The organism is Roseiconus lacunae (assembly GCF_008312935.1).
GTDB lineage: Bacteria > Planctomycetota > Planctomycetia > Pirellulales > Pirellulaceae > Stieleria > Stieleria lacunae.
This window is the reverse complement of record NZ_VSZO01000053.1, coordinates 461,371-576,713: the sequence shown is the minus strand read 5'-3', so window position 1 is coordinate 576,713 and position 115,343 is coordinate 461,371. Positions and strand designations below refer to the sequence as shown.

The window sequence follows — 115,343 nt, the reverse complement described above, 5'->3', positions numbered from 1 at the left end:
AACGCTTCGTCGCGAATTCCGGCCGCCATCGCCGGTCGTGCTACAATCGCTTCATAGACGGGAATATATTTTGGATCATCCGTTGACCGCGGTACCATCAGCAAGTGTTCGTCATCAAGACGCCCAAGTTGGTACGCGACAATGCGAGGTGATTTGTCCAGAAAGATCTTTGGGGGTTCAGTGTCTGCAGCCAGTGATGCCCGACCGACAGTCGAACAAAATCCAACGATCAACAGGACACGGGAAAAACAAAGGCGATTTCGCATTTTCGAGAAGATGGTCAAACGATGGTGGTGGGATTCAATTGCCAATGACTGCACTGCAAGAATTAACAGAATGCATTCGTCAAACTTAAAAGCGTGATGGCGGACTTGGCGGAAACCGCCAAGGCGTTCGGCGACACGATAATTGCATCCACCGAACATCTTGGCGAGTTACGCTAAAAAATACGTACCGGTTTACTCGACTTCCGGAAAGGCCGAGCCGAACACTCGGGAAAGTCGTCCCTGACGGGTCTCACACGTTGACGGGGCAAGATGACATCAAATCTGATATCCAGTGTCATCCCGTCCGCGGGCACCAACGCAAATTGTTAGCCTGTGTCCGTCCCGCTTGAAAGCGAGAGTATGAACTAGCCATTCCCAAGTATTGTCTGGTCTGTCAAAGCAACGCGAACATTGCACTGGCGTTTCATCTCGACCAAATCTCTGGGTTGCCTTATCAATCGTCGGGCACTAGCCCGACGTAGGCGCGGTTCAACCGTCGCTAACTCTATTGTGTCAACAAAACTCTGTTTTGAAGCGACATGAGTTCCCCCGACACCAAAGTGCCGGAAGAACTCGTCATTAGCATGGTCAGGCAGAACGCAATTACGTTTCAGTGATAGTTACTCGCCTTCTAATGCTCGCATGGTTTCATCGAGCGTGTATTGCAAGTAGTCATCCATTTCGTGTTCCAAGACGCCGAGAACGATCTCGATCGCCTCTTCGCCTTCGAGAAAACTGGCCGCTCGGACGCCCTCCAATCGCACCGTAGGATGATCGTCATTGACTGCCTTCGCGATCCGTTCGTTAGGGTCGTCGATCGATTCAATCATGTGCGAGACCAGACGCACGCAAGCAGCCCGGGCGCGGTAGTTTTCCGAAGCCGACAATTGATCCAGCAGCGGTTTGTTCACTCGATTATGCGTTTGGTACATCCACAATGCTTCCATCTGATGATGCTCAACTTCTGGATCAGAAGCATCGAGTCCTTTCACCCATGTTTCCAAACCGGCGATGACGTCCTCCGTCTCACGGGCGGCAAGTTCACGGCGAACACGATAGCGGGTGCGATCTTCGGGACTCTTGAGCAATTCGAGCAACGCGTCGATCGGTTGCCCATCAATTTTGGCCGGCTCCAACAACGGGCGACCCTTATAGGTCACTCGCCAGATACGACCGTGTGAATGATCACGGTTGGGCTCACGTAGATTGTGCTGTAAGTGACCGATCAGCGCATTGTGCCAATCGACGATGTAGAGCGATCCGTCAGGCGCAAATTGTAAGTCGACCGGACGGAAGTTCCCGTCGCGGCATGAAAGCAACGCCTCTTGTTCTTTGCCGACAAACCCGCTGCTTCCTTCCGCATCCGAAATCGAATGGTTCAAGATGGCGCGTTCGCCGATCACATTGGTGACCAAGAAATTACCTTGCCAGGACTCGGGAAAGTGACGGCTCGAAACGATCGCACATCCGGCTAGCGGACGAATTCGTTTGGGGTAAAACGTTGGGTGCCGATACTTCGGGTCGCCGCCTCCCAATTCAGCCACGCGTCGATGCTGCGTACCGCCGGGGTGTTTATTGGGATACTCTAGATGTCCGGTAATCGGAGCAGCCCAATATGCGAACCCCGGTGAGGCATCACCGATAAAGTCTTGTCCCCATCGGTCGTAGCAATAACCCCATGGATTCGCGAAAGCAAACGTGCAGTGAACGTCCATCCGCTTGGTGCGATGGTTGTATTTCCAAATCCCGGCTTCGCCGCAGCGGCGTGGTCCGAACGGCGTTTCGACGGCGGAGAACTTGAAGGTGCCTTCTTCGAAATAAAGGTTGCCTCCGGGGCCCCATTCGAAAGCGGCGATTCCGTGGTGTGAATCCGCCGAGTCCATCCCGACGATCTGGCGAACGGTGACGTCCGCTTTGTCATCGCCGTCGGTATCTTTCATGAACCAAATGTCAGGCTGCCGAGACACGTAAGCGCCGCCGTGCCCGAGTTCGAAGCCGGTTGGTTGGTGCAAGTTGTCGGCGAACACTTTGCAGACATCCGCGTCGTGATCACCATCGGTATCTTCGAAAATCAACAACTTGTCATCCATGGGCGACTTCGGCTGCCAATGAGGATAGGACTTCATCGTCGCAACCCAAAGCCGACCTCGACTATCAAAATTCAACGCGACAGGGTTGGAAAGTTCGGGAAACTGTTCTTCACTCGCGATCAATTGGATTTCAAAACCTTCGGCAAGATCGAACAGTTTGAGTTGCTCTTCGGCAGGTAGGTAGTCGAGCGTTCCCAGTTTTCCCGCCTTGGCATTTCGATCGTTCGGGATACCGACGTTCGTTTTTGGGTTGATAAATGGCAGTGTGTTGGAATCATCGATCGTGTCAGAAACAGACTTCCCCGCTGCGACTGCCCAGATCCGAGCGTCGCGGGTCGCGGTCATCTGATCCAAGATCGCCAGTTCGCGATTCATGACCATGCGGTTGTTGTACGTTCCATCACTTCCGGCCAGACCACGATCGCCGTAGATTGAAAAACCATTCACGGCCCGATAGCGATGGAACCAATGAAAATTTTTGTCATCGATTTCAGACTTCAAGTCGGCAGAAACCGGCGTCGTTAATTCACCTCCGAAGAGCGCCTGATCAAGGATCGGCGCCAGCTTCTCGTAGCCTTCGTCGTTGAGGTGAAACTGGTTGATCGTCAGACGCGTATCACTCTTTTCGAACAGATCCTTGGTCGGTTGGTACAAGTCGACAAAAACGACACCTGTGTCGTCGGCGACATCAGACATTGCCTGCGTGTAGAGCCGCAGATTCTTGTTTTGTTCAACGCCATCGGAGAGATTCGGGTCATCCGATCCCTCGAATGCAATCGGCGACACCAACACCACTTGCGGTCGGCCTTTGCCATAGTCGGACGCCAATGTTTCGGCGACCAATTTTTTTAAATCAGTCTTAAACTTGGCAACACCTTTTACCCCCGCGAAGGATTCGTTGTACCCAAGGAAGTACATCACAACCGACGCTTCACTGTGCGTCAGATGCTCGGTGGGGCTTCCGAAGTTTTTAGATCGAATCCGCAGCTTGATTTCGTCTGCGGGAAAACAGAGATTGCGAACGACCAGTTGGTGTTGCGGATATCGCGTGTGGAGTAGGGACTCCCACTCATTTTGCACTTGCATCCGCTCGCCGAGGGCGTTGCCTACCAAACAGATGTGGTCGCCTTTTTGTAGTTTTAGGTCAGCCGCATCTGCCATCGCCGGCACGCAACACGCGGCCAACACGGTGGCTGCGCCGATCAGACGCCGAGAAATCCTTCTGAATGCTTTCATCGAGTTGTGGTGATAAAGGAGGGAGGATGATTGGAGGGCCAATAAACTGCTGCCCATTCTAACCAAAATTGTCGTCTCCGCAGCGATGAACCATCAGAATCCGCTTTCAGGTCGACACCGAAGTCGTCGGTGATAACAGATCCGGCCGACACGCCAATTTTTGGTGAATATCGGACATCCATTCGCGTAACGGCCCGGCCCCTGCACCTGACAAGAGTCGAGTTCCGGGTAGCGGACCTTGCCGAGATTTTCGGTACATCAACAGTTCCCGCCCACGGGACGCCACCATGCATGCGTTCCCCCCGACAGCGAATGTAATCGCTAGCCCATGACCACGTTTGAAAAACAGCACACTTGGGGACAGAGCACACTTGGGGACAGAGCACACTTGGGGACAGAGCACACTTGGGGACAGAGCACACTTGGGGACAGAGCACACTTGGGGACAGAGCACACTTGGGGACAGAGCACATCAACGGAAGGAAACACTGCTGCGGTTCTGTGACGATGGCAAGCTCAAACCGCAAAAGGAACTATCCAGGGACATAGCAGAGGAACTATCCAGGGACATAGCAGAGGAACTATCCAGGGACATAGCAGAGATGATCCGAGTCGCTGCGGTGCACAAACGTTCGTGTTGACGAGGTTTACCGTGAACGCTTCAATCAAACGTAATTGATTTCCATCGGTTGTTATGGAGTGACGGCTGTCTAAATCGCCATCAGAAACGTTGGTGTGTGGTTTCCTTTGATAGGAGGTCCGTTCAGATGGCACGTCTCTCTCGACTAGAGATCATCGACCCTAGCGAACCCACGATCGTCCACGTGATCAATCGCACGGTTCGCCGCTGTTTTTTGATGGGCGATGATCCATTCACTGGTCAGAATTTTGATCATCGAAAGCAATGGATCGAAGTGCTGCTCGAACGATTCGCCGCTCACTTTGGGATCGAGCTACTCTGCTACAGCATTCTTTCCAATCACTATCATTTGATCCTTCGCACGCAGCCAGAACTCGTTGCCGATTGGGGCGATAGCGAAATCGCTCGCCGCTGGTTGATGATTTGCCCAGCACGGATGACCAATGGCGAACCTGCCGAACCAACCGATGCCGAGTTGAATGCGATTCGCAACGATCCCGAAAGGCTTGCCGAAATTCGATGCCGGCTTTCTGACCCGAGTTGGTGGATGCGACTCCTCAATCAACGTATTGCTCAGCGAGCCAACCGCGAAGACGAGGAGTCTGGAAAGTTCTGGCAGGACCGGTTTCGTGCAATCCGAATCGAAGACGAAGAATCGCTACTCGCTTGCGCAGCCTATGTCGATTTGAATCAAGTTCGTGCAGGATTAGCCGAGACGATCGAGGAGAGCGAGTTTTCGTCAATCCACGCTCGTATCGAATCGGAATTCGGATCATCGACGGTCGTATCGCAAGCGATGGACACAAGCAGAGATGAAAATCAAAAACGCGAACGTTCACAACGCCGTGATAAGTTTCTTTCCAAGTTGACAATTGACGAGCGGCAAGATGACCTCGGCATCTGCGAAAGCGATTCTCCACATCGACTCAGCGACAAAGGTTTCTTGCCACTCACACTTTCTCAGTACATCGAGCTTCTAGAGTGGACAGTTGAGCAAACGTCAGCCGATCAGAAAGCAACGACTGTCCGCCCCCCCGTGGCACTGAAACAGACTGGACTGAGCCAGCACGCGTGGAAAACGCTGGTTGACGGTTTTGCCGAGGTATTCACTCATGTGGCGGCGCGGATCGAAACGCTCGAATCTTGCCGCAGCAGGCTTACCGGCCGTCGCTTTCGTATCACCAACGAAGCAAGGCAATTGGTTTCAGCCGCCGCATAGCCGATTCTAATCCAATGCCCAAAGCGTTTGATCTCCAACACATCGATCTGGCGTAGGTCAGAGATTAACGTTGGTGGGCGGATAACGTTTGCCTAAAAGTATCGCGCGCATCGTCTTACACCGGAGGGGCTGCAAAGATCGTACGGTCACGAGACTGCCTCGCCCACCGCGGTTCCGCAGACTACTAGATCGCGGACACGATTGCATGTGTGCGCAAAATGATTGTGAACGCAAACAAGTCGCTGAATGGCATTGCAGGGTAGATTTCTGAAATGTGATCATGCTATGTCCCCGTTTGCAATGCTATGTCCCCGTTCGCATCATCATCGAAAGCGGACCTGATTGCTCTGTCCCCAATGATACCGAAGGGGGCCAGGTGCTCTGTCCCCAGGAACCTCCCCAGGAACCTGAGTGCTCTGTCCCCGAAGAGTGCTCTGTCCCCGAGGGGGTGGGTGCGGTTGATGTGGTTAGGGTACCGATTTCTGCCTGCGTACTCGGTTAACTCACTGACGCTCTTTGACGTCTGGCTTCATAGATCAGCAGTGATGCGGAAACAGATGCATTGAGACTATCGATCGCGCCGTGCATTGGTATTCGTATTCCGTTGACCGGGGAGCGACCACTCGACCGCCATCGCGCGTCTAAGCCCTTTGCTTCGTTGCCGATGATGAAAGCGACGGGGCCTCTGAGGTTTGCACTCCAAAGTTCGCAGGACGATTCCACACGAGCGGCAAACAACTTGAAGTTTTGTCTTTTCAGAAACTCACGTGCTTCGATTTCGGAAACGGTTGCCGAGGGAACTTGAAAGACTGCCCCCAAACTGCTGCGGATCGCGTTCGGATTAAACCGATCGGCCAATGAGTCGCAAAGCAGCACCGCGTCTACGCCGGCGGCGTCGGCGCAGCGAAAGGCGGCGCCGACGTTGCCTGGTTTCTCGAACTGGTCCAACACCAACACGATTCCGTCATCGGGCAACGTGAGTTGTTCGAGTCCCCATTTCGGACTTTCAAATTCAGCCACGACCCCACGAGCCGATTGCCCATACGCGATCTTCTCCATCACGGCATCATTGACCATGATCACTTGCTCGCGACCAAGATTCCGAAAACACTCCGGCAACTGGTTATCGTTGGTGTAGATTCCGTGTAGTTTCAAGCCTGCATCGAATGCTTGGGTTGTCTCACGCCATCCATCGACGATCACACGTTTTGCTTTACGACGGGTACGATTGTCGCGGTATCGAACCAGTCGTTTTACGTTAGGATTGTTCAGACTTGTCAGCACGTATTCGGTCTACTATTCAAGCGATTTTTTATGGACAGTCGCTATCTTTGCGATGGTTTGTCACTGGATCAATGCAGCCCATAACGATTCATTTTGTAGTGTAGCGTTCGCACGCTGACGCCCAACGCCTTTGCCGTCTGCTCACGATGAAAGTCATTGGACAGCAAGGCCTGTTCGATCGCCTCCCGTTCCGCCGATTCGGTGACTTCAGCTAATGTCCGGTTACGCGTCACTGTCGCCTTAGGGACAGTGTTCAGTTCCGGAGGCAATTCCGATTCTGTGATTTCATCGCTAGGAATTGTCACGACCAATCGTTCAATCACGTTGCGAAGTTGGCGTACGTTGCCAGGCCAGCTAGAAATAGTCAACAGTTTCATTGCCGCCGACGTGATCGATTTTGCCGGGCGTCGATGACGATTGCAAAACTGCTGCAGGAAGTGGTCGGCCAGCAAAGGAATGTCTTCTCGTCGCTCACGCAGCGGAGGGACAAAGATTGGAACGATATTCAGCCGATAGAACAAATCCTCGCGAAACGTCCCTTCGTCCACCATCTGGCGAATGTCCCGGTTGGTCGCCGACACAATCCTTGCGTCCGACTGCAGCATCGCCTCCCCCCCAATACGGGCGTACTGCCCCAGTTCCAGTACCCGCAGCAAGTCAACTTGGCTCTTGGCCGGAATCTCGGTAATTTCGTCAAGGAACAATGTCCCACCAGCGGACTGTTCGAAACAGCCTGGTTTCTGTCGCGACGCCCCGGTAAACGCCCCTTTTTCGTGCCCAAAAAGTTCACTCTCGAGTAGCGATTCGGGGAGCGCCCCAAGATTGACTGCTAGGAACGGTCCTTGCGACCGCTGGCTGAGGTCGTGCAGCGCCCGCGCGATCAACTCCTTTCCGCTACCGCTTTCCCCCTGAATCAGAACGGTCGCGTCGGTGTCAGCGACTTGGCGAATCTGGGCAAGTAGCTCTTTAAAGGTTCGACTGTTGCCAATGATCCCCGTCATTTCACCAGCCTCGGCCAATCGCTCTTTAAGCTGATGATTTTCGTCTTGGAGCCTGTGATGCTCGACGGCCCGCGCGACTTGTTGCCGAATTAGATTCAGGTCGACCGGCTTCGTGATGAAGTCAAACGCTCCTCGGCGCAGGGCTTCGACAGCGGTATCAACCGTTCCGTGTGCGGTGATCACGATCGCCGTCGTTGCCGGCTTCCGTTGTTTCACTAGTGAGACCAACTCCAGTCCGTCCCGATCACCGGGAAGGCGTATGTCGGCGATCACCAACTGGTAATTTCCTGCGTCAAAGCAATCCAATGCTTCGTTCACCGTTCCCGCTGTATCCACGCGGTCGGCATAGTTGCGAAGCCCCTTGGCCAATCCGGATCGGATATTGGGTTCGTCGTCGACGATCAAAATTTGGAAAGGTTCGTCCATTAATGGATGACTCTTGGCGGAGCGTCTGAGGAGAGGTCTGCATAGCCTTGCACCGAACCTGCAACATTTTGCACGTATTCGGGCTTCATCACCACGGCACGAAAAACGTTTTCAAAATCTGCTGGCCTCGTCTGGTGGCCTCGAACGGCCGTAATTTGCCGTCGCGTTTTGTCGGGGACCGGTGCCGACATACAAATTCTCCCAGTAGTGGCACACGGCATGCCTATTGGATCGCTCGGCTAACGAAAGGACAGGGATTACGAGACCACCTCCCCACCTGAGGCAATCGATTGCAACCAGCCCCTGTTAATCGAAACGTCGCATTTGACAGGTTTGCTTCTTCTCCCCGGATTGGTCCGACTGCGGGGAAAAGGAAATGTCTGCCCGCCCTACCTAAGCCCAAGCATGTGGTTGACTGACCACGATTTGACCATTCAACGATTGAGTGTTCCAGGAAGATGCCTGCGTTCGTTCCCCCCGAGGATCATGATGACCAAGATGCCAGACAGCCCGCCGCCGGCAAGCGGTCGGTCCGTGCGACGATCCAACGGATGAAGAAAGCTGAGTCGCAAGTGCCAACGTCGCGCGTCGCTCGTCTCGTCTCTCGATCCGATCAGGTGGAACGATTAAAGGCATCAACTGATCGTCAAGTCCAGTTTGATCGTATTGCCCGTTACCTGCCCTCGCAGGGCCCGATCACCGCGTTTGTCCACCACAACACACTACACGCGTTCGAATCAGAGGACTTTAGCGACGCCGTTCTCGATGGAGGCCAGCTTTATGGTTGCGAACCTTTTTGGCGTGAACCGGAATATCGTCAGAAACTGCGCGAAGGTCGCATCCGACTTGAAGATCTCGATGCGGTGTTGCAAGAAGACCTGGGCGAAGAAGCGGACCGCTTGGTGGCGACGTTCGGCACACGATACGCACTCAGGCTTGCGATGCTTCAGCATCCGCTGTACTGCGGAACAACAGAAGAACTTCGTTGGGTGATTGCCGAAACAGAAGCGCTCAGGAAATTTCGTAGTGAAGTTCCGCCACTTGTTCGCCAATCAATCATCGCGACCACACGCGACGCAGTCAATCAATGGGTCGAGGGTCAACGGAGCGAGCGATTCGGCGTGACAAATCCGGCCCCGATCGAATGTTTGGGACCAAGCTTCCAAAAGGTGCTCGATTCGTTCCAACGGTCTGATCCCACCACTTGGACAGATCGTTCGTGGGAACATTTCACACTGAACGTTCTCTGGAACGTTTGTCTTCGTGGGGTTCAATCGATCGCGAGACATGAAAAGACTTTCCAATCGCAATCGCAACCAAGCCTACGTCCTCGGAACGATCTGATCGAACAAGGATTTGACGATCCTGACCAGCGGGTGAATGAAGTACTGATTCCTTTTACAGCTGCGTTTTTGGATCAAGGATTTTCCGATTGGAATCTTCCGCACCGCGAAGCAGGTTTCTTCCAATCCTTCTTGCGTCTGCATACTCAGTCAGTCATTGGAGCGACTTCGCGATTTCGTCGTCTGCGGCGAGCGGTTCGCCGGATAATCAATTATGGGCATACCGCAAACGATGTAATCGAACAGTCGCTGCAATACTTTGGCATCGATAATCCACAAGAAGACACGTTCCTGCTGCAAACACTGTTAGCACTTCGTGGTTGGGCCGGGATGATCTGGCAAATGGAAAGCAATGCGTCATGGACTCCACGTCCGGCGGCACCGGGAAGTCTGTTGGAATTCACCGCGATACGATTGCTGCTCGACCGTCTTGCCTATGAAGAAGTGTTCGCCGAAAAATCGGGAAGGCACGATTCCCCCAGGGACTACTTTCTCCAACGTCGTCCATCCAATCCCGTCGAAATTAGTCGCCAAGAGGACGAGGAACGCCGGGCATTCATGGTGTTTCAACTGGCGCAGGTAAGGGGCTGGACGCCACGTGAATTACAACGACTCACGTTCCAGCAGTGGGCGTTATTGATTGAAGAGATCGAGGCATTCGATTCATACCAACGTCGACGGATTTACCATCAAGCGTACGAACGCAAGTATCGCAACGCGGCCCTTGATGCATTGATCGCACACACACGCAACCTGAACAGCAAGCGTGAATCGTCTTTCGATGAAGACAAGTTGTCAATCAACGACTTTGAAGTTCAGTCTCCCAGCACACCACAATTGCAGGTCGTCTGTTGCATCGACGATCGGGAAGAATCCTTGCGACGTCACTTAGAAGAGGTCGAACCGGACTGCGAGACGTTTGGCATCGCGGGGTTTTATGGGACCGCAATGTACTTTCGCGGGGCAGGCCAGGCCCACTTCAAGCCATTGTGTCCGGTTTCGATTAGACCTGACCATTATGTCATTGAAGAGCCTTCGTATTCGATGTGGGAGGTCGGCCGACGCCGAACGGTTGCCCGTCGTCGGCTTGGTCAGTTGAGTTACCAAACGCACCGAAGCACGCGCTCGATTGTTGGCGGTGTCGCCACGGCAGTCGTAGGTTCTTTCGCCGCGTTTCCTTTGGTCGGCCGCGTCCTATTCCCACGAACGGCGTCAAAACTTCAATCGTTTGTCGGACGAATTGTCGAGCCACCACCGACCAAATTGCGACTTGAGCGTGTTGAACATGGCCCCGACAGCTACGGTTTTACGATCGCTGAGATGACCGAGATTGTTTTCGGTGCGTTAAAGGCATCCGGACTATGTCGACGATTCGCGCCGCTTGTCGTGATCCTGGGACATGGATCGCAAAGTTTGAACAACCCCCATGAATCGGCCTACAACTGCGGAGCGTGTGCCGGCAGTCAAGGCGGTCCCAACGCGCGGGCGTTTGCCGCGATGGCAAATGATTCTAGAGTCCGCCGACGGCTTGCCGAACGTGATCTGGTCATTCCGGAAACCACGTTCTTTATCGGTGGTTATCACGATACGACCAATGACTCGGTCACGTTCGCCGATTTGGACCAGCTGCCAATAACGCATCGTGAACGTTTCGAGGTTGCCGCGGAGCGGATCAACGAAGCACGCCAAAGAAATGCTCACGAGCGTTGTCGGCGATTTCTTTCCGCTCCGACTGAGATGACCTTTGCCGAGGCACTACGCCACGTCGAAAATCGGCCGGAAGATCTCTCTCAAGCTCGCCCCGAATACAACCATGCCACCAATGCGTTGTGCTTTGTCGGGCGTCGAGCTTGGAGCCGTGATTTGTTTCTCGATCGACGAGCGTTTCTCACATCATACGACCCCGCAAACGATGACAACCGCGGCTCGATTCTCGAGGGGCTGTTGCGTGCCGCCATTCCCGTGTGTGCCGGAATCAATTTGGAGTATTACTTCTCGACCGTTGACACCGAAGGTTACGGATGCGGTTCGAAGCTTCCTCATAACATCACCTCGCTGCTAGGCGTGATGGTGGGACCTTCGAGCGACCTGAGGCCAGGACTGTCTGAGCAGATGATTGAAATTCATGAGCCGATGCGGATCCTATTTGTCGTCGAAACCACGCGTGAAGCGATGACACGGATCATTGCCGAAAACGATAGAATCAAACGCCTCGTCGAAGGCCAATGGGTTCAGCTTGCCGTTTTTTGCCCAGAAGAAAGTTTGATTTATCGCTATGTCCGTGGCGATTTTGTACTTTATGCGCCCCATGATCGAAGCATTCCTGCGGCGACTTCTTCCTTGGACTGTTACGTCGGTAAGCGAGGCCCCATTGACTTCATGTCGATCAGGCCGGTCGGCGCAGATCAAAGGGGAGTGAACCGATGCTAGAAACGGCCTTTCATTGGCTTGGTCTCGCCGTAGTGACAAGTCCATTGGTGCTTCTCGTAAGCCTTGGCCTAGCCTCTCTTTTCGGATGTCTGCTGCAAGAAAAGACCATCGCTCGCCTGACTCAATTTTCCATTGTGAGCGGGTTAGCGGCATCGTTGGCGATCCTCGTGTTGATGCTGCAATCAGGCGTCCGCAATGTGCCGATCGAAATTGGAAACTGGGTCAGCTTGCCTGATGAAGGCTTTCATTTCCATCTGAAGTTTGTCTTCGACCGGTTATCAGTTCCGTTCACCATGCTGTCGTTTATCTTGTGTGGTACCGTCGGAGCGTTCACCAACAACTATCTGCACCGCGAGCGTGGCTACAATCGATTCTTTATGTTGTACGCCATCTTTCTTGTCGGGATGGTGGTGTCATCCCTAGCCGGAACGATCGAAACACTTTTTTTTGGCTGGGAACTTGTTGGGCTGTCGTCGGCATTATTGGTGGCGTATTTTCACGACCGAAGAAACCCTGTTCAAAACGGCCAACACGTTTGGGTGGTGTACCGAATCGCGGATGCCGCATTCTTAATCGCCGCGCTTGCATTGCACCATCTCACCGGAGCGGGCGACTTTGACAAATTGGTGGGAACGGGAGCGTGGCCGGAAGGCCATGCCTCCATCGAGGCGTCGCACGCATTGTACGTTGGACTACTGTTGCTTATTGCCGCGGCGGGAAAATCCGCTTTGCTGCCTTTTTCAGGTTGGCTACCACGTGCGATGGAAGGCCCTACCCCTTCAAGCGCGATTTTCTATGGTGCGTTGTCGGTTCATCTAGGAGCCTACCTGTTGCTTCGTGTTAGCGCCTTGCTCGAAGCTTCGATGGTATTAAGCGGGTTGGTGATTGCCGTTGGCTTGGTATCGGCGATCTTTGGGGCGTTAACCGCGCGAGTTCAGACAGACATCAAGTCGGCTTTGGTGTTCGCGTCACTCACACAGGTCGGCATCATCGTGGCTGAGATCGGTTTTGGACTGCGGTACATCGCACTGATTCATATCATCGGCCACGCTTGTTTACGAACACTGCAATTACTTCGCGCGCCGACGCTTTTGCACGATTACAACGGTTTCGAAAATGCGATCGGTAGTCATCTTTCGGTGAGTCCGATCAGGCGATCGCGTTGGACGTCACCACAATTTCAAAATGGAGTCTACGCGATCGCGATTTATCAAGCATTTCTTGATGAAGTATTAAAGACATTTGTCGCACGACCGTTCCTACGAATCTTTCAATGGTGTGACCGAGCCGAAAGACGTTGGACGTCGTTCCTGTCGCGGGACGAACACCCCATCGTAAAAGACGAACCGACGCACCCAGGATCACTGGAGGAGTTCGTCTGATGAATGAACTGCATCTTCCCTGGCTAGAGCTCTCTGTGTTGGTTCCGGTCGTTGGCGCAATCATTGTTGGTCGCGTACGACAGGTGAATGTCGCTCGATTGCTTACCATCGCGATCTGTTTGATCACGCTAATTTCAACGATCGGCGAATGGATCGACTTCGCAAATCTAAATAGTTTTGAAGCTCATGATCACTGGGATTTACTGGAGTGGCTGTTCGATCATGAAGTGTTTGTGATTGACGAACTTAATGCACCTCTGCTGCCGCTTGCCGCGCTGCTTTGCTTGTTGACCGTATTGTCCACGCTACGGACCAAACAAACTCGGTTTGCATTTCATTGGATGTTAGTTTCCGAAGCCATCCTGCTTTCCACTCTGTCGTGCCGCTTTGCTTGGGGAATCGTGCTACTTTCCACTGCTGCGATCTTGCCAATGTGGTTCGAGATCCACGAACGTGGGCGATCGACTCAGGTATTTTCGTTTCACATGGGGTTATTCGTTGCCGCTTTGTTTGTCGGGCAATGCTTGGTTGACCTCGGATGGGTATTCTTCGGCGGGGCACTTCTCACCTTCGCCGGATTATTGCGAACCGGGATTGTCCCGTTGCATTGTTGGATGACGGACCTATTCGAGAAGTGTTCGTTCGGTAACGCATTGCTGTTTGTCGCCCCGATGCCGGGCGCCTACTTGGTCATGCGATTGGTATTGCCGATCGCGCCAGATTGGGCGCTTCGAAGTATCGCGGTCATTTCATTGATAACGGCCGTCTATGCCGGCGGGATGGCTTTGGTGCAAACCGAGGGACGGCGTTTCTTCTGCTATTTATTTCTTAGTCATTCGTCGTTGGTGCTGGTCGGACTAGAGCTGGCGACCCCCATTGGACTGACCGGCGGCTTGTGCGTCTGGCTTTCGGTAGGCTTGGCTTTAAGCGGTTTCGGAATCACGCTTCGCTGCGTTGAAGGGAGAACCGGCCGAGTTGACCTGGGGAAATACCACGGGCTGTACGACAACATGCCGACGCTAGCCGCCTTCTTCCTGTTGACGGGACTCGCATCGATCGGGTTTCCCGGTACGGTCGGGTTCATCGGTACCGAGCTGCTGATCGAAGGTGCCGTGGGCGTCTATCCCTTAGTGGGAATGGCAGTCGTCGTCGCCGCCGCATTAAACGGAATCGCAATCCTGCAGGCCTATTTCAAGATCTTTACCGGCGTGCGGCACGAGGCGACTTTTTGCTTGCGGTCACGCTTGCCCGAAAAAATCGCCGTGCTGCTGCTAACAACACTCATCATCGGCGGAGGATTGTTCCCGGAGTGGGGCATCCTTTCGCGGTACCACGCCGCAAATGAACTACTCCGTCATCGTGGTAGTTCGCTCACCGCTTCACCAACCCATCATACATCCTTTCCCAATCAACCAAAGCATGGCAACTGATCAATCGAAATCGGATTCGACCGAAGCGATCCCACGCGGAAATGCGAGTGGGTTTGTCAAATATTTAAAGCACGATCTTATCTCTGGCTTGCTGGTCTTCCTGATCGCGTTGCCGTTATGCTTGGCGATTTCGGTATCCAGCGGATACCCACCCATCGCTGGGATTTTCACGGCCATCGTTGGGTCGATCGTGACCACGTTTTTGAGCAACAGTGAGCTAACCATCAAGGGGCCGGCGGCGGGTTTGATTGTCATCGCCGTTGGCTGCATCAATGACTTTGGTGGCGCGGGAAGTCATGACGCATATCGTGCGGCGTTAGCGATTGGCGTTGCGGCCGCGGTGCTGCAGATTTGTTTTGGAATCTTTCGTGCTGGAATCTTGGGCGAATTCTTTCCGATCTCGACCGTCCACGGCATGCTAGCCGCAATTGGTGTGATCATCATCATCAAACAGATCCCGTTTGCGCTTGGGGTAATCAACCCCGATACCGGTCGAGCACCGAGTGCTGAACCGCTGGCGATGGTTGGTGAGATCCCCAGTTACATTGCACAGGCAAACCCAGCGATCGCCGTCATTGGGCTTGTCAGTGTGCTGATCATGTTCCTCTGGCCGATTTTGTCGAAACGACTTGGCCCGCTAAAGGTGATCCCATCACCGATGATTGTGTTGCTATTCGCCATCCCAATGGGAATGGCCTTTGATCTCCTTCACAAGCACTCGTACACGCTACAAAACCACGAGTACCAACTGAGTGATCAATATCTTGTAAACATGCCCGATCGCGTTTTTGGGATGTTTGATGAAGTGACCTACCCAGACTTTTCGGCGCTTCAGCAATCGAAAGCGTGGTGGTGGGTGATGATGTTTTTTGTGATCGGCAGTTTGGAATCGTTGCTCAGCGCAAAGGCGGTTGACCTGCTTGATCCGTGGAAGCGAAAAACAAATATGGATCGTGACATCATCGCGGTCGGTGCGGGTAACTTGGCTGCATCGCTGGTGGGGGGATTGCCGATGATTTCCGAAATCGTACGTTCCCGGGCCAACATCGACAACGGTGCCCGAACACGCTTTGCGGACATGTGGCACGGCGTGTTTTTGCTGCTATGCGTCGCGCTGATCCCTACGGTGCTCCACCGGATTCCACTAGCTGCGTTGGCAGCAATGTTGATCTACACGGGGTATCGATTGGCGCATCCGACTGAGTTTGTGCATGTCTACCGTATCGGCAAAGAACAACTCGCCATTTTTGTGACCACTCTTATCGTGGTGCTCGCCACCGATCTGTTGATCGGGGTTGCCGCGGGAATCATCTTAAAAATTGTCATCCACGTTTCCAATGGCGTACCGATCAAGTCTCTCTTCAAACCGTACATCGAAGTCCAAGAAGTCGACACTTCGACCAGCCTGATCCTGGCACGCGAATCAGCCGTATTTAGTAACTGGATCCCATTCCGACGACAGATCGAGCAAATCGGATTGGTCCAACATCGCAACGTAATCGTCGACGTTTCAGAAACGAAACTTGTCGACCATAGCGTGATGGAAAAGCTTGAAGAGATGGAACGCGATTTCGAACAAGAAGGATTAAACTTTGAAGTTCGTGGACTCGATTCACTACAACCGCTTGCCGACAACGCACACGCCGCTCGCAAACGAGGCTTGGCATCGATGCGACGCCTCACCGTCGTCGCAGATGCGGAGATCGAATCCTGGCTTGAAGAACGCTTTGTGCAGTTGGGTGCAACCGGATACACCGTCTTGCAATGCCGCGGTGCCGGACGAACGGAACTACAGCAAGGCGGAACATCAAATCGAGAAAAAGTGCGGATCGAGGTGGTGATGCCACGTAAAACCTGTGATGACATCATCGACTTTTTGCGTTGTGAAGTCTCACCCGAGCATCGAATCACAGCCTGCGTCGAAACCGTCGATGTAGTCCGCCGCCAAGACTTCGAAGCGATCGTCGACTCAACCGAAACCGAGGCCATGATCACGTCATGAAATCACTCGCGTTAGCCGCGCAGGGATGATCAGGCTAAATTGCCACCTCACAAGCGGATTGCATTTCACTAAGCAATCCCCATGTCTCACGGCAGGCCCACCGCGGATGCGAACGCGACGATCGGCAGGGCACCATTCGCTATGGTGGTCAGATCCTGGTACAACCACATCGCAGTGTTGATCGAACCTGCACTGTCATTCTCTCTTTTGCGTTTTTGGCTCCCGAAAAAATAGATGCCCGAATCCAATCTCATTTCGATTGTCCGTCGCGAAGTTTCACGACGGCTTTCCGGCCAAGGCGCCGGGCACGACATGGATCATATCGACCGAGTCGTGTCGACTGCGAAAGTGATCCAATCGCGGGAGGGTGGTGATCCACTGGTGATCGAACTCGCCGCATTACTGCATGATGTGGGTGATGCGAAATTCCACGACGGTGTTGAACGTAGCGGCGAATTCTCTCGCGAAATACTTGAAGAAACGATGGCTAGCAGCGGATCGATGGGTGAACCCATGATTCGCCACATTGTCCAGATTGTTGAAAACATCTCATTTCGTAAACGAGCGGAAGCGTCACCGCTATCGCTGGAAGGACAAGTCGTCCAAGATGCGGATCGCTTGGACGCGCTCGGAGCGATTGGGATCGTTCGGACGATTGAATACGGTGCCGTGAAGGGACAGTGTTTTTTTGATCCTAAGAATCCCCATGCGAAGTCGGGCGTCAGCCATTTCTATGAGAAGCTCTTTCGGCTTCGTTCGCTCATGAACACTGAAACAGGACGTCAAATGGCAGTACGTCGTGAGCAATTCATGCAAAACTTCATACGGCAATTTTATGATGAGTGCGGACTCGAATCGCAGTCAGCGATTTTTGAAGCCGATCCTTTCATGCAATCTTGACTCGAAACTTATTTCTAAACGCGATGCCTGATGTACCGGCGACCATCGAATGGTCTGATTTTGAAAAGGTCGAGCTGCGCGTCGGGACGGTGATCGCGGTCGAAGACTTTCCAGAAGCACGAAAGCCAGCTTATAAAGTGACGGTTGACTTCGGCAACGACATTGGCGTGAAACGCACCAGTGCCCAAATCACCGACCAATACGAAAAGGCCTCGTTGGTCGGACGACAGGTGATCGGGGTGATCAATTTCCCCAAGAAACAGATCGGACCGATCATGTCAGAGTTCTTACTGACCGGTTTTTACCGTGACGACGGAGCCGTCATTCTCGCGGTCCCCGATCATGAGGTTCCCAATGGCGCGAAACTCGGTTAACGCGTGACCGCACGTCATGAACGAGCGAGTAGCACGAGCAAACAACTTCCGTCATCGATGACCGTCAGGCCGGCGTCTCGTGCCAGTTGACTCGCATCGGCATCTTCGGCCCCGGGTTGCATCCACACGTGTTTGACGCCCAACTTGATAGCTTCCGCAATGATCGTTCGAGTCACTTGCGGGGGGGTGACAATCGAGAGTGAAGCGGGGACTTCGGGAAGATCACCAAGAGTCGGGAACGCTCGGTGCCCTTCGACCGACTCCGAGATCGGATTGAGGGGATAGGTGGTCCGTCCAGATTCGACCAGTGCACGAAAGACCTTGTTGCCATATTTGTGTTGCCGAGTTGACGCACCGGCGACCGCATAGGTAGCTTCGGATAAAAAATTCGCTATTTGCTGCTGCATCGATCCTACTCCGGTGCCCTTCGTTGACGTCCGACAATTGTCGTGGGCAGCTAATGTACTCGATTGGGATCACGGTGAGAATTGAGACGTTTCGATCGAGACGCACCACGATCGCTGGGGCTTGTGGGTGTCGTGCGGGCGACCGGCGGCAAGCATCTTGGCCTCCGCTGACACGGTGCCGCCTTGCTCGCTTTGATCGTAGCATCGGGCGCCGACAGATGAACAGGCTAGGTCGACTGACTTGATTCAGAGACTTCGGTCGGCGAGCCAATGACTTCGGTCGGCGAGATTGACTCGATCGGAAAAACGAAACGGAACGTTGTGCCTCGACCTTCAGATGAATCGACTTCGATCTTTCCGTCGAGTGCCAGGCAAGCTTCTTTCGCGGCACTCATTCCCACACCCCGACCAGACGTGTCGCAAACGGTCGCTTTGGTTGAAAGCCCATCGGCAAACAACAAGTCCTGTAGCTGTTCACCCATCGACGTCCGAAGCCCTAACTTCATCGCTTTAGTGGCAACCCGTTTCCAATCGACACCTCCGCCGTCATCGCAGATTTCGATCACTAGGTTCTTGGGATTTTCGAATGCATTGAATTGCAATACCCCAGTTGCATGCTTCCCTGAGTTCAGCCGAACCTCAGCCGGTTCGATTCCATGATCAACGGCGTTGCGTACGACATGCGTCAGTGCATTCCAAAACGAATTCCATTCCGTCGTCGGGGGCGTACGGACACGATCGCAATCGATTAAAACTGTCATGCCAGGTTTTTCGAGTCGCTCACCGAGGGCTTTCGCACGCTCCGCCAACAAGTCAAATCGTTGCCTGACGTCGTCCCACGTCCAACGCTGGATTTCGTCAATCAACGTGGTGATGGATCGTTCTTGCCGGGCGGTCAACAACGTTGATTCGATTCGCGACCGGTCGATGGTGACACGTTCCTTTGATTCTTCCGGGATGATCATCGAGAGTCGCTCCCGCACAGATTCCCACTGCGAAGCAATTGCCTGGCGCTGTGATAGATCACAAACATCGCACTGTTCGTCGAGTTCGTCTTCGAGCTGATGCAACCAACGGGCGAAGCTAGTCAATCCAAAGATTCCAAAGTTGCCTTTCAGAGTGTGGATCCATCGTTTCTGTTCTGCGAAAGTCCCCTTTCCATTGTCAACAAGGCTGACCAATCGCTGCGACTCTTCAAGAAAACCGCGAACACTACGCGGATCTTTTGCGAATCGTGAAAAGATTGCCATCTGTTCTTTCTGAAGATCGTTCGAATGTTCGGCCTCCAGTTCAGCGGTGATATCCGTGCAGATCATCAACAACTGCGAAGGCTCATGACTGGCCTGGACAACGGGTTGATACCTCAGCGAGAACGTCCGCCCCTGATGGTCGAACCGTTTCGGGAGTTGGTCGATTCCCAAGTCCAACGGCATCCAATCGCACAGCAGCTGTTCCCAGTTAAGTTCCAGTAGACCTGCTAGCAGTGGGTTTTGTGGCTCCATGTGCTCCCAGATCGCCTGACCTTTCTGTGGGGTTCCGAACCATTCTTGAAATTGCTTCGATGGGTCTCCCGCGACTTTTCCCTCCAGTGTGATCATAACCAAACCTTCGCTGATATTATTCAGCACCAGGATGGCGTCATTGTGTGTTTGTTCGGCGTCAAGCAATGCGTCTTCGGCGATTCGCCTGGCTTGGTGCAGGGCCTTGAAAGCTGATGTTTGAGCGTTTGAAAATGACCAAGCCGTTGCAAAGATCGTAAGGATCAGCCCACCATGAACGACCGCGACGAACAATTCGCGAACATCACTTGAGACCGTGTGCAAGGGCTCTGATAGACTTGCGCCGACGAAAAAGATCGTTGCGATATAGCACAACACCGTCAACAACCAAAATAGCCCCGCACGGAATCCCAGGGTCGACGCGGCCATCATCGGAGCGGCGAACAACCAACCGAAAGTTGGTGAATGTATCATACCCGTTTCTGGAATAATTCCGGCGACCGCGGCAAAGGCGCATAGCGCAATGATGTGGCCCGCGACGGCCAAACGTTCTCCCCGATAGAGCTGATAGAGTGCAGCCACGCCGCCAACGACCGCGATTGCGATACTCGCAGCAGAGAAGTACAGGGCCAACAGACAATAAACCAAAACGTAAAAGCTACCGACAATCAAGCCGATCACGGCATAAAAGAACAGCAGCTTCGCGACTCTCGCATGCTCGGGATTGTCATCCAAGCAATGACGAGGAAGCCAAGCCTGAAACGGGTTCACTGTTCGAGGATTCAGCGGGTTAGATAACGGTTCCACGATAAATTCCCATCGGAATTGGGGGGTACGCAAACTTACCTGCGCGTTCATCCCGAAGATCGAAGGCATTCCGTCACTTTGAAGGACGTTCCCTCAAGACCGTCTCCCGATAGCCTTCCATCACGGTTCCATACGTCGCTTACCGGACAAAAACGCCAAGCACAATTTCGACTCAGTTGTGAACGTGACTTCCCGGTCGGGTTTGTGTTTCCTGCCGTCCATGTTCGCACGAGCTCTGCTACGCTAAGGTGTCGCTTCCTGTTGAGAGATCAACTTCCCCCCGAAAACCGTCCACGATTGCGGAGTTTGCCATGCGTCTTACTGGATTGCTCGCCCTTGGTATCTGTTTGATAGGTTGCAGTGCTCCAGACGCGGAGACTCCGGAGACCCTGGTGACGTCGGGCTATGATCAAGACGCGATGGAACAAGCGATCGGAAAAGCCCAAAATAGTGTTTCAACGTTTGTCGCAGAGCTCGAAAACCCTACGGGGAGCGACCATGCCGTCAAAGCACCGATCGAAGACGACGGGGAGACCGAACACTTTTGGTTGACAAATCTTGATCTCAAAGACGGCGTGTTCACAGGGATCATCAACAACGAACCGGGGATCGTTTCCAATGTAAAAATTGGCCAGAGCTGGACGATCAAGCAAGAAGAGATTTCTGACTGGATGTTTATGAAAGACGGAATGATGCACGGTAACTACACCCTCCGACCGCTACTCGAAACCATGCCCGCCGAACAAGCCGATCAACTACGGGCGATCCTGGTCGATCCCTAGTTCGTCATCATCCGAAAATTAGCATCAGCCGACTGGAGTTAGCCAAGGTTTCCGGGCAATATCCGGGACTGACGCCCGACGGCTGATGAGTTGAAACCGAACATTTGATCTCGACGGAGCATTAGGCAAATGCTTCAGATCAATCACTCATCCAGTCGATGTCGAAGGGACGTTGGTATTGCTGACTTACCGGTGTCACGTTTTCTCGTCACACACCGGACGGCTATGAACGATACACTCCGTTCGCAAGACTGAACACGGATGCGTCGATGCGCACTGAATCTTGGCATTCGCTTTGTCGAGGACGCTGATTCAGTCCGAACGCTATCGGATCGATGCCCCGTAGACTTGTGTGGCGATACCGGGGAGGTATCGTTAAGGATGCCAACGGATTCCCACCGCCCGCCTATCGCCCCCCGATCCCATTGCTCAAAGGATTCGTCAGCCAAGGATTCGTCAGCCGAAACCGCTGACAGTCGCCATCACGCCGACCGAAGACAGCTTGTTCATCCCCCGAGTGTCCGGTCGTCTGGCACTTGGCCTAGGACGGACCAGCGTCACAGGTTCGCTCGGCAATTGCCTCGCAGCCGCATTCTGGGTTCGTGGCGTGATCATCGGGTGGCGCTAGCTGCGAGGGGATTCAATCGGTCAAATGCCAAGTCGGACCGCTTGGCAGCAATGTATGTTGCATCTCCGCATTTTTCTGTCTTTGCCAATGTCGAAATCCAGCCTTATTCCGATCGCATTTTTGGTTATTGCGGTCATTGCCTTTTCGCCCAGCAAGCTCTTCGGCCAAGGCGGCCCCGCTTTGGTTGAGATCACGCCGATCGTTAGCCGAGAAGTTGCGAGCGGTCAAACATTTGTTGGAACCGTCACGCCTCCTCGACGAGCTCTCGTTGGATCAGCCGTTGACGGGCGTGTGATCGAAGTCTTCTTTGAAGAAGGTGATCGCGTCGAAAAAGACCAGCCTTTGGCTCAGCTTTTAACGGCCACGATCAGCTTGGAGCTTGCAGCCGCGAAAGCCGAATTGGATTATCGCCGTGAGCAGCTTCGGGAAATGGAAAACGGTTCCTTACCAGAGGAAATCAACCAAGCGCGGGCGAGGCTGTCGAGGGCGAAAGTGATGGCCGAGTTCGGTCAACGCGAACTTGAGCGTCTCGCCGTGCTTCGGCAGAAGAACGCGACCTCGCAATCGGAATTCGACTCAGCGCGTTCCATCGCCGAATCGACTCAAGAAGAATTCGACGAGGCCAAAGCAGCACTTCAACTTGCGATCGACGGACCACGTCCGGAAAAAATCGCACAGGCGAAAGCTCAGGTGGCGATGCAAGAGGCAGTGGTCAACAAACTCGAAGATCAGATTAAAAAGTATACGATCTACACGCGTTTCACGGGCTATATCACGGTCAAGCACACCGACATCGGTGCCTGGGCGACTCAAGGTGGCGCGGTTGCCGAGGTCATCGCGCTCGACGAGGTTGATGTGGTCGCAAAAGTCGTCGACAGCCAAGTGGCTTACATTAACGTGGGTGATTCGGTGCGCGTCGAAGTCCCTGCATTGCCAGACCAAGCGTTGACCGGTCGGGTCGAAGCGATCGTCCCTCAAGCGGATGTTCGTTCGCGTACATTCCCTGTCAAAATTCGCGTCAAGAATACCATCAAGAAATCCGGTGACCCGCTTCTCAAAGCAGGGATGCTGACACGGGTGATGCTGGCAACGGGAGGCCGAACGCAGGCAGTCTTGGTTCCCAAAGACGCGTTGGTTCTTGGCGGAGCGCAACCGGTGGTATGGGTCATTGACCCTGCTTCTATTACGCGTGGCGACCAGAGCCAGCAAGCCAAAGCGAGCCCCGTACCGGTACGGCTGGGCGTCGCCGACGGAAGCTTAATCCAAGTTACCGGCGCGATCGATCCCAGCCACCTTGTGGTGGTCAAAGGAAACGAGCGGATCATCCCCAATCGAAACGGCGAGCCCAGTCTGGTGAACCTGGTACCGAATACGGCAACACCGTCGACAAGTGAAGTGAGCCAAAAAGGAGATGGCAATGTCGTTGATTGAGTTCTTCGTCAAAAACCCGGCGAAAGTTTCAGTCGGTGTCTTGCTAGTTGCATTGTTCGGTTGGGTTGCGTTGCTACGCATGCCGATGCAACTGACCCCCGAAGTCCAAACGCCGACGATTACGGTCGAAACCCGCTGGCCTGGGGCGAGCCCAAAAGAAGTCGAGCAGGAGATTGTCATCGAGCAAGAGGAACAGCTCAAAGGCGTCGAAGGCGTCACCAAACTGACATCGGAAAGCTCCGACTCGGCGGGTAAGATTATTATCGAGTTCTTGGTGGGAACCGACATGCAAAAAGCAGTCGTCGATGTCATCGGCAGACTCGAACAAGTGCGTGAATACCCGATCGATGCCGATAAACCGGTGATCTCGACGGCCAACGCAAACGACCGGCCGATCGCTTGGTTTATCCTCAGTGCACGCCAACCCGATAACGCCCGATTCGAACAGTTCGTCAAAGACCATCCGGAACTGGCCGAAGAAATCGCGGCGATCCGTAAGATCGAAAACTCGGGGCTTGCGATGCTCCGGCTTCGAATGATGAGCGATAAAACGCCGGCGGTCAAAGAGCTTCTGCCGGCCGAGGCAATCGATGTCCCCAAACTTCAACGTTTTGCCGAAGACGAAATCGAAGCCAAATTCGAACGTGTTTCGGGAGTTTCGCAAGCGAACGTGCTCGGTGGTCTTGAAGATGAACTGCAAGTGATCATCGATCCCGAAAAACTTGCCGCCCGACAACTCACGATCGCCGAAGTTCGCAATGTACTGCGTGGCCAAAACCAAGACACCTCGGGCGGTGATTATTGGGAAGGCAAACGCCGATGGATCGTACGAACGCTAGGACAATTTCGCTCGCCCGAACAAGTCGAACACCAACTGCTCGCCGTTCGAGATGAAAACCCGGTATACGTTCGTGACGTTGCCGAAGTTCGGCTTGGCCATAAAAAGGCGACTGGACTGGTGCGGCGTTTTGGTGAATCAAGTATCGCCGTTAACGCGCTCCGAGAAACCGGTGCGAACGTACTGGACGTGATGGCCGGGCTTCGCGAAGTCCGAGAGGAGCTGAACGAAGGTTTGCTCAAGGATCGTGGGCTGCAACTCATTCAGGTGTATGACGAAACCGAGTACATTTATTCGGCACTTGATCTCGTTCAGCAAAACATCTTCATCGGCAGTGCACTGACGATGGTCGTCTTGATGCTGTTTTTGCATCTCGGCGTGCGAGTGATCTTCTTGATCCCCGCGATCGCAGCGAGTGCGATTGCATCGCAATTTTCTCCGTGGTTCTTTCTGCTGACACTGGCGTTGATGCTCGGTGCGGGCTTTTGGTTTGCCCGCGGTGCGTTGATCGTCGGTTTGGCGATTCCGATCAGTATCGTCGGGACTTTCTTGACGCTGGGTATCCTGGGACGGTCGCTCAATGTGATCAGTTTGGCCGGACTGGCATTCGCGGTCGGGATGCTGGTCGATAACGCCGTCGTTGTGTTAGAAAACATTTTCCGCAGGTGGGACGAAGGCGAACGCCCACTCGACGCGGCAATCAACGGCACCGTCGAAGTCTGGGGAGCGGTGCTGTCGTCGACTTTGACCACCATCGCCGTCTTCTTACCGATCGTCTTTGTTCAAGAAGAAGCTGGGCAACTGTTTCGGGACATCGCGCTGGCGATCAGCGGTGCGGTCGCATTGTCGCTGGTCGTCTCGATGACGTTCATCCCGATGATGTCGCGCCGATTGCTTCGAGATCGCAGCACCGCACCGAATCAGGAAACGAATAAACCTAAAGAACGAAAGAAAACTCGACTGGTCCGTTGGATCGAATCTCTCGGCGAATTCGTCGTCGGACTAACAGTCAAAATCAACCGTTGGATTCTTGGCGGATTTGTCCGGCGGATCGTGTTTTCATTCGTTCTGATTGGAAGTGCCGTTGGCATCAGCTGGTTGGTATGGCCGAAGGTAGAATACCTACCAACAGGAAATCGCAACCTTGTGTTTGGGATTCTGTTGCCACCACCGGGATACAATCTTCCTCAATTGGTCGAGATGGGCGAGACGGTCGAACGTAACCTCCGCCCGTATTGGGACGTATTGCCGGGTTCTCCTGAAGCGGAAAACCTGGATTTCCCAATCATCGGAGACTTCTTTTTCGTCGCCCGTGGACGCCAGGTGTTCATGGGGATTCGCGCATACGAACCGTCTGAAGTCAGTCGCTTGATTCCGCTGGTTCAAAAGATTGGTTCACAATTACCGGGAACGTTTGCCATCGCGAAACAGTCCAGTTTGTTCGAACAAGGATTGACCGCGGGACGAACGATCGACGTCGAAATCACCGGACCTGAATTGGAAACGCTCGTCGGACTCGGCGGCCAAGTGCTCGGCGCGACCAAAGGTGTTTTCCCTGACGCTCAGGTCCGACCGGTTCCTAGCTTGGATTTGTCCGCACCAGAATTGCACGTCAAACCGCGATTGATGCAAGCAGCGGAAATGGGTGTGAACAGTTCCGATCTCGGCTACACCGTTGACGCCCTCGTCGATGGGGCATACGCGGCAGATTACTTTCTTGACGGTGACAAAATCGACCTGACGATCAAGGGCGAAACCCGGTTGGCCGAACGTTCGCAAGACATCCGAGCGTTGCCGATCGCCACACCTGGCGGCGAATTAATCCCATTGATCGCGCTCAGCGACGTCGAACTTGGAAGTGGTCCCGAACAGATCAATCACCGTGAGAGACTGCGTGCGATCACGATCGAAGTTTCTCCGCCTCCCGAAGTCGCGCTCGAAGATGCGATGGTTCAAATTGAATCCCAAGTCGTCCAACCGATGATCGATAGCGGTCGACTGCCGCCGGGCTACCGCGTTAATTTGGCCGGTACGGCTGACAAACTACGTGATACATGGCAGGCTCTGCGTTTTAACGTTCTGCTGGCTCTTCTGATTACCTACTTATTAATGGTCGCCCTGTTCGAATCTTGGTTGTATCCATTAGTGATTATCTTGGTCGTGCCGCTCGGGGCGGTCGGCGGAGTCCTCGGACTGCGTTTGCTTAATCTGTATTACATGCAGTCACTGGACATCCTGACGATGCTGGGATTCGTGATCCTGATCGGGACGGTGGTGAACAACCCCATTTTGATTGTCCATCAATCACTAAACTTGATGCGAATCGAAAAGATGCCACCGAAGCAGGCAATTCTCGAAAGCGTGCGTTCGCGTATCCGTCCGATTTTTATGACGACGACGACAACGGTTCTCGGCTTATTGCCACTTGTGTTGTTCCCCGGAGCAGGCAGCGAACTTTACCGTGGTCTTGGCAGTGTCGTTCTAGGCGGATTGGTCGTATCGACAGTGTTTACGTTGTTCTTGGTACCAACAATGTTCAGCTTGGCAATGGAGTTTCGCAATGTTTTTGTCCGCTCCGAAAACGCTACCTAGTGCTCCGTCTCGATCGAGTGTTTCAGTTCGATTCATTAGCCGACGAGCATTAGCCCCGGTTGTTGCGCCGAAACCGTGGCTAACGCCATGCGGCTAATCCTAACATCAAAGGCAACCCCGACCGACTGGCTCGTCCCACCGCAAAGCATGCGGCAAGCAGTCTATTGCATTGACGAATCAACGGCCTGCGTTGGTACGGTGTGCCGAGCGTTCAGCCGTGTTCGTTCAAACACTCGTGAATGCGCAATTGAATCGGCCAGGTCACTCGGGGGTTTTTGAGGACCGACCAAATGTGTCGACGAGTATCGTGACTGATAACGCAAACTCAGTATCTGCGTTAATGCTCGATGTGGTAATGATGACACGTCGTACAACGATCGCTTGCGGCATTCTTGCGATGACAGGCCGCACATGTTTGCTGCCCCAAGGGCGCGAAGTCTGGGAACGTTGCTAAACCACCGCCACTTGCCGTGACGCTTGGATCAGTCGGCAATGTCGCGACTTGGTGGCAGTGAGTGCACTGGCCAAGGGCGGAGACATTCAGATGCGGACGATGGGAAAATTTGGTGAAATCTCGTTTTCCACCAACCGTCGGAGTTGCCTCCCAGGAAGCAGGTAAATGTGTCGCTCCAGGGTGGCAGCGAACACAGGCTTCGACCGCAGGTAAAGACAACATACGAGTCTTGACTGGGTCGCTATCGCTCAATCCACTGAATAACTCGACCAGTTCCTTAAGTACCAAATCGGCATGCATTGTCGGTCGGTAACGGATCGACAACGTCAAATCATCACGATACCAGCCACCGTCAGCTGATAGATCATTCGAGTAATTCGATTCGTTCATGTCCGAAATCGACGCTCGATCAAATGCTGAAGCTCCCAGGGGATCGTCGTCGCTCCCCGAAAGAGAGTGATCGAGCAGGGAATCACCGAGCAATGAATCATCGCTCAAAGGGTCGCCGATGATCGGCGAAGTCCCCAAGAGATCATCGCCGTCGGCAGCAACCAAACGGATGCGTTTGCGTCTAAAAACGCTGCTGGCTTGGGGAGACTCAATGGCTTGGACACCGAGTTCCTGCTTTGTATCGAACCATCGCTCCTGTGCCGCTTGCACGAACTGCGCCGGTAATGTCCGTAGGAGGGCATCCATGGGCGCCGAGGTCGTTATCCCGGAGACTGACAAGCGTTTTCGCAATGTACGATGTCCTAGCTTGCTAATGTCGTTGATCAGTCGAGCGGTTGCCTCGGCAATGATCCGTGACAACGATTCTGATTGAAGGGACATCGGATCCAATCTCGCCAAATCACCACCGGGGATTTGGCGAAGCGCATCGGCGACTTTAGGATCACCACGAAGCAACAACTCCATCATGGGTGATATTCGGCCGTCGATAAAACCAGTTGCAGACTGCGGCCAATCACCAATCGCGATGGCGGTTTCCTTTGAAACGGAAGGTACTGCTAGTAATTCAATTCCATCGGCTGACGCGACCTTCATCGATTGCTCATGACAGGTTGCACATCCGGACTCGAAGGAGACCGTCCTGAGCAATTCTCCATGACGATTGGCTCGAAGCCCCGCAACGGCCTCTTGGTCGGGATGGCATCGGTTGCAATCGAACGCCACCGCGCCGCTTTGCCATCCGGGAAAATGCTTGCCTTGATGCGTCGCGTGGTTGAAGGAAATCGAACCGCCTCGACCGTAAGGCCATTGACTCCAGTCGGGATGTGAATCCGCGAACTGACCAAATTGAATCGTATGACAAGCTTGGCACTGCTGGTCCGATACGGCGAGCAAGTCACCTTCGAGTCCATGGTGCTCCTGATGGCAAACACTACACTCCAGATCTTCTTGATCAATTTGTGTTCTCGGCGTGGTGCCCGAGTGATCTCCCATTGCAGTTCGTACGATTTCGCTCAGCTCCGTTCGAACCGAACGAGGCAGGTTATGTGCCGAACGAGCAAGGTTCGCGTCGATCGTGCGGTGGTGACAGGTTAGGCAACGATCGGATTGCTGCACTCCCTGATGTCCCGGAACATCGCGACCAAACCAAGAAGAAAAATCTAGTGACGCTCGGTCATGACATGCCGCACACCGTTCATTACCGACCGAACCTGAGAGTATTTGTGCGTGAGGTCCGGACAACTTTCCAGGTTTGATCAGTGTCGCCGGTGGCACGAAGAAAAACGCGGACAGGCACAACGCGATCGACCCAATACTGCCCCCCCAATACCAACGTCTTCGCTGACCAAACCAAGTCAATGATTGGCTCCCCCCGTCATCGACCAACCATCGATCATTGGGACGATCGTCTGTTGGAGGCGGGGTGACTGGGAGTTCGTTTTCACGCATGAAATTAGAACACTCGGAGCGGTAGACACAAATTCTGCTGCTTCGTCAAACTCAAGCCTTGACGACGCATCATTCGGTTGGAGTTACCAGGCAAAGTGAATCACGATGAACAAATGAATGAATGAGCACAACAACAATAGGAACGATAGAATCGCATGAAAGACAATCCAGACTCGCAATCGAAGCTGTAGTGCGAATTGGTAGTCCAAATCATCGCGCTGCCGAACGAGCGCAGCGAACTTGCCGGCGACGCTTCGTCCTTCCTGTTCTAGGTAGCGATGTAGATTGCCAAGATCGCCAATTAGCTGACGTCGTCGATTTCCCGTCGGCACCAGAACATACGCCAGTGACGGTTTGCCACCGAAAAAGGGAACTAGCGTCGTTCGATAAAACGACTCGATCACCTCTTTCGCCGTCGGTTCCTTGATCTGTTGAAAGGTTTGTTCGGCGATCTTGGCGAGTTCATTTCGAGTCCAAGGCATACGGTCAAAGCGGTGTTCTTTCCCGACATTGGTCAAACGCTTTGGCAGCGTTCGACTGATGTAAAGCCCATAAAATCCACTCGCCGACACCATGCAAAAGATCACCGACAGGAAAGCTTCGAACATTCCCCCGCCAATGAGAGCGGGGACATGCATCAGGTACACGATCGTTGTGAACACTCCGGTGTAGATATGAATCTGGGTCCACATGCTGACACTTCCCAACGGTAAAAACGTCAGCCGTCTTCTGACTCCCAATGACATCAGCGCGGCGATGCCACCGAAAACGGTGAAGCCGGTCACGAAATCGGGTTCACCCAATCGATTTCGCTCATAGTCCGCCGCGAAGTAAACAACCGCGACGGCGGCGATCGTCACCGCGAATGCGATGCTCCGTCGACGACGAAACGAAATCGGTTGAACCGGTGTTTTGATCAACTCCGTTTCTCCAACCATTCGGTAAGTGGGGCAGACTCGCTAAGATCGATCCGTGCAATTGCGTCATGGGCACAGGCCGCAACGCAAGCCGGCCCGGTGGGCAATCCGCTGCACTGATCGCACTTGGTCGCCTTCTTGATCGGGCGGCCCGTTTTCTGATCAACATAGGCTCGCCCTTTCTTATCGTTAACTTCGACCATGGCGATGTTTTCATACGGGCAGGCTGCCGAGCAAACACCGCAACCAACACAAATCGAATCATGAATCGAAACGACACCAGTGTTCATGTCTCTCGCAATTGCGCCGGTCGGGCAACCGATCATGCAAACCGGATCTGTACAGTGCATACAGGCTTGAACGATTTGCAATCGGTCGTGGACAGCACCTTGGCGGACAAATCGCGGATTATTGTCGTGCACGTCAGCACACGCCCGAACACAGTCGTCGCACCGAGTGCAACGGTGTAAGTCGATGACCATCGCGTCACGACCGTTGTTGAATCGATTTTGGACCACAAACTCTAGCAAGCTCGTTGAATCAAACGAAGCGCCGGCGGCGTGTGAGACATCCTGGTGGTTGGTCGCAACTTCGGATTCCGACTGTGTCTCGCGGCGACCACTTCGCCTGCGTTCTTTTGGCGAAGCCGACGAGCTACCGATTAAATGGCGGGCGACTTCGGGAAGCTCGCTCTTACGGACGTGTGGTAAAATCTCGGTCGCAAAGGTTTCGACCGGGATTGCCAACGCATCCAAAAAACCAACCGCATGAAGCGAGTGCTGGTATGGAATCGGCGGCATTGATTCGGGGCGAAAGGCGTTGTAAGTCATTTCTTCGAGCCCGAAAAAATGACCTTTCCCCAGGTAGGCTGTCGTCTGGTGGCCGGCCCCGTGTCGAATGCACATTCGGCCGAAACCGCTTCGTACCACGATTAGCTCAGTCGGGAATTGACCTTGATCGAGAACCAAAGGCTCTTTCGCGATTTGCTCGTTTGCTGGCAGCTTGCGAGTTTTTTTGTAGTCGGCATTCCATTCCAGTCTGCCGTACGAGCGGAGTTGTGTCGCCTCGATTACTTTCGCTAAGTTCTCATCGGGCAGAAAACGCAGCAACGGTATCTCACGTAAGTGCAGTGGCAACCAGTGCTTTCGGTAGTGCGTTTCCAAGGTATCGGCGAATTGTCGATCTCGCCGAAGCACACGTAGGCCTTGCCACCGTATCTCCAAAAGGGCAGCTTCGGTTTCCGCAATCACACTCGCCGAACGTGGAGAGCGGTACATAGCCGCCACTTCGCCAAACAACTCGCCCGCACCGAGAGCCACGTTGTCGTAGCGATCAAAGATTGCATCAGTGTCCTGCAGAAACACCGCCTGTCGATCGTCAATATCGCGAATCAACCTGGACCGATCATCGTTCGCGTTCAAGCTGACTTGCTCTGCCGTGCGACTCTCTCGAAACGGCGAACGCCCCAGATAACGTTTCAGAGCTTCGACCCAGTCGATCATCCGTGTCGCCTCGCGTCCCAATTGTTTCTCGGGCAACGAGTCGATCATCGCACGGACGGTTCCGGTGATCACCAAAAACGCGCTATTTCCATAGTCCCCCTCGCGGACAATGATCTCGCCGGGCTCAACGCGATGGAGACGACAGTCGTACCGGAGGATCCCATCCAGGGGGGTCGCCTTAGGAAACGCCGCACGATCCATTTTGCTAAATGGCGACCGAGTGCGCAGCCATGCCACGTCCGCATCGGACATTGCGGAATCGAGAGGTTCGTCCCAGCGATTGGGGCGTTGCACGGCAATGGTTTGGCTCTGGTCCATCGATCGTTCGATAGCGAGTTTGCTGGCGCGGCGTCAAGACGGACCGCCAACGGCTCGTTTTTGCGTTGAAGCTGGCGCAGTCTCCCGCCAATCGTTCGGATATAGTCATGCAGAGTTTCCGTCCCGTCGTCCCCACACCTTTCGATCGAGTGGTATTGGCATGTCTGGCCATTTCCAACCCGCAGGTTTTTCAGCGATCTTCTTTGTCACCATGCTCTGCTTGGGGTGCTCACAGCCCAACGAAGAGTCAATTTCGGAACCTGAAACCAATACCGGTGATGTAGGTGGCGTCACGAACGCACAAGACCTTGCGACAAAGCCCAGCTTGCTCGATGCCGTCGCCAATAAGCGTCCTTCCGCACCGTCCGACCCCGGCGCCGAAGAATTGCCGCCGGCGCCAGGTGAAGCGGAAGAAATGACTAGCCAAAAACCTGCACCGGGATTGAACTTCCATCTTGCCGACGATGTTCCCAATGCCCCTACCGATGACCAGAACGACGATTTGGCGGGAGACCTGAATCGCCGTCAATTGCGTCAAGACTTTACGCCCCAAGAGTTGATTGATTGGCTGCAGTACTGCGATTTGGATATGGAAGCTGTCGGTCGGGGCAAAACGCAACTGAAAGATCCTGTTGAAATCAGTCGCATGCTTGAAGCGATTGCACGAAAAAAACTGGAAGGGTCTCTACAACTGAAGAACCATGCAGATGCGACGGAGACGCAAAAGATCGCCGGATTGCGCGGGCAATTGCAATCGTTGTCACATCTTGCGTCGATGGGTGACTTACCGAGTGCCAAGGCCTTGAAGACACTCGCCGAATCCAATCTCGATTCGGAGATCCCGTCTGTCGCTGGTGATTCGCGGATCATCTTGATCGGTTTCGCACTCGACGAACTAGCAGGCGGACGCGACGAAGCTGCCGATGAATTGGTTGAACTGGTCAACTCAATGCAACCGAAATCTCAAGCGGATATTCCCGCAGTTTTGATGCTGGCCGAAGCGCGGCGGACATTGGCTGATTATGGAATGATTGATCAAGCCGCAAAAGTCCGAGAACGGATCTTGACCCTGTACGGCGAATCGACCGACCCGACAATTTCCCAGATTGCCGCCGACGCGGCAGGCACCGCAAAATTCGACCGCGCACGCCGTTTGCTCGACGCCATCTTAGACAACGACGAAGTCGCGATTGAACGATGGACGGATGCCGTCAACGAATTACTAAACGACTCGCCAGATATCTTTGCAGTCCAGTTCCTTTTGGAAGCGACGCTCCACTTGGAAGTTTTTGGCCGTGACAACTTCGTGAAAGAAACGTTTCGTTTACTCTCGGAAAACATTACCGACGAAGACTCAACGATCGCGAAAGAAGTCGCGACCGCAAAAGAAGCGATGCAGGCACGACGCGATGTGATCGGCACAACGTTCGACTTTGAAAACTATCCCGTCGTGGTCGACCAAACACTCACGCCGGTGGACTACGAAGACAAGATTGTCTTGATGCCGTTCTGGGTCATGCAGTTCCCCGGTTCACTACAGATATTGCCGCTACTACAAAAAGTCCAGTCTTCAGCCCCCGATCGAATTTCAATTGTGGGCATGAATCTTGACCCGGCCGAAGCACCGGTTCGTGAGTTCATTGCATCCAATCAAATCACGTTTCCAAATTTCCGAAGTGTCTCGTCGGGAAATGGAGAAGTAGCCAACCCGATCGCAGCCGAATTCGGCCTGGTATCGATGCCATTCGTCGCAGTGATCGATCGGGGAGGCAAAGTAGCTGCGATCGATTTTTCTGGAATGCGACTCGAATCGATCGTGAAGGAGCTTCTCGCCAAGTGATCGAGCGAGGTTTAGAACGTTCTCCGCTTCCGCCGTATGGCATTAGCCACGGTTCCGTCAAACAAACACCGCGAATGACCGTCGGCGATGAGCGAGATTGAAATTTGTTAGAGGGTTTGGGCCGCGTTGATTGCGGACGGAGCCTTGATGAATTAGCACGTTGCGAGACCTGACGGTTCATCCGCAATGGGCTATAATCCGTCGTGTTTGATCAAACGTGTCGTCGCGTCATGTCTGTAGCGACAAGCACATGGTTTGCCTCACTCCACTAAACCGCGTGAGCAGCCTCCGTTGCCCGTTTGATTCCGTATGTCTCCCAATGACTATCAAATTGGACGCTGAAATGAAGAATCTTTTGATGACGGTCTGCCTGGCATTGTTCGCGGTTGTGTTGACCGGTTGCTCGTCCGCACCATCGAATTCAGTTGAAGACGCCGAGCAATCGGCGATCGAGCAATACCAAGCCGAAGAAGCTGCAGAGCAAGCGGCAGCATCGGGCGAAATGAGCGACAATCTGTAAGTCATCAAACTTTGCTTGGGCAGAGTGACTGAACCAACAACAGCGCTCCCTCAAGAGGAAAAAAAAATCTCGACTTCGAAACCGAAGTCGAGATTCTAGATTTGATTTAGCGATGTGTTACGGCTTACTGATTGAGCTGTTCTTCGATCACTTCGCGGCTGGCCTTCGTTCCCAAGGCTCCCCACAAACCGTATGGACTAGGGCTACCTGGCGCGGCGTTGCCGGTTCCTTCACGATAGACCATCGTGGCCCGCGGATCGCCGGCTTCGATCGAATCGGTCAAGAAGACAACCGCACCGTCACCCATCAGCACGTGGCAACCGCCTTGGTGACGGCTTGATGGTGGGAACATTCCAGTCTGGCCGGTATTGTTACCGCCACAAATAGGTGCGTTCGGTCCATGGATCGTATGCACCCCGCAGAAGTTGGGCCGGAAGTCAGCCCACTTGTAACCACGGCCATTGTTGTTGCCGCCCAACGCGTGTCCGGCTTGCCAGAACCCTGGACGTTCCGGATCGATCTGATCGGGTTGCTCCTGGCACCAGTTCGGGTTGTCACGAACGTCATCGGGAGGGTTGCCTTCCGGGTTGTTCGTCTGGGTTCCACGGACGTCTCGGTCACCCAAGTCGGTGACGATCTCACCCATCATGATCGTGTTTGATAGGCCGTCGAGAATGTCGCGGAACTTGGCAGATTGGTGCGGTACAAAAACGCCACGGTCGGCGGCGTTGGAGTTGATCGCCCAACCAGCATCGTCACCGACTTTTTCACCGCCTTTGTTCTCGCGGTGAATCTTAGGTCCACGTACCGACCACCACATCGAGTCACCCATGCAAGCGGCATAGTTTGTTCGACCTTGGGCGGGCAGACCGACACCGGGATCACTTGGGCATCGCAACATAGGAAGTTCGGTAACCCAGGGGCGATACTGGAGGAACTGCATCGTCGGCCCCATCGCCGGCCACGGTGTGCCGAGCAAATTGTCTGGATCGAGGGCGTTGATCAAGCTTGGATTGCTGATCTCGTCCCACAAACCTTGCTGCTCCATGAACGGCGTCAGGCCAACGAGCGCGCTCAAACGCCAAGCGTTCGAGTCACCGTAGTTGGTCCACCAATTCGTCGTGGCATCAGTGCTGCCGAATGGAGCGGCACCGCCACCTGGACTGCCGGTACCGGCACCATGAATCGGAAGTTGCTTGTAAGCACTGTGATAATTGTGAACTGCCAGTCCAAGCTGCTTGAAGTTATTACTGCAGCTCATGCGTCGGGCAGCTTCACGAGCTGCTTGAACTGCGGGCAGCAGCAGTCCGACAAGGATACCGATAATTGCGATTACGACTAATAGTTCCACGAGCGTGAAACCTAGCCGGCGCGATTGACGTCGCTCCATAACAAATGTTCTCCGAGAATTCAGAAACAAGAAAATGCGCACGAGGCATAGAATGAAAGTGTACTCGAAAGTGTATAGACTTTGCCAAGCGATCGCCTAAAAAAGGGGGGCGAGATGGCAATCGATTAGGTGGCGTGACTGGTTTTGATGAGTGATGCGCCTAACGCTGGACAATCGAAAAAGACTTGATTGCCTGAAGCCCCTCTTCTGGTTAAGCAACATTGGCATCTATCTTCACGGGGCTGTTCGATAGGTCAATTGTAATCAGCACGCTCCGAATCCAATCAACAGCCCGTCCGCGTCGGAAAGTTCTGAATCAAGCAAGCTATTGTTTGCGAGAGATCACTTCACACATGCGAATATTGATTCGCCTTAACGCATCATGATCCAGGGTCGCTATGGTTTATCGGGTCCTCGTAGGCTGCATGCGTTCCGCACTTGCTTCTAAGTTTGCCCCGGATTCCCAATTCTGGAGTGACTGAGCCGCGTTCGCCCACAAGAGTCCGTAAAAAAAACACGGCCTCCGTTCGGAAACCGTGCTCAGGAACACTTGCGGAATTAAAACGGCGTCAAAAGTAAATGCGTCAAGCCTTCACGAAAGCCGCCAAAGTCAGGCGACTTTATTACAAAGGAAGACGTCCGGTCTGAATCTTTGGAAAAGCGCCGGTCAGCCCTTCCTTCATAAACGCGACGACATCCGCTTCTTCTTGCTTGGTCAAATTTAGCGGCTTCATCTTGTCACTTAACCATTTGTTGGGGTGGCCACCTTTGTTGTACCACGCGACGACTTCTTCAAGCGTTTCTTGACTTCCGTCGTGCATGTACGGAGGAGAGAGCGCGATGTTACGAAGAGTCGGAGTTTTGAAGGCGCCCTTATCTTTTTCGTCTTTGGTGATTTCGTAGCGTCCCAAATCCGGTTGATCGACTTCCATCCCGACGCCCAAGTTGTGGTACTGTTCGTCGGTGAAATTGGCTCCGGCGTGACATGCCGTGCAGTTCGCTTTGCCAAAGAACAACTTCATCCCGCGCTTGGCAGACTCGCTCATCGGATGCTTTTCGATGGCGGCTTTGATCGCATCGTATTGCTCTTTGAGTTCAGGCTCTTCGTCCAAGTACTCAAGGTCATCAGCGAAGACGGTTTCGAAGGTGTCCAGATCCTTTTGAAAGTCATACGGTGTGGGGCCAGTCACGATGGCTCGTTCAAACGCTGCTAGCGCCCGGCCAACGTTTTCGATGCTGATCCCGTCCTCGAAGACTTTATTAAATTGCAACTTGTAAACTGGGTTTGCGGCAAGGTCAGCGATACAAGCATCGTGAGTATTCCCCATCTCGATCGGGTTGGCGATCGGCCCGATGGCTTGGTCTTCGAGCGTCGCCGCGCGACCATCCCAAAACTGAGCTTGACTGACGATCCGATTGTAAGAGACCGGTGAATTGCGTCCGCCCTCTTGCCCATCAACGCCAACACCAAAGCGAGTTTGAGCGCCGTAGCCTTCGGCGGGATTATGGCAAGACGCACAAGAGATCGTGTTGTCCGATGAAAGCCGAGGATCGAAATACAACTGGCGTCCGAGCTCGATCTTTGCCCGCGTCATCGGGTTGTCAGCCGGAATAAAGACATTGCCAAGCGCCGCCTTGATTCCCTTTGGCAGATCAATTTGAAGCTCCTGGTGAACTTCGGGTTTGGACATCCATTCGGTCGCCTGTTCAACCGACAAGAGTCCTTGGCCGGGAATTCCCGATAACAGTGATTCGTCTTCGCCCAGCACGACAGCGGACTTCGTGTTCGCCGATTCATTTTCTGCGGCAAACACTGCGGCGGGCCCGATCGTTGACGCAGTCAGTGCTGCGACGGTTCCGAAAGCAGCGGACAAAACAGTTTTGTGAAAAGCGGATCGACAACGCGTCAATCGATCTGCTTCCGCGAAGCACAATGGCCTATCAAGGCCAGATGGTTCTCTGTGAGACATCGCAAATTCATCGTGAAGTTGGGGACGTGGTGGGAATGTCGATGGCGGGGCGACGTGGTTAAGAAACCCTTCGCATTCGACATGTCTATTCTAAACCCAAATTCGTTCACGCGGTGCCAAGACGAATTATTCCAACGGCAAAAACGACTGCTCTGATTGTGCGAGTAAGTGGACGATTTTCCGACCGGTAACGCTCATCGGAAGATTCGCCAAGTCATCTTGTCGCACCCACCTCCAGAGCGGATCACGAAGTTTGCTTCGCGTCTGTTTTGAGTTCACCGAGGCGGAGTGAACATGCAATTGAATCCGGAACTTTGTCACCGCATGCCGAATCGTCTTCAGACGAGCGCCCACCCGCACAGGCGTGCCGAGTTCGCCCTCTAGCCACCGTGCGGCAGCGTCCACAGTTTTTGTTTCAACCTCTGTCGGACGAGGAAAATCCCAAAGTCCGGCCCATCTGGCGTCGTCAGGCAACTGTCGCACCAAGTACTCTTGGCCCTCTTGGCCGCGTGCCTTTCGTGACAAGACCAACGCAAACTCCATCCGATCCTCGTACTTGACTCGCGTGATCTTTCCGGGAATCGATTCTTGCAACCCAGCCGCGGCGGTGCAGCACAACTGTCGGATCGGACACTCATCGCACTTTGGTTTTTTGGGAGTGCAGACGAGTGCCCCGATTTCCATCGCCGCTTGATTGAACGTCCCACACTCATGTTGCGGAAGTAGCTTTTCCGAAAACTGCCACAGCCATTTGTTCGCCTTTGTTTCGGTCGGCGTCAGACTCATCGCGGCCCAACGACTGAACACTCGCTGGGTGTTGCCCTCTAGTATTGGCAGTCGTTGATCACAAGCGATCGAAAGAATCGCCCCGGCGGTGTAACGGCCGATGCCAGGAAGTGCTAGGACGGCATCGAAGTCCGTCGGGAACTTTCCTTCATGCTCTTGGACGACCCGTTTCGCCGCCGCGTGCATCGAACGAACACGACGGTAGTACCCCAAGCCCTCCCAGATCCGCATCAGGTCCGCTTCGTCGGCGTTGGCTAGATCAACGACCGTTGGATATTGTCGCATCCAACGTTCGTAGTACGGCAGCACCGTCGCAACTTGTGTTTGCTGCAGCATGATCTCACTGACCCAAACACGGTACGGCGTCGGCTCACTGCGCCAAGGCAACACACGGGCATGATCTTCGAACCATGCGAATAAACGCCGCCGCACATCGCGACGCCAACTGCTCGCCTGACAACGCAAGTCATGCGGAACGTCTTGGCTTTCCGCCTGAGCCTTTTGGACCGTTGTCTGTTGTGGTTTCCGTTTTTGATTTCGGCGGACAGCATCCGTCATTGACTTTCGAGCTTTTTCAAGACTGCCGTGGTGGTGATCAGTTCGCGGTGGCGACGGATTTGAATTTTGATCTTGTCCCCAGGGACATGCGTGTTGATCTGTCGCTGAAGATCATCAAAACGCGTGATTTTGGTGTCATCGATTTGGGTGACGATGTCGCCAGCCAAGATCCCTGCTTGGTCCGCCCCACTGCCACGAATCACCTCGTTAACTTCGCAAAAGTCTTCTTCAAGGCTACGACAAATCACTCCCAAGAATCCACCACTACGAGCGGTCACAGCGACTCCAGGTAACTCACTGCGTAGCTTCTCAACCTGTGCGGTTTTTGCGCCGGTCCCCATCAGGTGAAGTGCTTGCCGAATTTGCAACTCTCCGAACTGATAGAGTTGCGTTTCGTTCAATCGCACATAGCGGACCTCAATCGCTTCGATCCGATCGCGTTTGGCGAGTACGGCTAGCGATTCGTCGCTCAACGTTCCTTCGACCAGGATCAACGTGATGTCTTCGGGAATTCGGATGACTTCTTCGAGCACCTCAGGTTTGATCGCTTTGCCTTTGATGATCACGAATGGAGTTTCCTGCAACCAGCGGATCCAGGCCAATTGTTGAACCGTCCCGTTCCAAGACTCATCGATTCGAACCACATTTTGCGGACGGCTACGCGATCCCAATGCGACCGTCTCTGAACCGACAAAGACACCCGCGTGGGCAAGCGCCTCGCGGGCTTGACGGTCGCGGCTTTCTGTAAATGATCGCAGAACACTTTTAGCGATGGTCGTCTTGGTGCCGAATCCGGCGTCTGCGATGGACTCCAACGTTGCGATCGCGCCTTGATTTTGCCAAGGCGGCTCATCTTCGGCGATGAGAGCCAAAATGGCGATCACCGCTTCGGTCGACTCCAGGTCGCCTTCGGCAAGAACTTTCTTCAACGCAGCGACGGATTCAGGGCCGCCCTGGATCAAATGCTCCTTCGCGACTTGACGGGTCCTGAAACGGTCGCTGTTGAGCTGTCGAGCCCAATCGTCGAGCGAACGCTGACGAGGTTTGGGAAGTAGGTCCGAATAATCGTTTTGCCCGGAAGAGACGTCCTTGGAAGTGGCCTTGGAATCCGAGCCCTGGCCAGATGCGTTCAACGGAGTCGCCGTCTGTGGGACAGATTTGTCCTGTGCGGCCAACGGGTGAACGCCAATGGTCGAGATGGCAGAGAACACGCCGAGCCATAACAGCCGGGAACTGGCGATGGAGGCGAACCTTGGTGACTTGAGTAGAGGTCGAATCATCCGCAAAGCTCGTGAGCGTTCTTTGGTCCAATGGCTTCGTCCAGACAAAATGTTCGAGTCCGACTCGTCAGCCGATGGGCGTTAGCCCCGGTTGTTCACAGAAACCGTAGCTAACACCACTCGGATAATCTCAAAATCGGACTGAACTGAGCACAATGCTTCGTCTAGCCAAAATGTTCGAGTTCGACTTATCAGCCGCCGGGCGTTAGCCCCGGTTGTTGCAACGAAACGGCGTCGAATGCCATTCGGCTAATTCTGAAACTCAAGCCGGAATGAATTGCCAAGACCGCAGGCAACACCTGTCCTTGGGGCAGCAATTCGGTTTCGGTGTCAAACTGCTGACTTAACCGATGCACCAACGATCGTTAAACCAAGTGACTCGGTCGGCTCGACGCGGGTTGTACTTGGTCGACGGGTTGAACTTGTGCGTCTTCAAGAACGACATGAATGCCTTGCCCGGCACTTCGGCGTGTTGGGACACCAAGTCCACGTACTCGCTTTCCGGTTTCCAGTCGTACAGCACTTTATTGTCCGATTCGAACTTTTCATCGAGGTATTCGATGTTTGCTGAACTGCACACGACGAAGTCGCAATCGCGTTTGCAGAGGAAATTCAGCAGCTTGGAAGCCAGGGCACGGGTCTGTTCGAGATTTCCGTCACAAGTCGCCGAGGCAATGTTCCAAATGGTGACAAAGCTGTGCTCATCCTGGTCTTCTGGCGAGATTTTGAAATCGATTTCTTCTTCTTCGGCGGTCGCCATTGGCAGTGGTTCCTTTCAAGGGAGTGTTTCAACAGATGGATTCTAGCCGATTCTGTTTTTTTCTAACAGTGTCTGCTGGCCCGTGACCGCACGTGTCATTCGGCTCTCGATGATTCAGTCAAACAAATCAGCCACTTCGGCTGACACACAAATTTTTGCTGAGTTTTCTCGCCGGGAGCCCTGTCATGACGCAATTGATGCTTTTCGATACCGATTCGTTGACCACCGCCGGTGCACCTGTCTCGCCAGCCGTTTTGCCGCCAAAAAAATCGCAAGTGGCAAGATCGAACGCTCAGCGAGGAAATTCCCAAGTCGCCGCGTCCTCACAGCCGATCTCGTCAACGGAATCACGAACCGCCACTGGTGACTTCGCCCAATCTGGCGACGACAACCTTCACCGCATGGGGGATCTCGCCCGGCTCGTTTTACTTCGATACCAGCTTGTCGCCAAACGCCGAGAAGAAATGGCCGCCCGCCGAGTGCATCGCCGCAGCGAGCCCCAACGCCGCAGTCAAATCCAGCCCTTCGCACAAGGATCCTGAATCAAGCGGCCGAAATTACTGATGACAAAAGAACGGCCTGAGACGCGTTACTAGCAAGGTCCGTGTCGCATGCAGCAGTGTTTGTCGTGGCTTTGTTTGCCGTGATTTTCCGATCGCCGCGATTTGCCTGTTTCAACCACGATCGGAAACAAAATAGTGCCTAAGCTTGAAAGCATCACCCCACCACTGGAGGGTCGCTTGGAGTTTTCGCCCCCGGACTTTTGCCATTCGACCTGGAGGTCTGCCTCGAAGATTGCGCCGAACGCCGTCGCAGCATCCAAGCCGTCCACAACGCCCCCACCATAAATCCGATAAGCGCCGACAACGCCAGCACCATCGCTAATGGAACCTGGACGTCAAACAACAACGGCATCCGCACCTCCACCGGAGCGGTATTGGCCAGCGAGAAAATCACCAACACAAGGATGCCCGAGATGATCAGTCCCCATCGAATTCGTGCCCACATCCAATCGACCCACTAGAGATTCCTGGAAAACCAAACCCGCAATGCTAGCATCGGATATGCTTGCAATGGGTGCGTTCTTCTTTCTTTTTCAGAACCATTCGCTTCCGGATGAACCGCAATGGCCATTGAGCAGCAATTATTCTCATTCATGGAGGCTCGGTCAGGGGGGGCCAAAACTGACCTGATGGCGCCTGCGACGGCCCGTAGCTCAAAGGCCACCACTGAGCCGGCGGCGCTAGCCGTGGGCGACGAGTCGACGATTCAGCAAGACGCGATCGAAGAGGATCCCCCCCGCGAAACACGCCCCGCGTCTCGACAAGAAGTCCTGCAAGCCCTGCGGAGTAAAGTCGGCTGCGTTAATACTGCTCGTGAGAGCACTTTGACCTCGTTTTCTACCGGCTGCGACGCCATCGATGCTTGGTTGCCTGGCAACGGCCTGCACCCCGCCTCATTGACCGAATGGATTGCCGCCCACGACAGTGCCGCAGCCGAATCGATGGCGCTGGTTGCCGCCGCGCATCGCATCACGATGGTTCCAACACGACCACTGGTGATCGTTGACTGCGAAGGCAGTTTTTATCCGCCAGCGGCAGTCGCCCTGGGCATTCCGGCCGAACGGATGATCTTGCTGCGTCCGCGTAATTCCGGCGACGCGATCTGGTCGATCGATCAATCCCTTCGCTCCGGGGCCGTCGCGGCCGTGGTCGCCCGTCTGCCAATGCGTCTGGACGATCGCGACGGGCGACGTTTGCAACTGGCCTCCGAATCCGGAACGACTCCGGGATTATTGGTGCGAAACTTTCAAGCTCGCCAATTGCCTAGCTTTGCCGAGACCCAGTTTTACGTTGCCGAAAAAAGACGCCCAGTTTTTTGCGCCGGCGTTGGCAGTAGCAAGACAGCACCGCATAACCGCCCTCGAATGGGGCGTGTATCAGGCAGCCAGCCCTCGGAAATCCTTTCGATCACCCTCGACCGCGTTCGTGGCGGTGTAACGGGCAAACACCTCCACATCCGCTTCGACGATCACGCCAACCTTCATTCCGTCCCGATCAGCAATCCTCAACGCCATGAAACGGCTGCTAAGCGTCTGGCTTCGCAATTGGCCCATCCAACGACTGCGAAGCGAGTGGCAACGGCAAGTCCCAAACGGGCCGTGTCCTGACGCATCGTCGCGGTCGCCAAACGAACGGGCGGCGACGGCGTTGCGAAACCCTGTGATCCTTTGGAAAAACGATCCACGGCGAGGGCGCGTGGTCGTCGGCTGTTGCGATGACGCGGCACGACTGGGGGTTCGTCTCGGGATCGCTATCGCCCAAGCCACCGAATTAGTCCATCAAGCTCTTTCTCGCCCCAACAAAGAACGTTCGACACCCCTTCCGACCGACCGTTCTCCGATTGCGATTGAGCACGATCCGATCGCCGATCGTGTCGCACTTGAAAAGATTGCCGATCAGCTTCAAGTGACGGTGTCCCCCATGGTCGCGATCGAAACCATCGAGAAACGTCCTTGGGCGGGACGCCTGTTGTCAGAACCCGACACGTTGCTGTGTGACTTGTCCGGTGTGACACACTTGTTTGACGACGAACCGGGTGTCTTGCGATCGGTACATCAAATGTTGTCGACGTTCGGCGTCGTCGGCAAGTTAGCGATCGCCGACAACCTTGCCGCAGCTTGGGCCCATGCCCATCACAATCCCGAGCCCGACTTTGTTTCTTCGCACGGAGTCAACGATCTGCGTTCACTCTCGATCGATGGACTGCGGATCGAAACTGAAACGCAATACACGCTGCACCGTCTGGGGATCCAAACGATCGGCTCCGTATTGAATCTTCCGCGTCCAGGCCTCGCGCGTCGACTTGGTAAAACGCTTGTCGACCGAATCGCGGAAATCACCGGCGAGATCGACGTCCCACTTCAAGTTCACCATGCCGAACAACAGATCGCGGCCACACATGAACTTGAGTACCCGACCGATGACTTAGAGATCATCGAGGATCGCGTAACGCGATTGGTCGAGCAAATCGTCGCGAGGTTGGCGACAAACCAACGTGGGGCACTACGATTGGTTTGTCGCCTTGACCTAATCGGTCGCTCGCAACTAACGACAACTATCGGTCTGTTTTCCCCCACGCTTGAAAAAAATCATTTAGCTCGCTTGGTTTACTCCAGCATCGAAGCATCTCGCCCCAAGTCTTCCGTCACAAAGCTGACATTGATGGTGCTACAAAGCGATCGCCTGCGAAGTCGCCAGAACTCACTGTTCGCTCAAACGGATCCTTCCCTCGCCGAAAGTGGCCACTCCGACCGAAACCTCGCGCAGCTTGTCGATTCGTTGACCGGTCGTCTGGGGCGTGATGCGGTCCTTGGTGTTCGACTCGGAAACAACCCGCTACCTGAAAAAGCATATCGAATCTATGCGTTAACCGATCATCGGACTCGCAAGGCGTTGTCACGGCTACCAACCACGCAACGGCCCCAACGCCAGGGACGGTCGTTTAAGCTGCCCAGCGCGATGGATAGCCGACGACGCCCTGTTCGGTTATTGCGGCAACCGATGCCGCTGGGAACGCCGACGCGTTCTTCTGCCGACCGAGCCGGTAGAAGTCCTTTCCCCGTCTTTCGGTTCGACGGCGATCTTCATCGTGTGAGTCACTGGTGGGGCCCCGAGAGAATCGAATCGGGATGGTGGGAAGGGCCCACGATACGGCGAGACTACTATCGAATCGAAACAGACACCGGCCATCTTTGGTGGGTCTTTCGAGAGATCACGTCGGGCCAATGGTTCTTGCACGGCCGATTCAGCTAAACGCCGTTTGAACGGCATCTAAGCAGGTAAAGCAAGTGTCTTTGGGTTTAAGTATCTGGAAGACACGCTCCCGCTTGCGGAAGGGTCGGACGCGCAAACGGCTGGGCAAACGGCCGGAGAGGGTGCCCGCTCCGGACGGCAGAGCCCGACGCTCCCAGTGGGAGGGTGAAATGACTTAAGCCGATTCATTCGTGTTCAACTGCTTAAGACAACGCTTGATCTACCGCAACACTCGGTTGATCGCGTTCATCGTCCTCAGTGATCGACCAAATTCGATGAGATTAGCATCACATTCAGTCGTAACGATCGTGAGGCTTAGAAGGAACGCTCGTTTCGTCTCGCATGCCGCTTTGAACATCGTCTTGGCGGTTTTCAGCCCCACCGCATGACGGTTAGGGATAATCGCCGTATGGATCTCTGTCCATTACGATTTCAACTCGCAGCGGCAGGATGATTTCGATCTAGAGTCGAGCGGTACCTTCATTGCCTACAACCTGGACCCACATTTGGGCGATGCCTGCAAGCTCGATATCGGTCAGCGAATTAGTCGATTTGACTTTGGCGGGTGTCGGACGCACGCGAGCGTTCCGGGTTGCGATTGCGTGATGAAACGAACCCTATGACATCACAAACCCTGACGATCTATCGAAACAGCTGAGGCCAGGAGTGCGCATCTACACGGATCTGCCGCTACAGTACCGCGTCATCACGATCTGCATTGCCGGCCCGTTTCTGATGGTCGCGGCGATATTCTGGGTCTTTCAAAAGAATTGCCACCAGCGCGCACTGGAGACAACGATCGAGAAAGCTCGAGCGATCTGCTTGGAAACCGAAGCCGCAGAGGAACAACGAAAGAAGGACTGGGAAAACGGAATCATTTCCCATGATGAATTCATCGCCCTGATCAAATCCGGGAGACGCAAAGATGCGAACGCGTTGCTTCCGGTCGTCGCGGCCCAACACGCGGCGATGCACAAGTCAGAAGAGAGCGGGTATACCTTTCGCGTTCCGGCCGAAAACGCTCGTGACCCGGAATACAGTCCGACCCAGCTAGAGTCCGAAGCGTTAAAAACGATTCGAAGTCAAGGGCTCGATGAGTACACCTACGTCGACGATGCGAACAACAACGTTCATTACTTTCGACCGATCCGGGTATCCGATAGCTGTTTGCCCTGTCACGGTTCGTCCGAAGATTCACGACTCGCTTGGGGCACCGACAATGGAACCGATCCGACTGGTGTCGCGGTGGAAAACTGGAAGGCGGGCGATATCCCGGCGGCCTTTGAAATTATTCAGTCGCTTGATAACGCTGATGCGGCCGTGATGGAGCAGTTGCTCAATGTTGGGCTGGTCGCCTTTTTCGGGTTGACGTTGACGGCGGTCATTACTTGGGTCGTTCTCAAACGCACCGTTACTTCCCGTTTGTATCGGTCCGCTCATGCGATCGAGGATGCGACGCACGACTTACATGAGCTAAGCGACCGTTTGGAAGAGTCGGCAAAGTCGACTTCGTTTGATTCCGCTTCGATGTCAGCCTTGGTCGCCGATATCTCTTCGAGCGTGAGCGCCCTCGCGTCGGCGTCGAAAGAGATGACCATCAGCATCGCCGATATTTCGGAAAACATGAACCAAGCGTCCGTGGTCGCCGCCAATGCCGTTCAGGAATCACAAGAAACGACCTGCGCTATCGAACACCTACTTGAAAGCAATCGCAAGATTGAGAACGTGATTGGGATCATCAACGGGCTTGCAGAGCAGACGAACCTACTGGCCCTGAACGCAACGATCGAGGCGGCAAGGGCAGGCGAGGCAGGGAAAGGCTTTGCCGTTGTCGCTAACGAAGTCAAAGACCTAGCCAACGAAACGAGCAAAGCGACACAAAGCATTACCCAAGCGATTTCTGAAATCCAGTCCGACAGTAGTGTGGTAACAGATTCAGTCCGAAAGATCCAAGAAATCATCGGCCGCATGTCCGAGTCACAGCAATCGATCGCATCGGCGGTCGACGAACAAAGCGCGACGACGGCAGAGATTAGCCGTAGCATCAACGAGGTCGCGGCGGTCGGCGAAAACCTGGCATCCCAGGTCGACAATATTGCCGACCACGCCCAGGTAAACGCCTTGCAAATTAAAAGCAGCCGAGACTCGGTGGTCGGCATCGAAGAGATGATTCACGAGCTTCGCGACATCATCGATGGGGCCAACCAATCTCAGCAAACGATCAGCCAACGGCCGCAGAAGGCAAACCAATCGTAAATCGCATTTCGGGGGGAATGCGGATGATCTTAGACACAGATTGCTTGACATACTGTGGTTTGACCGTAGTGTAAATTGTGTAGCGATTACTTCCGCGTCACCAATCACGACGCATCATTCTCCCCGCAATGTGAGACTCTAGAGGCCATTATCCGCAAGCCGTACGGCTTCAATGATAACGACAAGAACTCTAGAGAGGCCATCGATTCAATGGCCTGAATTTGACTCACATCATCTTGAAACCCCCGCTGGGTTCTCCGGGAGAACAGCATGACTACTGCAACTGCGACGAAAGCGAAATCGACCTATCCATCGACCTCCAAATCCGTTCAGCCTTCGACGAAGGCGAGCGGTAATCAAGCTCCACGAATCCTTTGTATCGACGACGATCCCGACGTCTCGCGCTCGATTCAACTCAGGCTAGGCAGATACGGACTCGACGTAAACCCAGCATATTTTGGCACGCAAGGGTTCTGGGAAGCGACCACCAACCATCCCGATCTGATCATCATGGATTTGGCGATGCCCAACGGCAACGGTGAATTCGTGCTTTCATCGATTCGGGCGAACACATGTACCGAACAGATTCCCGTCATCGTTTTGACCGGGATGCGAGATCCGAAGCTACGGAAACAAATCCTTACCGCCGGGGCCGATGAATTCTTGACCAAGCCGGTCGAGTTTTGCGATTTGCTGGAAGTCATTTCGCGTTACATCCAAGTCCCGGAAATTCCACCAGACGAACGATCGACGTTTGAGAAACGACGTCGGCGGATGCGCAGGAGGGCACAATGAAAATACTGTTGATTGAAGACAATCCGGGTGACATAGAACTGATCGGTCGCGCACTTAAACAGTCGAGTTGCGTGTGTGATTTTCACACCGAAAATTGGCTCGGCGCCGCTCTCGATCGCCCTGACCTGGAATCGTTTGACATCATCTTGACGGACCTGACGCTGCCCGACGCGTGCGACCTCGCAAGCGTCGAGAAGCTGGTCGAGACACTACCGACAACACCGGTGGTCGTATTGACTTCCCTGACCGACGATGAATTGGCGGTCGAAGCGATTCGCCGCGGGGCGCAGGACTACATTGTCAAAGACCACGCCAACGAATACACACTCAACCGCAGTATTCGGCATTCGGTCGAACGACAGGCCATGTGGTCTGAGAACGAACGCTTGCTGGCGGACTTAGAAGAGAGCAAGGAGCTGCTGGAGAAGAAGAATGCCAAGCTGCAAGAACTCTGCGAGGCGGCACAGCAGTCGATCGACAATATCTCGCACGAATTCCGAACCCCGTTAACTGTCATCATCGAGTACGCTTCCATCATCGGTGAAGGAATCGTGGGGGACGTCAACGACGAACAACGGCGTTTCCTGGATGTCATCGCTGATCGTGGAAACGATTTGAACAACATGGTCAACGACATGTTGGACGTCAGTCGACTTGAGTCTGGTGTGATGGGGATTTCACGCGACGAGCACTCGGCGGAAGAAATCATCGATCATGTCGAGTCATCCTTGATGCGAAAAGCTCTGGTCCGTGGCGTTGAGTTATCGACGTCGATTCAACCTGATCTGCCAATGATCTATTGCGACGCCGAAAAAATCGGTCGCGTGATTATCAACCTCTCGATCAATGCCCTGAAATTCGCAAGCGAAAAAGGACACGTGTCGATCGATGTTCGGCAAACCAATGAATCCGAAGTTGAATTCGCAATCACAGATGACGGTCCCGGTATTCCGCCGGAGAAGTTAGAGGAGATCTTCGAGCGTTTCTCCCAACTTTGTAACACCCCCACCTACCACAGCACGAAAGGCTTCGGCCTGGGCCTGAACATTGCCCAGACACTGGTGAACCTAAACTTCGGCACCATGGCCGTGGACAGCGTGGTTAACGAAGGCAGCACGTTTCGCTTTACCGTCCCCATTTTCGATCCCGTTCGACTGGTTCGACGCTATTTGGAATGGTTAAAGGTTCAGCCTGACGGATGTGACACCGTTAACGAGATCGTCGTCACATGCGATTCCACCGACGAATCCGACGAAATCGATTCGTTCCTGAGGTATCTCGTCCGCCCGTTTGACTTTGTCTTTCGTGCCGAACGAAACCGATGGATGCTGCTGGTCAACACACCTCGCTTCGAGGTTGAGACCGTTAGAAAACGCATTTTAAACGAACACGAATTTCTAAGCCGGAATCGACCGCTGGGCCCACTCTCTGACGTTCAGATTACCGTCGGTCGCACATGGACGATTGGCGATGCGGTCCGCGATCTTGCCGAAACAGTGAACTGTCGAACGGAGGAAATCTGCTATGCCTGATCAATTGATCCTGATTGTAGATGACGAAGCGCAAATAACGAGCAGCGTGCAACTACGCCTGAAATCGAAAGGCTATGCGACCATGACTGCTGAAAATGGCGCCGAAGGGGTACGTATGGCGAAACAACATCATCCGAATGCCATTTTGATGGATGTCCGTATGCCTCAAATGGATGGCATGCAAGCACTACGTGTCCTGAAAGATGACGCCGAAACGGCAGATATCCCAGTCATCATGCTCTCCGCAAGCGTTGCCGACAAGCGAACAACGATCGATGCCGGAGCAAGGTTTTTTGTCCCCAAGCCGTTTCAGTTTTCACGACTGCATGACGCAGTCAAAGCGATCGTTTGATCCATGGATTCGATCGTCAATCAATCCTTTTACACGAGTTTGACAACGATGACTCCCAAGACAATCTTATTCGCCGACGATGATCCGGATCTTCTTCGAATCCTCGTCGCGAAGTGCAAGGCGATTAGCCCGAACATCGAGGTCGTTTACGCACGAAACGCGATGGCCGCACTCACCACGACCAATGTCCTACGACCAGACATGGTCTGCATGGATGTCAACATGCCGCGAGGTAACGGCATGGCTGTCTGCGAAATGATTGCGACACACGCGGACCTACAATCGATCCCCTTGATCGTCTTGACCGGCCAGCAAGACGAAGCGATCAAGGAACGTTGCCGAAAGATCTCCGCACACTACATTGCGAAGTCTGGATCGATATGGCCACAAATTGAATCGATCATTCGTGACAATCTCGATCTCACATCGGGCGAACCAGTTGCGGAATCTGAAGACGCGCCGATCGTCGAAGAGGAAGAATTTTCGGTGGAAGACTTTCTGGATGCTCTAGAGCTCAAAGCAGACGCCGACGCCGACTTTGGCGATCAGACACAGCCCACACTCGATCAGCAACCATCGGTGCTGATCATCGATGACGACCCGGCTTGGGGCGACGTGCTAAGACGGCGTCTCGAAGGAAAAGGCATACAGGTCCGACATGCCCTCGAAGGCCTTCAAGGTTTTCGCGAAGCCGTCCAATCCGACGTCCAGGCGATCATCCTGGATTACGAAATGCATGACGTGCATGGTGACTACGTTCTGGGACGTCTGAAAGACAATCCTTTGACCAAGGAAATTCCCGTGATTGTCGTCACGGGACACGTCAACAACGCACTCAAGCGAAAAGTGCTTAACATCGGTGCGGCCGGCTTTCTAAATAAGCCTTGTACTTGGGATCAACTTTGGGGTGAATTGCAGCGCCGCACGTTGGTCTGTGCCTAGCAGATCACGCGATGACCCGCCTCGCACGGGGAGCGAGGGCGGCGACCGTCAACTGTCAAACATTCATTTGAATAGGGGCAGATGGGTGTCCTGCAGAACATGTTTGGTTGCCAAGCCTAGCGAACGCCTTGAGAGAATGGAACTCTCAAGGCGTTCGTTGTTTAACGCCGAATGGCGTTGGCCACGGTTACCTCATACAGGATCAGCCGAATGGCGTTAGCCACGGTTTCTGTGTAGTGACCATGGATAACGCCCGTCGGCTGATGCCCGAACCCTGAGACTTGGTGTAGACGGACCACTCAGAGGCGTTTGTCGCTTCGGTGCTACCACTCAAACTAAACTCGCATCAAGCGTGCCGATCGCCGTTGATGATGCTTGGGAATCACCGGACTGGGTTGTTCGATCAGATGGTCCGGGACGGTAAACGAAAACGTTGCGCCGAGTCCTTTCTGTGCCTTGACTGAGATCCGGCCGCCCAATTCGTTGACAATCCGCTTACAAATAGCCAGGCCAATCCCTGTCCCTGAGTATTCCTCTCTTCCGTGCAGCCGTTGAAACGGCTCGAACACCTTTGATTCAAACTTTTGCTCCATCCCGATGCCATTGTCGGTCACCGAAATGACGGTGAATCCGTTGTCGCATTTCGCCTGGACATCGATCGATAGCGATCGGCTCGGGTCCCTGTACTTGATTGAATTTGCGATCAAGTTTTGAAGCAGCGAGTACATTTTTGTTTCGACGCAACGGACACTAGGCAGATCACCGATTGTCAAAGTTGCGTTGGATTCAAGAATGGCAATGGAAAGATCATTGGAGATTTTGTCCAGCACCGAATTTAGATTGACCAGTGTTGGCTGTTCGTTCAGCGTACCAAAGCGAGAATACTCTAGCAGATCGTTGATCAGAGCTTGCATCCGTTTTGCGTTGTCATTGGCGAACGCGATGTAGCGTTGAGCGTCCGCGTCAAGTTGGTCTGCATATTCTTCACGCAAGAGTTCTGTAAAACACGTGATCATGCGTAGCGGTTCGCGGAGGTCATGCGAGGTGACATGGGCAAACCGTTGCAGCTCCTCATTTTTTCGCAGCACTTCGTCTGCATTTTCTTTTTGGTTGGTGACGTCGAGAAAAATTCCGGCCGCACGAAGCGGCTTGCCTGTCGCATCTCGTTCGACGATTTTGCCTCGCGACTGGATCCACTTCCATGAATCATCTCGACAGCGCATTCGGACGATCGACTCGCAAAGATCAACTTCGGGTCGATGGTCACCGCAAAGTATTTCACTCGGATCGTATTCCGGGTGGAGCAATTTTACGATCGACGCGATCGTCGTGGTATGTTCGTCAACTTCAAAGCCGAAGACGTCTGTGAAGCAATCATTGACGGTCACGATTCCTGTCGGATAATCGATGTCCCATATCACCGCGTTCGCGGACGAGACGACAAGCTCAAGTCGCTCTTGCCACTGGGCTTCTTTTTGTTGGCAGGCATAGATAAACGCATCGCGCTGCGCGATTTTGCTCTCAAGCTCTTTCTGATCGACCGCCGAACGTATGGCCGCTTCGAGTAATTCTGGAGTGAGATTCGCCTTGACCAAATGGTGCTTAGCGCCACTTCGAATTGCCTCAAAGGATAGCGATTCCTGCCGACTGTCAGCCATCGCGATGAGTGGCAAAAACGGCTGACGTGTCGAGAGTTGACCGATGAATCCGGCGGCATCTTCGCCGGGCAGCCTTTCATTGATTAAAACACAATCTATCGCGGATCGTTTCAGAAGTTTGCTAGCCGATTCGATCGAATCCGCGATCAGTGGTCGGCATTGTAGGCTTGGCAACTGCTCGATTTGTGCTGCGAGCCAGGTTCGGTCGGCGACATCCGCGTCGAGAATCAATACCGACAACCGTGACGAGCGAACCGTTGCAAAGGTGCCACCGGTTGAGATCGCGTCGCGAATGATTGCGAATAACGGTTCAAAACGCAGCTTTGACTTGTTGATAAAATTGCAGACGTTGCCGTAGAAGACATTGGATGCCACGAACTCACTGCTTTGATCCGTCAGGACAACGATTGGTACGCGTGGTTTTTCACTCGCGATCGCTTCCGCGGCTGACTGGCGACCGCCATACTGCATCGTTTCATCAAGTACGACAACATCGGGATCGAGTTCTGACAGGGCTAAGATGCTGCGATTCGGTTCGGTCGCGTGGTGCAAGCTGAATCGAACTTGCCCTCGTTCGACCTGCTGCCCCTCGCAAAATGCAATCGAAAATTCCTCGAATGCTTGTTGATCCGGTGTGATCACAAGAATGCGATAGACTCGATCGACCGGTGGTGATTGATTCATATGCATGTCTACGATGATGGTGTGTGTTCAACCGTCTCGTGTGACCTTTGATTCATCATTGGTAGCGATCACCTTGAACCGAAGTCACATTCAGGGCGTGTAGACTGACTTTCCGTTTGGCATCGATCGTCGCTCTTAATTGACGAACCCAAACCGATCCTCCTCGTGTCCTTAGATCAAACGCCGCGTATGAATAGAAACGCAGGCGTGATGCGATGAAACTTCTCTGTCGTGACGAGTGCTGCTCGTGCAAGGTTCTGCTTAATGACGAACTCGTTTGAAGCATACGAGAGCTCCTCGGGGAATTTCCCTGTGAGATAACGACAATTTGGTAACTGACTACTTCAGCAATCAATGATCGAAGTCTTGACCATCGCAAAGCTTTCATCTCTTTCACGCAAACCAGTAGTCGAGCGTCAGGGTTCCCCCGGTGATTAACCGGTGACTTCAATTGTCGTTCTAGGACGCCGCCTCGCGATCGTCTGCGGGGTTGCAGACGCTGACCGATCGATCAATCTCGCAAGCGTCGTTGTGGGAATTCGCACTACGCTACTGGATTATCATAGCGCCGCGTCAGCGAGACGCAGTGGATTTGATCAAACCTGGGGGGAACCTTCACCTCTGGGCACCCGATTGGGATAGTGTCCGTTTTTTGAGATGGGCTTATCTCACATCACAATCCGATGACGGTGACTAAGCCAACCTTGTCGATCATTCGACGCATTGCGGCGATTCGTTCGGCAATTGCCGGACTCATGCGATTTCAACGTTTGCCATGCGGGCCCATCGATCGTGTGGCAACACAGCAATCGACAAGAAGCTTGAATCAAACGACCCTCGTTCTGATGGAGGAAAACACCTGACGAAACCTTCGCTTCGGGCAAGCCCTCGTTGAGCGAAATTCCACCACCGTGGACATGCTATCGAGCGCGCTTATTATCAAAGCATGTCGCGTAGAGACGACAGAGCGATCGGTTCCTTGGTCGCAAACGGTTCCCCATAACGACGAGCGATCAGGTTCCCGAAATACGCCGCATCGGTTTTCAAGCGATCAATCATCGTCGGCGGCTCCGTCGGTCTTCCCTGCACAAACTGGCTCTCATACGCTTGGATCGAAGCCAACTTTTGTTCGAACGTTTCACTGATATCAACGATCCAATCTGGTTGGACCGCCAATCGCAGATGAACGCAGAAGTAGTAGTACAGGCGTTCCGGATGGAAACGCTCGCCCGGCATATCTGTTTTCGACAGTTTGGCGTAAAACCGAGCTGCCTCGATTAAGTCCGTCGCGACGACATGATCCGGGTGCGCATCATGAAAGTAGGGGGCAAACACCCAACGCGGACGCAACATTCGAAAGTAGCTGGCGATATGTTTACGAGTATCAATGGTGTGTACCAACTCGCGATTGGTTAGCCCCGCGTTGCCGCGCCAGGTCGGATTCAAACACCCCGTCGCCTTGATCGTTTCCGCCCGACGGATTTCCTCGCTGCCAAATGGCGTCGGTTCCCCTGTGGTCAAATCAAGTATGCCGACCCGCATGCCCTGATTGACCATTTTGGCGATCGTTCCTCCCATTCCGATTTCGGCATCATCTGGATGGGGTGCGACGACCAAGAAGTCGAGGGGTTCGATCGGTTCAATCGAGTCCGGTCCATCGGTGTGAATCTGAATCATCGTTGATAAATAGGCAGGTAGTGGTAGCGAACGGAGAGCGAGAGAACGGCCAACGAGGTGGAATAGACCATACCTTGGCTGCGTTCTTCACCACTTGGCGACATCCATGATCCGTCCCGTCGTTGACGTGGGAGTAACAATGATGCGACAACCGTTCGTGCCTCATCGTTGTACTTCCCACCGGCTTGATACATTCCCTGGGCGTAATAATAAAGCCCATAAAACAGGTACCGATCGCTAACCTTGGGCCGATGCTGCATCAGCCAATTGGCCGCCGCTGAAACTTCGGACGCATCGTACTGGCCACAGACCTGCATCGCCAACAAGCCGGCGGCAGTCATCGTGAATGAGGGATGCGTCTGCCCCGGCGTGTAGCTGAATCCACCAGCATTCGTTCCTTGCCCGCTGAAGCGACCGGTAAACGAGTTTCGCAAATAGTCGAGAGCACTATCGATCGCTTCGGTAGGGACGTCCATCCCGTCGTTTTTTGCCGATCGCAGCGCCATCAGTTGCCAAATGGAAACTGATAGATCACTTTCCGACGATCCCGGCGTGTAGCGCCAACCTCCTTGCAGCCGGCGCATCTTTTTCACCGCTTGTGAAGCCAAAATCAATCGAATCGCACGTTCAAGTCGCTCATAGATTAGCTGGTTCTGTTTTTCAGTTGCTCCCATCCCAAGCAACTCTGTCAACATCAACGTCGTGATGCCGTGGCCGTACATTCTCGATCCGTCGTGCTGTCCGAGGTAGCCCGCTTCTGTCTGATGATGATCGCGCAACACAAAATCGAGGGCCGCCCGCATCGCTCGGCCTTGCCGATTGGGCTGAGAAGGTTCGATTCCTAGCGAAGCCATCGCCATAATCGCGAGCGAAGTCAACGCGATTTCGTGGCCACGGTCAGTAATCGAACCGGCAGCCAAGTGATTACCGATGCGTTGATTGTTGATCAGATACTCGATCGCCCGGTCGCAAGCTTCATCAAGTCGATCGTCAACGTAAAGATTGTCGATCGACTCTCGTCCGTGTTCGCCTGTCTCTTGTCCGGCCAGGTATGTAGCCGGCAAGGTCGACGCGGTTGCCAGCCCTGCGAACTTTAGTAGCTCTCTTCGATTGAGCGTGTTCATTGCTTGGCTCCCGCGGATCGTTTGCCAAGTGCCTTAAAATACGCTTTCACCTCGGCGGAGTAACCTCTTGGAATCCGAGTCGCGCGCCCTTGGTTCGCATCTTCAACACCTTGCATACGAAGGTCCCCCCAATCGCCTCCGGTCAATTTACCATTGGCTTCATTGACCTCGTCACTTCCGCCAGGGGGCTCACCACTGCCGGAATCCGACGCGACCGACGAAGCGTTGCTAGAGGATTCGGTTGATTCACCTCTTTGTCCTGATTGTGTTTCCGCGAGACGACGCATGCGTTCTTTGGCCGCTTGCTGAAGTTGGTCATCGAGCATTTGAGCCAACGTCGGCGACGCATCAACCGACTGATTCGATGGCGGCGGCGTTCCATTCATCTCCGAAGCAGAACCGGGCTGGCTTTGTGACGCCTGTGATCCTGGCTGTCCTTGCGTCGAGTTAGCCTGCGTCGAACCAGCCTGTGTGACTTGTCCCGCATTCTCCTGTCCGGAATTCGCTGATCCTTGGTTGCCTTCCCCTTGTTGTTCGGATGCCGATTGAGCCAGAGATCGGTCGAGTTCATCGAGGGTTCGCGCCATTTGCTCCGGCGTAGCCTGGTCAATCGCCGATGCCGACTGAGCTTCGTTGGAATTGGAAGCCGTTGGGTTAGCGTTTGTCGGTGACTGAGAATTCGTCGCTGACTGACTAGGATCCTGAGTCGCATCAGCAGTCATCTGAGACTGCGAAGCCGATTCGCTTGAACGAGATGACGATTGATCGACGTCACTAGCGTTAGCATTTGCGGATGGGAACATCTCATTCAAAGCATCCGCCGTTTGATCGATTGCTTTCCCCGCCCGCTCGGTAGACGCGCTGGCTTGGGGAGTTTTCTCGGCATCCTGTTCTGCCGCGGCAAAGTCGCTTCGTGATTTGTGGGCTGCACCAAGTGCTTGACTCTCAGTGAGTTCTGCGGCCTGTTCCAATCGATCAGCCGTCGACGTTTTTTCCAATCGTCGCTCATGTCTCCCCGCTCGCCTTAAATCTTCGACCGCTTGTTGAAGGTCGTGTGAAATCGATTCCTGCTGCTCGACGGATTGGGCCAATTTCAGATTCGATGCACGAAGTGACTCATCAAAGTCAGCATCGGCGACCATCTCTTCCAGATCATCGGAAATTGCATCGAAACGCGACGATGCCAGCTCACCCAGCTTTTGTCCCAATTCTGCGGCCGGATTTAATTTGGTCAGTTCCGCGACCTTGTTGCGATTGATTTCGTTCGCCCGTTCGTTGGCTTTGTCACGTCGCTGTCGAGCCAGCTGCTTGGTTGCTTTCGCTTGCGTTTCCGTTCGTCTAGCCTCATCTAATCGGTCTTGCTGTTGTTCGATTTCGGACCGTCGCCACTGGTCGCCCGGACTCTCTTTCAATCGCTCGCTTTCACGCTCTATCACCTCGGTCGCGGCACGTATTTCTTGCTGAGCTCGATTGATACGCTGATTGGCCTGCGTCTCATTAGTGTTCCAACGATTCCGCTGTTCGTTTAAGGCGTTCAGTTCCTGGTTCCTCAATCGATTTTCGTGCTGACGCATATTTTGGGCCGTACGATTCCGAGCATTCTCTGATTGATGTAGATCCCGATCTGACGACCGTTCCAACTGTTCGGCCGCCTCGTTCGTAAATGATTGAGCTTCGGCCATTTGATCACGCAACAATCGAGCTGCGTCACGGATCTCGTCCAACGTGGCTTCGCCCTGACGGCGTTTTTCGGTAGCCTTGATCGCCTCGTTCAGCGTCTCGATCGCCTGGCCTAGTAGGTGACGACCTTCGCCATCGTTGGCCCAACCGGCTGCCGAAACGGCGGCCGGCAACGTGCGATCGCGCAGTGTCTCTGCACGATCGATGAACTCATCCAACAACATTTGCTGCTGATGCTTCCGCTCGCGAAACGCATCGTCGTCTTGTTCGATTGAACGACCTAGCTGTCGTTCTTCGTTGGCAGCCCGGCGGAGGTTGTCGACCGTGTCGTCGACAATCGATTCCGCGATTTCGCTTAGCGAGTCCCGCATCGCTTGGTTGTCAGCCAGCTCATCTTCCAGCTTCTTCAATAATTCACGTGGGTCTTGAGAGGCAACATCCGCCATCTTCTCGACTTGCTCGTACCGCTGCTGGATCTGGTCGCTGATGCGTAGTTGTTGTTCGGCGTCACGTAAAGCCTGGCGAGACTGGCGAACGTCTTCACCGCGTTCGATTTTTTCGAAATGGTCGGCGGCGTTTGACAACTGGCGTTTGAGATTGGCAAGATTTTCCTCTGTCTTCTCCAATGCCCGCTGGCGTTGCAAGTCCGTCGCCGCCCTATCGGCTTGCCTTGCCGACAACTTGGTTTCCTGCAACGCATCGGCGATCATTTCAGCCGCGGCATCCGCGTCCCGCGCCCGCTCGCGTTGCTCTTGATCTAAAACAGTCGAAGTGTTAGCCGCATCGATCAATGACTGAACGGTGTCGGTTGCTTTTTCATTTGCCAATTCGATTTCATCGAGTGCGTCCTGGACCTCTTCGAGTTCATCGGATGCCCGGGCATCGGTAACCGTCTCGGCCTTTTCTGCTTGCTCGGCTGCGAGTCGAGCTTGCTCGGCTAGGCTCAAGACATATTTTTGCAGCGTTTCTCTCGCCGTCGTTTGTTCCGATTCAAACCGATCTTCCAGCCTGGAAACATCCTTCGCTAAGGTTTCCAGAGGGACCGCCGCAGAAACCATCGGCTCGTCGCGCCAGACACGTGCATCAAATTTTTCGGCGGCCGATTGTTGACGTTCGCCGCGACGCCCCCCTTCGATACCTGAATGGATTGTCGCGTCGGTCAGCGCGGCGTCTCGCAAGTAAACCGCCGCCAAATCCAATCGCACATCGACCAGCTTCAGCCAGATCGGGTGATAGATCTTTCTTAGCGGCGAACCGTCGACCTGCTGTTCACCGTCACGCATTGCCAAGTAGACTTTCGCAGAATGACGAAGTTCACTGGCTGATTCTAAAACGCGAACCGCACCCGAGATCTCATTGATAACCTGCTCGGCAGCGATTTCCTTATAGGGCTGGAAGCCGTTTTGCGTCACATTTCGGATTGCCCTAACGAATAGATTTAGATCGGACATGAACTCCAAATCGACCCGCGTCTTTGCACGCCCCAGATTCTCACGTCCGGTCGATCGCACGATCAGCCGTTGAAATTGGTTGGCAAAACGAATTTGGTTCCAGCGCGATTCGATGCTCGCAATTTTGGCCTTTTCCGCGTTCTTTTCTTGTTGCTGATCGCTTAACGCTCGATTCATTTTCCGACCGCGATCGCGCAGCTGATCGACTTGAGGGCAAAGGTAACCGAGCTCACGTACGAGATCGCGTTCCAACCGCACCAAGTTCTCGTAGATTCCGTGATCAAAAATCTCGTGCGGCTTTTGAACGACTTCCTTCTTGAGTGAATCGAGGACCGCGGCTATCTGATCACGGTCAGCTTCCTCTTCGACCAACGTTTCCAGCTGGATCGTCCAACGTTGAGACCAGCGATCCCAACGATCACCCGCCAGGTGCTGGACAGTGCGAGTCGGTAAGATCGATTCATACTCGCGAAGCAGTCGATCCACTTCTTTGAACTGACCGGCGATCAACGTCAGATGTCTGTTTAGACGCTCTTCGGGAAGCTGGTCTGCCAGCGTTTCAATATTGGTTTTCAAAAGCGTCACGTCGGAGTACATCGCGGACAAGAACGCCACGGCAAAACGATAGCGCGCGAATTCTGAGAGGCGTTGGCTTTGGTTCTTCGCATGACCGGCTGCTCGCCCCATCTCTGTCACGTGTTGCTTGCGTGCACGTTCCCAATCTGGCTCTCGATGCTGATCTAAGTATGCCAATTCCCGTCGTGTGTGATCGATCAGCGTCTCGATATCCAGGATCACGTTCCCGGCTAGCTCGGTGACCATCGCACTAGCTTCGTTGCTGGTCATTGCCAGCGAATCACGCAGGCTTTTGACTAAAACAACAGACTGTCGTTGTAGCTCGGCCCAGGGTGTTGTATTGGCCGTCTCGGGATCATCGTTGGTTTTCGCCCCCGCTGTCCATTGACTAAGAAATAATTCAATCTCGTCCGACTTTACGGCCTCACGCATTTGCTCGCTCATCGCTTGGCATTGCTCGGCCCAACTCGCGATCGCTTGGTGTTCAGACGCAACGTTTTCCAAGAACGCATGGCGATCAGAATCGAATCCGTCTCCCGCGATCAATAACTCCATCATCGGTGACGCCGATCGGTTTCCTTTCCGATCGATTGCGACGATACGAGTTTGAACCACGTCGCCGGCTTGAAGCTTTTCTTCCGAAACCGTTTCGCCCAGACGATGGAGTAGATCCCATGACCAAGCCAATTCGTGTTGCCTTGCCGGTCCGTCCGTGGGAAGCGGATAGGACTGCGGTTCCTGACCGCTCACGGTGACTTCTTGCTCGATCGATTCAATCGGCAAGTCGTCTGCGATGGTCGCTTCTAGTTCGATCACATCCAAAGACGACACCAAGCGTTTCAGCTCGGTCCCTGGAGCCCAGCGAACGATCGGAGCGAGATCCAAAACGGGGACAATCATATTCATCGGGGCGAATGGATTCCCCAGTCCACTGACCGTGCTGACGGCTTCGATTTGGTATTGCCCCGACGTTTTGATAGAGATCGACGTTCGGTACTTCGTACGTTCCTCATTAACCGGTTCCATCAACGCCTGACTTCCGCGAACGCCGTATCTCACAGCTACGGACTCAACCGGTTGATCAAAGCTTACCGTCACTTCCGCCGTCGATCCTTGCAGAGCCTTAAGATCCCCGTGTTCTTCCTCTTCCGTACGATCGTTTAGCTTTGCGTACTCTGGTAGCCGATACAATTTCTCAAACATGGTGACTTTCGGACGCGGCAGTGGCGTCAGTCGGTGCCAGTTCGTGATTGCATCGCCCGCCAACAAACGATACTCCAGCGGTTTCGACCCTACGGAAAGATTGGCCGCGAAGATTTCCTGATCAGGGCCCCGAGTCGAATCGCTTGCCAGATCGGATATCTCCGGCCGATTTGCGGCGGCCATCACTGCCGATTCAAAGCGAGGGGTCATCATCGCTTCGCCGCTGTTTCCCTCACCGTCCCGCCATTGCATTACCACTTCGGAATCATCCCGCTTGGCGATCGCCGCGGCTACGGCAACCGCATCGCCTTGGGCGACGTATTTTGACGCAGGATCTGGCTGGACAATCGAAATTTTGGTTCGTGCGGCGCGTTCGATCGAAAACCCCGGCAGCGCGGCCCGGGCGAACCGCCGCCCGAACTGTGCCGATGGAACCAAGGCCATCAAACAGCAGACCAACACAACGCTCAATCCACTCAGCAGCCAACGACGCACCATCTTCAGCGGCAGTACTTTCCCGACATCGACTTTGGTGATCCGGCGGGCAACACGATTTTGAAGTAAATGACGAAAGTAAGGCGATCCGTTAGCAAGTTTCGGATCGGATAGCTCGACCGCCGAGACCAACGATTCGCGAAGATGCGGGGCGACGGATTCAATCTGACGAGCGATTTCTAGGTCATCATGATGTCGCAGCGGACGAATCGCGACCAGCCAAATGACGATTGCGGTAACCACATAAACGCAAGCGCCAAGCGACCAGCGAACGGCATCGGAAAGGAACATCAGATAGTCCACGATCGCGACGAACAACGCCAGCATCACGAACGTCAACAAGCCCACCCCCAATCCGCGGACGGTAAGCAAAAATCCTCGACGCTTGCGAAAACGGTCAAGGCCACGCCGGGTCATCGGGTCAAGCATGCCCGCAAGTTGCGTGCGATCGGCGAATGTGTTTTCGTTCGTTGTCGACATGATTGATCCCTGATTGTCCGGTTACACCAAGCCCGCACGCTTGCGGCACCACCATTCGATTCCCAGCAGCGTGATGATGGGACAAAACCAAAAGTACGACTGCCACAAAACCGTATCCGTTTCGATCACGGTTCCGCTGGACATCGGTTTGAGCAGACCTAAAACTCCGCTCGCATCCGATTCGTGAAAGTACTCGCCTTGTCCGGCGGAAGCGATTTCTTGCAGTGTGTTTTGGTTCAAACTCATTCTCCGCAGCTCGCCCGTTTGATTTTCATTGATCCAGAAGGGCGTTGACGCCAATAATGCGGTCTCATCGAAACCACTGGCGCGAATTCGAACCGAGTACTCACCGGGCGGCAACGCAAGAATGCTTCCTCGATAGGTGCCCCGTTGTGGTTGGTCGATCGTCATTGGAACCGATGCGATCACGATGCCGTTTCGCATCACCATCGCTTCAACGGTAGCATCGGCGACTGGATTGCCGCGGCCATCGCGCAGCCGTGTGCGTACTTCAACGGCGGATCCGCTTTCGTATTCAATTTTGTCCGTTCCTAAAGCGACAAACTGGTCACTCGCCGAATACGGCGGCTCCATCGCCGCGATGACCAGCTGGTTCCAGAACTTTGCGTGAAAGCGATCTGCGACCTTATAACGCCACCGCCATGTCTGATCGGAAGCGAGATAGAACACGCGTCCGGAGCCATACATTCGGGTCGCAAGCCAAGGCGTCGACTGAGCACCACCGACGATCGCCGACGCCCAGCCCTCTGCTCCCTCGGCCAATTCGACGTTAGCCGCCCAGGACGGTGCGGGAAGCTGCGTCCAAAACTGCTTCAGCGCGGCCGACGAATCAATCAGAGCTAGCGCCGGTTGTTCGATTCCCAGTGTTGTCGGACGAATCCCAAGTGGCTGTCTAAGTGCGGTCGCACTCGAATATCGGATCGGCATCAGCTCACCGAACTCGGTCTGGGTTAAGCCGCGCAGCTTTCCAAACCGTCCGTCGATCACGATCAAGCCACCGCCGCCAGCCACAAACCGCATCAGCCGGCCACGATCGTCCATCGCCATCAATGAAGGATCGATTTCCCCAACGATGACGGCGTCGTACGCAGACATCTCGGCGTCTGTCGAAGGGAATTGGCCGTCTGCGTTCCCCCGCGGTAACGCCGCGTTTTCAGTTCCGGGGCCGAACACGACCACGTCGGCGTTCCAAGCCGGATCTCGGACGAACAGGTTCTTCAAGTAACGCGTTTCCCAACGACTCGAACCGTCGACGATCAACAACCGACGATCTCGCGTCGACGCGGCCACGCGAAACTCAACGGCGTTGTTTTTGTCGGTATAGTCATCGCGCGATGTTTCAACGGTCGCCGTCAATCGCAGGACTTCGTTGGTGCGATCGATGCCTCGCGGGCCCGAGCTACGCAATCGGTCGACGATTTCTTGGACGTCGATTTCAAAAGGAACCGATCGGATACCGTTTTCCTGAGCCGCCAACTGCCTTTCCCAAACGGTTTGGCCTTGCGATCGAATTCGAAGTGAAACCGGTGCGGTACCCTCACCAAATTGCTTCATCACGATCTCGCCTGCCAATCGTCCTTCGCGGGCAACCGTTTCCGGACGACGGACTTCGACGATTCCAACATCGGGCGGCTCGTCGACCGTCCCAAGGCCCATCGTTACGACGTTGGTACCGCCGACAGAAAGCTGCTTGGCGAGCGATCGTGCCGAACGGTTCTGCACCCCCGTGGCGTTATCCTGGCCGTCGGTCATGAGGACGATTGCCGACCGCCGTACGGAGTCAACCGATTCGAGCCCCTCATCGGTATCACCGGCATCCAAATTGATTGAAGCCAGAACTGCCGCCAGCGGACTCGATAGGTCGGTCGCTTGACCTTCAGGGACCAGATCCAATGAATTGGGCAACGGTTTATCCGAATCGCTTGACCAAACTGGCGTTGCCTGGCCTTCGTCAAATGCGATTACATCCACGACATGGGTTTGCCGAATTTGTTCAAGCCAACCTGGTTCGCTTGCCGTCCCCGTGAGAAGCTGACTGGCACGCTGCAGTCGGTTGGCCCGGCCGTCCGGAGAATGACTATCGCTAAGCGCCATACTACGTGACGTGTCGATGGCAAAGACCACGCGGCCCAATGTTCCGATCACTTGCCGCCGGTGCCAAACGGGGCCAGCTAAAATTAGAACGACCAGCGCAACGGAAGTCGCACGTAGGGCGGGCAGCAACCAGGCATACGGCGACGCCAACGTTTTGGTTTCGCGCTGATACAAAAACAAAACAATCAGAATCGCGACCACTAGGATCGGCAAAACCGTCCAAAGTGATAAGTCGCCGGCGAATCGAATGCTTGCGATTGGAATATGGCTCATCAGAGGCCTCCGTCGCCACGTGACTTCGCCAAGATATTCTGCTGAACCCATAATTCAGCGACCAGGCCGATCACGACTAACAACCACAGCCAGCGCCATACTTCGCGACCGAATGAACGCGAGCGATCCGCCGTACTCAGCTCCCCTGCCGTTTCGAAGGCGCCCGCTTGAAGCGTCTCGCGCAACCGATCGAACTGTTGTCCGCCGGCGCCGTTAAGTATTGATTCTGAGGCATCGACTTCGGCAAGCCGCATGATCGTTTGCTTCAAGTCTTCTTGCTTCGATTCTTCCGAGGGCTGCGTATTCGACGTTCGGGTAATCGAATACAAGCCGGCCTCGTAAGTTTCGGTAATCCTGACCGGTTCGCCGGCAGAGAGTCTTGGCAAATTGATCTCACCGGCGGGCGTTTCGGCAACCCAATTCCACCGCGTCGGTGTGTCCGATCGCCACGTCCGATCAAATTGTTCCTGTGAGACCACGATTGGCTGGCCGACCGAAACGGTGAATTCATTTTCTTGGCCGGCAAGGTCAAGGACCATCTGACCGATCATAGGCAAAAAAATCGGTCGTAGCGGCCAGTTCGTCCAGCGATCGTTCCCCGAGATGGCAAACTGAACGACCGAACCTTCTCCGATTGATTGCGAGATCGCAATCGGGTCGCCTTCGGTCGTTTGTAAGAGCACGCGTTGGTCACGGACGCTTTCTCCGCCGGGAGGCGTCAACTTCAGTTCTCGATACTTTGTGACCGAAACCTCAGAAAACGGATCGTTGTCACCGACCAAAAACTTCCACGGTTCATACTGAGCGTTCGGTCGGTCGATCGCAAAGACCTCGCCGGATTGGGGATCGATGTCTCGTTCCTCGGTCCCGGAAGCTCCAACGACCTCCCCCAATTCGGCCGGAAACACGAGCTTCAAACGACTCGACGTTTCCCCATCTGTTGTGGCACCAGTCGTCCACGTCAAGTTGTATGTCTCGGGGCGTACGTTGGGTCCGTCAAAGATCACCAATCCCCCACCGCGATGAACAAATCTCACCAATTCGCCTTGGATCCCATCGGGAACGCGGTCCACATTGGCCAAGACGACGACTTGAGGATCCTCTCGCAACAAATCAGCGTTCAGCCGTCGCAGCGGGACGACCGTCGACTTGATGGGATCGGGACGATCGTCACCGCCAAAAGAAAAGGGGCTCAACGCGATTGCCAGATAATCGGCCGCCCCACCGAGCGGATTGCGACTCGGCTGTCCGTCGATCAATAGCACGTTGACTTTTGGCATGACGTTGACAAGCGTACTGCGCCGATTGTCGTCGACCATCATGTCTGCCCGATCGATCATCGCCGTGATTTGGTGAACCCCTGGCTCATCGATCGTTTGCGTTAACCGATTGGTCACCGAACTCTTCGCGTCGATCGAAATGCTTCGCGGATCCAGCGGTCGGCCGTCGATGGCCCAAACCAGGCGGACGTCATTGGCAGGAGTTTCGCCGGCGTTTCGAACTGTGACCGAATAAACGCCCGTTCGCTGGGAAACGACGACCGGCGATTCGACTGTCACGGCGTCGACGGAGACGTTGTGCAATTCCTCCCAATCAGGCTGAACGTTCAGAAAATCGAAGATCGTTTCCACACCGGCTTGTTTGGCCGTAGCGACCTCGGCGGCAACCCGCTGTGCTGTTTCCAAAGTCGACACCCCCATCGTCACTTCTTGGAAATCGCTGACGACCAGGATTTGTCGGCGAGGATGCGAAGCGTCTTGGGAAGCAACCATCGCGGCATCCATTAACTGTCCGATCGTCACCGGACTGCCAGTCGCGTCGACGCGGCGAAGTTTGGCAATTGCCTCGGACACTCCCATCTTTGAAGCGATCGCCCCGATCCGAGATGACCGAACGAGCATGACTTCGTCGCGGCGTGAAAGGCCCGCCAAGATCTCTCGAAGCTCTTCCTTTGCGGTCTCAATCAGTGCCACGTCTCCCGGTGGTGTCACCGACAGGCTTCGCGAATCGTCAAGTGCGATCACTAGCGTCTTGGGCGCGTCACCGGCCAACGCACGCAATCCAGTCCAAACCGGACGCGCCAAACAAAATGCTAATGCGACGGGAATCAAGCACCGTAGCAACAATAGCAATAAGTTCGTCACTTGCATGCGGCGTCGATTGACTCGGATCACGTTCTGCAACAGGTGCATTGCTCCCCAATCAACGCTGGTAAAGCGACTGCGAAAGAACAAATGGATCACCAAAGGAATCGAGAAAGCAAACGCCCCCAGTGCAAGGACGCCGTTAAGTAGATTCATCGTGTTAGCCTCCGACGGGCGGAAACGTACTGATGAAGGACGTCGACAAAGGGCTCATCCGTCGTCACCTGCACCAGATCAACACGACTTCGACGGCATGCCTCTTTCAATAGCGCGTTGTGTTCGGCCAATTTCTCGCGATAAGCTTCCGCTAAGACTCCCGCGTCGACGGTTTGCTCCGGGGCCACCTGTTCGAGATCTTTGAACTGGATACGACCGCTAAAGGGAAAGTCGCGTTCATCGGGATCCAAGATTTGAAAGAAAATCACCTCATGCCGACTGGCACGTAGTTGTGCCAGTGAGCGTGAGAGCGATTCCAAATCTCCCATCGAGTCAGACAGAACCACGACTAGGCTTCGGCGACCGATTTTCGAAATGACTTTGCGGAATACCGCACCAAGATCCGTTTCCCGCCGGTCATGGTTGGCCAACAAGCCCGTTAATATCGCGCGAAGATGTGACGGGCGACTGCGCAGTGGTACTTGTTGGCGAACGTCGTGGTCGAACGTAATCAGGCCGACGGGATCTTGTTGGCCGAGTAGAAAGTAGGCGATAGCGGCGGATAGACGGACCACATACTCCCGTTTGGTTAATCCATCAACACTACGCTTTCCACCGTATTCCATCGAACCACTTTGGTCGACCAAGATAGTGCAGCGGAGATTGGTTTCTTCTTCGTACTGACGAATGTATAGACGATCGCTTTTGCCGTAGACCTTCCAGTCGATGTTCTTTAATTCGTCACCTTGGACGTATTGTCGATGCTCTTTGAATTCGACACTGAACCCTTTGTGGGGTGAACGGTGTCTGCCAGTGCAATAACCTTCGACGACTTCGCGGGCGAGCATTTGTAAGCGTGCCACTCGCGAAAGTTCTTTCGGTTTGACAAAGTCCAGGATTCGCATTGGCGAAAAATAGCGACCGAGTTTGAAAGCCGTGTGTCCGAGGCGAAGTTGCCTTGGGAAAATGATTCTGTTGAACGTTCAGGTGCCGCGACTCGAACTGGCGATTCTCAGCGGCGAAAGGACATCTCAACGGTTCAGTCTTTCCCAATTCACCTGTCCCATTGTACGCAAAAATCCGCTAGGCATTCTTTTGTCCAACTTGACCACTGCCGCCCCCTCCTGCCGGGGAGAATACGGACTCAATCCGACACAAATTGGATTCGCGTTCGCAATCACGGCCAACACGATCTGGGGATTATTTCCAATCTTCTGGAGCTTTCTGGGCAAGATGCCCGCGGTCGAGTTGGTCTGCCATCGTATCGCTTGGGCATTCGTGTTTTCGGTGATCATTGCGGTGACGCGATTTTACTCGACACCGCAAAACGCGCGGCGCGAGTTACTTCGGACCATTTTTCAGTGGCGAACCTGGGCGCTCTACGCCGCCTCGGCCGTGTTGATCGCGATCAACTGGCTAGCGTTTTTGTATGCGGTGACCAATGATCAAGTCCTTTTATCGTCGCTCGGTTACTACATCAATCCGCTGTTCAATGTCCTTCTCGGCGTGATTGTCTTTGGGGAATCTCTGCGACGTTCTCGGTGGGTCGCGATTGGTCTCGCGACCGTTGGCGTCGTGATCATGGCGATCGGTACGGGAGAAATCCCTTGGGTATCGTTGTTCATGGCGTCCTCGTTCGCCGGCTATGCGATGCTAAAGAAGAAAGCCAAATTGGATGCGATGTACGGGCTGTTACTCGAGACAACCGTATTGATCATTCCAACACTTGCCTATCTTGGCTATCTACAAAGCAGCGGCCAAGCCACGTTTGCGACCCAACACTGGAGCGTTGACGGGATGTTGATCTTGGGTGGTCTGATGACGTTGGTCCCGCTGGCTTTATTCTCCGCAGCGACCCGCCGGACACCGCTTTCGATCATCGGAGTCCTGCAGTACGTCGGTCCTACATTGCAGTTCATCGTCGGTGTGTTTTACTTCGGCGAATCAGTCAGCCTACAACGTCTAGTCGGCTTCGCATTCGTCTGGGCTGGTGTTGCCATCTTTCTCTACAACCGCCGCCGGTGACCATGCCTGAACGGCAAGGCGTTAGCCACCGGTCCCCAAAACACCAATGACTCTCGTTCCCGTCGACATAGCAGAACAGGTTGTCGCCGGGTTCCAATAGGCCGCTGCTTCACCGATCATGAGAGGCGATTTGATCAGGCTGGCTGCCCGGCCGCCCGTGACTGCCGTGATCGACATGTGGAGTGAGAGAAACCGATGGACGACAAATTCGAGATTCAATCAAGCACTGACGAAAACGATCTTTGCGAGCAGATCAAAACGGCCTGCGAGTTTATGGAAGCCGTCTATGCAAACGGCCATTATCTTCGCGTTACCGTTCATCGCCATTGGTCGAAACACAACCCAGAAATCTCAGGAAAGATTGCTCGCCCTAAGGCGTATCGTTGGTACCTCCGTCGTGAACTTCTGAAACTGGCTCGACGGGGCGCGAAAATCGCGATCGAGAAATCACGTCCTCGCGTCGATCTAAATTCACCCGGACTTTTGAAAACGATCGACGAGTCAGATTTTGACATGACGCGGAAAAAAGTGTTCATGTTTGGTCCCGAGCGAAGTGAACTGTCGATCAAACGCCTGGAACACTACACCGGCACGCTCGCTGAAGACTTTCAACGCTACGTCTTGTTGACGAACTACAACATGCACATGGAAGCGTTTGCGGAAACGTTCCCCGCTAGCACCGGGTCGACCGAGACCAACGTGCAGATGCCGACGTTGCACCATATCGCGGATGACAACCGCGGGATCAGTATCGTGAATATCGGTGTTGGTCCTTCGAACGCGAAGAATTTGACAGACCATCTCGCTGTTTTGCGCCCCGATGCCATGATGATGGTCGGCCACTGTGCCGGGGTCCGCAATCATCAAGAAATCGGTGACTTCGTGTTAGCCAGCGGTTACATGCGAGCCGACTTGATTCTTGACGAATCTCTGCCCCCATCGGTGCCGATCACCCCCAGCTTTTTGTTGAATCGTGCTTTGGCAGGAACGCTCGATGATCTAAAACTGCCTTACCGTATTGGTGCGGTTTACACGACCGCCGATCGAAACTGGGAACTCTCAGTCAGCCGGACCCAAAATCATCTTCGGGCAAGCCGCTCGATTGCCGTCGACATGGAATCGGCCACGGTTGCCGCTAACGGCTTTCGCTATCGAATTCCCAATGCCACCTTGTTGTGCGTGTCAGACAAGCCCTTGCACGGACAACCCAAACTTCCGAGTGAAGCCAAGACGTTTTACGGTGAGACGAAAAGGCAACACCTGCGTGTCGCGATGACGGCGATCGAATCCATTCAATCGCAATATCCTGATGGCTTGCCCAACAGCGACATCCGTGCCCCCGAAGAAGCTCTCTTGGAAGGACCGGATACGACGGTTGACGATTGTTTCTGATCGTTCGACGGATCGCCGTTTGCTCCGCCGAGGAAAACGCTCCCCAGTTCGCTGATCGTCAGAGCCTCGCCGGTCGCGCCATCTGCCCACTTGATCCAGGCTCATCTTCGCCAGAAGTTTGCTCCGATGGTCACCCGCCGATAAGAGCTGGCAAGTTGAACTGTCGAAGTACGTTGCCAGCGCTCCCGCCGGCGATCGCCCTGGTGTGATGCATCCATCAGCTTTTCGGTTTCATCAAACGTAGTACCGCTCCGTTAGCGGGGACTGCTGTTCGTCCACGTCAATTTTTCAACTGCGATCCCCACCTCATGCTCGCCCTGCTGAAACACCTCGCCGAAAAGTGGAACAATTGGACCGGGGATCGCGAAATGGAAGTCGCGATTCGCAAGCACCTGACCAAGAATGGGTATTATGGAAGCTCGGTCCAACTGCAAAATGTTCGTCTTGTCGCGATCCAACGCCCGGGTTGGCTACAGATTTATCGATTTGAAGCGCGGGCGCGTGTGCAAGCGGAAGAGACCGATGGCCCCGATCCCGAACCGGTCTACCACCAGCTCTATGGACTAGTCAAAGACGACATCCGTCACAAGATATTGGTCGTGCGGGTTTTTGATAATCCCAGCGAGCGACGCGCCCTGTATCGCCGGTGGGCCGATGGTCTGGTGGAACTACGGGGAAGCCATGGTTTGGGTTGACGAACCGTGCAACAATGGCACGCTGCGGTTTTTGGTCCACGTTATCGCCGCAACCGTTCCTCGAATTCAATAAGATTGGCACAATACGAAGGAACGAAAATGCAACGTGCAACGCGTTTACTTTCTCGATGAATCCAACACGAATTATTTCGATGCGAATCGCAACGACTTCTTTGGCCGTGGTTTTGGCTTTGCTCTCCAACGGAATTGTCCGGACGGCCGAAGGGCAGGAATCGCCGGCGACATCCCCAGCCGAGACAACCGCAACCGAGTCATCACCAGCGAAAGAAGCCGAACTGATTTCGTCGGCCCGGCAAATTACGTTTGAAGGCCGCAGAGCGGGCGAAGGATATTTCAATCGCGACGGCAGTAAGATGGTGTTCCAAAGCGAACGTGACCCCGCGAATCCGTTTTATCAGATCTACGTCATGGACCTGGAAACGGGTGACATCGAAAAAATATCGCCCGGGCAAGGGAGAACGACTTGCGCGTGGATTCATCCCGAAGGCGACCGCATTCTATTCTCAAGCACCCATCACGATCCCACGTCTGTCAAACAGCAGCAGGACCTGATCGAACGCCGCAAGACGGGTGACGTGCCGCGGTATTCGTGGAACTATGACCCCGAGTACGAAATCTACGAGCGGACGAAGGAAGGAGACTACCGCCGCTTGACCGACGCCCACGGCTATGACGCCGAAGCAAGTTATAGCCCGGACGGACGCCAGATCGTCTTTGCCTCGAATCGCGCGGCCTATGGTCGTCAGTTAAGTGAACGAGAGTCCGAGCTGCTACAAAAAGACAAGCAATATTTCATCGACCTCTACATCATGGACGCCGATGGATCAAACGTGCGGCAATTAACCGATGTCGCCGGCTACGACGGTGGGCCGTTTTTCTCTCCCGATGGCAAACGAATCTGCTGGCGGCGATTCAGCGAAGACGGATTGACGGCCGAAATTTACACGATGGGGATCGACGGTACCGACGTCCGTCGATTGACGGAAATCAATGCGATGAGTTGGGCGCCGTTCTTTCACCCGAGCGGCGACTACCTCGTGTTCACGACCAACCGCCATGGATTTGACAACTTCGAATTGTACTGTGTACGCGCCGACGGCGAGGGCGATCCCGTACGCGTGACGTATACCGACGGTTTTGACGGCCTTCCGGTATTCTTGCCAAATGGGACACAGATCTCGTGGACGACCAATCGAACGCCCCAAAAACAATCACAGATTTTCTTGGGTGATTGGAACGACGCAGAAATTCGTCGCCGCTTGGGATTGGATGAATCCTCTGCCATCGCTCTTTCAACACCGCCAGCTACGGATGCCGAAGCGATTCCATCGGCGGCCGCGGCGGCTGAAGCAGCCGCGAAAGAATCGTTACCTGATTTTTCACCGCAAGACATCGCCCGTCACGTCGACTATCTAACTCGGCCTGAACTGGAAGGCCGTCTGACCGGAACCCACGGCGAGAAATTGGCGACCGCATACGTTGCGGCCTACCTCGAAGGACTCGGATTTGTCCCCGCCGGCCAGTCGGGGACGTTCTTTGACGAGTTTGAGTTTCCAGCCGGTTGTGAGATCACCCCCAAAAATGAACTCACCATCGGCGATAAGGTCGCTACGTTGGACAAAGATTGGCGACCGCTTTCGTTTTCGGCTAACACCACACTCGAACCAACGGAAATCGTTTTTGCCGGGTATGGCCTGCGAGTGCCTGGCACCGAAGACGTCCAGGAATATGACAGCTACGTTCACCTGAATGTGGCCGGTCGCTGGGTGATGGTGTTTCGCGACATGCCACAAGACATCACCCCGGAACGACGGCAACAATTCGCTCGCTACAGCTCGCCCCGTCGCAAAGCATCGTTTGCCCGCGACATGGGCGCCAAGGGCATCATCTTTGTCGCCGGTCCGACTAGCAAAGTCCGTAACGAATTGATCCGTTTTGATTCCGCGGCGTCGGCGTCTGGTGTCAGTATCGCTGCGATTTCAATCACTAACGAAATGGCCGAGAAGTTGTTCTCCGAAGCGGACGGAAACCTTGGCGAACAACAAGCATCACTCGATAACGGCGAACTCGCTCTGGGATACCTCCTCGAAGGCGATCGCGTTGGCGGGACGATAGATATCGATCGCAAAACGGGTGTCGGGCGGAACGTCATCGCTCGCCTTCCGGCCGACCGCGAATCGACATCGCCGACCTACCCACTTGTCGCCGTCGGTGCTCACGTCGATCACCTCGGAAGAGGCGCGGGAAGTAATTCGTTGGCCCGCGAAGATGAGCTCGACCAAGTCCATCAAGGCGCCGACGACAACGCTTCCGGCGTCGCTGCGATGTTGGAGATCGCCCAGTACCTCGCTACCGAGCAGCAAGCCGGACGCTTAAAGCTGCGACGTGACCTACTGATCGCTGCTTGGAGCGGTGAAGAACTTGGCTTGTACGGTTCACAGTCATTCGTTGATACGTTCGATGAATTCTTTGCCGACGCGCCAAAGGTCGAAGTCGATCCCGAGGCGATGCGTATCGCTCAAGCACATGGCATGACCAACACAGCCAAACCCCTCACCAAGGCGATCGCCGTTTACTTGAATCTGGACATGGTCGGTCGACTCCGTGAAAAACTGGTCGTTCAAGGCCTCGGTTCTTCGCCGAAGTTCGAGTCATTGGTCAACCGTCGCAACGTTCCTGTAGGACTGCCGCTAACGTTGGACAAGACCAGCACACGGCTGCCGACCGACGCATCCGCTTTTGTTTCACGCGATGTGCCGATTCTCTCGGCGTTCACCGGCGCTCACGAAGACTATCACACACCGCGCGATACCAAGGAAAAACTGAACTATGACGGAGCCGCGGATACGGCAAAGCTATTCGCGTTGCTTTCGCGAGGCTTCCTAAGTGACACCGAGGTTCCCGAATTCAAACTTGAGGAAGGTCCCGGTGATGAAGAACAGGTTCCACGTGCTCGTTTGACCGCGTCACTTGGCACGGTCCCCGATTATGGTTCCGGAAAAATCAAAGGCCAAAAACTCAGCGGTATCCGTCCCGGGACACCGGCAGACGACGCTGGTTTAAAAGGCGGTGACGTGGTCGTCGAATTGGCGGGTCAAAAAATCGAAGATATCTATGACTACACGTACGCGATCGAAGCCCTCAAAATCGGCGAAGAGACCACGATCAAGGTGCTACGCGGCGACAAAACCTTCGACATCAAAATCACGCCCGCCGCCCGCGAGTGAGGTGGCGATTCGTTAGCCGTTGCTACAAGAGTCTTCGGATTGGTTCTATAGTTTTGCGACTGGATAAGATCCGAGCACTTCCAAGCGCCGGGTCATCGTTCCGAGATTTCCGATCGCGGTCTGAACGTTCGGATCGGCACGATGCCCAGAAAACTCAACAAAGAACAAGTACTCGTTTCTCGAATCTGGTGACGGGAACGATTCGATCCACGTCAGATTCAATTCGGCATCGCTGAATACCGTCATCGCTTGGGCCAATGCCCCGGGCTGATGTTCGACTTGAAACAGTAATGACGTCTTATCTTCGCCGGTCGGTTCACATTCATCTTTTCCGAGCACCGCGAAACGCGTGACGTTGTCCTTGCGATCTTCGATGTCAGAGTTGATCACTGACAAACCATACGCTTGCCCCGCGGCCAAACTAGCCACCGCTCCGATGTGCGGTGACATCGAAGCGGATTCCGCTGCAGCGGTTGTACTGCTAACTTCGATCAATGTTGCCGCGGGAAAATTCGCGGCCAACCAGTTGCGGCATTGCGACAGTGCTTGCGGTTTACTGTGAATTTCGTGGATCTGATCACGCGTGCCGCTGGCCAGTAAATTGTGGTGAATCGGCAATAAGACTTCGCCACAAATTTGCATGTGGCGTCGAACGAACATTCCCAGCGTATCGACGATTCGACCGTCGGTACTATTTTCGATCGGAACCAGACCGCTAAGTGCGTCGCCTCGATGGACCGCATCGAACACCGCAGGGATACTGGTGACAGGAGCGAAATCTGCTGAATCACCAAAATGCTTGATCGCCGCGAGGTGACTGTAGCTGTACTTCGGTCCCAAAAAAGCGACCGCTCCGACATGAACTTGTCGACGGCTATGACTGGAAACGTGTCGTAGGATCGAGCTGAATGAATTTAGAGACGCCTCATCAACTGCCGGAGCGATCTCACTGGCAAAGTCTTGTACGGTGCGGTCGAGCAACAAGTTTTCTTGCCCGACAGCTGGCAAGCGTCCTTCGGTGACCAGAGTTTGGACGACCTGATCACGTTGATGGATGATCGAAAGCAATCGCCGATCGATCTGTCGAAGGGCTTCGGTATTGTCGTCGGTCTGGTCGAAAAGTGAGTCGTTGGCAGACATAGCGGTGGTGCAACACTGGGAGACGCGGTCTGAGCGAAGACGCTTAAAAAACGAATCTTAACGCCCCTTTGAATTCATGACGAGCGGAGCACGACGGGGCTCGCGTCGCGATTCATTCGATTCATCAGCCGATGGGCGTTAGAACCGGTTATTGCATCGATACCGTGGCTAACGCCAATCGGACCATCCTGGTTTTCGAGTTTTGCGAAGCACTGGGCTCTAATCTTTGAGAGAAGCACAACCGTGCCCGCTTCGAACTCATCGCTCGACTCTCACCGTGCGAGAGTGAAGAAACAGACGACAAAAAGTTTCCCGGGAGCCGCATGACCTTCGAGGGGGAAGTGGAACACCAAACTTAGAATCCCCTCTCACGAGATCAATTTGTTGAGAACATTTCCATGAACGTCAGTCAATCGAAACTCGCGTCCCTGATATCGGTAGGTCAATCGTTCGTGGTCGACGCCGAGCAAGTGTAATACCGTCGCATTCAAATCATGTACGTGGACCGGGTCTTCAATGACGTCCATTCCGAAATCATCAGTTTTGCCAATCGATCCCCCCGGTTTGATTCCTCCTCCGGCCAGCCAACAAGTGAATGCATCCTTATGATGATCACGTCCGTTGATGCCGTCGCCTTTGGTTCCGCCTTGGTTGAGTGGAGTCCGTCCGAACTCGGATCCCCAAATCACGAGAGTATCTTCGAGCAAGCCACGTTCTTTTAAATCGGCGATCAACGCTGCGATTGGTTGGTCGGTCTGGGCACACTTCTTCGGCAACCGATCCTCGATCCCGCTGTGATGGTCCCAATCACTATCGTATAACTCAATCAAACGAACGCCGCGTTCGACCAATCGACGCGCGAGCAAACAGTTGTTCGCGAAGGAAGCTTTTCCTGGTGTCGCGCCGTAGCGGGCTATCGTCTCGGCACTTTCGTCATCGATGCTCATCAGATATGGAACCGAGGCCTGCATTCGAAAGGCCATTTCGTACTGGCTGATTCGCGTTTGAATCTCTGGGTCACCGGTCGCCAGAAATTGTTGCTCGTTCAATTCGGCGAGCGCATCGAGTTCTTGTCGCCGGGCATCACGCGACCGTCCCTCGGGATTGGACAGAAAGAGGACTGGGTCGCCTTCGGAACGAAACTGAATTCCTTGATAGACACTCGGCAGAAAACCTGATGACCACAAACTTGTTCCCGCCCCGCCGGCCGGACCACTGAGCAAGACCACGTAGCCGGGCAGATCTTGGTTTTCTGATCCGAGACCATAGCTGACCCAGGATCCAAAACTGGGACGTCCACCACGACCGAAGCCGCTATGGAGAAACATCTGCGCCGGGGCATGGTTGATCTCTTCTGTGTGCAGCGAATGCACGAAGGCAAGTTCATCGGCCACGGTACTCAAGTGTGGCCATAGTTCGCTCATTCGATGCCCGCTTTCGCCGTGCGTCTTAAATTTCCATGGCGATCCGGCCAAGGTGGACGTTTTACCGATGAATGCGAAGTCGCGTCCTTTGGTCAGTTCCGGCGGACATGGTTCATTGTGTCGTTTGACCAACTCCGGTTTCTCTTCAAACAAATCCAACTGTGACGGCGCACCGATCATGTGCAAATAAATCACATGCTTGGCACGTGGACGATGATGTGGCAGTGAAAGTCCACCGGTCGGCGATGAGACTTGCGTCCCATCCGCATGAGCCTCACTTCCGAGCAGAGTCGCCAGCGCGATGCCACCGAGTGAAAAGCCGCTGCCTTGGACGAATCCGCGACGGGTCGTTTTTGAATTGATACTCATGTCTCGTCGATTCAGTCTTTGGTGATCGTTTCGTGCAGATTCAGAAGGACAGTGGCGACTCCGATCAATGGGTCGTCTTGACCGGCCTGCCGCTCCCAAAGAAACAGCAACGTCGCTAGCTCGCTTGGGTTTGGTTCGCGTCCGGTACACAACCGAAATCCATGCTCGATCCAGTCTTGGGGTTGATCCGAATGAGTGTCTCGGCGGAGACGTTCGGCCAAACGTTTCGCCGCCGTTACATACACTTGGTCGTTGAGCAACGTGAGTGCTTGCAGGGGCGTGTTCGTTCTGCCCCGACGGACCGTGCAGGCAAGACGGGGTGTTGAGTCGAAATTCATGAAACTCGGATATGGCGACCCGCGTTTGAGAACGACGTAAACGCCGCGGCGATACTGCTCACTTCCCGGACTGACTTGATAGTCATATGCGGTGCCGCCGACTTTGGACCAAATTCCCTTTGGCTGAAACGGGCGAATTGAGGGTCCGCCATGCGTCCTGTCCAGCAACCCAGCAATTTCGAGCGCATTATCACGAATCATTTCGGCGTCCATCCGGAACCGCGGCCCACGCGCCAGCAGGCTGTTCTTCGGATCAATCTCCGTTAAATCGTCGCGAATTACCGAAGCTTGCTGATAGGTTGACGACAGAACGATTTGTTTCAACACATGCTTCATTGACCAGTGATTGTCCATCAATTCGACAGCTAACCAATCGAGAAGCTCAGGGTGAGAAGGGAGATCCCCTTTGACGCCAAAGTCTTCCGGTGTATCAACAATCCCCTGGCCAAACAATTCTTCCCACCATCGGTTGACCGTGACCCGCGCGACCAATGGGTTAGCCGGATCGACTAACCAGCGAGCCAACGTTAAGCGGTTCGGTGGACCCTCGGGCAGCGAATGCAACACCGCCGGAACCCCCGGCTGAACGACTTCGGCTGGACTTAAATAGTCACCTCGTTCGAATCGATGTGTCATTCGAGGCTTATCGAGTTCAATCATCACCAACGTCGTATCCGCCGTGACAGCCTCTTGTTCACGCCGTAATTTTTTGATCGTTGCGTCGATGTTTCGAATGTTTGAATCTTGTTCGATCGCGAAATTCAGGACCGCTTCGCGATCCGCCCCGGACCACTCGTCAATCGGTTTTGCGATGGCAAGTCGAACCGATGATTCGACCGGTTCGGCATTCACATCGCCACTGATGGCGGACAACCTGAATCGACCGATATTCAGCGATCGCCCGAACTGTTGTGACAATGTAATTTCAAACCGAGTCGGTTCCTTAGCGACGATCGGTTGCTTGAGGATGAAGGTCGCCCAGTGTGGTTGTCCGAATTTTGGTGAAATCGCCCAACCTGTTTTCAGATCTCCATCGACAGCTCCCTCAACCGCCCACTTCTTTTGCGAGAAACTGGCTTTGGCATCAGAAAACTCAAGTAAAGTTGACGCCTCGCGTTCTGCCGCCCCGAGGGTCGTTTCAACTTTTGCGGGAGGATCGTTCTCGACCAATCGAGCCGTGAACTCGTGCAATACAAAGTTACGTCGCTCGTTGCGTCCTGGACCTTTGCCTGGAAGCGAGTCATCGGTCAAGACATCGATTCGGATTGCCGAAATCGATTCGCACGTGGTTTCAAGCAGGACGGTGTATCGATCGGTCAGCGGGGGATCATCGCCGACAAGCAAGACCGATCCGTCGTCAAGAATTTTGAAGTCGTCCGTATTGCCTTCGGAGTCAAATTGTTTGACCACCATCGCTTCGGTAATCGGTGCGGTGGCGATTTGTTTGGATAGACGCTCGACGTGTTTCGGAAGCGACTTTTCGATCGACGCAAGACGCCGGGTCCGACGCTTCCGCTGATCGGTGATCTGTTGCTCGATCTGGTCTCGAACCGCATCTTTTTTTGGGTCCGACAGCGGCATACTCGGCCCATTGAACTTGATCGATGAAGGCGTTTTCGGGTTCGATCGATCAGCTTCCTTCTCGGTGTTATTGTAGAACGCTAGCAGTTGATAATACTCCTTCGCCGAAAACGGATCGTATTTGTGATCGTGGCACTGACAACACTCCAGCGTCGTACCAAGCCAGACCGCGCCCGTCGTGTTAACACGGTCGAGCACTTGCTCGATCCGGGTTTCCTCGGGTAGTGAGCCGGCTTCGACGTTGGTCGGTGTACAGCGATGAAAGCCCGTCGCAATCCGCTGTGCTTCGCTTGCATCGGGCAACAAATCGCCGGCGATCTGTTCGATCGTAAACTGATTAAAGGGCATGTCCGCATTGATCGCATCAATCACCCAATCACGGTAAGCCCAGATATCACGCAAATTATCACGTTGAAATCCGTGCGAATCGGCATACCGTGCGAGGTCCAACCAGTGCCGCGCCCAACGTTGCCCGAATTCCGGCCGCGCGAGAAGTTCGTCGACGATTGCGGCCAATCGCTCCTCTGTCGGACTCATTCGATAGGCATCGACCTGATCCGGAGTCGGTGGTAAACCAATCAAGTCCAGGTAAACGCGGCGAACGAGTTTCTCCGCAGTTGCTTTTGGCGATGGCTGGATTCCCGAACGTTCAAGTCGCCGGAGCACGAAACGGTCGACCGGTGTTTTCCCCCAAGCAGAATCTCGGACCACCGGCAGAGCAGGACGTACTGGTCGAACATAAGACCAATGCAGTTGTTCGCTGAAATCGATCGGCCACGGACTCCCGTCGGCAACCCAAGATCGCAAAATTCGAATTTGTTCGGCGTCGAGCGGATCTCCGACGGCAGGCATGACTTCATCGTGACCGACCGGTAGCTCAATACGACGGATCAGTTCACTCGAATCAACGTCACCGGGCTCGACCGTGCCGGCTTCAAAAAAATCCTCGCGTCGATCGAGACGCAGTCCGCCCTCCTGTTCCAATTTCCCGTGGCACTCAAAACAGGCACGCTTCAAAATCGGATACACATCCTTCGCAAAATCAACCGTAGCGTCGGCATTATCGTTGGAACGTGCGGTCGCGCCGAAGACGATGGATGCCCCGAGCACGAAACAGGCAAACCAGACAAGGCGAGCGGTTCGCGGGAACGGCAACAATGCGATCGACATCGAGTGGTGACCCAAGCGGAGCGTTGGCGGGAGTGTGGGGCACTGATTCTAACATAGAACGTCCTCCCCCACTGAAACTCGCTTGCGGCAGTACTTGCGACTTTTCGGTGCGATCGGCGTCGGCCGAGGAACCTGAGCGGTAATCAACCAAATGCCTCGACAAGCCTACGACAGACGACGCGACCTTCGCCAGAAACGCGGCCGCCTATGTTAACCCGTGACGATTGTCCGGACGGCGATGATCGCAGTTCCCTGACTTATATTCAATTGTCGGTTTTCATCCTACGATCGTCGGGGTGCATTCGGCTTATTCTCCCTCGCTACGACGGCTAGCCATTCCGTTGGCGGCCGGACTGGACCGTCGCAAACGATGCGACGCACAAAGCTTCACAGTCCTTGGGCGGGTTGTAGCGGATGCTCTCAATGTTGAGCTTTAAATCGATCTACCACCGTCGACGGTCGCTCCGGCCGATGAGATAGGGCGAGTGGGTCCTGTTATTTGGTCAACGGATTGGCCAAGGAAAACCACCGGGTAGCGTCTTCGATCAACGCTTCGATAGTATTGATGCTGTTGTTGCGACGACGGGTGATCCGTTTCAAGACGCTGCCTCGAGAAACGCTGCTTTGAAAAACTCAGCGACGTAGGTAACGAGGAGCGTACCTGTGAGCCGACGTTTTGTTAGCCAACCGTCACCGCTACCCCGAAGGTCACGTCTGCGGTTGCGAACGATAGTGAGAACCTTAGGACAAGCGGCGATCTTCGGCGCCATGCCGCTGATGATCTCGGGTTGCTATGTCCAGCAAGCGGTGCGTTCGACCTTCGAACCTTACCAAGACTATGCCCACCGCTCGGCTCTCAAACGCAAAGCGACCAAGCAAGCCAAACTGATCTGGGAATCGAAGCACGCATCGCGACATGAAGGCGACGCCTGTGCCGAAGCGTACTACTTGGGATTCAAGTCTGGTTTTGTCGAAACGGTACTTGGCAACCGAGGCTGCCCACCTCCGACGCCCGAGCGACCTTTCCTGTCATGCTATAGCATCACCAATACCTACCCGGCCCCGGTGCCATGGTTTAACGGATACCGAATGGGTCACGCTTCGGCGATTGCCTGCGGGGCAGACCGATGGCGATTCGCGCCAATCGATCCCGAATTGGTACAAGCTTGCTGTGCACAAACGGATTCTACGCCAGTTCATATAGAACCAATTCCTGTCGAAATCATCGAGCCCGAGCTTGCCCCAGAACCGGCGCCGGAGCCCGATTTACCACCGCCGGCCGAGAAAGAGCCAACGATCGCGGACTTCGTCGGTGACATTCCGTCCGACTGGTTGAGCTCAACTAAAAAGAAGAACACGATGACGAGACAGCGTCGACAACCGACGATGGAGTCGCTGGAAATGGACTTCAATTAGACCCGAGAATCGCTGTGAGACGCGTTGGGATACAAAGCGACCTCATAGCTTTTTTGTCTTAATTCGAATTTGTGTTCGGAGAGACAGTCGCCGTGCGATGTAGCGGCGCGGCTAAAAATTAGGACGCAAACTTTCACATTAGCAACGACTACGAGAACAGTGACGTGACAATCGCGAACGATCATTCGTCATGAAATGTTGCGTCACCTGCAAATTCACACGCCCGACTGAATTGACCAACTAAGCATGGATGCTAGGACCGTCATGTCAAAATCATTGATAAAAACCGCCGACGTGATCGGATCCTTGATCACGTTGACTCTCCTCATCGTGTCGACCGGCTGTACCGCTGTCTTGACTCCGATGACGGGCACACCGGTGACTCGGGTTCCGGACGAACTTCTGGGGATTCGGCGGAGTGAATACGTGCCGGTACCGGTCGTGATGCTCGCTCGGCCACGGCCCGAAGAATACATCATTGACGATGGCGATATCCTGGCCGTCTATATCCGCGGGATTTTGCCTTATTCGGATCCGGGAAGCGTACCGCCCGCACCACCGGTCAATTTCAATAACGGCGGAGGTACCCTGCCGCCGTCGATCGGTTTTCCGATTCCGGTACAAGACAAAGGCATCGTCAATCTACCACTACTAGCGCCTGTGTCCGTCAAAGGACTCACAGTCGAACAAGCGCGTGACAAGATCGTCGACCAATACCGCAGTAAAGAGATCATTCGCACGACCGATGAAGCTCCCATCGTTTCGATCATGAAAGAAAGAGAGCACAACATCTTGGTTCTGAGAGCGCAGGCGAATGGTGGTTCAGACCGAACCGGAATCACCGGACGTAACGATCAAGCGTCAACCGGCTTTTCGATCGATCTGCCGTTTTACAAGAGTGACGTACTCAACGCTCTGACTGCGACCGGCGGCTTGCCCGGTGTGAATGAAAAGAACGAAGTTACCATCTTTCGAACATCTAAGATTCCTTACGATCGCCGCAACGAAGTCATTGCCCAACTAATGGCGTCCGGCGGAAGGTGTCAGCCTTGCGTGACCGGTTGCTTCGGTGAGACAAACGCGGGGATAGGATCTTCTAGCTGTTTTGCCTACACCGAAGGCATGGTAGAAGATGAAATCGTGACCCGAATCCCCCTTCGTATGCCGCCCGGCCAAACGCCCGTCATTCAACCGTCTGATATCGAGCTCGAAGACGGTGACATTGTGATGGTCGAATCCCGGGAGACCGAGTTCTTTTACACCGGCGGGCTGCTCCGCGGCGGACAATACCTACTACCACGCGACTACGACCTCGACGTCCTCGGCGCACTCGCGATCGCTGGCTCAGGCTTGACGTCGCAATCCGGCCAGAGCGACGGTGGTGGTGGTGGCATGGGGGGCTTATCTGGCTTAGGCGGCCCTAGTCCCTCGCTGTTGTACATCATTCGCAAGCTACCTTGCGGACGAACCTACAACATCATGGTCGACATTCAACAAGCGATGAATGACTCCAGCCAAAACATCCTGGTGCAACCTGGCGACACTTTAATCCTGCGATACAAACCACACGAAGAGCTAACGAACTTTGGAATCGGAACCTTCTTCACCTTCGGGATCCGTGAACTTTTCCGTGACTAGCGCCCCGCCAATAACTTCAATCAGGATTAGCCGATTGGCGTTAGCCACGATTTCGGTGCAATAACCGGAACTCACGCCCGTCGGCTGATAAGTCCAGCCCGAATACTTGGTCCAGACGGATCACTGGATTTGAACAAGCCGAATTGCGTTCACCACGTCGATTGCGGCAAGATTAGGACGAACGCTCTTTGGCTCATTCGAAGATCTATCTGGAATGCTGGATTAGGATTGGCAATCGATCACGATTTTGCCTCCGACACCCTCGTTTTCCTGCAATCGATGGGCTTCGGAAACTTGGTCCAAGGAGAACGTTTTCGCGATATTGCCTCGAAGCTTTCCCGATGACATCCAACGATTCATGTCATCGGCACAGGATTGCATTTCATCTGCCGCCGCTTTGAACATCACAAATCCGTGTAGCGAGCATTCCTTGACGTAAAACGGTCCGACAGGAAACTCAGGTCGTGAATCGCGTCCGGCCATCACGATCATCCGCCCTCGCGGGGCCAACAGATCGATCGCCTCGTCAAAGTTTGGCATGCGTCTTGTTTCCCAGTGAAGATTGACTCCAGCGGGCGCCAGGTGCTTGACCGTGTCTGCGATTGATTCTCGCGTGTACTGGATGACATGGTCCGCACCGAGCTGTTTCGCACGTTCGGCTTTCTCATCGCTTCCCGCCGTGGTGATCACCCTCGCGCCGATCGCTTTGGCCATTTGAATGACCATCGCACCGACACCACCGGTGCCCCCGATCACGAAAACGGTTTCACCCGATTTCAATCGGCCTTCACGGAATAGTCCCAAATGAGCGGTGATTCCGACAAGCGCGTTTGCCGCGGCGGTTGCGTGATCGATTTGATCAGGCATTCTATAGCACCACTGCGAGTCGACTACGATGCGTTCAGCCATTGTTCCCTGCCGGCCGAGTAAACCTTGGTTGCTGCACCAAACTTGGTCCCCGACATCAAATCCTTTGACCCCTTCGCCGATCGCCGCGATTTCGCCTGCCGCGTCACAGCCCGGAATGAACGGCTGGGGCAAGTCAAACGCGACCAGACCGCTACGGACGTAGGTGTCGATCGGGTTTAAGGCGGCCGCTTTGACATCGATCAATACCTGCCCGACCTTTGCGGTGGGGGCATCAAGGTCGCCGAATTGGATCACGTCGGGACCACCGGTGTTGGTTAAATACGCTGCCTTCATGTTGCGTCCGGTCAATTAGTGAAGTAATCAGGAATACTGCGATTGCCAATCGATCCCGTTAAGTTGGGACAGAGCGAGGATCAGTGCTTGGGTTCCGTCGCGATGATGCCCTTGCCCAGCCACGGCATTGTAGAGTTGGTAACCGAGTGCTAAACCGGGCAAGGCAAGGTTCATTCGTGACGCTTCGTCCAAAGCAATTTTCATGTCCTTCAGGAAGTGCTCGACGAAGAAACCAGGATCGAAGTCGCCGTTAATCATGCGTGGTGCAAGGTTAGACAGTGACCAGCTACCGGCCGCCCCGGAAGCAACACTTTCGAGAACCGTTGGGATATCAAGGCCAACCTTGTGGGCATAAAGCAAACCTTCACATACCGCGATCATGCCGCTGGCGATTAGCGTTTGGTTAACCATCTTGGTATGCTGACCGGCCCCCGGACCGCCTTGACGAACGATTGTCTTGCCCATCAATTCGAACAGCGGGCGAATTGATTTGACGGCTGATGCATCACCGCCGATCATAATCGACAGGGCGGCATTTTTCGCACCCGTGTCACCACCGCTGACCGGAGCGTCAATTGACTGGACTCCGATCGCTCCCGCCGCCTTGGCGATCTCGACGGCAAGGCTCGGCTCACTGGTCGTCATGTCCACGACCACCATGCCTTCGTGTGATCCGGCCAAGACACCGTCCTCCCCCAGAATGACACTGCGGACGTCGCGTGGGAAACCGACGATCGTAAACACAACCTCGCTCTGCTGAGCGACCTCTTTGGGGCTAGAGACGACCGTCGCACCGAGCTCCTGAAGGGTTCGCGTTTTTTCGGACGTGCGGTTGTAGATTGTCGCTTGATAGCCGGCCTTGATTAAGTGGCCGCACATGCTGTTCCCCATCACCCCGGTGCCGATCCAACCGATGCGAGTTTTCTCTGGAGTGATCGATGTCATGGGAACCGATTCCTTGTTTTCTGGTGAAAGGCGAAATAGACAGACTGGCGTTGATTCAAAACCGACAATCGCAGGTAGCTTAAGTCCTCGCGGGAACACCGGATTAGCCGTGAAACGTACGTCTGCGCCGAAGGGGATTTTGCCGAACCGGGTCAGCGACGTCTCTTGGCGATCCCCTGCCTGAAGATCCGATGCCTGAGATCCAATGCAGACCACACGGTGAGACCGCGTCGTTTGCGTCAGACCGACTTTTGGCTTTCTTGGCGACGACGTTAGGCGACCGACTTGCGTTGGAATGTCAGTTGAATTCCCAGCGTACCGCGAGGGCTCGGGCCACCAGTAGAAACGCTACGCCGCAGCCCATCAACACGGCTAACTGTGGCCACAAGGATTCGACCGGCAATTCTCGCCAGAAAACTTTGTCGTATCCATCGAGTGCCCATGCGTTGAATGTCCACAGCCCCATCTCACGCATCTTTTCGCTCATGACATAGCGCGGAACCATCGACCCGCCGAGCGCACTCATCGTCAAAATCATAATGACGGAAAGCCCATTGAGCTGCCCACGGGTCTTACACAGTGTCGCCAGAAACAATCCGAACGCTGCCGCGGCACCACTGGTCACCAGCGTCATCATGATGAAGCCATCGAGGTGTCCTAGTAAGTCGATCCCAAAAACGATCTGTCCCCAGAGGAACATCACCGTGACTTGGACAAAGCCTAGGAGTGTCAGGTAAAACCATTTCCCGAGCAACAATTGATCCATCGTCAACTGGGACGACAACAGTCGATCGAGGGTCGTATTTTCACGCTCTTCCAATAGCACCCCGCCACCACCACTCGCCCCAAAGAGCAAAAACATCACGGCAATTCCAGCCGCGTAAAGACTGACGACCGGATTTGATTTCCCATCGCTCATCACATCGATGATGCTCACCGATTCGGTCGGAAGCATGCGATCGCCGACGTCCGAGTCTCTAGATGTTGCTCGCTCGACCTGAGATCCTTCGGAATTGTCGGCTGATGGATGTTCGACGGACGGCTTTCGCACGAGCAATGACTCGCCGTTCATTTGTGCGAAACGAGCTTCGGCGATTGCGATCTCTCGCGATACGATCGCTGACACGACCTGGGGAGCCACTTGATCAGACGCGTCGGTCAATAGCTCCGCCTTTAAACTTCCTGACTTGTCTCGACCGATCAAAATTCCGATCGCTACGGTACCCTTTCGTACCGCATCGGTGACCCGATTGATATCTTGCTGAACCGGATGTTTTTTCTTGCCTTGCGTTTTGTCACCATTTTCAAGCGCCAATACCCGCAGGCCGTCGCTGTCCGCCAGAGCCTCGGCAAGTGAGCGAGAAGAATCGTTGTGGTCGGTCGTTGCGATTGCGACCTTCACTTTCGGCGTCCGTCCGATTCCGATACCGCTTCCAAAAATCAATGCAAAGACACTGAAGAACACGACCGGGACGACAAACGTCAACAGCAACTCCACCGGATTGTGGAGCAAGCGTCTAACGCTAATGGTAATGACCGTAGAAATCATTGGCTGCGTTGTCTTATGACCTAATCGCGAAGTTCATTTCCGGTCAGGCTTAAAAAGACATGGTGCAGAGAAGGGGTTTGCAGTTCCATGTCGGTGATGCGATAGCCATCACGCTGGATCGCCTCAAGCATCGGGGTTAACTGATCGGTAACACTTTCGATTCGAGTTTCGAAGGCAGCACTACCAGGATGCCCGACCAACTGCTCAGCCGGCAGCCGATTGTATTGGTGAAGATAACGGACCGCTTTTGCCATCGGTCGGTCCAAGCGGACTTTGACCAGCCGTGACGATCCGATCGTTTGGTGCACAAGCTCGTCAATCGTGCCGTCGGCAACGACCTGTCCGCCGTCAAGGATTACGATCCGATCGCTACGCTGCTGGGCTTCGTCGAGATGATGAGTTGTCAGAAGCAGTGACGTCCCCCCATCGCTGAGTTCATCGAGCATCGCGAAAATTCGTTCACGGCTTTGCGGATCAACTCCCACGGTCGGCTCATCGAGCAGCAAGATCCGAGGCTCGTGCATCACCCCACAAGCGAGATTGACGCGGCGCTTCATTCCACCGGAAAAGGTTCTCACCAAATCTCTGCTTCTGTCGTGTAGCCCCGTCCACTGCAAGGCCCAGTCGACGCGTTTTGAAATCTCGCCGCGTCTCACCCCGTGAAATTTTGCGAACGCTACCAAATTTTCCCGGGTGGTCAGGTCGCCGTAGAGCGCGATTTCTTGTGGGACGAACCCGATCGCACGTTTGGCAGTGACCGATCGAGCTGAATCACCAAATACCTCGATCGACCCACCGGTCGGCTTAGTTCTCCCCGCAAGCGCGCGAATCATCGTCGTTTTGCCGGCGCCATTGGTCCCCAAAAACGCCAATCGTTCTCCATGCCGCAGCTCAAACGACACTCCCCGAAGCGCTTCGAACGTTCCGAAGCGTTTTTTCAGGTTTTTGATTCGAAGGGGTAGCAAATCCGGCTGAATCACAGGTCTATTTGGGAACCGTAGCGGAGTGGCCAAAGGGTTGATTGCTGTTCGTTGGTGGAACAATCGGCGCGAGTATCGCAAAACTTGTCGCGCGCGTCATCGCTAATTTTTACGTGTTCCCAACCGTGGCAAACAACGTTGCGGTCGTTTTCAAGTTTCAGGTATCGTGGGCCCCCAACAGGAAGTGGCCTGTAGGAGGACCGACGGGGAACGCCGCGAACTCAAGCTTCCTGCAATCGGAGTTGAACCTGCTTCATCTCTCTTGACCACGATCCCACTGGCTGAAATCACACTTTCAAAACCCAAGCGTCGCGAATTGGGTCCCGTAATACAAGGATGTTGGCATGGAACCGAAAGCACCTCAAATGCTCGATCAGTTGGAGTTGTTTTCGCTTCGTGAAGAACCCGCCATCAACGAACAGATGATCGTCGATGAGAACGAGCGGGCCAAATCGGATGAACTCTCGGCAAAAATCCTCGAATCGGTCTACTGGGAATCCGATCGCGACCGAGCCTTTGAACGCTACCACGAAAGCCTTGATTTCCAGACAACACTTAAGCTTTTCAAGACCTTTGGGGTGGAAAAAAAACAGTCGATCGTCGAGATCGGAGGCGGTAGCGGGTTCCTATCGTGGGCACTGACTCAAGAGGGCTACCAAGATATCTCGCTGCTCGAACCCAACCCACACTGGATCACTGGCACTGGTTACCTGCGATCTCGAGACGATGCCAAAGCGATTCAGATCGAAAATTCGCTCGATGATTTCTACGCTTCAGACCGAACCTATGACACGGTGGTAACACGAAACTGTGTTCACCATTTCCCGAACATGACATTCGTCGCCGCATGTATTCGCCAGAAACTCAACCCAGGCGGACGCTGGGTAATGATTCGCGAACCCTACGTCGAAACGGCTCACGAACTGTATCGATTCCTTCAAGGTCATCCTTACAGCCAGGGATATGGAATCTACGAATTTGGGTTCCCGGCGGCCCACTTCGCACGCTCGCTATCGATGGCCGGACTGCGATTGCGTGCCGCAGTACCAGAGCCGTATGCCAATCAAACACTTGCGCTCTACAGCAACGAGCGAGGTAGTCGATTGAATCGCTGGATGACGGCGGCGGTGGATCAAATTCTCGACAAAACACCCGCCCTTACTCGATTCGGTTTTTGGGCCGAACAAATGCTTCGCGATTGCTTTAAAATGCGAACTGCGTTTTTCACCCGCCCACAAGTCATGGTGTTTGACCGCGAAGAGCTTGGCGAGATGCCGGCATCGACGATTTGGTATCGTCCCGAAAAAGCGATCGCGAAAAAGGCCGCGTAGGAATGTCAGAAGATGCCGCTATGGTTGGTCCGCACTTATCGAGCGATGCGGGCGAGACGCTCGTTCAGCGTCTTGTTCGTGTTTATGATGCTGGCCGTCAGCGTGCTTGGAAACACACTCACGTTTTACTTTTTCGAACGCGACCAAGAGCCGACTCTCTCGGATGCTCTGTGGTACAGCATCATCTCGATCACCACGATCGGCTACGGTGATTTTTCCGCAAGCACCGCCGGCGGACGCCTGGGAACGGTGCTATTCATCGTCGTTTTCGGCCTGGCCACGTTTTCGGTCGCGATGAGCTTTGGCATCGATTGGGTCGACGAAATCATTTTGAAGGGACGTACCGGAATGAGTGATATCCACGCGAGCGATCATATCGTCATCGTCAACTTTCCGTCGCACGCACGCGTCGCCGAACTGATCGATGAACTCAAAGCACACCCCGAGCATCGCTCACGCGAAATCGTGATCGTGAGCGACCGAATCGAATCACTACCGATCGAGGACAAACATGTGCTATTCGTCCAAGGTCCGGTACTTCAGCAAGAGACGTACGAGCGAGCAAAAATTGGTCAAGCTCGAATGGTCATCGTGCTGGCGACCTCGTACGACGACCCCAGTAGTGATGCCGTCGTCGCATCAGCCGTCGCGGTCGTTGAAAGTTTGAATCGCGATGTGTATTCGGTCGCCGAATGTCTGAATTACAAGCATCGAATGCTCTTCGATAGCGTACATACCAATGCACTAGTCTACAGCATGAAAGTGTCGGGCAACTTGCTCTCACTCGAGGCTCATGACACCGGCGTCGCCCAACTGATCGATACGATCACCAGTAACCAGCGGGATGCGGCGACGCTTTACAGCTTGACGGTCGGCGATGAAGTCTGCGGGCTCTGCTATCGTGAACTCGCAAAACAATTGCTCGACCGCGATATTCACCTTCTTGGTATCGTCCGCAACGAAGAAAGTTTGCTGACATTTGGTGAGCGATCTCCCGAAGTCGGTGACCTTGTCCTCTATATCGCTGCCAAACGAGTCAATTGGGCAACCTTCTGTCGATTCAACACAAACTAGATTTCGTCTTATGTTCGCTTCCGACCTCACGGTCGCCATCGCCGTGATGTCGATCGCGTGCGCCGCTACGGTGCTCATCACGGCTCGGCTAACGTCGAAGCTTGGTGGCCAAAAAACGATGCTGTGTCTCGCCGCAGCAACGTTGGCGATGATCTACTTTTTGTTCTATGCGACCGGGCAGCTTTTCTGGGCAAAGCTGGTGCCCCACTCGGCCGCGATCATCTACACCAATTTTGCGTGCTTGTTCGCGGCGGTAGCCACGGGCGCGGTGTGGAGACTACCGAACACGCCACGCTGGCGGCGCGGAATTTTGGCGGTTGCACTCAGCGGTGGCACAATCATCATCGTGTTTTGGCCGCTCCTGTCGATCGCATTGCGCCCTCCCCAACCGGGTTCGGCCCAATGGAAAGACGGTGTCGCCCTGCAAACGACATGGGCAAATTGCAGCCCGGCTGCCGCGGCGACGTTACTTCGCGCCGAAGGCATTGCAGTTACCGAAGCCGATATGGTGCCGGTGTGCTTGACCGACGCAAGTGGCACGCCGACGCTCGGGCTTTACCGCGGCATCAAGCTGGTCGCCCAACGTCATGATGCGGCGGTCGAAGTCGTCGATTCAAATCTGTCACGTCTACTGGCCGAGGATGATTGGCCAGTGCTGCTTGCCGTCAAACTTCCCTATGGTGTCGATGATCGTCGCTACGCCGATCAATGGGGCTGGATCCCAGGGATGGGACATAGCGTCGTCGCACTCGGACGTGGCCCAGGGGGCGACGGCATCTTGATCGGCGACCCTTCGCGAGGTCTTGAGATCTGGGCAGAGAACGATCTCCAAATCTTGTGGCACGGAAAGGGAATCCGTCTGACTGATTAGCCGTCAACTCTATCGATGGCCCCGGCCTCGCTTCTCCAATCCAAGTTCTCTCAACTGTGTTTTCGCCGACTTCGGCGACGCTCTGCTTTTAATTTCGATTACGCAGGGCCGGGACAATCCACGCTTGCCTGACAATATCACGAAGTTCCGCAAGCATTTAGTAACGAGATTCGGTCGGATCAGTATCAATTTTTCCAGATTTGGGGGGTAAGCGGAACACACCGGTGTTCATCCGTGTAGACTTTGGCGCAGTTATGCCATGTAATTGCCTCAAACCCTGGATCTAGCAATGAAGTTGAATGCCTTAGGCGGCGCATTCATGCTCGGCCTGTGTCTCTGTTTAACCCTCCCGTCCAAGACCCAAGCGGGATTCGTACCGTTTGTGATCCGTGGTGGCAGCACCACGTCGCCAACGATCAACGAATCGGGGGGTACCTACGAATTTCTGATCACCGAAGGCGGACAAAAAGCAGCCCTCGGCTCTTCCGATATCGATGGCTACACGCTGGGAAGCATTAGCAAACTTTCGATCACACGCACCGATGACTTCGATCGCTTCAGCTCTGGGAGCGGCCCCAATGTAGCGCCATACCTGAACTTCTGGATCACCGACGGTGCCGGAAACTTCGCCGTTGTTGCCAACGAACCATCCAACGCAGCGTTTCAGTCATTGTACAACAATGGAAGCTACGATCTCGACTTTGCTGACCTATCCGACAAAGTGGCAAAGATTTATGAAACTACCGACAAGTCCTGGCTCCCCAGCAACGGTGTCGGTCTCACCTTCGGCGATTTATCGGGCTTCAAGATTCAAGCCCCGACCGTCGCTGAGCTAACCGCTGGTTGGTCGGGATTGGGCACCGGCGCGCCGCGCGAGCTTACGACAAACATCGCTTACGGCGTAAACTGGGTCTTCGGTGATACACTCAGCAACTACGTCGCTGGTGATCCAGGCTACAGTGTCGTTGGGCCTCAAGTCGCTGCAGTGCCTGAACCTGGGACCCTAGCAATCGCTTGTATGGCGTTGCTTATCCCCGGACTACGTCGCCGACGATTACGACGCTAAAGGCCACTTCAGCAATACGGCAGGCATTAAAGACAACGATGGCCAACCGTCGTTGTCTTTTTTGTTACACCAACGTCAACGTACCATCACGTCGACCATCACCGCACGGTGGTCTGAACCGAAATCATTGCCGACTTCATAGCCGGTGCAATCCAAGTCGGAACTGATCAATACGTGGTCAAGCGGTAGACCAAAGAGGAATTGATCGTCGATCCCGTACCAGGTTGGCGTTATCGTATTGCCCTTCGTCGCTCGGCGAAGAGACGAACGACGTTCAAAGCGATGAAAATGGGGCGACCAAGGAGTCACATTAAAATCTCCCATGACGATTGTCTTCGTTTGATCGTCGGTCGCATTGATTCGTTCGGAAAGCAGACGTAAGTGTGCGTTCCTCGATTTGAACAACGCTTGATTCATCGGCGGAAGCGGATGCGTCGCGATCACACGAAACCCTTTCGTGTATGCACTGATAGAGACAATCGTTTCGTTCAATTCAAAGACGTCAGGGCCGGTCAATTCGCTACGACTAAGCAGCCCGATTCCGAAATTTGACCGATCGAGCGGATGGATTATCTGATGAGGATACTTCTCCACCAATTCCATTCGAAGTCTCTCTGCCAACGTGCTACTTAACTCAAGCACCGCGACCACATCGGCATCAAGGCGTCGTATCTCCTCAATAATCAATCGGTGTTTTGAGTTGCTCGTCAAAACATTGATGCTTGCCACGCGTACCGCTGTCCCCTTGGCAGAACCGATCTGTGCGGACTGGAAGAACTCGCCACAAAAACTACAGTGGAATGCCATGCCAAGACACAATGGAAACAGCAACCACTTTTCTCGCGCCAGCGCATTGATCAATAACAAACATGCTCCGGCGATCAGTATTTGAATCCTTAGATTGGCGATGAGGTCCGCGATCCAAAACCAAGTTGCGCCCATCGAAAAGACTGTGACGACGATAAATACAAGTGATGTCGTCGCGAGCAATCCTCGCAAAGTCAATCGACGCCGAACGTCAATGCTTGATCGTGACATCGCTCCTCGACCGATCGTTCAGGTTTGATTGTGGCAACTAACGTCGTTCGCGAAGATAATCGTTCAATCGGGCTACGAGACTTCGGTCGTCGGGAATCGTTAATCGTCCGATTTGGCCACTTTTGATTTTCATGCTGGTCATTACATCTAACGGAATGACCGATTGCAACTGAGGGCTAACAAGCATTTGACCGTCGGCGCCTTTTGGTTCGATCGGAAGCGGACCACCATTGGAAGCGGAAAGCGCCGGATGCGGAAGCCTGCGACTTGCCGCCGGGTGCAACGGAGCGAGTACGGCCTGAATCGATGGGCCTCCGCGCAATCGAATTTTTGCCGCGGTTTCTGATTGCACCGCATTTCGAAACGCGATCAGGTTGTCTTCGCTAACTACGGCGAGAAGTTCTTTCTCCTGAGGATCGGATATACGGATAATCTCATCGCCTTGTTTGACGTATCGTCCATGTAATTGGTCGATGGTGGAAGACGTTACTTGTCCTTGTCGATCGGCCACGATTCGAAGACTAGCGACTTGCTGGTCTAGTTCTTCAATTTGTCGTCTCAGGCTCTCGCCTTTTTCCGTCAAAGCGTTTGCCATAGCTAGCTCACCGCGCCGGCGATGTTGAATCGCTTTTCGCGAAGCGGCTGCTAGCTGGTCTGCCAACTGGTTTCGCTTGACAGTCAACTCTGGTTGCTCAAGTTCGACGAGTAATTCGCCGCGTTCGACTCGTTGCCCACATGTTACATAAATCGCGGCAACAAACGCGCCGACCGGCGCACGCTCGATTTGCTCCCCATGATAACGTACGACAACCGGCACGCGTCTGGAGAATGGTGACGCACTGACCACCATCAAATGTATCACCACGCACAGGGTACTACTGAGTGTCAAAAGCCGCCTTTGATAAAACGACAACACCCATCCTTCACGTCCCGGCGTCGTCCATATTTTACACATCCATCGAACCAGGGGCACAACCGCCCACAGTGTAACGGCGACAGCAGCAATTACGATTCCCAATCCTTTCGCCCAAGCCGCGATAGCGATCACCAATCCCATCATCCAAGCGATTTGGAAAATGACGCTACACAACGCATGAATCACCGCGATATCACGTCGCCAGCCAGACAAGTGACACTGTGGCATCTCAATTCCAAACAGGATTCGTTCGATCCAAGCGAGCAGACGCTTCCGTCCTTGATCACGCAAATTCGGAATCTCGGTCAGATCACTAAAGACATAGTAACCATCGAGGCGCAGCAACGGATTGGCGTTCACTAAGATGGTCGCCGGACCGGCGAGTAGAAAGACGTGTGCGCTGACATGCCTGATCATACCGACTGGCGACAGATACCATATCCAAGCCGCGATCGCCCCGACGATCAACTCCACATACACGCCGGCTAGCGCGATTTGAATCCGATCGCGTCGCCGCGGCAATTTCCAAGCATTGGTGACATCGACATACGCAAGTGGTGCAAACAAAAAGAAAAGCACGCCCATCTTTCCGACACGTACACCAAGCCGCTTCGCGCAGACCGCATGCCCACATTCGTGAATGACTTTTAGTAAACACCACAGCACCGCGAGCGACAGCCACAATCCCCGGTCAAAGATGCGTTTGACTTCGAGCGTCAAGGCATCGTAATGGGCCCAGACGACCGCGACACCACTGATAATCAACGCCCCCAAAACAGCAATCGCGGTGGGCTGAAACAACTTCCCCATTGAACCGAGCAACGCTTCGGCAATCCGATCACCGTCGGCGAGTGGGATTCGTTGCGAAAGAACTTTCGACATCCATCCGAGGACGCGTTGACCACTACCTCGCCGGTCGTGACTTCTCGAAACATTCGGATTCGGCCGATCAGTTTCCGTAGTGCCGATGGCATCAGGTTGGACATGTGCCAAGCGATGTTGCACCAGCTCTCGCGCATATTTCAACACATCTTCAGCCGACCAATCGACGCCGTCTTTTCGGAGTTGCTCGTTGATCTGTGCCAACGTGTGCTCGCCGTCCATCAATGACGCGGCGTGGTATTCACGGTTACCAAAACGATAGAACTTCCCGGTCCGAGAATCACTCGCGACGAAAGTCGTTTCACTCCCTTCGCCACGTTCAGAAAACTGAACCGCGGGATCGACCTTCACGCGTATGTCGAATGGATCGTTGCTCGACGGTGGTGTTTGCATGGGACCGTTGGCTCGTTCGTCGCTCGACCTAGTGCTTTGTTCCAACTAAAAATTCAAGTGTGTATGCCGCACTTGTGCGTTCACTTCAGTGATCCGTCTAGATTCACTGTTTGGTTCGGCACATCAGCCGACCTCGAATGTTGATGAAATACCAGTAGCCATGGCTCGCCTGTGACTAAACTCGCCGTCGAGCTTGGACGGGACGCTAATATCCGATCCACCAAATAACGTTATCCAGAAGTTTGCGAAGCGATGACCATAGCCAAGGTCTTACTGGTCCATACGCAATCGCATCGCCCCTCATGCCGGGGCGTAGTTGATTGTTTGCATTCTCCAATTCGATTCGTGCGACGAAAACATTCCTGTCGTCTCTGATCTCGGCGGATGGATGAATCGAGGCGATTGGACGATCGATTACCGTGTTGCTCAGGCTACTTAGACGAACCCGTGCATCGTCGTCCGGGCTGACAAAGCCGATCTCCGCTTCAGGAATTTCAAGTTCGATGACCATCCAGTCGAGCGGAGCCACCTCCAGAACGGCTTGCCCCATTTCAAGTGTCATACCGATCGATCGGTCAAGATCACCGGAAACAATGACACCATCGATTGGGCTAATCACTTCCAACCGTTTTAGGCGACCGAGTAGCAAATCGCGTTTCCGGTTAAGCTCTCGATATCGCAGCTTCGCCTGCTGGCCATCGGCAATTTTTCCGGATGCGAGCGCGATATCTCGCTCTTTTTCGACTTGCGCGATCTGCGCGTCGATCGAGTCAAGTTCGAGTCGCAAGGGGCGCCCGTCGAGCGTCATTAATACATCGCCAGCCGCCACGGCTTGCCCCAGCTTGACGTGCGACGCCTCCAAGCGCGACTCAAATGGCGCCGAAATCACCCGAGCGTGCATCGGGCGGACTACCGAGGTGCACCGCACGCGGTAGGATACCGGCCATGAGGCAAGAATAACGAAGGCAACCAGGGAAATCGACAAATACAACCTTGCGCTCGCGCCATAGGCACCAAGTCTGCGCAGAAGATGCGAAGTGACAGTTCCACTTTGATGCCATAGAAGTGAACGAACGGTGGGTAGCGTTTTCCGCAACCAACTCCGATCTTCGCGCTTGATGGAATCCCCGTCGATCCAGAGCACACAACGCCCAGGCCCCTGATCGTCGTCGATATTGATCCGTACAATTGAATTTCGTACTAGCGAATCCTGACTGGTCGCATCTTCGAAACCTTTTTGTTGAGCATCGACCGGCAAGTTCGCCAAAGATTGACGCTCACCGTTTTCATTCGGATGTCGATTCGTTTGCGGATCGTCTTCCCATTGTCGCATCGCTTGCTGGAACAGATCGCTTGCTGGCCCCAGCCAACCTAGTTTTCGATCCATAAAACGACGCATCGAAGCGGCTCCGATGCCGCATCGGACCGAGCAATCTGGATATTGATCACCGACGAAACGGACCAGCAACGAGATTGCCTCGAGTCTATCGGTTGTCGCGGCGATCAGTTCAATCAACTCGATTGAGCGCAGATCAACGGTCGCCGCGGACGACTTCAAGTTCGCGAGACCATCGTCTTGTTCACAGATCACGTCCGACGCTACCGTCGGCTTCTCGATTGGCCGAGTTTTCATCGGACTTGAGTGCCCCCTCTCCTTGTCAAATTCGTCTCGGTTCTCGATGAATTCGCCGTCTCGATCTGACTGCGACTTGGCGTCGTCATCGCACTGCGTTTCATCGGTTTCATCTGACAACGATCGCCGGCACGGAGTTTCCCGGCAGCGTTATCAATCAACACGCGCACTTCGATCGTCCCACTTTCACCGTCAATATCGGGGGCAATTGATTCGACGGTTCCGTGGACGGTTTCCGATGCGCTCATCAAGTGTACCGAGACAAGATCACCGAGTCTGACCAAACGGATTTCTTCAACTGGAATATTAAAGACACCATAAATCTGATCCATGACGACCAATCGAATGATCGCCGGACTCGCCGGCGTGATGTATTCGCCCGGCGAATGAAAAATCTCTGCAACGACGCCAGTCATCGGGGCTTTTATTTTGCGGCGTTCAAGCTGTATTTGGTATCGCTGAAGTTCTAACTTGCGAAGTTGCTCTTGTTCACTCGCGGCAAGCTGTCGTGCTTGAGCGATCTCCCAATCGGTGAGCGCTCGTTTCAACTCATCGGGCCGAGCCATTGACTGAGCATCAAGTGATTTTAGTTGCTCCAGGCGAAGCCGCTTCAGCTTCGCCTCTGCCGATGCGGCTTCAATCTCGCCACGCATCTGTACGCGAAACTGCGCGACACTGACGGCCTCTTGTTGCAAAGCATCTTCCAGTTGTCCGATGACTTGTCCCTTCTCTACTTCCGCTCCGATTTCGACACTGACACTTGCCAAACGCCCGATTTCAGTCGCCGCAACAAGGATGTCGTACTTCGGCTCGGTGAACCCCTCGAAGTCGACCGAGATGTGCGACGGTCGATGTGAACCGGGCCCTTGAGAGGTCTGACGAATCGCCTCAGATTTGGAGAAGAACGATTGGGCTTGAAGTACCTGGCTTGTCGCTATTCCGATCCATAAGGCCACCAAACATCGGGGGATCAATCGTCTCAAACTAGCCGAGCAGCGACAACGTTCGTTGTCCAGAAAACCGGGCGTTTGACTGAGAAGAAATTTCGCTTTCATCATCATCGCGTTCCAACCATCCTGTGCTCGTGGAATTTTGCCTGACCGGTCGCAGCCAGCTGCGTCGGTCCATGTGCGGCAACGTTTTCGCGGATTGTCTGACTGTTGCGCGACGCCTGATCGATCGGTGGCAAGCGACGTGGCGCGGGATACTTTCGACGTTGGTCCGGTTTGGAAGATGGACCAGTCGGCAATGATTCCGATCTTGGTTGCTGCTGTTTTGCCTCGTCTGCTTGCAGTGGGGCGTCCAAGCTAAGGGGATCGAACGGTTCCGGCACCATCGCCGGCGGATTGATCGAGTCGGCTTCTGTCTCAACGGGCACCGCTTTCGCCGGGGGGACGTTCCTAGGCGCCGTCTCTACTGGCCCGGTCGCATCGGCACTTTCGCCATCGAGCTCTACGTCGGCGTCGAACGTGATCACCTCGGTATAGCCGTCTTCGCCAAAGACGACCGAATCGATTGGGTCATTGAAAAATTCGATTTCGCCGGAACACCTCGACTGATGCGGCCGAATGCCTTCGTTGATCAACAACGTTCCCATAGCACGCTGCAAATTCATCATGGCGATCATTGACGATGCTTCGGCGATGACCAAATCCTTTTCGGCATCGGCACGACGCTGTTGTGCATCGAGCAGGTTCTCCAGTTTGATGCCGACGCGCGAATCATCGCCTCCGATCAACTTCCAATTGACCATCAAAATGTTTTCTTCGTCGATCGCCAATTTTAGGACACGCTGTTTGATTTCGCGTTGCTTTTGGAATCGCTCGACGTCGATCAATGCGGTTTCAACTTCAAATTGAGTTTGTTTAATTGTTTCACGCAAACGTTCGGTGTTCTGTTTCGATCGCAGAAGGGCTTCACGCTGCTGTGCGCGGGCGGCGCGACGCCCGCGCGGAAGTTCAAACTCCAGCGCCGTGGAAATTCCGGGTGCGTTGTCAAACTGTTCGCCAAATGAACGTGCGATCTTGCTCGCGCCATTTAGCTGGGCCAAGTATCCGTTGAATACCCAGTTAAGTTGAGGTTGTAGTTCGACACGCGAGATTTGCAGCTCAAACGCAGATAGTTCGAGGTCGTGCATCGCCGCACGAATCTCGGGTCGATACTCTAACGCTTGCGCCATGGCGTCGCGTAGGTTCAACTGATCCGGTGAGAACTCAGGTGATTCGATCGGAATGAGTTCCAATGTTTGCTCGGTGTCTTGCAAAGCCTCACTACCGATCAACGTTGCCAATCGAGACTGCAAGCGAATCATCTCCGCCTCGAGTTCGATCAGCTGATCGGTACGCCGCGACATGCGTTGTTCGGCTTTGACCAATTCGATCCGTGCCGCGTCAAACCCCTCGCGACTCTTTAAGATTTTGACGAGCTCATCGCTTCGGTCGATCAGCCTTCGTTGGTGTAGAACCTGGGCACGAACTTCGTAGAGTTGCCAGTAGGTGCGGATGACATCGGCAATCCGCTGCTCTACCGCACCGCGCATCTCGTGCCAGGCAATTCGGCTCTCAAATCGGGCTTCTGTAATCAATCGTTCGTTGTAATAACGTTGGCCGCGAGCCAATAGCGGCTTGGTCAGACCGAGACTCAGCCGCGCGTTACCTTGATCATTCGGAACAAAGAAAGAGCTATTGCTGTCGAGAAATCCGAGTTCCTGAGTCCATTCCACCTCCGTTCCACGGCGGGTTAGCTGCCTGGCGCCACCTTTGAAGTTCAGTGATTTGTCGCGAAGTCGATCCGCACCGCCTGTTGTCAGGGAATTGCCGACCGGCTCATTGGTGGCACCTAGATCGGAACTCAGCAGGATCGATGGGTCGAACGCAGCGTCTTGCTGAATCACCTTTTGGAATGTGCTGCTTGCTTGATAGCTGACACTTTTCACTCTGGGACTATTGGCAAGCGTATCGAGCAGGATCGTTTCCAGGTCAAACTGAACCCACCGATCGCGAGCGGTTAGTTGCTCCTGCACGCGAACGCTCCACCAATATCGAGGGATCGCGGTGGGAGCCGGTGTAAGCCCTGCGACGCCCGTTCCAACGTCCGAATTGGACCTCACCGCATCTTCGTCGGAATGCGAAAGCGGAGTGTTTTCGGGAATGTCGGTTTTTACCGCGGCTTCACTTTCCGCGGCGGTCACGGGAGTATCCGGAAGGATTGCCCACGAAGGTGGCTGTTCGGCGCGCAATCGATCGCCGCATGCAACAAACGCTGTTGTCGCAAGTACGATAGTTGTCGCCCAACGTCGCAACTGTGGCATCCTTTCCTCGACCGTAAACCGTCAATGCGGCGTGCCTTCCGTGACACGTACGCTCAGCTTTTGAATCGGAATTCACGTTGATGACGGTTTCTTAAGGGAGCCCTAAAAGTACTATCGCAGGTAGTGAGCCACGAATAATTGGCACACTCGTTAAAGTCAGCCGAAACGGTGCAGTACTCCGGTGGGGGCTGATCATCAAGCCAGGGAATCATCAATGAAAAACGGGAGGGTACTCCGTCGTCCGTGACGTCAATACGCATCGTTATGATCGGTTTGATCGCTGAGGATGGATCGGCACCACGGACTTTTCTGCAACCAACCGTATGGAATCGCCGACATCCTAATCTTTGGTATAAGCGCGAGCAAAACTTCCACGTTGCAAAACCGCATGGTTTCCGGAGCCAGCGATTCGCATTTTGTTTGAGGGTCAATCCCGTTTCACTCGCCTTCTCATTTGAATTGCCTTGGGTAGGGTCTATTTCCAGTCGATACGCTTGGCGTTCGCCATCGTCTGCCTCGGGGCAAGCCTGATTTTGGGCAGCCAGTGGTTCGGACTATTGCCGGACGTTGCGCAAATCAAGAGCGATTCACGACGTCGGTTGGCCGAATCCGTGGCGATCAACGCGGCATCTCATGTTCGCAAGCAACAATGGATCGACCTGCGGATCTCGGCACAAACGATCGTCGATCGCGATAAAGATCTGATTTCAATCGGTGTTCGCAACAGCCGTGGCTATCTAAAAGTCGACGCCGGGCACCATGATGAGCTTTGGAATCGTTTAGCATCCGACCCAACGGGTGTCGACCCAGTCGTCGTCCCAATCACATTGAACCGGCGACCGTGGGGTGAAGTTGAATTCTGTTTTCATGCCCCCGATCAATCCCAGCTTGGTGCGATCACCGAACATCCACTCCTACGTTTGCTGGCCTTCTATTGCATTGCCGGCTTGTTCGGATACACGGTATTCGTCGGCAAAGTCATGCGCGTGTTTACCAACACCCAGGTTGTCCCCGATCGAGTGCGTCAAGCTCTTGATACGCTGGCGGAAGGACTGTTAGTTCTCGACGAGAAAGCCAAGATCGTCTTGGCAAACCGAGCATTTGCCGAAACCATCGACGTCGCCGCTGACGCACTCGTCAAATCGAGTGCTAACGACCTTGAATGGATGTTCGACGAAGAAGACGTCGACCAGGAATATCCGTGGATGACGGCCATCGATGAATCGGCAACGATCACCGAAAAGATCATGCATCTGCATGACGGAAACGGAAAGCGACGGATTTTTTCGGTTAATGCCGCCCCGATCGGCGGTGAAGATGCGGGGAGGGGCGCCTTGGCAACCTTCCGGGATGTCACGCATATCGAAGAACATCGAGCCGAATTAGAAACAATGCTGAAGATGTTGCGGGAAAGCCGTGACGAGATCGAACGCAAGAACCGCGAACTTGAAATCCTGGCTACTCAAGACGCATTGACCGGGTGCATGAATCGCCGAGCTTTCTTCCAGCGTTTCAACAAACTCTGGAGCGCCGCCGCGATTCAAGAGAAACCGCTGTCGTGCATCATGATCGACAACGATCATTTCAAAAACGTCAACGACACTTACGGGCATGCGGTCGGGGACGAGGTGCTTCGTCAGGTATCGCGGGTGCTTCGTGAGATGCACAGCGATCACGGTTTGGTCTGCCGCTATGGTGGTGAAGAATTCTGTGTGCTGCTACCAGGAAAATCATTCGAATTGGCCATCAAACTAGCCGAAGAAACACGCCTTGCGATCGAAGCGATCACCTTCGACGATCCCGCCGAGCTTCGCTTAACGGCCAGTATCGGTGTCTCGGAAACTAGATTTGAAGCCGAAGACCCACAAGAACTCATTAACCAGGCGGACGTCTGTCTGTATGCCGCGAAACGCAACGGACGCAACTGTGTGGTTCCATTCCAACCGTCACTCGCGAATATGGAGGTCGATGATACGGGACGCGATCAGCCGGAGAATCCAATCTCCTATCCGGCGGTCAACGCGATGCTGACGTCGCTCGCCTATCGCGATCCCGAAACGGTGGCTCACAGTCGTCGCGTCGCAGAACTCTGCCGGCGTGTTTCTGCGGAGACGATCGATGGCAAGCTATCAGCGCTGCTGGAAGTCGCAGCACTACTGCACGACATCGGAAGAATTGGCATCCCTGATGAATTGCTGCTCAAGGCAGATCAACTGACCGTAAACGAACTAGCGCTCATAGCCGAATACGATCGGCTAGGTATCGAACTGATCGCGACAGCCTTCGAGAATGAAACGCTAACGTCGATCTTAGAGCAACTCAAAACCCCGTACGACCAAATCGAATCATCCGAGTGCCACGACGTCCCAACGGCATCACAACTGCTCGCCGTCTGTGATTATTACGACACCCTTGTCGCCGGCAATCTCTATCGAAAAGGCATCCCTCACGAACAAGCACTCGAAGACATCCGCCGACAATCGGGAACCCGATTCAATCCGACAATCGTCCTCGCCTTCGAATCGATCGTCACCTCCAAGCCCGATTTCACTCGGGACTTCTGTGGTGAGGAGATCGCATTTCAAATCGGGATTCAGGTCGAACGTCTTGCCGATTTGATCGGAAACCAAGACGCCGATAATCTTGTCCCACTGGCGGACCGCCTCTCGAAGTACGCTCGTCACTCGGGCATCGTGCCGATCGCGACGGCCGCCGAAAGGATTCGGGATCAAGCAGCCAGTGAAGAGATCTCCTGGCTCGACATGCTGCAATTCTCAAACGAGTTGCTGTCATTCTGCCGACAGACTCAAACAAAACTTACCGAATCGGTGAATGAGCCACTGGACCAATCAGTGCAAGCTGGTTCGAAGGCCTGAAACCCTCCTTTCAACGGTTCTAAGCAACCGGCAAGCCGGCGGAGCTAAGCGTGGCGGACGCTCGCAACCGCGAATGGGGAAAATGGCCCATTCGGGTGCGATCGATTGCTCCCTAGCATCCCCGAAAGGATACAGCAGTTCCTTCGCACGTCATGTTGTTATCGGACATTCGATGTTGAAATCGATTTCCCAAGGACGTGAAAATCCGTCATAATGCGTTCATCGTAAAAGAGGGATCTTCGCAGGGAGGGAAAGCCGTTGGACGCGCTATCGTCAGATCGAATGGAATTCGGGTTCGGTGTCGATCCATTCAATCCTCGTAGTCCTCGTCCGATCGATGTCGTCGGTGGCTTGCAAAAAAACGAGCTGCGTCGTCAGCTGATCGAGTCCTGCCCTCGTGTACCGGGGGTGTACGGGATGCTCGATCGCCATGGGGATTTAATCTATGTCGGCAAAAGTAAGTCGCTTCGATCGCGTCTTCTCAGTTATTTCAGTGCCGCCAACGAAGACGAAAAATCGGGGCGGATCATTGAAAATACGCGTGTCATTCAGTGGGAAACTCAGCCGAGTGAGTTCGCGGCGCTGCTTCGAGAACAGCAGTTGATCCGCCAATTCATTCCGCGATGGAATGTCCAGGGGGTTCCCAAACGCCAGCGGCCGGTTTACTTATGCCTAGGGCGCGGGTCGGTTCCGACGTTTTACCTCTCCCCCAAAGTCCCCACGGACTACCTCGCGATCCAAGGCCCGTTCTTTGGCACCAGCCGAATGAATGTCGCAGTCGACGCGCTTAACAAAGTCTTTCGACTTCGTGACTGCAGCCAGCAACAAGTCTTCCAGTTTTCTGAACAACTGTCGCTTTTCGATCTCGAGCACCGGGCCGGATGTCTCCGTTTCGAACTGGGAACCTGTAGCGGTCCATGCGCCGCCGCTTGCACGCGAGCGGAATACTTTCAGCAAGTCGCCGCCGCCGAGAGTTTCCTTGACGGATTCAATGATGAGCCGTTAACGGCTTTGGAAGAACAAATGCAGAGCGCCGCGGCGAACCAGCAATACGAGTTGGCCGGACGAGTTCATCGGACATTGAAATCGATTCAATACGTGCATCGAAAGTTGACGATGCTAGCCGAAGCCCGACGCCGATTCAGTTTCGTATATGCCGTTCCGGGCTACGACGGTTGCCACAACTGGTACTTACTTCACGGCGGCGAAGTGATCTCGGTGGCCGCAACTCCGATCGGCCGTGACGCTTACATGGCAATGAAACCAGTGATCAAGCACTGGCGAGCCCTGTTGGAGGGGCCCACCGATCACGTTCATGGACCGTTTCCCTACTCACTAGGAATCGTCGCTTATTGGTTCCGAAAACACAAACGAGAACTTGAGCGGACATTCGCACCGGAACAATCCGGACGCAAGTACTATCGTAAATCGATGCGATCTCAGGCATCCTAATGCCTTGAAACGGCGAATACTCACATCCGGATTTGACACCCGTATTCGCTAATCCGCGAAACGCCAAGACGCACGAGTTTCTTTGGTTAGCGGTTGATCGGTCATGAAGTTCCGTAAGACTTCGATGGGGATACAGTGCTCGTGTAAAACGGCGTCGTGAAATTCGCGGTTCGTCATCTTGCCGCCAATCACCAAGTCTTCGTGCAACGCCCGTAGCTGTAGACCGCCCAGCATGTACGCCGCTTGATAAAGCGGACTGTAGCCTCCCATGATCGATCGCCGGACTTCTGCGGTCGCCGCCGACCGTTCGTGTCCGACTCTTTCGACCAGGTAATCAATGCACTGCTCCGGCGACATGGTTCCCAAGTGATAGCTCAGAGAAAAAATGATGCGTGCGCAGCGATGTTTTCGCCAGAATAACATTCCCACTCGATCCTCCGCACTCTGTGCAAAGTCGAGATCCCAAAGCAGCATTTCCCAGTACAACGCCCAGCCTTCGATCCAGAAAGGCGTACGGAAAATCGAACGATACGCCTTGTACCGAGGCAACATGTAATGCTGCAGATGGTGGCCGGGAATCAACTCGTGATGAACCGTCGCGCGAGCAAAATGCTCGTTGTTGCTACGCATGCTCATCAGCTTTTCATCATGAGTCATCTCGTTCGTTGGGAACGATACGATGATCATGGGGCCGCCTAAAAAATAGGGGTTCACGCGTTGGCGTTCAGGTGACATCATCGTGACCCGCCAACCATTGGCTGCCAACGGTGGAACGGTGACTAAGTCGTGCGAATCTAAAAATCGAATTGCCTCCCAAGCAAGGTCGCGAATCATCTGCGGCTGCTCACCGGGCTGAACATGCTTCGATTTCGTATGATTCAGCGCCGCCTTCCAATCATCGCCAAACCCCAATTCTTGAGACGCCGCAGCCATCTGCTCGTCGCACCATTGCATTTCGCGATTTGCGAGTTCAATCAATTCGGCTGGCGTATGTGCAATCCATTCGTGTTGCAATTCGAGCTTTAACCCTTCGGCCCCGATCGGCAATCCGATGATTGTTTCTTCGTCTGACTCCGGCACGCCGACAAGCGTTTCACGGATCGCTGTGCGGTGCGATCGCAATGCACCTTGCAAACGTTTCATGGGCTGTTCAGCCCACCAACTGTATCCCGGATCATAACCATCATAAAAGCGATGGGCTTCTCGCAAGCAATCCTCTAATCGTGCAAGCAACTCGGCGGCTCGTAGCCCATCCAGTTGCCGCTTGACTTCCCACTCAGAATCCGCTGCCGATACTGACGTGACCGGATCATCCTTGCTGTTTTCCTGTGCCGGCGTGACGTCTTTCACCAATCGCTCAGCCTCGGCGGCGACCGAATCGAACAACCCGGCAATGTCCATCGGTTCGATAGGTTTGACATCCTCGCGGTCGACACAGAACTGGACCAACCGATCGGCGTATGGGAGCAACTTCGCCGCGGCATCGTCACGTTTCCATTGCAGTTGATCGTTCGCGAGTTGATACTCGAGTTCCGAACGAAACAGCAAGTAGTCGGTCTTGCTAACTCGATCGAGCTTGTCAAAGTCGACTTGTCGCAACCTTTTCAACCAGTTCTTCGTTGTCTGTTCAGTGAGGGTCCGAGCTTTCGAATGAAGTGGAATTCGAAAGCGGCGGTTGAGCGTGTTTTTGTCGGACTCATAGCGAATGATCCAAGATCGGATCTCTTGAGCATTGACCACGGAGACGTCCGTGGAACGCACTACGATTACAACAACTAACGAGAGGACGACTTGCCGGACAGTCTTCAGCATCATCTAGACAACCAATTCGTAGGAAACAAACAGACGATCTGCTGGGCATAGAATGGTCCAAAGTGAATGGGAACGCTAGCAGAAGTTCGACCAGTCCGATTGCAATTGGCACCTTCGAAATCGTCGACCACCCATTTGAATCTTCGACGATCGCAAAGGATCCACCAATTGACCTGCCGTGAAAATTGGAACCGCACATGGATTTTTGAAACTGTCTGGTCGCCCACTCTTGAACGAACGATTGCTCGAAGGTCGCGTCAGGCTCCGCTACAACGTTCGTGGCGGCAGGTTCGTCTGCAAAACGATCAACTGACGTGAAGACACAACTCCCCACATTTCAATCACCTGGCGTCCGCCGCTCCATTGGCGACGCTAATGCAACTTCCCCCGAGCCGTTTTGAGCCCCCTCGGGACATACGAATTGGCAAACTTTTTTTCTAGCAGATCGGCGAAAGAATCGATTCCGCTAAGATAATGGCTACCACTGTGAGTCTTCCCCACATCGAGAATGGCTGACGATGAGCAGCGAACGCCAAACCAGCCACACGAAATTTGAGTCACCTGAAGGCCAACTCGTCAGCCGACTGATGGGGCTTGAGACGGAGTACGCGACTTTAATCGCAAACCGCCCCGATTTGGCGACGGCTGATCTTCCGGCTAGCGCTAATATTTACTCGATGATTTGCGAAGCGATTCGACGTGATCAACCGACGGTACGGGGGTACTACGACGCCGATCAGATGTTTCTTGCCAGCGGAGGTGCGGTCACGTTCGAATCGCACCCAACCTTGCACGCGATTCCAGGTGGATTGGTTGAAATCGCGACACCCGAAGTCTCCAGCCCCGATGAGCTGCTTGCCTGCCAGCGGTCGATCGACCAGTTGGTCACCGAAGCGGCCACAAAAGTTGACTCGCCGCTGGACCTGCGGATTCTGAAAAACAGTACGGATGCACTGGGGCACGTCTACGGATGCCAAGAAAACTATGAAGCCATCGTGGCGACCGGGGTTTGGCTAATCCTCTATCGCATTTGCGTGACCGTGCTCTGGATCACACAGATCTTCAGCCTGATCTTCACGCTACCAATTCTGGCAGTTACTGCTTCATTGGTCTTTGCCATTCGGTTGCGGCATCAGCAGTTTGCCAGAGCCGTTCGAAAGTCCGCCGATTCGATCGAACAAGGCAACGGAGAGCAATCGGTGGGGCAACTATTCGAAACGTTGCCCGGATGGATCAAAACGACGCTGACGAAATTACTCCGTCTGGTCAATTGGCCGACCATTGTTTTGTTGCGATTGGTCGCAAAGCAAGTCGCGTTTCGGAAGCAGCGCCGTTTTCTCGCTCCGCTGCTGGTATCGCGAGTGGCACTTTGTGGCAGCGGAGACCTAGACCACGACGGACGCTTTCGGTTGAGCGCAAAAGCGATGGCGATTGATGTCGTTTCTGACATGGGAAGCTATGATGGCGAACGCCCGATTTTTGTCTTCGGACATTGGATCGGGCAATTCTGTGCCAAGTCGTTCTTGTCGTGGACGTCAACGATTTCAATGTTCAAAAAACGACAACGGCTACAGATTGGCCTGTCCGATTCGAACCTTTCTGACCTCGCCGAGTATGTCAAAGTCGGCCAAGTCTCCCTGATTTTGGACATGATTGAATCCGGACAGACAAAACCACTTCTGCGCCTGCCGCGCGTCGTTCGCTCCCTGCATGAAATCACGCGTGACTGGAACCTTGTTCGCCGAGTACGGACCAGCCGCGGCGATATGAACGCAATTGAAATCCAGCGCCACTATTTAAAGGCGGCGAAAAAATTTATCGCCGGCGTCGCGATCGAGCGCCGCGGTGAGGCAGAACTAGTCATCACTCGGTGGCAGGAATTGCTAGACGTCGTGACGGCGTTTCGACGCGATGCCAAGAACATGACGCCCAGCCTCGGGCGCGTCGACTGGCTGAGTAAACGGTGGATGATCGATCAGCTGGGCCCGGGCGCGCAATGGATCGCGAAAAAGAAAGCCGACTTGCGGTACCACGAACTCTCTCCGGAAGGTTACTACCAGAAGCTCGCCGCATCTAATCCAGCCCTCGTGTTGATCGATCCACAGCGAATCGAGCAGCGACGTCGCGTGCCTCCGTCGAATTCTCCCGCCGTCAAACGTGGCTGGCTGATCCGCGAATTCGGCGATGGCGATGCGACCGTCGCTGCGGAATGGGAGTATGGGATTTTGGGTGAAGGCCGCCATCGTAAGCGAATCGACTTTAAATAGTCCTCTAAGCAGGTAAACACGAGTCTTTGGGTTTAGCATCTGGATCCCCCCGGAGTTCCCGATAAATGCAGCCCATTGCTAAATTCTCAAAGGTGATCAGAACACCGTTGTGATTCCTGAACACAATCACCGACAAGGGACAACGAGCCCCCACTAACACAGAATTGCCATCGCCCCTGAAACAGAACCACGAACAATCCCCCAGCAATTGTGTAGGAAAATCACCGGCAAATACCGTGCTACACAAGCTTGCCCAAGGATTGCGCGACTTCTGCGCGAGATGTGATCAAAGATGCAGCAGGTGATTGAACCTGCCACTCGCAATGCGAAAATCAAAACTGGTTAACGGAAGATTCGTCACCCAGGCGAGTTCATGACGCGGTGTAAAAATCCCGGGCGTCCGTGAGTATTTTTCAGGGCAATGCTATGGCACATCATTCGCTTCCGGCAGCGTCGAAGATGGAATCTACTTACCACCGAATGATGAGGAATGAAACATGCTTGGAGCAACGTTTATCTGTTTTGCATTGGCTTCGATCGCCGGCCTACTTGGATTTAGTGCGTTCTCACTGTTGGCAACCGTATTTGCGAATGTCCTTCTCGCCGTCGTGTTGATGCAATTCGCATCGGAACGACTGGTTGAACGGTTCGGGCCTCAGACCAAACATACCGATCGATAAGCAGGAGCCCGGTGGGTCATGAATTCGTGAAGAGCCCCCCGCCATGCGATACGGCATACCTGATTAGCGTTGCATCAGTTCGCTGCTTTCATCGATCCAAGTTTCAAGTGATCGATAGACCTTATCGAACGACTCAGCGGTGATCCGACGATCCTCTGTCAATGCTTGGGCTCGCGTTCGCGGTAGTGTGACGCGGATGGCAGGTCCCGATGGCGGGTGAGGTTCGATACGCACACGACCACCAAGATGATGGGTCAATAAGAACGTGCTCATCAAATCCATATCCATACCGATGGGCCATTGGCGAATCGGGATCACGGCCGAAAAAAATGACGCAAGCTGATCCTCATCGAGCGAACGAAACATGCCCTTCAAATCGAGGGCAACTTCATCACCGCGCGGTGTGACCGTCAGGGTTAGTTTGGTTGGCTGATCTTGGACGTCGGCCATTCGGCGAATCATAATTTCGACCAACTTTTGCAGCATCCCTGGATCGGATTCGATGCAAAAAGTGCCATCCGCGACGACGGCCAAATCTAAGTCATCGTCAAACATTTCCCTAGCGCTTCGTTCCGCGACGGTCTGTATGGCCTGGACCAAGTCGACCGACTCTTGCCAGCCGCTCGAACAGAGAGTCGTCTCTTGAAGCAATTGATCGACCGTTGTGACCATCTGCAAGGCTTCGTTTTTTGCGATCGCGGCAACGTTCAATTCGGCCAAGTCGGCCATCTGGACCTTGAGTCGATGTTCGATCGGCGATTGCTGCATGTAGCTTTCGAAGGCCCCCCACGAGTCACGTAGCTGACTACCGAATGCGGTGACCGCGGTCGCCAACCCTCGAACGCGATCCATCACGATAAGGCGATGAAACACACTTAGCTTTTCTTTCAACAGCTTTTCACGCTGTACGATCAGGTCATGAAAATCAAAAGCACGTTTTAGCGTCCCAATCATTTCGCCTTCGTCAATCGGCTTGGTCAGATAACGAAACGCGCCGCCTTCGTTGACCGCTTGCACTGCGTAGTCAAGCTGCGTGTACGCGGTAACCAAAATTCGAACAATTTGTGGATAGCGATGTTGGACACGCTCCATCAAATCGACACCACTGACTTCCCCCATTCGTTGATCGGTGACTAACACGGCGATTCTTTCGGCGTGCTGTTCGATAAAGGTCCAACCGTCTTCACCGTTAGCGGCTGTTTCGATTTGAAAATCATCGCCAAACAACTGCTCGAAGTATTTCAACGCGGTTGTTTCATCGTCGACATAAAGAACCACCTTTTGATCGGTTGGCAGCATGTTGTTCATAACGTGGTGCAATTTGACGAAGTGTAAAGTGGCGTCTAATCGGGCAGTGTATTATCAAGAAAGTAGGCAACGTCACAGCATTTATGACGCGGATACATTTTGCCGTAGCCCAGAAGGCGTAGGATCAGAAACCACCACCGCGCCGAATTCATGCCCTGAAGAATCAATTGTCGGCTAAGAAAGGGGCCTACAACTGAAGTGTTCAGCTATTTTGCGTCGAAGCCAGCGAAGACCCGGGAGGGATTCCCGACACTGCTTGTTTTGATAAGGCCGCAGGCGATCGTGAATCGGTTGCCAGCGGTAGTTCGAATTCTACCCTGGTTCCCTGTCCAGGTGTACTCGTGATTTGAATAGAACTGCCGTGCGCTTGAACGATTGTGTCGCAAATTCCTAGTCCCAGCCCCAATCCTTCCCCCGTTCGGGTCGTGAAGTACGGCTGCGTGGCTTGCGCGATCTGCGATTCATCCATCCCAATCCCCTCGTCGGCGACGGTCACGGTGACATGATCGTCGTGGCAGACGGCGGAAACGTGGATATGTCGACGGCGATTTGTCGCATCGGATTCGCTTCCTTGCCTTTCCGCTGCGTGTTCCTGTTGAGACGATTGAAAGTCTCGAATCGCACGCTCGCCGTTGTGAATTAAATTCAGCAACACTTGGACAATTTGGCTTTGCGCTCCGCTAACGGTCGCTCGCAGCGATGCCTCGTCAAGTTTGACTCGCCCATCAGGAAGCTCATGAGTTAGAAAACGAATCGCCGTCGTGACTGCGTCGATCAAAACAAAGTCGGTTCGGACGGCCAGTTGCTCGGGGTGGGCGAATGAACGTAGGTCGGTGACGATGTGGCTTATTCGAGTCACACCTTCTTCGATGTCGGCGATCATTTCGCTGGGATCCTTGCCCTTAGCAAGTCGCTTCCTCAGCACCTTGATCGCCATCAATGAATAGTTCACCGGGTTGTTAATTTCATGCAATAAGCCGGCCGCAACTCCGGCGATCGCTCGCATCTTTTCGCTGTGGACGAGTTGCTGCTCGGTATCACGCAATTGCAAAATGGATTCCCGCCGCTGGCGTTCTTTTTCGACCAGGTCCTGATTCAAACAGTAGGCTTCGAAGCGATTTTTGCGGTAGGTGTAACAGACGGTGACACACGCTGCGGTACAAACCGATAGAAAAAAGCAACCCTCAATTGCCGCGTCGGTTGATAACACCGACACGCCGTCAGCCATTACCAACGTCCCCACATAAACGGTGATCAATGACAAGCAGCAAACCAGCGCTTCGGTGGCACTAAAGCCCAACATCTGCACGATGATCATGAGCAGGATCAACCCGAAATAGTATCGGGACTGCCCCGCATCGGTCGCATACATCATCCAGCACATGAAAGCGCCTGGGATAAATACCAACAAGAAGCTGACCGGCGAAAACAATTTGCCGGCCGACCAGAGTTGTCGGGTCAATAGTCCGGCGACTAAGAAAACCGTTGCGATCAAACGTCCGGCAAGCAGATGAACGAACGCGTCTGGATAAAGAAACCAGTCCAAGATCGCACCTGCTGGCATCAGTATCGCTCCCAAGGACAGACCGATGTCCGCCCAGTAGCAGCGATGCTGTCGCTCGGACATGACAAACGCTTCATGATCATCCGGAGAGCCATAATCACGACGCGTAGTAGCTTCGTTCATTCAGAGGGCTTCCGTATTTCAAGGAATACATTCACGCCGGTGTCATCGACGTACGTTTCCTGCCCCCCCAGTTGTGGCGCAAGTTCCTTCATCTCCTGCTGGTTTCGCAATTCCAAATTCCAGTCGAGCACCATCCCCATCATCGCGACCGATGAATGGTTGGGAGTCACGTTGGTCACCAACACGAGTCCACCGGGATGCACCCACTCGTAGAAAAGCTCCAGTAAAAATCCGCACGTCGCGTCACGTAAATAGTCAAATAATCCAGCGCAGTAGACCATGTCGTATTTTTGCTTGAACGCGTTTTCGTGCCCGGATTCTTGTGACATCTTCAAGATCTCGTGCACACTGCGCTGTTCGGTGACCAACTTCATTTCCGGTCGGACCCGTCGAGCCTTTGGAAGCAAGTTTGCTTCAACATGGTCGAGCGTTTCGCGATTAAAGTCGACGAGTCGAAAGTCAGCCTTCTCTGAGACAGAATCGTGGTGCATGAATCGCGCGACTTCTTCAGCCGGTCCACAACCGATATTGAGAATCTGCACGCGCCCGGGCAGAGGCTGGACATCGCCGGCCTGCACGTTCGGGCTTGCTAAGAAGCCCGATCGCGTTGCCAACGCGTATTTCGTCTCACGGGTGATCGCTTTTTCCAGCAACTCGATCCGGTTGCGGTGCGCGGCCGGCGCGTCATGACGAAGGGCCGAAGCATTAACGAGCTTCGCGTAGGTGTTCGTCCCCTCCCAGGGATCATTGAGCATCATCCGCACCATTTCAAAGTCACCGGCATAGCCGAGCGGTTTGTTGAACGCCCGATTCATGAAGGGTGACACCATTAACAGCGGATGCAATTCACGCTGGGCCAACGCGCGATGGAAAGGCGCATCTTTACGCGGCACCTCTCGCGTTGCCTCCTCGAACTCCCCGTTCAAGTCGGCAAACTTAGGATAGATTTCCTGGTCAACGTCGACGACAAAGTCCAGCACTCGCCGCGAGTTGGATTCACGATCGATGTCAGCTTCCATCTCCCAGTGTTCCAACCACCGCCGTAACTCCTGGAGATAATTCCGGAGGTTCGAAACTGAGTTTCGAAATCGATCCCCGACACGAGCGTTTGCGTCATCCCAGTCACTTACGAAATCTCGGACGAACGATCGCAGCGTTTCCCCCGGATGCAAGTCTTTTAAATCAGACCACGGGTCCACCAAAGATGCCGAGACGATCAAGATCAGCCCGGTATTGAGCAGCCCGGTGATCACCGCGCGTCCCTCGTACGTCGCACGGTTGCCCTGGTGAATCTTAAGTTCGTCGAGGACCTCAGAAAGCTGGACAATGGAGTACGGATTGTAAACTTCAAAGACAACATTCTGCCGGGACAATCGAACGAGCGTGCCGTCGGCCGCGACTCCTTGCGAGTTTTTAAAACTCACGTGGGAAGAAATGGTCGAATTCCTAATAGCCACAAAGACCCCACAATGGATGAAGACTTCTTTTATTCCAAACTAAAGCTTGCCAACAGCCTCCGCCGTCCTGCTCTTTAACACCCCATCGTCATCCCGGCTGATCGACGATGACGCCGTTCGAACAAGGCGTCCATTTAGGTCAATGCCTTCGATTATCACCTCGTCGTTGTTGATCGTAATTTGACGAATTAATACGTGGCGACCTTCATGCGCCGAACCGCCAAGTTCAGACGAAATCACAAGGATTCTGCGGCGGTGATCCATCGCGTCGACCAACACCCCTAAATTCGCGCGAGAATCAACCCACCCAGAGGAACCTGGGGTAAGCTGCCGATCTTGGCCAGGTGAACAAGTCCGCCGGGACGGCTCGCTCGGTAACCCTTCTGTCGACGCAGTCGTCGATTCACTTGAGCGATCAGCGAAATCGGTCTCCCCGGTCAAGATTGCCGCGGCATGACGAACGATCGATACCACCGTTGATGACTCACTCGATTGACGCAATGCTTGCCCGATGACCTGTTGGAATCGTTCCGAATTGTCTCCCGGATTGGCGCCAGTCAAACCCTCGATCCGATATCGCCCCTCGCCATGGTCAAAACTGATCTCGACGCCAAGCTCCTTCAAGAACGCGATGTCACGATAAAATGTCCGACGGTTGACGTTCAGCTTAGATGTAATCGCGTGTGGGTCGGACGCGACGCCCGACTGCACAAGTCGGAGGATCTCAAGAGCCCTATCAAGTCTGTGTCGCATCTTGACCTTGTTTCACTGCGGAATAGCGCTGCGGGATGTCACTGCGGAAGAATACTGCGAAGCAGCAGGAAGCGTGCGGCGAGTTGTCTCACTAAGAGGGCTGTCCATTTGTCGGAAATGTGCCAGAATTGGTGGAACACTCCTCCAGATCACTCTGATTGTCCCCTAAGTGTCCAACAACAAAAGGGGCGGGGTATCAAATCACCCGATATCCTGCAAAAGAATCTAAGATTGTACTCGACGATCACTCGATGTCTTTGTATCCTCAGCAGCGGTGACAACTGTTGTCACCGAAGCGTTCAGGAGGTTTTGCCCCAACTTCCTGGACGCGTTTTTTATGCGCGGTCGGAAGCGAAGGCCAAGTCACCCGTTGGCTTCAGATCATAACGCCATTCGGCTGGCGATATCGCCCCGGTGCACGGTCGCGACAAAATGCTGCATCCCGCACATCGATCATCAGGAACGACGCACGAATAAAGACGGCGGGCGAGTGGATACCAATTCCATCTACTCGGGCAGCCATTTCTGCTGCCCACTCAATCAACCGTCGCGACTCTCCGGCGAAAATGATCTCGCGATGCGACGCCCCCCACTGGGCGCCACCTATCTCAAGGGATGATGCGGTCGATGTCTCATTCAATGGTTGATCTCATCTCCGGCATTCGAAACGCTTCTTGGTACCAAACCACTGTGACGGAGTCGGATTGTGACTTTACAAGTGTCTCGAACAGCCGATTCACGGCGTCACGCTTTAGCACAGTCCGATCGGCAATTTGCTCGAAGGGCACTGACTTCCTCTCACGCTCATGTACCAA

At 54.1% G+C, this 115,343-nt stretch carries 75 protein-coding genes (2 of these 75 only partly in view); 35 read left to right on the top strand and 40 right to left on the bottom strand.

Annotated elements, in window-relative coordinates:
- Together FYC48_RS25090 and FYC48_RS25085 are read right to left on the bottom strand one after the other, a co-directional pair.
- Positions 1-266: the 5' portion of a c-type cytochrome gene (locus FYC48_RS25090; RefSeq protein WP_160149761.1), read on the bottom strand. It extends 1,642 nt beyond the left edge of the window; the window shows 266 of its 1,908 coding nt (coding positions 1-266); it begins with the start codon at positions 264-266; the stop codon falls past the left edge of the window.
- Between the two features lie 620 nt (positions 267-886).
- Positions 887-3,592 (bottom strand): PVC-type heme-binding CxxCH protein, encoded by a 2,706-nt coding sequence (locus tag FYC48_RS25085; RefSeq protein WP_200836695.1) that lies wholly within the window; start codon positions 3,590-3,592, stop codon positions 887-889.
- Positions 3,593-4,359: 767 nt separating this feature from the next.
- On the opposite strand from FYC48_RS25085, the gene FYC48_RS25080 reads away from it, so the two are divergent.
- Positions 4,360-5,451 (top strand): transposase, encoded by a 1,092-nt coding sequence (locus FYC48_RS25080; protein WP_149499524.1) that lies wholly within the window; start codon positions 4,360-4,362, stop codon positions 5,449-5,451.
- Between the two features lie 280 nt (positions 5,452-5,731).
- The gene (locus FYC48_RS25075) at positions 5,732-5,953 is read left to right on the top strand and encodes a hypothetical protein (RefSeq protein WP_149499523.1); all 222 of its coding nucleotides are present in this window, start codon (positions 5,732-5,734) and stop codon (positions 5,951-5,953) included.
- Here FYC48_RS25075 and FYC48_RS25070 read toward each other — a convergent pair.
- Complete coding sequence (locus tag FYC48_RS25070) at positions 5,950-6,735, bottom strand: TrmH family RNA methyltransferase (RefSeq protein WP_149499522.1); 786 nt, start codon at positions 6,733-6,735, stop codon at positions 5,950-5,952. The two genes, FYC48_RS25075 and FYC48_RS25070, sit on opposite strands and share 4 nt — an antisense overlap.
- Before the next feature lie 68 nt (positions 6,736-6,803).
- Positions 6,804-8,162, bottom strand: a complete 1,359-nt coding sequence (locus tag FYC48_RS25065; RefSeq protein ID WP_149499521.1) for a sigma-54-dependent transcriptional regulator — start codon at positions 8,160-8,162, stop codon at positions 6,804-6,806.
- A 458-nt stretch (positions 8,163-8,620) separates the two neighbouring features.
- Between FYC48_RS25065 and FYC48_RS25060 the strand changes: the two genes are divergently transcribed.
- The 6 genes from FYC48_RS25060 to FYC48_RS25035 all read left to right on the top strand — a co-directional run bounded on the left by FYC48_RS25060 (position 8,621) and on the right by FYC48_RS25035 (position 18,023).
- Complete coding sequence (locus tag FYC48_RS25060; protein ID WP_149499520.1) at positions 8,621-11,935, top strand: DUF2309 domain-containing protein; 3,315 nt, start codon at positions 8,621-8,623, stop codon at positions 11,933-11,935.
- Positions 11,929-13,317 carry a proton-conducting transporter transmembrane domain-containing protein gene (locus FYC48_RS25055; RefSeq protein ID WP_149499519.1) on the top strand — a complete coding sequence of 463 codons (1,389 nt, stop codon included), beginning with the start codon at positions 11,929-11,931 and terminating at the stop codon, positions 13,315-13,317. Before FYC48_RS25060 ends, FYC48_RS25055 begins: the two co-directional genes overlap by 7 nt.
- Complete coding sequence (locus FYC48_RS25050) at positions 13,317-14,747, top strand: proton-conducting transporter transmembrane domain-containing protein (protein WP_149499518.1); 1,431 nt, start codon at positions 13,317-13,319, stop codon at positions 14,745-14,747. The genes FYC48_RS25055 and FYC48_RS25050 overlap by 1 nt, the downstream gene beginning before the upstream one ends.
- A complete protein-coding gene (locus tag FYC48_RS25045; protein WP_149499517.1) occupies positions 14,737-16,749 on the top strand; it encodes a SulP family inorganic anion transporter in 2,013 nt (670 codons plus the stop codon). The genes FYC48_RS25050 and FYC48_RS25045 overlap by 11 nt, the downstream gene beginning before the upstream one ends.
- 234 nt (positions 16,750-16,983) lie before the next feature.
- Positions 16,984-17,649: an HD domain-containing protein gene (locus tag FYC48_RS25040; protein ID WP_149499516.1), complete on the top strand. Its 666-nt coding sequence runs from the start codon at positions 16,984-16,986 to the stop codon at positions 17,647-17,649.
- Positions 17,650-17,672: 23 nt separating this feature from the next.
- Positions 17,673-18,023: a tRNA-binding protein gene (locus tag FYC48_RS25035; protein ID WP_149499588.1), complete on the top strand. Its 351-nt coding sequence runs from the start codon at positions 17,673-17,675 to the stop codon at positions 18,021-18,023.
- A 14-nt stretch (positions 18,024-18,037) separates the two neighbouring features.
- On the opposite strand, the gene FYC48_RS25030 is transcribed toward FYC48_RS25035, so the two are convergent.
- Together FYC48_RS25030 and FYC48_RS25025 are read right to left on the bottom strand one after the other, a co-directional pair.
- Positions 18,038-18,430 (bottom strand): CoA-binding protein, encoded by a 393-nt coding sequence (locus tag FYC48_RS25030; protein WP_149499515.1) that lies wholly within the window; start codon positions 18,428-18,430, stop codon positions 18,038-18,040.
- Between the two features lie 227 nt (positions 18,431-18,657).
- Entirely contained in the window at positions 18,658-20,736 is a 2,079-nt protein-coding gene (locus FYC48_RS25025; RefSeq protein WP_160149760.1) for an ATP-binding protein, read from the bottom strand.
- A gap of 311 nt (positions 20,737-21,047) precedes the next feature.
- Here FYC48_RS25025 and FYC48_RS25020 point away from each other — a divergent pair, with 311 nt between their 5' ends.
- The 3 genes from FYC48_RS25020 to FYC48_RS25010 all read left to right on the top strand — a co-directional run bounded on the left by FYC48_RS25020 (position 21,048) and on the right by FYC48_RS25010 (position 27,007).
- A complete protein-coding gene (locus FYC48_RS25020) occupies positions 21,048-21,518 on the top strand; it encodes a YegJ family protein (protein WP_149499513.1) in 471 nt (156 codons plus the stop codon).
- A gap of 715 nt (positions 21,519-22,233) precedes the next feature.
- Positions 22,234-23,577 carry an efflux RND transporter periplasmic adaptor subunit gene (locus FYC48_RS25015; RefSeq protein ID WP_149499512.1) on the top strand — a complete coding sequence of 448 codons (1,344 nt, stop codon included), beginning with the start codon at positions 22,234-22,236 and terminating at the stop codon, positions 23,575-23,577.
- The gene (locus FYC48_RS25010; RefSeq protein ID WP_149499511.1) at positions 23,564-27,007 is read left to right on the top strand and encodes an efflux RND transporter permease subunit; all 3,444 of its coding nucleotides are present in this window, start codon (positions 23,564-23,566) and stop codon (positions 27,005-27,007) included. The genes FYC48_RS25015 and FYC48_RS25010 overlap by 14 nt, the downstream gene beginning before the upstream one ends.
- A 337-nt stretch (positions 27,008-27,344) precedes the next feature.
- Here FYC48_RS25010 and FYC48_RS25005 read toward each other — a convergent pair whose 3' ends face one another.
- From FYC48_RS25005 to FYC48_RS24995, 3 genes are all read right to left on the bottom strand, one after another.
- Positions 27,345-29,360: a cytochrome c3 family protein gene (locus tag FYC48_RS25005; protein WP_149499510.1), complete on the bottom strand. Its 2,016-nt coding sequence runs from the start codon at positions 29,358-29,360 to the stop codon at positions 27,345-27,347.
- A gap of 83 nt (positions 29,361-29,443) precedes the next feature.
- Positions 29,444-30,298: a hypothetical protein gene (locus FYC48_RS25000; protein ID WP_149499509.1), complete on the bottom strand. Its 855-nt coding sequence runs from the start codon at positions 30,296-30,298 to the stop codon at positions 29,444-29,446.
- Entirely contained in the window at positions 30,277-32,097 is a 1,821-nt protein-coding gene (locus FYC48_RS24995) for a 4Fe-4S dicluster domain-containing protein (protein ID WP_149499508.1), read from the bottom strand. The genes FYC48_RS25000 and FYC48_RS24995 overlap by 22 nt, the downstream gene beginning before the upstream one ends.
- Positions 32,098-32,257: 160 nt before the next feature.
- Between FYC48_RS24995 and FYC48_RS24990 the strand changes: the two genes are divergently transcribed.
- Positions 32,258-33,937: a TlpA family protein disulfide reductase gene (locus tag FYC48_RS24990; protein ID WP_149499507.1), complete on the top strand. Its 1,680-nt coding sequence runs from the start codon at positions 32,258-32,260 to the stop codon at positions 33,935-33,937.
- A 319-nt stretch (positions 33,938-34,256) separates the two neighbouring features.
- Complete coding sequence (locus tag FYC48_RS28000; RefSeq protein ID WP_160149759.1) at positions 34,257-34,457, top strand: hypothetical protein; 201 nt, start codon at positions 34,257-34,259, stop codon at positions 34,455-34,457.
- A 124-nt stretch (positions 34,458-34,581) separates the two neighbouring features.
- On the opposite strand, the gene FYC48_RS24985 is transcribed toward FYC48_RS28000, so the two are convergent.
- The 5 genes from FYC48_RS24985 to FYC48_RS24965 form a co-directional block, all read right to left on the bottom strand.
- Positions 34,582-35,847 (bottom strand): DUF1559 domain-containing protein, encoded by a 1,266-nt coding sequence (locus FYC48_RS24985; RefSeq protein ID WP_149499506.1) that lies wholly within the window; start codon positions 35,845-35,847, stop codon positions 34,582-34,584.
- Between the two features lie 623 nt (positions 35,848-36,470).
- Positions 36,471-37,721 (bottom strand): cytochrome-c peroxidase, encoded by a 1,251-nt coding sequence (locus FYC48_RS24980; protein ID WP_390622165.1) that lies wholly within the window; start codon positions 37,719-37,721, stop codon positions 36,471-36,473.
- A 222-nt stretch (positions 37,722-37,943) separates the two neighbouring features.
- Positions 37,944-39,161 (bottom strand): A/G-specific adenine glycosylase, encoded by a 1,218-nt coding sequence (gene mutY, locus FYC48_RS24975; RefSeq protein ID WP_235034415.1) that lies wholly within the window; start codon positions 39,159-39,161, stop codon positions 37,944-37,946.
- Positions 39,158-40,441, bottom strand: coding sequence for a PDZ domain-containing protein (locus FYC48_RS24970; protein ID WP_149499504.1), 1,284 nt, complete (start codon positions 40,439-40,441; stop codon positions 39,158-39,160). Before FYC48_RS24970 ends, mutY begins: the two co-directional genes overlap by 4 nt.
- 343 nt (positions 40,442-40,784) lie before the next feature.
- Positions 40,785-41,201 (bottom strand): hypothetical protein, encoded by a 417-nt coding sequence (locus FYC48_RS24965; RefSeq protein WP_149499503.1) that lies wholly within the window; start codon positions 41,199-41,201, stop codon positions 40,785-40,787.
- Positions 41,202-41,386: 185 nt separating this feature from the next.
- Here FYC48_RS24965 and FYC48_RS24960 point away from each other — a divergent pair, with 185 nt between their 5' ends.
- Positions 41,387-41,743 (top strand): hypothetical protein, encoded by a 357-nt coding sequence (locus tag FYC48_RS24960; RefSeq protein WP_149499502.1) that lies wholly within the window; start codon positions 41,387-41,389, stop codon positions 41,741-41,743.
- Between the two features lie 175 nt (positions 41,744-41,918).
- Here FYC48_RS24960 and FYC48_RS24955 read toward each other — a convergent pair whose 3' ends face one another.
- Entirely contained in the window at positions 41,919-42,209 is a 291-nt protein-coding gene (locus FYC48_RS24955) for a lipopolysaccharide assembly protein LapA domain-containing protein (protein ID WP_149499501.1), read from the bottom strand.
- Positions 42,210-42,393: 184 nt separating this feature from the next.
- On the opposite strand from FYC48_RS24955, the gene FYC48_RS24950 reads away from it, so the two are divergent.
- From FYC48_RS24950 to FYC48_RS24920, 7 genes are all read left to right on the top strand, one after another.
- On the top strand, positions 42,394-43,371 hold the full coding sequence (locus FYC48_RS24950) for an ImuA family protein (RefSeq protein ID WP_149499500.1): 978 nt from the start codon (positions 42,394-42,396) through the stop codon (positions 43,369-43,371).
- 52 nt (positions 43,372-43,423) lie between these two features.
- Positions 43,424-45,016: a Y-family DNA polymerase gene (locus FYC48_RS24945; RefSeq protein WP_149499499.1), complete on the top strand. Its 1,593-nt coding sequence runs from the start codon at positions 43,424-43,426 to the stop codon at positions 45,014-45,016.
- A 666-nt stretch (positions 45,017-45,682) separates the two neighbouring features.
- Positions 45,683-47,272 carry a methyl-accepting chemotaxis protein gene (locus tag FYC48_RS24940; protein ID WP_149499498.1) on the top strand — a complete coding sequence of 530 codons (1,590 nt, stop codon included), beginning with the start codon at positions 45,683-45,685 and terminating at the stop codon, positions 47,270-47,272.
- A gap of 270 nt (positions 47,273-47,542) precedes the next feature.
- On the top strand, positions 47,543-48,067 hold the full coding sequence (locus FYC48_RS24935; RefSeq protein ID WP_149499497.1) for a response regulator: 525 nt from the start codon (positions 47,543-47,545) through the stop codon (positions 48,065-48,067).
- A complete protein-coding gene (locus FYC48_RS24930; RefSeq protein WP_149499496.1) occupies positions 48,064-49,599 on the top strand; it encodes a hybrid sensor histidine kinase/response regulator in 1,536 nt (511 codons plus the stop codon). The genes FYC48_RS24935 and FYC48_RS24930 overlap by 4 nt, the downstream gene beginning before the upstream one ends.
- Positions 49,592-49,951, top strand: a complete 360-nt coding sequence (locus tag FYC48_RS24925; protein ID WP_149499495.1) for a response regulator — start codon at positions 49,592-49,594, stop codon at positions 49,949-49,951. The genes FYC48_RS24930 and FYC48_RS24925 overlap by 8 nt, the downstream gene beginning before the upstream one ends.
- A gap of 48 nt (positions 49,952-49,999) precedes the next feature.
- A complete protein-coding gene (locus FYC48_RS24920; protein WP_160149758.1) occupies positions 50,000-50,893 on the top strand; it encodes a response regulator in 894 nt (297 codons plus the stop codon).
- 335 nt (positions 50,894-51,228) lie between these two features.
- Here the strand turns inward: FYC48_RS24920 and FYC48_RS24915 are convergent, their stop codons facing one another.
- The 7 genes from FYC48_RS24915 to FYC48_RS24885 form a co-directional block, all read right to left on the bottom strand.
- Positions 51,229-53,235, bottom strand: coding sequence for an ATP-binding protein (locus FYC48_RS24915; protein WP_160149757.1), 2,007 nt, complete (start codon positions 53,233-53,235; stop codon positions 51,229-51,231).
- A 939-nt stretch (positions 53,236-54,174) separates the two neighbouring features.
- The gene (bshB1, locus tag FYC48_RS24910) at positions 54,175-54,912 is read right to left on the bottom strand and encodes a bacillithiol biosynthesis deacetylase BshB1 (protein ID WP_149499492.1); all 738 of its coding nucleotides are present in this window, start codon (positions 54,910-54,912) and stop codon (positions 54,175-54,177) included.
- A complete protein-coding gene (locus tag FYC48_RS24905; protein ID WP_149499491.1) occupies positions 54,909-56,036 on the bottom strand; it encodes a prenyltransferase/squalene oxidase repeat-containing protein in 1,128 nt (375 codons plus the stop codon). Before FYC48_RS24905 ends, bshB1 begins: the two co-directional genes overlap by 4 nt.
- A complete protein-coding gene (locus tag FYC48_RS24900; protein ID WP_149499490.1) occupies positions 56,033-61,921 on the bottom strand; it encodes a hypothetical protein in 5,889 nt (1,962 codons plus the stop codon). Before FYC48_RS24900 ends, FYC48_RS24905 begins: the two co-directional genes overlap by 4 nt.
- A 21-nt stretch (positions 61,922-61,942) precedes the next feature.
- Positions 61,943-64,309 (bottom strand): hypothetical protein, encoded by a 2,367-nt coding sequence (locus FYC48_RS24895; RefSeq protein WP_149499489.1) that lies wholly within the window; start codon positions 64,307-64,309, stop codon positions 61,943-61,945.
- Entirely contained in the window at positions 64,309-66,609 is a 2,301-nt protein-coding gene (locus FYC48_RS24890) for a BatA domain-containing protein (RefSeq protein ID WP_149499488.1), read from the bottom strand. Before FYC48_RS24890 ends, FYC48_RS24895 begins: the two co-directional genes overlap by 1 nt.
- A complete protein-coding gene (locus FYC48_RS24885) occupies positions 66,606-67,472 on the bottom strand; it encodes a DUF58 domain-containing protein (protein WP_230773764.1) in 867 nt (288 codons plus the stop codon). The genes FYC48_RS24890 and FYC48_RS24885 overlap by 4 nt, the downstream gene beginning before the upstream one ends.
- 232 nt (positions 67,473-67,704) lie before the next feature.
- Here FYC48_RS24885 and rarD point away from each other — a divergent pair, with 232 nt between their 5' ends.
- The 4 genes from rarD to FYC48_RS24865 all read left to right on the top strand — a co-directional run bounded on the left by rarD (position 67,705) and on the right by FYC48_RS24865 (position 73,969).
- Entirely contained in the window at positions 67,705-68,634 is a 930-nt protein-coding gene (rarD, locus tag FYC48_RS24880; RefSeq protein WP_230773765.1) for an EamA family transporter RarD, read from the top strand.
- Between the two features lie 195 nt (positions 68,635-68,829).
- On the top strand, positions 68,830-70,026 hold the full coding sequence (locus tag FYC48_RS24875) for a phosphorylase family protein (protein ID WP_149499485.1): 1,197 nt from the start codon (positions 68,830-68,832) through the stop codon (positions 70,024-70,026).
- A gap of 308 nt (positions 70,027-70,334) precedes the next feature.
- Positions 70,335-70,721, top strand: coding sequence for a hypothetical protein (locus tag FYC48_RS24870; protein ID WP_149499484.1), 387 nt, complete (start codon positions 70,335-70,337; stop codon positions 70,719-70,721).
- A gap of 128 nt (positions 70,722-70,849) precedes the next feature.
- Positions 70,850-73,969, top strand: coding sequence for a M28 family peptidase (locus tag FYC48_RS24865; protein WP_149499483.1), 3,120 nt, complete (start codon positions 70,850-70,852; stop codon positions 73,967-73,969).
- 45 nt (positions 73,970-74,014) lie between these two features.
- Here FYC48_RS24865 and pheA read toward each other — a convergent pair whose 3' ends face one another.
- The 3 genes from pheA to FYC48_RS24850 all read right to left on the bottom strand — a co-directional run bounded on the left by pheA (position 74,015) and on the right by FYC48_RS24850 (position 79,991).
- A complete protein-coding gene (gene pheA, locus FYC48_RS24860; RefSeq protein ID WP_149499482.1) occupies positions 74,015-75,109 on the bottom strand; it encodes a prephenate dehydratase in 1,095 nt (364 codons plus the stop codon).
- Between the two features lie 368 nt (positions 75,110-75,477).
- The gene (locus FYC48_RS24855; RefSeq protein ID WP_149499481.1) at positions 75,478-76,902 is read right to left on the bottom strand and encodes a DUF1501 domain-containing protein; all 1,425 of its coding nucleotides are present in this window, start codon (positions 76,900-76,902) and stop codon (positions 75,478-75,480) included.
- A gap of 11 nt (positions 76,903-76,913) precedes the next feature.
- Positions 76,914-79,991 (bottom strand): PSD1 and planctomycete cytochrome C domain-containing protein, encoded by a 3,078-nt coding sequence (locus FYC48_RS24850; protein WP_149499480.1) that lies wholly within the window; start codon positions 79,989-79,991, stop codon positions 76,914-76,916.
- 732 nt (positions 79,992-80,723) lie between these two features.
- Between FYC48_RS24850 and FYC48_RS24845 the strand changes: the two genes are divergently transcribed.
- Entirely contained in the window at positions 80,724-81,407 is a 684-nt protein-coding gene (locus FYC48_RS24845) for a hypothetical protein (protein WP_149499479.1), read from the top strand.
- Between the two features lie 264 nt (positions 81,408-81,671).
- Positions 81,672-83,045 (top strand): polysaccharide biosynthesis/export family protein, encoded by a 1,374-nt coding sequence (locus FYC48_RS24840; protein ID WP_235034414.1) that lies wholly within the window; start codon positions 81,672-81,674, stop codon positions 83,043-83,045.
- Between the two features lie 222 nt (positions 83,046-83,267).
- Here the strand turns inward: FYC48_RS24840 and FYC48_RS24835 are convergent, their stop codons facing one another.
- The 4 genes from FYC48_RS24835 to FYC48_RS24820 form a co-directional block, all read right to left on the bottom strand.
- Entirely contained in the window at positions 83,268-84,248 is a 981-nt protein-coding gene (locus FYC48_RS24835) for an NADPH:quinone reductase (RefSeq protein ID WP_149499478.1), read from the bottom strand.
- A gap of 27 nt (positions 84,249-84,275) precedes the next feature.
- Positions 84,276-85,193 carry an NAD(P)-dependent oxidoreductase gene (locus tag FYC48_RS24830; RefSeq protein ID WP_149499477.1) on the bottom strand — a complete coding sequence of 306 codons (918 nt, stop codon included), beginning with the start codon at positions 85,191-85,193 and terminating at the stop codon, positions 84,276-84,278.
- Between the two features lie 298 nt (positions 85,194-85,491).
- The gene (locus FYC48_RS24825; protein WP_149499476.1) at positions 85,492-86,742 is read right to left on the bottom strand and encodes an ABC transporter permease; all 1,251 of its coding nucleotides are present in this window, start codon (positions 86,740-86,742) and stop codon (positions 85,492-85,494) included.
- Positions 86,743-86,762: 20 nt separating this feature from the next.
- Positions 86,763-87,722 (bottom strand): ABC transporter ATP-binding protein, encoded by a 960-nt coding sequence (locus FYC48_RS24820; protein ID WP_149499475.1) that lies wholly within the window; start codon positions 87,720-87,722, stop codon positions 86,763-86,765.
- A 344-nt stretch (positions 87,723-88,066) separates the two neighbouring features.
- Here FYC48_RS24820 and FYC48_RS24815 point away from each other — a divergent pair, with 344 nt between their 5' ends.
- From FYC48_RS24815 to FYC48_RS24800, 4 genes are all read left to right on the top strand, one after another.
- A complete protein-coding gene (locus tag FYC48_RS24815) occupies positions 88,067-89,053 on the top strand; it encodes a class I SAM-dependent methyltransferase (protein ID WP_149499474.1) in 987 nt (328 codons plus the stop codon).
- 12 nt (positions 89,054-89,065) lie between these two features.
- Positions 89,066-90,127, top strand: coding sequence for a potassium channel protein (locus FYC48_RS24810; RefSeq protein ID WP_149499473.1), 1,062 nt, complete (start codon positions 89,066-89,068; stop codon positions 90,125-90,127).
- 10 nt (positions 90,128-90,137) lie between these two features.
- Positions 90,138-90,998, top strand: a complete 861-nt coding sequence (locus FYC48_RS24805) for a cysteine peptidase family C39 domain-containing protein (RefSeq protein WP_149499472.1) — start codon at positions 90,138-90,140, stop codon at positions 90,996-90,998.
- A gap of 289 nt (positions 90,999-91,287) precedes the next feature.
- Positions 91,288-92,064, top strand: coding sequence for a hypothetical protein (locus FYC48_RS24800; RefSeq protein ID WP_149499471.1), 777 nt, complete (start codon positions 91,288-91,290; stop codon positions 92,062-92,064).
- A 75-nt stretch (positions 92,065-92,139) separates the two neighbouring features.
- Here the strand turns inward: FYC48_RS24800 and FYC48_RS24795 are convergent, their stop codons facing one another.
- The 5 genes from FYC48_RS24795 to FYC48_RS24775 all read right to left on the bottom strand — a co-directional run bounded on the left by FYC48_RS24795 (position 92,140) and on the right by FYC48_RS24775 (position 100,116).
- Complete coding sequence (locus FYC48_RS24795; RefSeq protein WP_149499470.1) at positions 92,140-93,102, bottom strand: endonuclease/exonuclease/phosphatase family protein; 963 nt, start codon at positions 93,100-93,102, stop codon at positions 92,140-92,142.
- A gap of 37 nt (positions 93,103-93,139) precedes the next feature.
- Entirely contained in the window at positions 93,140-95,293 is a 2,154-nt protein-coding gene (locus tag FYC48_RS24790; RefSeq protein ID WP_149499469.1) for a site-2 protease family protein, read from the bottom strand.
- A gap of 205 nt (positions 95,294-95,498) precedes the next feature.
- On the bottom strand, positions 95,499-96,926 hold the full coding sequence (locus FYC48_RS24785) for an efflux RND transporter periplasmic adaptor subunit (RefSeq protein ID WP_149499468.1): 1,428 nt from the start codon (positions 96,924-96,926) through the stop codon (positions 95,499-95,501).
- Positions 96,923-97,882: an efflux RND transporter periplasmic adaptor subunit gene (locus FYC48_RS24780; protein ID WP_160149756.1), complete on the bottom strand. Its 960-nt coding sequence runs from the start codon at positions 97,880-97,882 to the stop codon at positions 96,923-96,925. The genes FYC48_RS24785 and FYC48_RS24780 overlap by 4 nt, the downstream gene beginning before the upstream one ends.
- Before the next feature lie 101 nt (positions 97,883-97,983).
- A complete protein-coding gene (locus FYC48_RS24775; protein WP_160149755.1) occupies positions 97,984-100,116 on the bottom strand; it encodes a TolC family protein in 2,133 nt (710 codons plus the stop codon).
- A gap of 584 nt (positions 100,117-100,700) precedes the next feature.
- Here FYC48_RS24775 and FYC48_RS24770 point away from each other — a divergent pair.
- Positions 100,701-103,112 carry a diguanylate cyclase gene (locus tag FYC48_RS24770; protein ID WP_160149754.1) on the top strand — a complete coding sequence of 804 codons (2,412 nt, stop codon included), beginning with the start codon at positions 100,701-100,703 and terminating at the stop codon, positions 103,110-103,112.
- A 258-nt stretch (positions 103,113-103,370) separates the two neighbouring features.
- The gene (locus FYC48_RS24765) at positions 103,371-104,564 is read left to right on the top strand and encodes a GIY-YIG nuclease family protein (RefSeq protein ID WP_235034413.1); all 1,194 of its coding nucleotides are present in this window, start codon (positions 103,371-103,373) and stop codon (positions 104,562-104,564) included.
- A 48-nt stretch (positions 104,565-104,612) separates the two neighbouring features.
- Here FYC48_RS24765 and FYC48_RS24760 read toward each other — a convergent pair whose 3' ends face one another.
- Positions 104,613-106,325 carry a DUF885 family protein gene (locus FYC48_RS24760; protein ID WP_160149753.1) on the bottom strand — a complete coding sequence of 571 codons (1,713 nt, stop codon included), beginning with the start codon at positions 106,323-106,325 and terminating at the stop codon, positions 104,613-104,615.
- Between the two features lie 569 nt (positions 106,326-106,894).
- Here FYC48_RS24760 and FYC48_RS24755 point away from each other — a divergent pair.
- Both FYC48_RS24755 and FYC48_RS24750 read left to right on the top strand, forming a co-directional pair.
- Positions 106,895-108,643 (top strand): proteasome accessory factor PafA2 family protein, encoded by a 1,749-nt coding sequence (locus FYC48_RS24755; RefSeq protein WP_149499462.1) that lies wholly within the window; start codon positions 106,895-106,897, stop codon positions 108,641-108,643.
- Between the two features lie 497 nt (positions 108,644-109,140).
- A complete protein-coding gene (locus tag FYC48_RS24750; RefSeq protein ID WP_149499461.1) occupies positions 109,141-109,323 on the top strand; it encodes a hypothetical protein in 183 nt (60 codons plus the stop codon).
- A 63-nt stretch (positions 109,324-109,386) separates the two neighbouring features.
- On the opposite strand, the gene FYC48_RS24745 is transcribed toward FYC48_RS24750, so the two are convergent.
- From FYC48_RS24745 to FYC48_RS24725, 5 genes are all read right to left on the bottom strand, one after another.
- A complete protein-coding gene (locus FYC48_RS24745; RefSeq protein WP_149499460.1) occupies positions 109,387-110,631 on the bottom strand; it encodes a response regulator in 1,245 nt (414 codons plus the stop codon).
- Between the two features lie 202 nt (positions 110,632-110,833).
- On the bottom strand, positions 110,834-112,318 hold the full coding sequence (locus FYC48_RS24740) for an ATP-binding protein (RefSeq protein ID WP_149499459.1): 1,485 nt from the start codon (positions 112,316-112,318) through the stop codon (positions 110,834-110,836).
- Positions 112,315-113,742: a methyltransferase domain-containing protein gene (locus FYC48_RS24735; RefSeq protein ID WP_149499458.1), complete on the bottom strand. Its 1,428-nt coding sequence runs from the start codon at positions 113,740-113,742 to the stop codon at positions 112,315-112,317. The genes FYC48_RS24740 and FYC48_RS24735 overlap by 4 nt, the downstream gene beginning before the upstream one ends.
- Before the next feature lie 72 nt (positions 113,743-113,814).
- A complete protein-coding gene (locus FYC48_RS24730) occupies positions 113,815-114,528 on the bottom strand; it encodes an HTH domain-containing protein (protein ID WP_149499457.1) in 714 nt (237 codons plus the stop codon).
- A gap of 632 nt (positions 114,529-115,160) precedes the next feature.
- Positions 115,161-115,343, bottom strand: partial view of a peptidylprolyl isomerase gene (locus FYC48_RS24725; protein WP_149499456.1) — the final stretch only. 834 nt of this gene lie beyond the right edge of the window; only the last 183 of its 1,017 coding nucleotides appear in the window; its start codon lies off the right edge, out of view — the gene reads right to left on this strand; the stop codon is at positions 115,161-115,163.

Coding starts and splice junctions, on each gene's coding strand:
- FYC48_RS24905 (WP_149499491.1), bottom strand. CDS start 56,036: ATGAACACGCTCAATCGAAGAGAGCTACTAAAGTTCGCAGGGCTGGCA.
- FYC48_RS25000 (WP_149499509.1), bottom strand. CDS start 30,298: ATGGTTGGAGAAACGGAGTTGATCAAAACACCGGTTCAACCGATTTCG.
- FYC48_RS25010 (WP_149499511.1), top strand. CDS start 23,564: ATGTCGTTGATTGAGTTCTTCGTCAAAAACCCGGCGAAAGTTTCAGTC.
- FYC48_RS24985 (WP_149499506.1), bottom strand. CDS start 35,847: ATGGAGCGACGTCAATCGCGCCGGCTAGGTTTCACGCTCGTGGAACTA.
- FYC48_RS25045 (WP_149499517.1), top strand. CDS start 14,737: ATGGCAACTGATCAATCGAAATCGGATTCGACCGAAGCGATCCCACGC.
- FYC48_RS25080 (WP_149499524.1), top strand. CDS start 4,360: ATGGCACGTCTCTCTCGACTAGAGATCATCGACCCTAGCGAACCCACG.
- FYC48_RS25050 (WP_149499518.1), top strand. CDS start 13,317: ATGAATGAACTGCATCTTCCCTGGCTAGAGCTCTCTGTGTTGGTTCCG.
- FYC48_RS24965 (WP_149499503.1), bottom strand. CDS start 41,201: ATGGCGACCGCCGAAGAAGAAGAAATCGATTTCAAAATCTCGCCAGAA.
- FYC48_RS24930 (WP_149499496.1), top strand. CDS start 48,064: ATGAAAATACTGTTGATTGAAGACAATCCGGGTGACATAGAACTGATC.
- bshB1 (WP_149499492.1), bottom strand. CDS start 54,912: ATGATTCAGATTCACACCGATGGACCGGACTCGATTGAACCGATCGAA.
- FYC48_RS25085 (WP_200836695.1), bottom strand. CDS start 3,592: ATGAAAGCATTCAGAAGGATTTCTCGGCGTCTGATCGGCGCAGCCACC.
- FYC48_RS25020 (WP_149499513.1), top strand. CDS start 21,048: ATGCGTCTTACTGGATTGCTCGCCCTTGGTATCTGTTTGATAGGTTGC.
- FYC48_RS24835 (WP_149499478.1), bottom strand. CDS start 84,248: ATGAAGGCAGCGTATTTAACCAACACCGGTGGTCCCGACGTGATCCAA.
- FYC48_RS24950 (WP_149499500.1), top strand. CDS start 42,394: ATGGCGCCTGCGACGGCCCGTAGCTCAAAGGCCACCACTGAGCCGGCG.
- FYC48_RS24790 (WP_149499469.1), bottom strand. CDS start 95,293: ATGCAAACACCACCGTCGAGCAACGATCCATTCGACATACGCGTGAAG.
- FYC48_RS24740 (WP_149499459.1), bottom strand. CDS start 112,318: ATGAACGAAGCTACTACGCGTCGTGATTATGGCTCTCCGGATGATCAT.
- FYC48_RS25075 (WP_149499523.1), top strand. CDS start 5,732: ATGCTATGTCCCCGTTTGCAATGCTATGTCCCCGTTCGCATCATCATC.
- FYC48_RS24990 (WP_149499507.1), top strand. CDS start 32,258: ATGTCTGGCCATTTCCAACCCGCAGGTTTTTCAGCGATCTTCTTTGTC.
- FYC48_RS24805 (WP_149499472.1), top strand. CDS start 90,138: ATGTTCGCTTCCGACCTCACGGTCGCCATCGCCGTGATGTCGATCGCG.
- FYC48_RS24890 (WP_149499488.1), bottom strand. CDS start 66,609: ATGAATCTACTTAACGGCGTCCTTGCACTGGGGGCGTTTGCTTTCTCG.
- FYC48_RS24920 (WP_160149758.1), top strand. CDS start 50,000: ATGACTCCCAAGACAATCTTATTCGCCGACGATGATCCGGATCTTCTT.
- FYC48_RS24955 (WP_149499501.1), bottom strand. CDS start 42,209: ATGTGGGCACGAATTCGATGGGGACTGATCATCTCGGGCATCCTTGTG.
- FYC48_RS24750 (WP_149499461.1), top strand. CDS start 109,141: ATGCTTGGAGCAACGTTTATCTGTTTTGCATTGGCTTCGATCGCCGGC.
- FYC48_RS24825 (WP_149499476.1), bottom strand. CDS start 86,742: ATGATTTCTACGGTCATTACCATTAGCGTTAGACGCTTGCTCCACAAT.
- FYC48_RS25015 (WP_149499512.1), top strand. CDS start 22,234: ATGTCGAAATCCAGCCTTATTCCGATCGCATTTTTGGTTATTGCGGTC.
- FYC48_RS24755 (WP_149499462.1), top strand. CDS start 106,895: ATGAGCAGCGAACGCCAAACCAGCCACACGAAATTTGAGTCACCTGAA.
- FYC48_RS24875 (WP_149499485.1), top strand. CDS start 68,830: ATGGACGACAAATTCGAGATTCAATCAAGCACTGACGAAAACGATCTT.
- mutY (WP_235034415.1), bottom strand. CDS start 39,161: ATGACGGATGCTGTCCGCCGAAATCAAAAACGGAAACCACAACAGACA.
- FYC48_RS24995 (WP_149499508.1), bottom strand. CDS start 32,097: ATGGACCAGAGCCAAACCATTGCCGTGCAACGCCCCAATCGCTGGGAC.
- FYC48_RS24745 (WP_149499460.1), bottom strand. CDS start 110,631: ATGAACAACATGCTGCCAACCGATCAAAAGGTGGTTCTTTATGTCGAC.
- FYC48_RS25005 (WP_149499510.1), bottom strand. CDS start 29,360: ATGCGTGAAAACGAACTCCCAGTCACCCCGCCTCCAACAGACGATCGT.
- FYC48_RS24785 (WP_149499468.1), bottom strand. CDS start 96,926: ATGAAAACTCGGCCAATCGAGAAGCCGACGGTAGCGTCGGACGTGATC.
- FYC48_RS24730 (WP_149499457.1), bottom strand. CDS start 114,528: ATGCGACACAGACTTGATAGGGCTCTTGAGATCCTCCGACTTGTGCAG.
- FYC48_RS25030 (WP_149499515.1), bottom strand. CDS start 18,430: ATGCAGCAGCAAATAGCGAATTTTTTATCCGAAGCTACCTATGCGGTC.
- FYC48_RS24870 (WP_149499484.1), top strand. CDS start 70,335: ATGCTCGCCCTGCTGAAACACCTCGCCGAAAAGTGGAACAATTGGACC.
- FYC48_RS28000 (WP_160149759.1), top strand. CDS start 34,257: ATGACTATCAAATTGGACGCTGAAATGAAGAATCTTTTGATGACGGTC.
- FYC48_RS25040 (WP_149499516.1), top strand. CDS start 16,984: ATGCCCGAATCCAATCTCATTTCGATTGTCCGTCGCGAAGTTTCACGA.
- FYC48_RS24970 (WP_149499504.1), bottom strand. CDS start 40,441: ATGATTCGACCTCTACTCAAGTCACCAAGGTTCGCCTCCATCGCCAGT.
- FYC48_RS24810 (WP_149499473.1), top strand. CDS start 89,066: ATGCCGCTATGGTTGGTCCGCACTTATCGAGCGATGCGGGCGAGACGC.
- FYC48_RS25060 (WP_149499520.1), top strand. CDS start 8,621: ATGCCTGCGTTCGTTCCCCCCGAGGATCATGATGACCAAGATGCCAGA.
- FYC48_RS24815 (WP_149499474.1), top strand. CDS start 88,067: ATGGAACCGAAAGCACCTCAAATGCTCGATCAGTTGGAGTTGTTTTCG.
- FYC48_RS24830 (WP_149499477.1), bottom strand. CDS start 85,193: ATGACATCGATCACTCCAGAGAAAACTCGCATCGGTTGGATCGGCACC.
- FYC48_RS25055 (WP_149499519.1), top strand. CDS start 11,929: ATGCTAGAAACGGCCTTTCATTGGCTTGGTCTCGCCGTAGTGACAAGT.
- FYC48_RS24855 (WP_149499481.1), bottom strand. CDS start 76,902: ATGAGTATCAATTCAAAAACGACCCGTCGCGGATTCGTCCAAGGCAGC.
- FYC48_RS25065 (WP_149499521.1), bottom strand. CDS start 8,162: ATGGACGAACCTTTCCAAATTTTGATCGTCGACGACGAACCCAATATC.
- FYC48_RS24900 (WP_149499490.1), bottom strand. CDS start 61,921: ATGTCGACAACGAACGAAAACACATTCGCCGATCGCACGCAACTTGCG.
- FYC48_RS25035 (WP_149499588.1), top strand. CDS start 17,673: ATGCCTGATGTACCGGCGACCATCGAATGGTCTGATTTTGAAAAGGTC.
- FYC48_RS24865 (WP_149499483.1), top strand. CDS start 70,850: ATGAATCCAACACGAATTATTTCGATGCGAATCGCAACGACTTCTTTG.
- FYC48_RS24895 (WP_149499489.1), bottom strand. CDS start 64,309: ATGAGCCATATTCCAATCGCAAGCATTCGATTCGCCGGCGACTTATCA.
- pheA (WP_149499482.1), bottom strand. CDS start 75,109: ATGTCTGCCAACGACTCACTTTTCGACCAGACCGACGACAATACCGAA.
- FYC48_RS24915 (WP_160149757.1), bottom strand. CDS start 53,235: ATGAATCAATCACCACCGGTCGATCGAGTCTATCGCATTCTTGTGATC.
- FYC48_RS24925 (WP_149499495.1), top strand. CDS start 49,592: ATGCCTGATCAATTGATCCTGATTGTAGATGACGAAGCGCAAATAACG.
- FYC48_RS24935 (WP_149499497.1), top strand. CDS start 47,543: ATGACTACTGCAACTGCGACGAAAGCGAAATCGACCTATCCATCGACC.
- FYC48_RS24960 (WP_149499502.1), top strand. CDS start 41,387: ATGACGCAATTGATGCTTTTCGATACCGATTCGTTGACCACCGCCGGT.
- FYC48_RS24800 (WP_149499471.1), top strand. CDS start 91,288: ATGAAGTTGAATGCCTTAGGCGGCGCATTCATGCTCGGCCTGTGTCTC.
- FYC48_RS24795 (WP_149499470.1), bottom strand. CDS start 93,102: ATGTCACGATCAAGCATTGACGTTCGGCGTCGATTGACTTTGCGAGGA.
- FYC48_RS24840 (WP_235034414.1), top strand. CDS start 81,672: ATGTCAAAATCATTGATAAAAACCGCCGACGTGATCGGATCCTTGATC.
- FYC48_RS24850 (WP_149499480.1), bottom strand. CDS start 79,991: ATGTCGATCGCATTGTTGCCGTTCCCGCGAACCGCTCGCCTTGTCTGG.